The sequence below is a fragment of the Klebsiella sp. C283 genome, from assembly GCF_048822555.1.
GTDB lineage: Bacteria > Pseudomonadota > Gammaproteobacteria > Enterobacterales > Enterobacteriaceae > Klebsiella > Klebsiella quasipneumoniae.
This window is the reverse complement of the sequence record NZ_JBMEZS010000001.1, coordinates 457,668-573,010: the sequence shown is the minus strand read 5'-3', so window position 1 is coordinate 573,010 and position 115,343 is coordinate 457,668. Positions and strand designations below refer to the sequence as shown.

General features: G+C 57.6%; 91 protein-coding genes and 2 pseudogenes (2 of these 93 cut by a window edge). 40 read left to right on the top strand and 53 right to left on the bottom strand.

Translation table 11 applies throughout. The features are described 5' to 3' along the window. On the top strand, positions 1-443 hold the 3' end of the coding sequence (gene ompA / locus ACOI7Z_RS02610; RefSeq protein WP_044521956.1) for a porin OmpA. It extends 628 nt beyond the left edge of the window; the window shows 443 of its 1,071 coding nt (coding positions 629-1,071); its start codon lies off the left edge, out of view; it ends in the stop codon at positions 441-443. A gap of 146 nt (positions 444-589) precedes the next feature. On the opposite strand, the gene matP is transcribed toward ompA, so the two are convergent. Further along, on the bottom strand, positions 590-1,042 hold the full coding sequence (gene matP / locus ACOI7Z_RS02605; protein ID WP_002898404.1) for a macrodomain Ter protein MatP: 453 nt from the start codon (positions 1,040-1,042) through the stop codon (positions 590-592). 185 nt (positions 1,043-1,227) lie between these two features. Here matP and ACOI7Z_RS02600 point away from each other — a divergent pair, with 185 nt between their 5' ends. Both ACOI7Z_RS02600 and fabA read left to right on the top strand, forming a co-directional pair. Continuing rightward, a complete protein-coding gene (locus ACOI7Z_RS02600) occupies positions 1,228-2,985 on the top strand; it encodes an AAA family ATPase (RefSeq protein WP_087849027.1) in 1,758 nt (585 codons plus the stop codon). Positions 2,986-3,054: 69 nt separating this feature from the next. After that, on the top strand, positions 3,055-3,573 hold the full coding sequence (gene fabA / locus ACOI7Z_RS02595) for a bifunctional 3-hydroxydecanoyl-ACP dehydratase/trans-2-decenoyl-ACP isomerase (RefSeq protein ID WP_004201428.1): 519 nt from the start codon (positions 3,055-3,057) through the stop codon (positions 3,571-3,573). Between the two features lie 68 nt (positions 3,574-3,641). Here fabA and rmf read toward each other — a convergent pair whose 3' ends face one another. From rmf to rlmKL, 6 genes are all read right to left on the bottom strand, one after another. Next, positions 3,642-3,809 carry a ribosome modulation factor gene (rmf, locus tag ACOI7Z_RS02590; protein ID WP_002898396.1) on the bottom strand — a complete coding sequence of 56 codons (168 nt, stop codon included), beginning with the start codon at positions 3,807-3,809 and terminating at the stop codon, positions 3,642-3,644. Between the two features lie 252 nt (positions 3,810-4,061). Further along, positions 4,062-4,625 (bottom strand): membrane integrity-associated transporter subunit PqiC, encoded by a 564-nt coding sequence (pqiC, locus tag ACOI7Z_RS02585; RefSeq protein WP_032455285.1) that lies wholly within the window; start codon positions 4,623-4,625, stop codon positions 4,062-4,064. Continuing rightward, entirely contained in the window at positions 4,625-6,262 is a 1,638-nt protein-coding gene (pqiB, locus tag ACOI7Z_RS02580; protein ID WP_023289048.1) for an intermembrane transport protein PqiB, read from the bottom strand. The genes pqiC and pqiB overlap by 1 nt, the downstream gene beginning before the upstream one ends. After that, positions 6,252-7,520 (bottom strand): membrane integrity-associated transporter subunit PqiA, encoded by a 1,269-nt coding sequence (gene pqiA, locus ACOI7Z_RS02575; RefSeq protein WP_023289047.1) that lies wholly within the window; start codon positions 7,518-7,520, stop codon positions 6,252-6,254. Before pqiA ends, pqiB begins: the two co-directional genes overlap by 11 nt. Before the next feature lie 14 nt (positions 7,521-7,534). Further along, positions 7,535-9,442 (bottom strand): ABC transporter ATP-binding protein, encoded by a 1,908-nt coding sequence (locus tag ACOI7Z_RS02570; RefSeq protein ID WP_023289046.1) that lies wholly within the window; start codon positions 9,440-9,442, stop codon positions 7,535-7,537. Between the two features lie 12 nt (positions 9,443-9,454). After that, on the bottom strand, positions 9,455-11,560 hold the full coding sequence (gene rlmKL, locus ACOI7Z_RS02565; protein WP_023289045.1) for a bifunctional 23S rRNA (guanine(2069)-N(7))-methyltransferase RlmK/23S rRNA (guanine(2445)-N(2))-methyltransferase RlmL: 2,106 nt from the start codon (positions 11,558-11,560) through the stop codon (positions 9,455-9,457). A gap of 99 nt (positions 11,561-11,659) precedes the next feature. Here rlmKL and ACOI7Z_RS02560 point away from each other — a divergent pair, with 99 nt between their 5' ends. Beyond that, complete coding sequence (locus ACOI7Z_RS02560; protein WP_087849029.1) at positions 11,660-12,769, top strand: YcbX family protein; 1,110 nt, start codon at positions 11,660-11,662, stop codon at positions 12,767-12,769. Here ACOI7Z_RS02560 and zapC read toward each other — a convergent pair. Both zapC and pyrD read right to left on the bottom strand, forming a co-directional pair. Further along, a complete protein-coding gene (gene zapC / locus ACOI7Z_RS02555; protein WP_087849030.1) occupies positions 12,766-13,308 on the bottom strand; it encodes a cell division protein ZapC in 543 nt (180 codons plus the stop codon). The two genes, ACOI7Z_RS02560 and zapC, sit on opposite strands and share 4 nt — an antisense overlap. Before the next feature lie 169 nt (positions 13,309-13,477). Then, a complete protein-coding gene (gene pyrD, locus ACOI7Z_RS02550) occupies positions 13,478-14,488 on the bottom strand; it encodes a quinone-dependent dihydroorotate dehydrogenase (protein ID WP_087849031.1) in 1,011 nt (336 codons plus the stop codon). Positions 14,489-14,737: 249 nt separating this feature from the next. Between pyrD and ssuE the strand changes: the two genes are divergently transcribed. The 5 genes from ssuE to ssuB are packed head-to-tail and all read left to right on the top strand — an operon-like array spanning position 14,738 to position 18,982. Beyond that, the gene (gene ssuE / locus ACOI7Z_RS02545) at positions 14,738-15,313 is read left to right on the top strand and encodes an NADPH-dependent FMN reductase (protein WP_004201416.1); all 576 of its coding nucleotides are present in this window, start codon (positions 14,738-14,740) and stop codon (positions 15,311-15,313) included. Then, on the top strand, positions 15,306-16,268 hold the full coding sequence (locus tag ACOI7Z_RS02540; protein WP_087849032.1) for a sulfonate ABC transporter substrate-binding protein: 963 nt from the start codon (positions 15,306-15,308) through the stop codon (positions 16,266-16,268). The genes ssuE and ACOI7Z_RS02540 overlap by 8 nt, the downstream gene beginning before the upstream one ends. Beyond that, positions 16,265-17,410: an FMNH2-dependent alkanesulfonate monooxygenase gene (gene ssuD / locus ACOI7Z_RS02535; protein WP_023289041.1), complete on the top strand. Its 1,146-nt coding sequence runs from the start codon at positions 16,265-16,267 to the stop codon at positions 17,408-17,410. Before ACOI7Z_RS02540 ends, ssuD begins: the two co-directional genes overlap by 4 nt. 10 nt (positions 17,411-17,420) lie before the next feature. After that, the gene (gene ssuC / locus ACOI7Z_RS02530) at positions 17,421-18,212 is read left to right on the top strand and encodes an aliphatic sulfonate ABC transporter permease SsuC (protein WP_004201413.1); all 792 of its coding nucleotides are present in this window, start codon (positions 17,421-17,423) and stop codon (positions 18,210-18,212) included. Then, entirely contained in the window at positions 18,209-18,982 is a 774-nt protein-coding gene (ssuB, locus tag ACOI7Z_RS02525; protein WP_087849033.1) for an aliphatic sulfonates ABC transporter ATP-binding protein, read from the top strand. Before ssuC ends, ssuB begins: the two co-directional genes overlap by 4 nt. A gap of 97 nt (positions 18,983-19,079) precedes the next feature. Here ssuB and pepN read toward each other — a convergent pair whose 3' ends face one another. Beyond that, on the bottom strand, positions 19,080-21,695 hold the full coding sequence (pepN, locus tag ACOI7Z_RS02520) for an aminopeptidase N (protein ID WP_048297170.1): 2,616 nt from the start codon (positions 21,693-21,695) through the stop codon (positions 19,080-19,082). 326 nt (positions 21,696-22,021) lie between these two features. On the opposite strand from pepN, the gene pncB reads away from it, so the two are divergent. After that, a complete protein-coding gene (pncB, locus tag ACOI7Z_RS02515) occupies positions 22,022-23,224 on the top strand; it encodes a nicotinate phosphoribosyltransferase (RefSeq protein ID WP_087849034.1) in 1,203 nt (400 codons plus the stop codon). 42 nt (positions 23,225-23,266) lie between these two features. Here pncB and ACOI7Z_RS02510 read toward each other — a convergent pair whose 3' ends face one another. The 4 genes and pseudogenes from ACOI7Z_RS02510 to dpaL all read right to left on the bottom strand — a co-directional run bounded on the left by ACOI7Z_RS02510 (position 23,267) and on the right by dpaL (position 28,337). After that, positions 23,267-24,433 carry a M20 aminoacylase family protein gene (locus ACOI7Z_RS02510; RefSeq protein ID WP_044521930.1) on the bottom strand — a complete coding sequence of 389 codons (1,167 nt, stop codon included), beginning with the start codon at positions 24,431-24,433 and terminating at the stop codon, positions 23,267-23,269. An 18-nt stretch (positions 24,434-24,451) separates the two neighbouring features. Then, positions 24,452-25,690 (bottom strand): Zn-dependent hydrolase, encoded by a 1,239-nt coding sequence (locus tag ACOI7Z_RS02505; protein WP_080901301.1) that lies wholly within the window; start codon positions 25,688-25,690, stop codon positions 24,452-24,454. Between the two features lie 24 nt (positions 25,691-25,714). Beyond that, positions 25,715-27,003: pseudogene (locus ACOI7Z_RS02500) on the bottom strand (aromatic amino acid transport family protein). Between the two features lie 122 nt (positions 27,004-27,125). Further along, complete coding sequence (gene dpaL / locus ACOI7Z_RS02495) at positions 27,126-28,337, bottom strand: diaminopropionate ammonia-lyase (protein ID WP_087849035.1); 1,212 nt, start codon at positions 28,335-28,337, stop codon at positions 27,126-27,128. Between the two features lie 311 nt (positions 28,338-28,648). On the opposite strand from dpaL, the gene ACOI7Z_RS02490 reads away from it, so the two are divergent. The 4 genes and pseudogenes from ACOI7Z_RS02490 to ACOI7Z_RS02475 all read left to right on the top strand — a co-directional run bounded on the left by ACOI7Z_RS02490 (position 28,649) and on the right by ACOI7Z_RS02475 (position 33,767). Beyond that, positions 28,649-29,110, top strand: coding sequence for an Lrp/AsnC family transcriptional regulator (locus ACOI7Z_RS02490; RefSeq protein ID WP_002898209.1), 462 nt, complete (start codon positions 28,649-28,651; stop codon positions 29,108-29,110). 175 nt (positions 29,111-29,285) lie between these two features. Beyond that, the gene (gene asnS, locus ACOI7Z_RS02485; RefSeq protein ID WP_017899452.1) at positions 29,286-30,686 is read left to right on the top strand and encodes an asparagine--tRNA ligase; all 1,401 of its coding nucleotides are present in this window, start codon (positions 29,286-29,288) and stop codon (positions 30,684-30,686) included. Between the two features lie 591 nt (positions 30,687-31,277). Further along, positions 31,278-32,389, top strand: a pseudogene (locus ACOI7Z_RS02480) (porin). Between the two features lie 187 nt (positions 32,390-32,576). Next, positions 32,577-33,767, top strand: a complete 1,191-nt coding sequence (locus tag ACOI7Z_RS02475; protein WP_017899450.1) for an amino acid aminotransferase — start codon at positions 32,577-32,579, stop codon at positions 33,765-33,767. A gap of 66 nt (positions 33,768-33,833) precedes the next feature. Here ACOI7Z_RS02475 and ACOI7Z_RS02470 read toward each other — a convergent pair whose 3' ends face one another. The 7 genes from ACOI7Z_RS02470 to cmoM all read right to left on the bottom strand — a co-directional run bounded on the left by ACOI7Z_RS02470 (position 33,834) and on the right by cmoM (position 44,594). Beyond that, entirely contained in the window at positions 33,834-34,481 is a 648-nt protein-coding gene (locus ACOI7Z_RS02470; RefSeq protein ID WP_023289031.1) for an MBL fold metallo-hydrolase, read from the bottom strand. Positions 34,482-34,494: 13 nt separating this feature from the next. Continuing rightward, on the bottom strand, positions 34,495-35,046 hold the full coding sequence (locus ACOI7Z_RS02465; protein WP_004201403.1) for a YcbK family protein: 552 nt from the start codon (positions 35,044-35,046) through the stop codon (positions 34,495-34,497). Positions 35,047-35,349: 303 nt separating this feature from the next. After that, a complete protein-coding gene (gene ldtD / locus ACOI7Z_RS02460) occupies positions 35,350-37,140 on the bottom strand; it encodes a L,D-transpeptidase (RefSeq protein ID WP_044521923.1) in 1,791 nt (596 codons plus the stop codon). A gap of 201 nt (positions 37,141-37,341) precedes the next feature. Next, a complete protein-coding gene (gene mukB, locus ACOI7Z_RS02455) occupies positions 37,342-41,790 on the bottom strand; it encodes a chromosome partition protein MukB (RefSeq protein WP_023289028.1) in 4,449 nt (1,482 codons plus the stop codon). Then, the gene (gene mukE / locus ACOI7Z_RS02450; RefSeq protein WP_004150840.1) at positions 41,790-42,494 is read right to left on the bottom strand and encodes a chromosome partition protein MukE; all 705 of its coding nucleotides are present in this window, start codon (positions 42,492-42,494) and stop codon (positions 41,790-41,792) included. Before mukE ends, mukB begins: the two co-directional genes overlap by 1 nt. Further along, a complete protein-coding gene (gene mukF, locus ACOI7Z_RS02445; RefSeq protein WP_002898189.1) occupies positions 42,475-43,797 on the bottom strand; it encodes a chromosome partition protein MukF in 1,323 nt (440 codons plus the stop codon). Before mukF ends, mukE begins: the two co-directional genes overlap by 20 nt. Next, entirely contained in the window at positions 43,794-44,594 is an 801-nt protein-coding gene (cmoM, locus tag ACOI7Z_RS02440; RefSeq protein ID WP_017899447.1) for a tRNA uridine 5-oxyacetic acid(34) methyltransferase CmoM, read from the bottom strand. The genes mukF and cmoM overlap by 4 nt, the downstream gene beginning before the upstream one ends. A gap of 121 nt (positions 44,595-44,715) precedes the next feature. On the opposite strand from cmoM, the gene elyC reads away from it, so the two are divergent. Next, on the top strand, positions 44,716-45,495 hold the full coding sequence (gene elyC, locus ACOI7Z_RS02435) for an envelope biogenesis factor ElyC (protein WP_032455272.1): 780 nt from the start codon (positions 44,716-44,718) through the stop codon (positions 45,493-45,495). Here the strand turns inward: elyC and ACOI7Z_RS02430 are convergent. The 14 genes from ACOI7Z_RS02430 to ACOI7Z_RS02365 form a co-directional block, all read right to left on the bottom strand. Further along, positions 45,472-46,365 (bottom strand): YcbJ family phosphotransferase, encoded by an 894-nt coding sequence (locus ACOI7Z_RS02430; protein ID WP_004201393.1) that lies wholly within the window; start codon positions 46,363-46,365, stop codon positions 45,472-45,474. The two genes, elyC and ACOI7Z_RS02430, sit on opposite strands and share 24 nt — an antisense overlap. Before the next feature lie 137 nt (positions 46,366-46,502). Continuing rightward, positions 46,503-47,249 (bottom strand): 3-deoxy-manno-octulosonate cytidylyltransferase, encoded by a 747-nt coding sequence (gene kdsB, locus ACOI7Z_RS02425; protein WP_023289025.1) that lies wholly within the window; start codon positions 47,247-47,249, stop codon positions 46,503-46,505. Further along, on the bottom strand, positions 47,246-47,428 hold the full coding sequence (gene ycaR, locus ACOI7Z_RS02420) for a protein YcaR (protein ID WP_004201390.1): 183 nt from the start codon (positions 47,426-47,428) through the stop codon (positions 47,246-47,248). The genes kdsB and ycaR overlap by 4 nt, the downstream gene beginning before the upstream one ends. Before the next feature lie 63 nt (positions 47,429-47,491). Continuing rightward, on the bottom strand, positions 47,492-48,721 hold the full coding sequence (locus tag ACOI7Z_RS02415) for a winged helix-turn-helix domain-containing protein (protein WP_087849037.1): 1,230 nt from the start codon (positions 48,719-48,721) through the stop codon (positions 47,492-47,494). Positions 48,722-48,775: 54 nt separating this feature from the next. Next, positions 48,776-49,756, bottom strand: a complete 981-nt coding sequence (gene lpxK / locus ACOI7Z_RS02410; RefSeq protein WP_048297160.1) for a tetraacyldisaccharide 4'-kinase — start codon at positions 49,754-49,756, stop codon at positions 48,776-48,778. Next, positions 49,753-51,501: a lipid A ABC transporter ATP-binding protein/permease MsbA gene (gene msbA, locus ACOI7Z_RS02405; RefSeq protein ID WP_004201387.1), complete on the bottom strand. Its 1,749-nt coding sequence runs from the start codon at positions 51,499-51,501 to the stop codon at positions 49,753-49,755. The genes lpxK and msbA overlap by 4 nt, the downstream gene beginning before the upstream one ends. Positions 51,502-51,537: 36 nt before the next feature. After that, positions 51,538-53,802, bottom strand: a complete 2,265-nt coding sequence (locus ACOI7Z_RS02400; protein WP_087849038.1) for a ComEC family protein — start codon at positions 53,800-53,802, stop codon at positions 51,538-51,540. Positions 53,803-54,004: 202 nt separating this feature from the next. Next, the gene (gene ihfB / locus ACOI7Z_RS02395) at positions 54,005-54,292 is read right to left on the bottom strand and encodes an integration host factor subunit beta (protein ID WP_002898165.1); all 288 of its coding nucleotides are present in this window, start codon (positions 54,290-54,292) and stop codon (positions 54,005-54,007) included. 151 nt (positions 54,293-54,443) lie between these two features. Further along, positions 54,444-56,117 carry a 30S ribosomal protein S1 gene (gene rpsA / locus ACOI7Z_RS02390; protein ID WP_002898162.1) on the bottom strand — a complete coding sequence of 558 codons (1,674 nt, stop codon included), beginning with the start codon at positions 56,115-56,117 and terminating at the stop codon, positions 54,444-54,446. Positions 56,118-56,250: 133 nt separating this feature from the next. Then, positions 56,251-56,934 carry a (d)CMP kinase gene (gene cmk / locus ACOI7Z_RS02385; RefSeq protein ID WP_023289021.1) on the bottom strand — a complete coding sequence of 228 codons (684 nt, stop codon included), beginning with the start codon at positions 56,932-56,934 and terminating at the stop codon, positions 56,251-56,253. 171 nt (positions 56,935-57,105) lie between these two features. Then, positions 57,106-57,873 carry a M48 family metallopeptidase gene (locus ACOI7Z_RS02380; RefSeq protein ID WP_023289020.1) on the bottom strand — a complete coding sequence of 256 codons (768 nt, stop codon included), beginning with the start codon at positions 57,871-57,873 and terminating at the stop codon, positions 57,106-57,108. A 148-nt stretch (positions 57,874-58,021) separates the two neighbouring features. Continuing rightward, positions 58,022-59,305, bottom strand: a complete 1,284-nt coding sequence (aroA, locus tag ACOI7Z_RS02375) for a 3-phosphoshikimate 1-carboxyvinyltransferase (protein WP_044521915.1) — start codon at positions 59,303-59,305, stop codon at positions 58,022-58,024. A 73-nt stretch (positions 59,306-59,378) separates the two neighbouring features. Beyond that, on the bottom strand, positions 59,379-60,467 hold the full coding sequence (gene serC / locus ACOI7Z_RS02370; protein WP_023289018.1) for a 3-phosphoserine/phosphohydroxythreonine transaminase: 1,089 nt from the start codon (positions 60,465-60,467) through the stop codon (positions 59,379-59,381). A 188-nt stretch (positions 60,468-60,655) separates the two neighbouring features. Further along, a complete protein-coding gene (locus tag ACOI7Z_RS02365; protein WP_023289017.1) occupies positions 60,656-61,348 on the bottom strand; it encodes a DUF421 domain-containing protein in 693 nt (230 codons plus the stop codon). A 115-nt stretch (positions 61,349-61,463) separates the two neighbouring features. On the opposite strand from ACOI7Z_RS02365, the gene ycaO reads away from it, so the two are divergent. From ycaO to pflA, 4 genes are all read left to right on the top strand, one after another. After that, positions 61,464-63,224 (top strand): 30S ribosomal protein S12 methylthiotransferase accessory factor YcaO, encoded by a 1,761-nt coding sequence (gene ycaO, locus ACOI7Z_RS02360; protein ID WP_044521954.1) that lies wholly within the window; start codon positions 61,464-61,466, stop codon positions 63,222-63,224. A 385-nt stretch (positions 63,225-63,609) separates the two neighbouring features. Further along, entirely contained in the window at positions 63,610-64,467 is an 858-nt protein-coding gene (gene focA, locus ACOI7Z_RS02355; protein ID WP_023289015.1) for a formate transporter FocA, read from the top strand. A gap of 51 nt (positions 64,468-64,518) precedes the next feature. Next, positions 64,519-66,801 (top strand): formate C-acetyltransferase, encoded by a 2,283-nt coding sequence (pflB, locus tag ACOI7Z_RS02350; RefSeq protein WP_023289014.1) that lies wholly within the window; start codon positions 64,519-64,521, stop codon positions 66,799-66,801. A gap of 191 nt (positions 66,802-66,992) precedes the next feature. Further along, positions 66,993-67,733: a pyruvate formate lyase 1-activating protein gene (gene pflA, locus ACOI7Z_RS02345; RefSeq protein WP_002898145.1), complete on the top strand. Its 741-nt coding sequence runs from the start codon at positions 66,993-66,995 to the stop codon at positions 67,731-67,733. 155 nt (positions 67,734-67,888) lie between these two features. Here the strand turns inward: pflA and ACOI7Z_RS02340 are convergent, their stop codons facing one another. The 9 genes from ACOI7Z_RS02340 to lrp form a co-directional block, all read right to left on the bottom strand. Then, on the bottom strand, positions 67,889-69,037 hold the full coding sequence (locus ACOI7Z_RS02340) for an MFS transporter (RefSeq protein ID WP_008805851.1): 1,149 nt from the start codon (positions 69,035-69,037) through the stop codon (positions 67,889-67,891). Between the two features lie 274 nt (positions 69,038-69,311). After that, positions 69,312-70,175, bottom strand: coding sequence for a dimethyl sulfoxide reductase anchor subunit family protein (locus ACOI7Z_RS02335; RefSeq protein WP_023289013.1), 864 nt, complete (start codon positions 70,173-70,175; stop codon positions 69,312-69,314). Position 70,176: 1 nt separating this feature from the next. Further along, positions 70,177-70,794: a DMSO/selenate family reductase complex B subunit gene (locus ACOI7Z_RS02330; protein WP_087849039.1), complete on the bottom strand. Its 618-nt coding sequence runs from the start codon at positions 70,792-70,794 to the stop codon at positions 70,177-70,179. Positions 70,795-70,804: 10 nt separating this feature from the next. Further along, on the bottom strand, positions 70,805-73,243 hold the full coding sequence (gene dmsA / locus ACOI7Z_RS02325) for a dimethylsulfoxide reductase subunit A (protein WP_087849040.1): 2,439 nt from the start codon (positions 73,241-73,243) through the stop codon (positions 70,805-70,807). 198 nt (positions 73,244-73,441) lie between these two features. Beyond that, complete coding sequence (gene serS / locus ACOI7Z_RS02320; protein WP_065881854.1) at positions 73,442-74,734, bottom strand: serine--tRNA ligase; 1,293 nt, start codon at positions 74,732-74,734, stop codon at positions 73,442-73,444. 91 nt (positions 74,735-74,825) lie between these two features. Next, positions 74,826-76,169: a replication-associated recombination protein RarA gene (gene rarA, locus ACOI7Z_RS02315; RefSeq protein ID WP_086076087.1), complete on the bottom strand. Its 1,344-nt coding sequence runs from the start codon at positions 76,167-76,169 to the stop codon at positions 74,826-74,828. A gap of 8 nt (positions 76,170-76,177) precedes the next feature. Continuing rightward, complete coding sequence (lolA, locus tag ACOI7Z_RS02310; RefSeq protein ID WP_004201368.1) at positions 76,178-76,789, bottom strand: outer membrane lipoprotein chaperone LolA; 612 nt, start codon at positions 76,787-76,789, stop codon at positions 76,178-76,180. Between the two features lie 122 nt (positions 76,790-76,911). Beyond that, a complete protein-coding gene (ftsK, locus tag ACOI7Z_RS02305) occupies positions 76,912-81,189 on the bottom strand; it encodes a DNA translocase FtsK (protein ID WP_264947408.1) in 4,278 nt (1,425 codons plus the stop codon). A 135-nt stretch (positions 81,190-81,324) separates the two neighbouring features. Then, positions 81,325-81,819 (bottom strand): leucine-responsive transcriptional regulator Lrp, encoded by a 495-nt coding sequence (gene lrp, locus ACOI7Z_RS02300; protein ID WP_000228469.1) that lies wholly within the window; start codon positions 81,817-81,819, stop codon positions 81,325-81,327. Between the two features lie 532 nt (positions 81,820-82,351). Here lrp and trxB point away from each other — a divergent pair. The 5 genes from trxB to infA all read left to right on the top strand — a co-directional run bounded on the left by trxB (position 82,352) and on the right by infA (position 88,236). Continuing rightward, a complete protein-coding gene (gene trxB, locus ACOI7Z_RS02295) occupies positions 82,352-83,320 on the top strand; it encodes a thioredoxin-disulfide reductase (protein ID WP_002898019.1) in 969 nt (322 codons plus the stop codon). Positions 83,321-83,434: 114 nt separating this feature from the next. Next, a complete protein-coding gene (cydD, locus tag ACOI7Z_RS02290) occupies positions 83,435-85,201 on the top strand; it encodes a heme ABC transporter permease/ATP-binding protein CydD (RefSeq protein ID WP_044521908.1) in 1,767 nt (588 codons plus the stop codon). Further along, on the top strand, positions 85,202-86,923 hold the full coding sequence (cydC, locus tag ACOI7Z_RS02285; protein ID WP_023289007.1) for a heme ABC transporter ATP-binding protein/permease CydC: 1,722 nt from the start codon (positions 85,202-85,204) through the stop codon (positions 86,921-86,923). 39 nt (positions 86,924-86,962) lie between these two features. Next, on the top strand, positions 86,963-87,664 hold the full coding sequence (gene aat, locus ACOI7Z_RS02280) for a leucyl/phenylalanyl-tRNA--protein transferase (protein ID WP_023289006.1): 702 nt from the start codon (positions 86,963-86,965) through the stop codon (positions 87,662-87,664). Positions 87,665-88,017: 353 nt separating this feature from the next. Then, positions 88,018-88,236 (top strand): translation initiation factor IF-1, encoded by a 219-nt coding sequence (gene infA, locus ACOI7Z_RS02275; protein ID WP_001040187.1) that lies wholly within the window; start codon positions 88,018-88,020, stop codon positions 88,234-88,236. Positions 88,237-88,357: 121 nt separating this feature from the next. Here the strand turns inward: infA and clpA are convergent, their stop codons facing one another. Both clpA and clpS read right to left on the bottom strand, forming a co-directional pair. Continuing rightward, a complete protein-coding gene (gene clpA, locus ACOI7Z_RS02270; RefSeq protein WP_032455257.1) occupies positions 88,358-90,637 on the bottom strand; it encodes an ATP-dependent Clp protease ATP-binding subunit ClpA in 2,280 nt (759 codons plus the stop codon). A 30-nt stretch (positions 90,638-90,667) separates the two neighbouring features. Further along, on the bottom strand, positions 90,668-90,985 hold the full coding sequence (gene clpS, locus ACOI7Z_RS02265) for an ATP-dependent Clp protease adapter ClpS (protein ID WP_002896520.1): 318 nt from the start codon (positions 90,983-90,985) through the stop codon (positions 90,668-90,670). Positions 90,986-91,310: 325 nt separating this feature from the next. Between clpS and cspD the strand changes: the two genes are divergently transcribed. After that, positions 91,311-91,532, top strand: a complete 222-nt coding sequence (cspD, locus tag ACOI7Z_RS02260) for a cold shock-like protein CspD (protein WP_002896516.1) — start codon at positions 91,311-91,313, stop codon at positions 91,530-91,532. Between the two features lie 76 nt (positions 91,533-91,608). On the opposite strand, the gene macB is transcribed toward cspD, so the two are convergent. The 3 genes from macB to ACOI7Z_RS02245 all read right to left on the bottom strand — a co-directional run bounded on the left by macB (position 91,609) and on the right by ACOI7Z_RS02245 (position 96,466). Further along, on the bottom strand, positions 91,609-93,549 hold the full coding sequence (gene macB / locus ACOI7Z_RS02255) for a macrolide ABC transporter ATP-binding protein/permease MacB (protein ID WP_044521907.1): 1,941 nt from the start codon (positions 93,547-93,549) through the stop codon (positions 91,609-91,611). After that, a complete protein-coding gene (macA, locus tag ACOI7Z_RS02250) occupies positions 93,546-94,661 on the bottom strand; it encodes a macrolide transporter subunit MacA (RefSeq protein ID WP_085550642.1) in 1,116 nt (371 codons plus the stop codon). Before macA ends, macB begins: the two co-directional genes overlap by 4 nt. Positions 94,662-94,807: 146 nt before the next feature. After that, on the bottom strand, positions 94,808-96,466 hold the full coding sequence (locus tag ACOI7Z_RS02245) for an ATP-dependent endonuclease (RefSeq protein WP_023289003.1): 1,659 nt from the start codon (positions 96,464-96,466) through the stop codon (positions 94,808-94,810). A 418-nt stretch (positions 96,467-96,884) separates the two neighbouring features. Between ACOI7Z_RS02245 and aqpZ the strand changes: the two genes are divergently transcribed. The 4 genes from aqpZ to hcr all read left to right on the top strand — a co-directional run bounded on the left by aqpZ (position 96,885) and on the right by hcr (position 101,370). Continuing rightward, positions 96,885-97,580, top strand: a complete 696-nt coding sequence (gene aqpZ, locus ACOI7Z_RS02240; RefSeq protein WP_004201355.1) for an aquaporin Z — start codon at positions 96,885-96,887, stop codon at positions 97,578-97,580. A gap of 115 nt (positions 97,581-97,695) precedes the next feature. After that, a complete protein-coding gene (locus tag ACOI7Z_RS02235) occupies positions 97,696-98,595 on the top strand; it encodes a lysine exporter LysO family protein (RefSeq protein WP_023289001.1) in 900 nt (299 codons plus the stop codon). Between the two features lie 143 nt (positions 98,596-98,738). After that, on the top strand, positions 98,739-100,391 hold the full coding sequence (gene hcp / locus ACOI7Z_RS02230) for a hydroxylamine reductase (protein ID WP_065882133.1): 1,653 nt from the start codon (positions 98,739-98,741) through the stop codon (positions 100,389-100,391). 10 nt (positions 100,392-100,401) lie between these two features. After that, complete coding sequence (gene hcr / locus ACOI7Z_RS02225; RefSeq protein WP_032455254.1) at positions 100,402-101,370, top strand: NADH oxidoreductase; 969 nt, start codon at positions 100,402-100,404, stop codon at positions 101,368-101,370. 86 nt (positions 101,371-101,456) lie between these two features. Here hcr and ACOI7Z_RS02220 read toward each other — a convergent pair whose 3' ends face one another. Beyond that, entirely contained in the window at positions 101,457-101,891 is a 435-nt protein-coding gene (locus ACOI7Z_RS02220; protein WP_023288998.1) for a DoxX family protein, read from the bottom strand. 151 nt (positions 101,892-102,042) lie between these two features. Between ACOI7Z_RS02220 and poxB the strand changes: the two genes are divergently transcribed. The 4 genes from poxB to ACOI7Z_RS02200 all read left to right on the top strand — a co-directional run bounded on the left by poxB (position 102,043) and on the right by ACOI7Z_RS02200 (position 107,355). Further along, complete coding sequence (gene poxB, locus ACOI7Z_RS02215) at positions 102,043-103,761, top strand: ubiquinone-dependent pyruvate dehydrogenase (RefSeq protein WP_023288997.1); 1,719 nt, start codon at positions 102,043-102,045, stop codon at positions 103,759-103,761. 38 nt (positions 103,762-103,799) lie between these two features. Next, the gene (gene ltaE, locus ACOI7Z_RS02210) at positions 103,800-104,801 is read left to right on the top strand and encodes a low-specificity L-threonine aldolase (protein ID WP_087849042.1); all 1,002 of its coding nucleotides are present in this window, start codon (positions 103,800-103,802) and stop codon (positions 104,799-104,801) included. 10 nt (positions 104,802-104,811) lie between these two features. After that, the gene (locus ACOI7Z_RS02205) at positions 104,812-106,254 is read left to right on the top strand and encodes an SDR family oxidoreductase (protein ID WP_087849043.1); all 1,443 of its coding nucleotides are present in this window, start codon (positions 104,812-104,814) and stop codon (positions 106,252-106,254) included. 87 nt (positions 106,255-106,341) lie between these two features. Next, positions 106,342-107,355 (top strand): NAD-dependent epimerase/dehydratase family protein, encoded by a 1,014-nt coding sequence (locus ACOI7Z_RS02200; protein WP_002896399.1) that lies wholly within the window; start codon positions 106,342-106,344, stop codon positions 107,353-107,355. Here the strand turns inward: ACOI7Z_RS02200 and ACOI7Z_RS02195 are convergent. After that, a complete protein-coding gene (locus ACOI7Z_RS02195; protein WP_048297142.1) occupies positions 107,352-108,182 on the bottom strand; it encodes an N-acetylmuramoyl-L-alanine amidase in 831 nt (276 codons plus the stop codon). The two genes, ACOI7Z_RS02200 and ACOI7Z_RS02195, sit on opposite strands and share 4 nt — an antisense overlap. Before the next feature lie 31 nt (positions 108,183-108,213). Further along, positions 108,214-109,353, bottom strand: coding sequence for a GGDEF domain-containing protein (locus ACOI7Z_RS02190; RefSeq protein ID WP_023288993.1), 1,140 nt, complete (start codon positions 109,351-109,353; stop codon positions 108,214-108,216). A 360-nt stretch (positions 109,354-109,713) separates the two neighbouring features. Between ACOI7Z_RS02190 and yahO the strand changes: the two genes are divergently transcribed. The 7 genes from yahO to artJ all read left to right on the top strand — a co-directional run bounded on the left by yahO (position 109,714) and on the right by artJ (position 114,769). Continuing rightward, a complete protein-coding gene (gene yahO, locus ACOI7Z_RS02185; RefSeq protein WP_023288992.1) occupies positions 109,714-109,986 on the top strand; it encodes a DUF1471 family periplasmic protein YahO in 273 nt (90 codons plus the stop codon). A 254-nt stretch (positions 109,987-110,240) separates the two neighbouring features. Beyond that, positions 110,241-110,756, top strand: coding sequence for a lipoprotein (locus ACOI7Z_RS02180; RefSeq protein WP_087849044.1), 516 nt, complete (start codon positions 110,241-110,243; stop codon positions 110,754-110,756). Positions 110,757-110,982: 226 nt separating this feature from the next. Further along, positions 110,983-111,711 carry an arginine ABC transporter ATP-binding protein ArtP gene (gene artP / locus ACOI7Z_RS02175; RefSeq protein WP_032428704.1) on the top strand — a complete coding sequence of 243 codons (729 nt, stop codon included), beginning with the start codon at positions 110,983-110,985 and terminating at the stop codon, positions 111,709-111,711. A gap of 20 nt (positions 111,712-111,731) precedes the next feature. Continuing rightward, positions 111,732-112,463: an arginine ABC transporter substrate-binding protein ArtI gene (artI, locus tag ACOI7Z_RS02170; RefSeq protein ID WP_002896390.1), complete on the top strand. Its 732-nt coding sequence runs from the start codon at positions 111,732-111,734 to the stop codon at positions 112,461-112,463. 6 nt (positions 112,464-112,469) lie between these two features. Next, positions 112,470-113,186 carry an arginine ABC transporter permease ArtQ gene (gene artQ, locus ACOI7Z_RS02165; protein WP_023288989.1) on the top strand — a complete coding sequence of 239 codons (717 nt, stop codon included), beginning with the start codon at positions 112,470-112,472 and terminating at the stop codon, positions 113,184-113,186. After that, a complete protein-coding gene (artM, locus tag ACOI7Z_RS02160) occupies positions 113,186-113,854 on the top strand; it encodes an arginine ABC transporter permease ArtM (RefSeq protein ID WP_004201338.1) in 669 nt (222 codons plus the stop codon). The genes artQ and artM overlap by 1 nt, the downstream gene beginning before the upstream one ends. Before the next feature lie 183 nt (positions 113,855-114,037). Next, positions 114,038-114,769, top strand: coding sequence for an arginine ABC transporter substrate-binding protein ArtJ (gene artJ / locus ACOI7Z_RS02155; protein WP_004201336.1), 732 nt, complete (start codon positions 114,038-114,040; stop codon positions 114,767-114,769). An 83-nt stretch (positions 114,770-114,852) separates the two neighbouring features. Here the strand turns inward: artJ and ACOI7Z_RS02150 are convergent, their stop codons facing one another. After that, on the bottom strand, positions 114,853-115,343 hold the 3' end of the coding sequence (locus tag ACOI7Z_RS02150; protein ID WP_048334568.1) for a sensor histidine kinase. Its footprint extends 982 nt past the window's final position; 491 of the gene's 1,473 nt are visible here — the last part of the coding sequence; the start codon falls outside the window, past its right edge; the stop codon is at positions 114,853-114,855.

Below are 115,343 nucleotides of genomic sequence, written 5' to 3'. Positions count from 1 at the left end.
TAGCTCCGGCTCCGGCTCCGGCTCCGGAAGTGGCTACCAAGCACTTCACCCTGAAGTCTGACGTACTGTTCAACTTCAACAAAGCAACCCTGAAACCGGAAGGTCAGCAGGCTCTGGATCAGCTGTACACCCAGCTGAGCAACATGGATCCGAAAGACGGTTCCGCTGTTGTTCTGGGCTACACCGACCGCATCGGTTCCGAAGCTTACAACCAGCAGCTGTCTGAGAAACGTGCTCAGTCCGTTGTTGACTACCTGGTTGCTAAAGGTATCCCGGCTGGCAAAATCTCCGCTCGCGGCATGGGTGAATCCAACCCGGTTACTGGCAACACCTGTGACAACGTGAAAGCTCGCGCTGCCCTGATCGACTGCCTGGCTCCGGATCGTCGTGTAGAGATCGAAGTTAAAGGCTACAAAGAAGTTGTAACTCAGCCTGCGGCTTAAGTTATAACTGATGAAAAAACCCGCTTCGGCGGGTTTTTTTATGTCTTCTCGCTCGCTTTAGCGGCTAAAAGCTGAAGGCCGTAAGAGGCGGATGGTAGCCTGTGTGGCGCGACCTGCGCCTTAGTCACCACTGAACGGGCAGCCCGTTACTCCTTACCTAACAGAACCTGCAGATCGTGCTTCAGGCTCGACATTTTGCTGGCATACTTCTCTTTATGCTCAGCATCCTCAATCAGCTGGACGATGGTTTCGGACAAGGTTTTCCCACGCCTCTGCGCCAGACCGGCAAGGCGCTGCCAGACGACAAACTCAAGGTCGATCGACTTCTTACGCGTATGCTGATGCTCGGCGTTAAAATGGCGTTTCCGTCGCGCACGGATGGTCTGTTTCATGCGGTTCATCAGCGCTGGATTCATATGCTGCTCAATCCAGGCATGCACCAGCACAGGTTCATTCTCGAGCGTCAGCAAGTCATCTACCGCAGCTTGCGCAGCGCTGGCCTCAATGTAGCGGGTAATCAGCTCACCTTCCCGGTGCTTCTTTACCAGATATTTCCATTTCCAGCCGCTTTCAAGATTTTCCAGTTGTTGATATTTCATTGCGATCTCAATGTGACCGTGTAACTCATTTCAGGATATCAGTTTTTTCCTGATGTGCTGAATATAAATCATTATTCGTGATGTGGATGGCCGGGTAATCATCGGGGTAGCCATAATCCTCCGTGTGCTCAGACGCGGCATCAGGTATAATTGCGCGCTTTACATCTAACTAAAAAACAGCGACTTTGACCATTACGAAACTGACCCGAACCGACCTTGCGCCTGATCTGGAACCTTACCAGGCGCTGTTTGCTCAAGCTGAACTCTCTCATCCGGCCCCCTCCCTCTCGGGCGATCTGCAGCCGCGGTTGTTCTATGCGCTTGAGCAGCTGCTATACACCCCGGCAGTCTCCTCCTTCATGTTGGTGAAAGCCCCTGAGGAGCCGGAATATCTGCAATGGCTGGCGGCTGAAACTCGCACGCTGCACGAGCCTGCCGCACCGCTTCACGGAGTTCGCTATGAGGTTAACGGCGCTCACGTGACACTCACGCCGGCGCAACGCGCTGAAGATAATTTTGCCAGTACCGCTCCGGTCGTGGCGGCCGATTGGCTGGAGGCGGAACAGCTGTTTGGCTGCGTACGCCAGTTTAATGGTGAAATCACACTCCAGCCTGGCCTGGTCCATCAGGCCAACGGCGGCGTGCTGGTGCTCTCACTACGCGCATTACTGGCGCAACCGCTGCTGTGGATGCGCCTGAAAAATATGGTGACCCGTCAGCGCTTTGACTGGCTCTCCATTGATGAATCACGGCCGCTGCCGGTCAGCATCCCTTCCATGCCGCTGAGCCTGAAAGTCATGCTGGTGGGCGAACGCGAATCGCTGGCCGATTTCCAGGAAATGGAGCCAGAGCTCTCTGCCCAGGCTATCTATAGCGAGTATGAAGACACCCTGCAGTTTGCGGACGCCGATACGCTGATGGCCTGGTGCCAGTGGGTATGGCAGAATGCGCAGCAGCTGGAGCTACCGGGCCCGGCGAGCGATGCCTGGCCACTGCTGATCGATGAAGGGACGCGCTACACCGGCGACCAGGAGACCCTGCCGCTCAGCCCGCTATGGATAGCCCGCCAGCTGCGTGAGTCTGCCGCCTTCTGCGAAGGCGAAGAGATTACCGGCGAAGCGATGCAGACGATGCTGGCGCGCCGGGAGTGGCGTGAAGGCTACCTGGCGGAGCGTATGCAGGATGAAATCCTGCAGGAACAGATCCTGATTGAAACCGAAGGCGAATGCGTCGGGCAGATCAACGCCCTCTCAGTCATTGAATTCCCCGGTCATCCACGCGCCTTCGGCGAACCTTCGCGCATCAGCTGCGTCGTGCACATTGGCGACGGCGAGTTTATCGATGTCGAACGCAAAGCCGAGCTGGGCGGCAACATCCATGCGAAAGGCATGATGATCATGCAGGCTTTTCTGATGTCCGAGCTGGAGCTGGAGCAACAACTCCCCTTCTCCGCTTCGCTGACCTTTGAACAGTCCTACAGTGAAGTGGATGGCGACAGCGCCTCCATGGCGGAACTCTGCGCCTTAATCAGCGCGCTGGCCAACGTGCCGATTAATCAGAGCATCGCGATCACCGGCTCCGTCGACCAGTTTGGTCGTGTGCAGCCGGTCGGCGGACTGAATGAAAAAATTGAAGGTTTCTTCACAATCTGTCAGCAGCGCGGTCTCACCAGAAAACAGGGCGTGATTATCCCTGCCGCCAACGTTCGCCATCTTAGTCTGACCCACGAGCTGCGTCAGGCCGTTGCCGACAATCAGTTTGCTATCTGGGCAATAGACGATATTACCGAAGCGCTGCCGATGTTGACCCAGCTGATGTGGGACGGTGAAGGACAGACGCTGCGACAAACCATTCAGGAGCGGATAGCGCAGGCGACCCAGCAGGAGACTCGCCATCGTTTTCCGTGGCCGCTACGCTGGTTAGGTGGGACAAGTTCTAACTGATCGGACTTGTTCAGCTTACACGTGTTAGCTATCCTGCGTCCCGAACTTAAAATAAGGCTTACTGAAAACATGGTAGATAAACGCGAATCCTATACAAAAGAAGATCTTCTTGCCTCTGGTCGTGGTGAACTGTTCGGCGCGAAAGGCCCGCAGTTGCCGGCGCCAAACATGCTGATGATGGACCGCGTCATCAAAATGACCGAAACCGGTGGTAACTACGACAAAGGTTATGTTGAGGCCGAACTCGACATCAACCCGGACCTGTGGTTCTTCGGTTGCCACTTTATCGGCGATCCGGTGATGCCGGGCTGCCTGGGCCTGGATGCCATGTGGCAGCTGGTAGGTTTCTATCTCGGCTGGCTCGGCGGCGAAGGCAAAGGCCGTGCGCTGGGCGTTGGCGAAGTGAAATTCACGGGGCAGGTTCTGCCGACCGCGAAAAAAGTGACCTACCGCATCCACTTCAAACGCATCGTTAACCGTCGTCTGATTATGGGCCTTGCCGATGGAGAAGTGCTGGTTGACGATCGTCTGATCTACACCGCAAGCGATCTGAAAGTGGGTCTGTTCCAGGATACTTCCGCTTTCTGATAACGTTCAGCAGCGATTAAAAGGCGAAGCCCCCGCTATGCGGAGGCTTCTTTTTTAAAGAGACAGTGTCAGGCCGTTAGTACCCTGTCCTCCATGGCTTCTCGCCAGCCTCCCAGCCACCATGAGCGTTGATTCAAGCTCTGGTATGGACACATTTCTTTCGATCTTCCTGCGATACCCGCCTGATATCCGCGTTGATGTGCCCGTTCCAGGCGATCTCGTTTTTGTCTCTTCATGCCTCGTTTCCCTCATTCTTTGATCTGGTGGAAAAGAAAACAGTGGTCGCAAATTGTGCAACCACGGGTTACGAATACCGCGAAATGAAGGCGACGTCAATGCGCAAAATTCACGCCATTGTCATATTTGTGACCTATATAAGAGTTCATTTTTTGTTCACCTGGCACACCGGCCGGTAACGAACTGACCTGACAAAAAAAAGCCGCGCGGCTCAGATGAACCGCGCGGCAGATCAGCGTGATGAATTTTACTTATGGCAGACGGTTAAGCTCGCTGGCAATGGCTGCCGCCTCCTGGCTCCACGCCTGCGCCAGGGTCTTGACCATCGCATCATATCCATCCTGATCCTGCTTAAGCACGATGTTAAACGGGCGTTTGATCAGCTGCCCCTGATGCTTTAGCAGCCACTCACCGCTGACGATAACCCGCCCGTCGTAGCGTCCGTGAAAGCCGTTGACCGCGACGTTGAGCGTATCCTGTTCGCTACCCAGCGGCTGGGATGACACTACCCAGCCCGGCAGCTGTTGGCTCAGGTTCGCCACCAGCGTAGTGCGCAGCTGCTGGTCCAGCGGGCTGGCCCACAGATTATTATTGGCGATCACATACTGTACGTCGGTGGTCTGGTAGACCACCCCGTTACCCGCCAGATAATCCGGGATGCTGACCTGCTCAACCCACAGCAGACGTGCCCCCTGGCTGGCGGCGCGCTGTGCGCCGCCCTGCGCCACCGGCAGCTGGTAATACGTTTTGCTTTCGCCGCCGCTACTGCATGCCGTCAGCACGCATACGGTTGCCGCGAGTAACCATTTTTTCATTATTTCGCTCCCTTCGGCTGTGGGTCTTTTTTATCCTTCGCCTCAAATACCAGCGCATTGCTCTTATCATTGAGCGTTTTCAGGACCGGCTGCAGCTCGCGCAGCACCTGATCCAGACGCTGCATATCGGCCACCATCTTATTGTAGGCCGCGGAGCCCGGCTGGAAGCCCTGCATGCTGCGGTTCAGCTCGCGCAGCGTCGTCTGCATATCGGCAGGCAACTGCTGCATCGACTGGCTGGAGGTGATCTTATTCAGACTATCCAGCGTGGTCTGCACGTGCTGCATGGTCTTCTCGCTCTGCGCCAGGGTGCTCGTCGCCTGCTCCAGCAACGGATTGAGCGGCAGGTTATTAATCTTATCCAGCGCATCCATCAGACGCTGCTGGATCTGCGCCAGACCACCGCTGATGGTCGGGATAATCGGATAGCCGTTAAACTCCTGCATTTTCCCGCGCGGCGGCGCCTTCGGATAGAAGTCGAGATCGATATACAGCGCGCCGGTCACCAGATTGCCGGTTTTCAGCGAGCCGCGCAGTCCGCGGTTGATCAGATCGTCAATGTGGGCGCGAATATTCGGATCGCCGCCCAGCTGGTTAACCAGACGTTGCGGTTCAACCCGCACTTCCACCGGAATGCGATAGTCGTCGTTCAAACGCTGCTTCAGACCGGGAATGAAGAATGGCACTTTGCCGACGGTTCCCAGACGGATGCCGCGGAACTCCACCGGCGCGCCGGGCTGCAGGCCGCGAACTGAGTCTTTGAAGAACATCACATAGTCAATATGTTCGGTAAAGACCGAATCCTGGATGCTCTTCTGATCGTCAAACAGATGGTATTCCGTTTTATTCGCCACCGGCTCGCCGAGATCCAGTCCTTCCGGAATATCGAAGCTCACGCCGCCGCCAAACAGCGTCGACAGCGAGCCCATCTCGACGCGCATCCCCGCCGAGGTCAAATCGACAGCGATCCCACTGTCCTTCCAGAAGCGGACATTGGTGGTCACCAGGCGGTCATTGGGCGCATTGATGAACAACTGATAAGTGATACGACGTTTCTGGGTGTCGAAGGTGCTGGTTTCCACCGACCCCACGCGATAGCCGCGGAACAGCACCGGATCGCCTGGCGACAGCTGGCCCGCCTTGCTGCTCTCCAGCAGAATACGGATCCCCTTGGCGTCCGGCGAGGCCAGCGGCGGAGAATCAAGCAGCGGATACTGCTCCGGCACCGTACCTTTCGACCCCGGCTGCAGTTCAATATAGGCCCCGGACAATAATGTTCCCAGGCCACTGATCCCCTCGCGCCCTACCTGCGGTTTCACCACCCAGAAGACGGAATCGTTGTGCAGTAATTTCTGCATACCGGAATTGAGGCGGGCTTTGATTTCCACGTGGGTTAAATCGTCGGTCAGCGTGGCGCTCTCCACCACCCCAACGTCCACGCTACGGCTCTTGATACGGGTTTTTCCCCCTTCAATCCCCTCCGCATTCGTGGTGATCAGCGTGACCTCAGGTCCCTGATGGCTGTAATGATAAAACAGGATCCACGCCCCGATCAGCGCAGTGACGATAGGGAAGATCCACACCGGTGACCAGTTCTTCACCTTCTGCACTTTCGCTTCTCCGCTCTTATTTTCCATGTTGTTGTCTTTCCTCATGGCTTGAATCTGGCTCACGATCCCACAGTAAACGGGGATCAAACGTCATGGCTGAAAACATGGTCATCACCACCACCAGCGCAAACATAACCGCGCCGATGGCGGGATAGATATTCATCAACCCTCCCATGCGCACCAGCGCAGAGAGTACGGCGATGACAAAAACATCAATCATTGACCAGCGGCCAACAAATTCCACCACTTCATAGATCAGATGCATGCGTTCCGAATCACGCGCACCGTTGCCATTGGCATTCCAGCACAGCCAGGCGATAGCGATCATCTTTAGCGTCGGCACCATAATACTGGCAATAAAAATCACCAGCGCCACCGGATAAGACCCCTCGCTCCACAGTAAAATTACCCCGGCCATGATGGTTGACGGCATTTTATCGCCCAGCAGATCGGTGATCATGATCGGCATAATATTGGCGGGGAGATAGAGGATAAATGAGGTCACCAGCAGGGCCAGCGTCCACTGCAGGCTGTTTTTACGCCGCGCCGTTCCTTTACTATGACAGCGCGGGCAGACCGTCTGGTCGACCGGTAACACCGCCGTGCAGCAGGCGCAGGAGCGCAGCCCCTGGCGGATGCCGGCCACTCCGACCTTCAGCGGTTGGCTAATGGCTGGCATGGGGGCAATATCATCCCACAGCCAGCGGCGGTCGACGCACTGGAAAGTGCGTAACTGCAGCAGACAAAACATGCACCACGGAACAAAGCTCAGACCGATACCGATATCGCCATAGGCCATCAGCTTAACGAAGCTCACCAGCACGCCGGCAAGAAAGATCTCCGCCATTCCCCACGTCTTCAGGTGAAACAGAATTCGCGCCAGAAACGCTTTCAGGCCAGCGGGCATCCTGACCCGATTGACCAACAGCAGAATGGTGACCAGGCAAAAGGCCGGTACCAGTTGCACAAAGAGTAAAAAGAAGGTGCCGAGGCTGGCGTAATCCTCGGTAAATAACACATTGGGAATTTCCAACAGCTCTATTTCGCTGCTGATCCCGCCCACTTTCATATAGATAAATGGAAACAGGTTGGCCAACAGCAGCATAAACAGCGCGACCAACGCGTAAGCCGTGGGACGCTGGCGAGGCGCGTCCCACGTGGTGGTTAACGTTGTACCGCAGCGCGGGCAAGCGGCTTTCTGGCGATGCTCCAGCTGCGGCAAAGCCACCAGCAAATCACATTGGGGACATAAAATATGTCGCGCAGCATGATGATGATCGCACATGACAACTCCTCGGCTCAGGCGCCGTTCTTTAATCCTTCGAGATATTCCCAGCGTTCAAAGGCTGCTTCCAGCGCCTGTTCCGCTTCGGCCAGCTTTGCCAGCACCTGCTGCGTGCGATCGTGCGGTTGTCCAAAGAAGTCGGGATCGGCAACCTGTTCCTGCAGCGTCTGCAGTTCGGCCTCGAGAGCTTCCAGCTTCTGCGGCAGCTGTTCCAGCTCGCGCTGCAGGTTATAGCTTAGTTTGTTCCCACCGCGTTTGACAGTTTCTGCTTTTGGCTGAGCGACTTCCATCGTTTTTTTCGCTGCCGGCTGCTTCTGCGCCAACGACTGGGCCTGCTGGCCGCGGGCATCGTGATAGCCGCCGATGTACTGGCCGATGCGACCGCCGCCTTCGAAGATCCAGCATTCGGTTACGGTGTTATCCACGAACTGACGATCGTGGCTTACCAGCATCACGGTGCCCTGATAGCCATCGATCAGCTCTTCCAGCAGCTCCAGCGTTTCGACATCCAGGTCGTTTGTCGGTTCATCGAGAATCAATAAGTTGCTGGGTTTCAGGAACAGACGCGCCAGCAGCAGGCGGTTACGTTCCCCGCCGGAGAGCGCGCGCACCGGGGTCATCGCCCGTTTGGGATGGAACAGGAAGTCCTGCAGGTAGCCCAGCACATGGCGCGGCTTACCGTTAACCATCACCTCTTGCTTACCTTCCGCGAGGTTATCCATCACCGTCCGATCCGGATCCAGCTCTGCGCGGTGCTGGTCGAAGTAGGCGACTTCCAGTTTAGTGCCGACGTGGATCCGCCCGCTGTCGGCCTGCAGCTGGCCAAGCATCAGCTTCAGCAGCGTGGTTTTCCCGCAGCCGTTGGGGCCAATCAGGGCAATCTTGTCGCCGCGCTGGATCTGCGCGGAGAAATCTTTCACCAGCACTTTGCCATCAACCTGATAGTTGACGTTCTCCATTTCGAACACGATTTTGCCGGAGCGCGAAGCCTCTTCAACCTGCATTCTGGCGCTGCCCATCACTTCCCGGCGCTCCCCGCGCTCGCGACGCATCGCCTTCAGGGCACGAACGCGGCCTTCGTTACGCGTGCGGCGCGCTTTGATCCCCTGGCGGATCCATACCTCTTCCTGAGCCAGCTTGCGGTCGAATTCCGCATTCTGCAGCTCTTCAACCCGCAGGGCTTCCTCTTTATCCAGCAGATACTGATCGTAATCGCCCGGGTAGGTCACCAGCTTGCCGCGATCGAGGTCGACGATGCGCGTCGCCATATTGCGGATAAAGGAGCGGTCGTGCGAAATAAAGATAATGGTGCCTTTAAAGGTTTTGAGGAACCCTTCCAGCCAGTCGATGGTTTCGATATCCAGGTGGTTGGTGGGTTCATCGAGCAGCAGCACGCGCGGCCCGCTGACCAGCGCGCGGCCCAGCGCCGCTTTACGCAGCCAGCCGCCGGACAGGGATGCCAGCTGTGCGTTGGCGTCGAGACCAAGCTGCTCAATCACTTCGTTAATGCGGCTGTCCAGCTGCCACAGCCCCAGGTTATCGAGCTGCTCCTGCAGGCGCGCCAGTTCATTTAAATTTTTGTCGCTCGGATCGGTCATGACCTGATGCGACACGTCATGATAGGCCTTCAGGTAGGCCGCCTGCTCGGCGATGCCTTCCGCGACAAAATCGTACACCGTACCGGCGACATTGCGCGGCGGATCCTGCTGCAGACGCGCCACAATCAGATCCTGTTCATAAATAATGCGCCCGTCATCCAGCCCCTGCTCGCGGTTGAGGATCTTCATCAGGGTCGATTTGCCGGCGCCGTTGCGTCCGACGAGGCAGACGCGTTCGTTATCTTCGATATGCAGCTCGGCATTATCCAGCAGCGGCGCATCGCTGAAGGAAAGCCAGGCGCCGTGCATACTAATCAGTGACATTCTTTATTCCTTTCAGGCTGCGGTAATCAGCCAGCAGTTGTGGATCTGACGGTTGCGGGCAAAATCCTGCGACAGCGTTTTTTGCGAAATTTCTTGCGCCTTCAGGCCAAGCGCCGCCAGCCCGTCATGATCCATACGGAAACCGCGTTTGTTATTCGAGAACATAATGGTGCCGCCTTTACGCAGCAGACGTTTCAGATCGGTCATCAGGCGAATGTGATCGCGCTGGACGTCGAAAGCATCTTCCATTCGTTTGGAGTTGGAGAAGGTCGGCGGATCGATAAAGATCAGATCGAACTGCTCGGTGCTCTCCCGCAGCCAGCCCAGCACGTCCGCCTGCATCAGGCGATGCGCGCGGCCGGTCAGGCCATTGAGACGCAGGTTGCGTTCCGCCCACTCCAGGTAGGTGCGCGACATATCCACCGTGGTGGTGGAGCGCGCGCCGCCGAGACCGGCGTGGACGCTGGCGCTGCCGGTATAAGAGAACAGGTTCAGGAAGTCCTTGCCTTTGCTCATCTGGCCGAGCATGCGACGGGCGATACGGTGGTCGAGGAACAGACCGGTATCCAGGTAGTCGGTGAGGTTGACCCACAGGCGCGCGTTGTACTCCTGCACCTCGATAAAGTCGCCCTTCTCCGCCATCTTCTGGTACTGGTTTTTCCCCTTCTGCCGCTCGCGGGTCTTCAGCACCAGCTTGTTAGGCGCCATGTCCAGTACGGCGATGGTCGCGGCGATAATATCGAACAGGCGCTGGCGCGCTTTGTGCGCATCGACGGTTTTCGGCGGGGCATATTCCTGGACCACCACCCAGTCGGCGTAGCGGTCGATGGCCACGTTGTATTCCGGCAGGTCAGCATCGTACAGGCGATAGCATTCAATGCCTTCCTGACGGGCCCATTTTTCAAACTTCTTCAGGTTCTTACGCAGACGGTTAGCAAAATCTTCCGCCAGCATCGCCGGCTTGCCGCCTTCGCTCTCCGCCAGGTGATAATTCTTCTGTACGCAGTCCAGCGGGCCGTTCTTGGCTTTAAACTGTTTGTCGGCGCGCAGCTGCAGGCAGCTTAACAGCTCCGGCGAGGCGCTGAACACCGACAGGTTCCAGCCGCCAAACTGACTTTTCATGATCCGGCCCAGCAGGCTGTGCAGGGCGATCAGCGCCGGCTCGCTTTCCAGACGCTCGCCGTACGGCGGGTTGCTGATCACGGTGCCGTACGGGCCTTTCGGTAGCGGATTATTCAACTGGGCGACGTCTTTGACTTCAAAATCGATCAGCTCGCCGATGCCGGCCCGACGGGCGTTGCGACGGGCGCGGTCAATGACACGTTCGTCGACATCCGAGCCATAGAAGCGTGACCCATATGCCGCCAGCCCCTGACGGGCGCGCGTTTGCGCTTCCGCTTTCACTTCTTTCCAGATGGCGTCGTCGTGCTGCGCCCAGCCGCCAAAGCCCCAGTGGCCGCGGTGCAGGCCCGGCGCGCGGTCGGTCGCCAGCATCGCCGCCTCAATCAGCAGGGTACCGGAGCCGCACATCGGATCGAGCAGCGGAGTGCCCGGCACCCAGCCGGAGCGCATCACGATCGCCGCCGCGAGGTTTTCTTTGATCGGCGCCATACCGGTGCCATCGCGGTAGCCGCGCAGGTGCAGGCCTTCGCCGCTCAGATCCAGCGAGATGTGCGCCGTCTCTTTGTTCAGCCAGACGTTGATCCGCAGATCGGGCGACTCACGATCGACGTTCGGGCGCGGCAGGTTCTTACGGGTGAAGCTGTCGACAATGGCGTCTTTGACCTTCAGCGCGCCGTACTGGCTGTTGCGGATCTCCTCATTGAGACCGCTAAAATGTACGGCGAAGGTGGCGCCAGGGTTGAACATCTCCGTCCACGGAATGGCCTGTACGCCGAGGTACAGATCCAGATCGCTGTATACGCGACACTCGCCCAGCGGCAGCATGATGCGCGAAGCCAGCCGGCTCCACATCAGGCTTTGATACAGCAGGCGCGTATCCCCCTGAAAATGGACCCCGCCCTGGACTACCTGGCAGTCCGTCGCGCCAAGCCCTTCCAGTTCAGTTTTTAACAGCTCTTCCAGCCCACGAGCCGTACTGGCAAACAGAGAATTCATATCGTCACTTTTACTTAAAGAAAATTGGTGCGCATTATAGCCAATATGTGCCCTATGTCATAAAGTTATAGGCTTATTTTTGGAACCCGGAGGCAGCGTATGGTAACGCTCTCGCGTCTTTTTATTCATCCCGTTAAATCCATGCGCGGCATGGGCCTGACCCACGCCTTTGCCGATATCAGCGGCCTGGCCTTCGATCGCCTGTTTATGGTCACCGAAACCGACGGCACCTTTATTACCGCCCGTCAGTTTCCGCAAATGGTGAAATTTATTCCGGCGCCGCTGCATGATGGCCTTCACCTGACCGCACCGGACGGCAGCAGCGCCGTGGTGCGTTTTAACGATTTCGCCCCTCAGGCCGAACCGACAGAAGTCTGGGGCAACCATTTTACCGCCCTTATCGCGCCCGCCGCCGTTAATCAGTGGCTCAGCGGCTTTTTCAATCGCGATGTCCAGCTGCGCTGGCTGGGGCCACAGTTAACCCGCCGGGTGAAGCGCCACGATGCGGTACCGCTCTCCTTCGCCGACGGCTACCCTTACCTGCTGGCTAACGAGGCCTCGCTGCGCGACCTGCAGCAGCGCTGCCCGGCAAGCGTAAGCATAGAACAGTTTCGCCCTAATCTCGTGGTCACCGGCGCGGCGGCCTGGGATGAAGACAGCTGGAAAGTGATCCGCGTCGGCGAGGTGGTATTTGACGTCGCCAAGCCGTGCAGCCGCTGCATTTTTACCACCGTCAGTCCGGAGCGCGGGCAGAAGCATCCCAGCGGAGAGCCGCTGGAAACCTTAAAGCGCTTCCGCACCGCGCAGGATAATGGCGATGTCGACTTTGGTCAGAACCTGATTGCCCGTAACAGCGGCGTGATCCGGGTGGGGGATGAAGTGGAAATCATCGCCCGCGGCCCGGCAAAAGCCTACGGCGCCGGCGAAAGCGACGATACCCCGGCTCCCGAGGCGCAGCAGCAGGCCACGGTTGCCATTGAATGGCAGGGTCAACAATTTACCGGCAATAACCAGCAGGTGCTGCTGGAACAACTGGAGCAACAGGGCATTCGCGTACCCTACTCGTGTCGGGCGGGGATCTGCGGCAGCTGCCGCATCCGTCTTGAAGAAGGGGAAGTGAGTCCGTTAAAGAAAAATGCGGTCGCCGGAGATGGCACCATTCTCGCCTGCAGCTGCGTGCCGAAAACGGCCCTGCGCCTGGCGCCTTAAACCGCCTGCCCCAGGCTGTAGCTGACCGCGCTTTGCGCCGGCTGCAGCCTGTCGTTCATGATTTTAATCACATCGCCCAGCTGCATAATGCGGCCGGCAAGCGTGAGACCCGGCTGGGCCAGCAGACAAAGCGCGGCGTTATCGCCCGGCTCCACCACCAGCAAATTGACCTGCTCCCCGGTATCGCTCAGCCAGACGCAGGCCGCGTCGCCGCCGCTCGGCTGCCAGTGATGGGGATGGGCGACGAAGTGCCAGCTTTTCGGCATCTGCGGTTTGAGAAAACGGATCGCGGTTAATGCGTTGAGGACTAATTCCGCCCGCTGCTCTTTCGACAACTCGAAATCGCGGCATTTTTCTTCAAAGGAGAAATAGAGCGCGGCGTCATCGACGCAGAATCCCGATGGGGCAAAAGCGTCCGGGGTCAGCATGCGCCGGGCGAAGCGCGAGCGAAATAACATGCCATTGGCCAGATCGAGCATCATGCGGTCGTGCTCTTCATCGTAATACCAACGCCAGTTATCGTCAGGTTTAATCCGCATTTTTCCCCCTGTCCCCTTTCATACGCCTCTGCAAAGTTGTTGCGACTTGCCGCAGAATATTTTCTAAAATTAAGAAAAGTCTAAAATGTTTAAATAAGCAACAGTGAGGGAATATAAAACAACCAGGGCCGGAAATAAAGCCCTGGGTGGGATTCAGAGGAGGAAAAGATTAGATGTGGGTAACAATTTCTTTAATCAGCGGCGGACCTTTAAAAATAAATCCGGAATAGATCTGCACCAGCGAAGCTCCGGCGGCCATTTTTTCCCGCGCGGCAATCACGGAATCAATGCCGCCCACGCCAATGATAGGCAAGCGGCCATTGAGCTCAGCGGAGAGCATACGGATAATTTCGGTACTTTTTAATTGTAATGGACGACCGCTAAGTCCGCCGGTCTCATCGCAATGTTTCATTCCCTGAACCAGAGAACGATCGAGGGTGGTATTGGTGGCAATCACGCCATCAATATTATGACGCACGAGGCTATCGGCAACCTGGATCAATTCCTCAGGCAAAAGATCCGGCGCGATCTTCACGGCGACCGGAACATATTTTTGATGCTTCTGCTGCAGCTCAAGCTGCTTATTTTTAATACCGGAGAGTAAATCATCGAGCGCTTCGCCGTATTGCAGCGTGCGCAGCCCCGGGGTATTCGGCGAGGAGATATTAATGGCGATATAGCCGGCATAGGGATAGACTTTTTCCATACAAATCAGATAATCATCTTTCCCGTGCTCAACCGGCGTGTCTTTATTTTTGCCGATATTGATGCCCAGCACGCCGTCAAAATGCGCCTTTTTCACGTTCTCAACCAGGTTATCGACGCCATGGTTATTAAAGCCCATGCGGTTGATCAACCCCTCGGCATCCACCAGGCGGAAGATCCTTGGCTTATCGTTGCCCGCCTGGGGACGCGGCGTCACGGTGCCGATCTCAATGGATCCAAAACCCATCGCGCCCAGTGCGTCAATGCATTCCCCGTTTTTATCCAGCCCGGCCGCCAGACCCAGCGGGTTTTTAAAGGTCAGCCCCATGCAGGTGACAGGCCTGGCCGGCACCTTCTGGCGAACCAGTATTTCCAGCGGCGTCCCGGTGACACGGCGTAATTGTTGAAAGGTAACTTCATGAGCGCGCTCAGGATCGAGCTGAAAAAGGGCTTTACGAACGAAGGGGTAGTACATGAACTCTCCTGGATTCCCGGTGTGCAAACCGGGGGCGTATTATGTGCGATCTGTTGCGGAAAGGGAATTGACCTGCGACAAAAAATCCCCCATCAGCGCAAACGATTACCTCCCCCGCGCGCCGTTATGCGCTTTTCGGCTATCTAACGGTGGATAAATCATTTAGGGAAAGAATGGCCCTCTGTCACACTCACTACAAATGTTATCAATTATAGATAAATGCAAACATTTAGTTATAAGGAGAGAGAGATGCGCGTCATTACGCTTGCGGGCAGCCCGCGTTACCCTTCCCGTTCCAGCGCCCTGCTGGAATACGCCAGAGAGACGCTCACCGCCGCCGATATCGAAGTCTGCCACTGGCATCTGCAGAACTTTGCCCCGGAAGACCTCCTGTACGCTCGCTTTGACAACCCGGCGCTGCAGACGCTCAATGAGCAGCTGGCCGGGGCTGACGGACTGATCATCGCCACGCCGGTGTATAAAGCCTCGTTTTCCGGCGCCCTGAAAACGCTGCTCGACCTGCTTCCTGAGCGGGCGCTGGAGGGCAAAATCGTGCTGCCGCTGGCCACCGGCGGCACCATCGCCCACATGCTGGCGGTGGACTACGCCCTGAAGCCGGTGCTGAATGCCCTCAAGGCTCAGGAGATCCTCCATGGCGTCTTCGCTGACGACAGCCAGGTGACCGATTACCAGCACAAGCCGCAGTTTACCCCGAACCTGCAGCGGCGCCTCGATGAAGCCCTGGAGACCTTCTGGCAGGCGCTGCATCGCCCCAGCAGCCGCGCCCCGTCGTTAACGTCTCTGCGTGGGGTGGAACATGCTTAATCCTCTCCGCGCTCTGACCCTCGGCGGGCTGCTGCTGTTCTCCGCCCTGGGCCATGCCGCCCCGGCGGCGCCTGACGCCCTGCGCATCGGCTATCAGAAAGGCAGCGTCAGCATGGTGCTGGCGAAAAGCCATCAGCTGCTGGAGCAGCGCTACCCGCAAACCCATATTTCGTGGATTGAATTCCCGGCCGGTCCGCAGATGCTGGAGGCGCTGAACGTCGGCAGCATCGATATTGGCAGCACTGGCGACATTCCGCCTATCTTTGCGCAGGCGGCCGGCGCCGATCTGGTGTATATCGGTTCGGAACCGCCAAAGCCCAAAGCGGAAGTGATTCTGGTGGCGCAGGGCGGCCCGATTCATAACGTTGCTGAGCTAAAAGGGAAAAAGGTCGCTTTTCAGAAAGGCTCCAGTTCCCACAATCTGCTGCTGCGCGCCCTGCAGCTCGCAGGTTTGAAGTTTAGCGACATTCAGCCGGTCTATCTCGCCCCCGCCGATGCGCGCGCCGCCTTCCAGCAGGGCAATGTCGATGCCTGGGCGATCTGGGATCCGTATTACTCCGCCGCGCTGCTGCAGGGCGGCGCCCGGGTGCTGACCGACGGAACCGACCTGAAACAGACGGGATCCTTCTATCTCGCTTCCCGCCCTTACGCTGAACGCAATGGCGCATTTATTGAGGGCGTACTCGATACCTTTACCCAGGCCGATGCCCTGACCCATAGCCAGCGTGCGCAAAGCATTACGCTGCTGGCAAAAACGATGGGATTACCGGAAGCGGTGATCGCCAGCTATCTGGACCATCGTCCCCCCACCTCAGTGACCCCGGTGAGCGCTGAAACCGCCGCTCGCCAGCAGCAGACGGCCGACCTGTTCTTTGAGAACAAGCTGGTGCCGAAAAAAGTTGATATCCGGGCCCGCATCTGGCAGCCCGCCGCCGCACAAGGAGCGAAATCATGAGTCTGAATATGTTCTGGTTTTTACCGACCCATGGTGATGGTCGTTATCTGGGTACCGAAGAGGGAGCCCGTCCGGTCGATTACGGCTATCTACAGCAAATCGCGCAGACGGCGGATCGGCTGGGATTCACCGGCGTACTGATCCCGACCGGGCGCTCATGCGAAGATGCCTGGCTGGTTGCGGCCTCGATGATCCCGGTAACGCAGCGGCTGAAATTCCTTGTCGCCCTGAGGCCAAGCGTGGTGTCGCCGACGGTGGCCGCGCGCCAGGCGGCGACCCTGGACCGACTGTCGAACGGCCGGGCGCTGTTCAATCTGGTCACCGGCAGCGATCCCGCCGAGCTGGCAGGCGACGGTGTCTTCCTCGACCACACCGAGCGCTATGAGGCCTCGGCTGAATTTACCCATATCTGGCGCAAGCTGATGGAGGGGGAGACTGTCACCTTTAACGGCAAGCATCAGCGCGTTCGCGACGCCAAACTGCTGTTCCCGCCGCTCCAGCAGCCGCGTCCGCCGCTCTATTTCGGCGGATCGTCTGAGGTGGCGCAGGATCTGGCCGCTGAGCAGGTCGATCTCTATCTTACCTGGGGCGAACCGCCGGCCCAGGTGGCAGAGAAGATAGCTCAGGTGCGGGAGAAAGCCGCCCGGCACGGTCGCCGGGTGCGGTTTGGTATCCGCCTGCACGTGATCGTGCGGGAAACCAATGAGGAAGCCTGGCAGGCGGCGGACAGCCTTATCTCCCATCTGGATGATGAGACTATCGCCCGCGCCCAGGCGGCCTTCGCCAGAACCGACTCCGTCGGCCAACAGCGGATGGCGGCACTGCACAATGGTCGACGCGATAAGCTGGAAATCAGCCCCAACCTGTGGGCTGGCGTCGGTTTAGCGCGCGGCGGCGCCGGGACCGCGCTGGTGGGCGATGCCGCTACCGTTGCCGAACGGATCAATGAATACGCCGCGCTGGGTATCGATAGCTTTATCTTCTCCGGCTATCCGCATCTGGAAGAGGCGTATCGGGTCGGCGAGCTGCTGTTCCCGCTGCTCGACGTCGCGGTGCCGTCTGTTCCGCAGCCGCACAACCTGCGTCTGCAGGGGGAAGCCGTCGCTAACGAGTTTATCCCGCGTAAAGTGGCGCAGAGCTGAGGAGGCACTGATGGCAAAATCAACCCATCCCCTGTTGTTACGCCTTGCCCCCTGGCTGCTGCCGGTGGGAACGGTCATTGTCTGGCAGCTGGCGTCGTCCGTCGGCTGGCTGTCGACGCGGGTGCTGCCCTCGCCGGAGGGCGTATTGAAAGCGTTCTGGACGCTCTCGGCCAGCGGTGAGCTGTGGCAGCATCTGGCCATTAGCTCGTGGCGGGCGCTGGTCGGCTTCGCCATCGGCGGTTCCATTGGACTGGTGCTCGGCCTGATCAGCGGTCTGTCACGCTGGGGCGAGCGCCTGCTGGACACGTCGATCCAGATGCTGCGCAATGTGCCGCACCTGGCGCTGATCCCACTGGTGATCTTGTGGTTCGGTATCGATGAGACCGCCAAGATCTTCCTCGTATCGCTGGGCACCCTGTTCCCGATCTATATCAATACCTGGCACGGGATCCGCAATATCGACCGTGGGCTGGTGGAGATGGCGCGCAGCTATGGTTTATCCGGCTTTGCTCTTTTCCGTCACGTGATTTTACCCGGCGCCCTGCCCTCGATTATGGTCGGCGTGCGTTTTGCCCTCGGTCTGATGTGGCTGACGCTTATTGTCGCCGAAACCATTTCGGCGAACGCCGGTATCGGCTACCTGGCGATGAATGCCCGTGAATTCCTGCAAACCGACGTGGTGGTGGTCGCCATCATTCTTTACGCCATTCTTGGCAAACTGGCCGACGTCAGCGCCCAGCTGCTGGAGCGGCTCTGGCTGCGCTGGAACCCGGCGTATCATCTTCAGGAGGCTAACGCATGAACACTGCCCGTCTGAACCCAGGTATCCCGCTGCTGCTGAACGGGGTGACTAAACGCTATGGCGACAACACCATTCTTAACGAGCTGAATCTGCATATCCCCAGCGGCCAGTTTGTGGCGGTGGTGGGCCGCAGCGGCGGCGGCAAAAGCACCCTGCTGCGCCTGCTGGCGGGCCTGGAAAAGCCGAATGCCGGCGAGCTGCTGGCAGGCGCGACGCCGCTGGCGGCGATCCAGGACGACACCCGGATGATGTTTCAGGATGCGCGCCTGCTGCCGTGGAAAACGGTGATTGATAACGTGGGGCTGGGGTTAAAAGGCGCCTGGCGCGACGCCGCCCTGCAGGCGTTGGCCAGCGTCGGACTCGAGAGCCGCGCGCAGGAGTGGCCGGCGGCGCTATCGGGCGGGCAGAAGCAGCGCGTTGCGCTGGCCCGCGCGCTGATCCATCGCCCGCGCCTGCTGCTGCTGGACGAGCCGCTGGGAGCCCTAGACGCCCTCACCCGTCTGGAGATGCAGGAGCTGATCGTCTCCCTGTGGCAGGAGCATGGCTTTACGGTCCTGCTGGTGACCCACGACGTCAGCGAAGCCGTGGCGATGGCCGACCGGGTGCTGTTGATTGAAGAGAAGAAGATCGGTCTCGATTTGAACGTGGATATTCCGCGACCGCGGCGCACCGGTTCGGCGAAGCTGGCCGAGCTGGAGGCGGAGGTGCTGGATCGGGTGATGAAACGCGGCAAGAGCGAGAGCGCACCGCGTTTGTTTAGTCATGGCTAACTAACGTCCCCGGCCCGCGCTTCGCTCGGCCGGGCTACCAAATCGCACAGCGCTGTAGCCCCGGTAAGCAAGAGCGCAACCGGGGATTTTGCCACCGTTACGCCAGCGCCTTACTGATTTTCTCGTACAGATCGCCTGAGAGATCCTTCAGCCCTTTCAACTGCTCCAGCGCGGCGCGCATCAGCGCCTGGCGTTTCTCATCATAACGCTTCAGACGAATCAACGGCTCAATCAGTCGCGATGCGACCTGCGGGTTGCGCTGGTTAAGCTCCGTCAGCATCTCCACCAGGAACTGGTAGCCGCTGCCGTCTTCAGCATGGAACGCCGCCGGGTTGCTGCTGGCGAAAGCGCCGATGAGCGACCGCACGCGGTTCGGGTTGCTCATGCTGAACGAACGATGGTTCAGCAGACCGCGTACCGTTTCGACCACATTGGCCGCCGGACTGGTGGACTGCAGGATAAACCACTTGTCCATCACCAGGCCGTCCTGATGCCATTTATCGTCATACTCCTGCATCAGCGCATCGCGGCACGGCAGCTCAGCGGCAACCGCCGCCGACAGCGCGGCCAGCGCGTCGGTCATGTTATCCGCCTGGTGATACTGCGCCGCCACCAGCTTATCGCCCAGCGTCGGCTCTGCGAACGCCAGATAGCGCAGGCAGGTATTGCGCAGGGTTCGCTTACCGATATCGGCGTGCTCCACCCGGTAGCTGTCGAGCTTATTGGCGTTATATACCGCGAGGAATTCGTCCGCCAGCTCGTTCGCCAGGGTGCGGGTGAGCGCCTCGCGCACGGTGGCGATGGCGATAGGATCGATAATGGCGAACATCTCGGCGATTTCGTTGGCCGACGGCAGGGTTAAGATCTCGGCGGCGAGCGCCGGGTCAATCTTCTCATCGAGCAGAATCGCGCGGAAGGCGTCCGCCACGTGCACCGGCAGCGACAGCGGCTGTCCCTGCTGATGACGGTTGACGTTCAGCTTGATGTAGGTCGCCAGCAGACTCTGCGCCGCATCCCAGCGCGAGAAATCATTCCGCGCATGGCGCATCAGGAAGGTCAGCTGCTGATCGCTCCACTTGTATTCCAGTTTCACCGGTGCTGAAAACTCGCACAGCAGGGCCGGGACCGGCTGGAAATAGACATTATCAAAGACGAAGGTCTGCTCAGCCTGGGTCACATTAAGCACCGGGTGCAGCGGATGACCGCCCTTCTGCAGGGGGATCACCTTACCTTCGTTATCGTACAGCTCGATGGCAAACGGAATATGCAGCGGCTGTTTCTCAGCCTGCTCGGCAGTCGGCGGCGTGCGCTGGCTGATGGTCAGCGTATACTGCTCGGTTTCCGGGTTATAGTCGTCGTGGACGGTCACAATCGGCGTACCGGACTGGCTGTACCAGCGGCGGAAGTGCGACAGGTCGACGTTGGAAGCATCTTCCATCGCCTGGACGAAATCGTCGCAGGTGGCGGCGCTGCCGTCATGACGTTCGAAATATAGCTGCATCCCTTTCTGGAAGTTTTCTTCACCCAGCAGCGTGTGCAGCATGCGGATCACTTCGGCACCCTTTTCATAGACCGTCAGGGTATAGAAGTTATTCATCTCGATAACCCTATCCGGGCGGATCGGGTGCGCCATCGGGCTGGCGTCTTCGGCAAACTGCAGCCCGCGCATGGTGCGCACGTTGTTAATGCGGTTCACCGCCCGCGAGCCGAGGTCGGAACTGAACTCCTGATCGCGGAACACGGTCAGCCCCTCTTTCAGGCTGAGCTGGAACCAGTCGCGACAGGTGACGCGGTTGCCGGTCCAGTTATGGAAATACTCATGGCCAATCACCCGCTCGATATCGAGGTAGTCTTTATCGGTGGCAGTGTCGGTGCGGGCCAGGACATATTTGGAGTTAAAGACGTTCAGCCCTTTGTTTTCCATCGCTCCCATATTGAAGAAGTCGACGGCGACAATCATATAGATGTCGAGGTCGTACTCGAGGCCAAAGCGCTCCTCATCCCATTTCATGGAGTTTTTCAGCGAGGTCATCGCCCACGGCGCGCGGTCGAGGTTACCGCGGTCGACGTACAATTCCAGCGCCACTTCACGCCCGGAGCGGGTGGTAAAAGTGTCGCGCAGGACGTCGAAATCACCGGCCACCAGCGCAAACAGGTAGCACGGCTTCGGGAAGGGATCCTGCCACTGTACCCAGTGACGACCGTTCTCCAGTTCCCCTTCCGCCATCCGGTTGCCGTTGGAGAGCAGGAACGGATATTTGGCTTTATCGGCGATAATTTTGGTGGTAAAGCGCGCCAGCACATCCGGACGGTCCAGGTACCAGGTGATATGGCGGAAACCTTCCGCTTCACACTGGGTGCACAGCGCTTCGCCTGACTGATACAGGCCTTCCAGCGCGGTGTTCGCCGCCGGGCTGATCTCATTGACGATGGTCAGGGTGAAATGCTCCGGCAGGCCGCCGATCACCAGCTGATTGTTTTCTTCTTTATAGTCACTCCACGGCTGGCCGTTCACCTGCAGAGCGATCAGGGTCAGATCTTCGCCGTCCAGGCGCAATGGCACATCAGACGCAGCCGCATGGCGGGAGACCTTGCTCTCGGCCGTAACAACGGTTTTTGCGGCATCCAGGTCAAAGGTCAAATCGATATCGCTAATCAGATACTCCGGCGCACGATAGTCGTGGCGGTATTTGGCTTGGGGCTGTTGTGTCATAAAAAACCTTTAGCATCTTCGGTAAAGTGTCGTCCCAGTCTATTCCTGTTGTGTCAATCGCGCTATGCAGAATCTTCATCTTTTCAACGTGAAACACGAAAATCGCTACATTTTGTTAACACTCGCGGCACGAATTGCCCTCGACCCGACGCAAAGCTTGTGGTGTGATCCATGTTCAATATATTAAACTAGGCCTCGCAAATGACCGTCAGCGTCGCCATCGCTCGCCATCGCGGGACAGAGCCGGGTAATAAAGGTATACTCCGCCTCCTTTTTCCGCGTTGGTTTCGATGGAACGCTCCAGTGAGAGGATGCTACTGCGCACCATGACACAATTCACTTCTCCTGTACTGCATTCGCTGCTTGATACGGATGCCTACAAGCTGCACATGCAGCAGGCTGTCTTCCACCGCTACGGCGATGTACATGTGGCGGCGGAGTTTCGCTGCCGTGGAGACGACCTGCTCGGCATTTATGCCGACGCGATCCGCGAGCAGGTGGAGTCCATGCGCGACCTGAGGCTGCGGGATGATGAATATCGCTGGCTGTCCACCCTTCCCTTTTTTCGCCAGGATTACCTCGACTGGCTGCGCGATTTTCGCTATGACCCGCGCCAGGTCACGGTCGCCAATGACAACGGCAAGCTGAACATTCGCCTCACCGGCCCGTGGCGGGAAGCCATCATGTGGGAAGTCCCCCTGCTGGCGGTGATAAGCGAGCTGGTCCATCGCTACCGTTCACCCGACATGGGCGTTGAACAAGCGCTAAACGCGCTGGAGCATAAGCTAGGCGACTTCGCCACCATGACCGCTGACCTCGATATGAGCGCCTTCCGCCTGATGGATTTCGGCACCCGCCGTCGTTTTTCACGCGATGTACAGGAAGCCATTGTGCAACGCCTGCAGCAGGAGCCATGGTTTGTCGGCACCAGCAACTACGATCTGGCGCGCCGTCTGAACTTAACCCCGATGGGCACCCAGGCCCATGAGTGGTTCCAGGCCCACCAGCAGATCAGCCCGAACCTGGCCAGCAGCCAGCGGGCGGCCCTCGCCGCCTGGCTGGAAGAGTATCCTGACCAGCTGGGCATCGCGCTGACCGACTGCATCACCATGGATGCGTTCCTGCGCGATTTCGGTCCGGAGTTCGCCACCCGCTATCAGGGTTTGCGCCACGACTCCGGCGACCCGGTGGAATGGGGTGAAAAAGCCATCGCCCATTACCAGAAGCTGGGCATCGATCCGCTGAGCAAAGTGCTGGTCTTCTCCGATAATCTCGACCTGGCGAAAGCCGTCGACCTGTATCGCCACTTCGCCTCGCGGGTGAAGCTGAGCTTTGGTATTGGTACCCGTTTAACCTGCGATCTGCCGCAGGTTAAACCGCTCAATATCGTGATTAAGCTGGTGGAATGTAACGGCAAGCCGGTGGCGAAACTCTCCGACAGCCCGGGGAAAACCATCTGCCACGATAAGGCCTTCGTCCGCGCCCTGCGCGAGGCGTTCGACCTGCCGCCGATTAAAAAGGCGAGCTAAAAAACATGGCCCGACGGCATTCTGCTATCGGGCCAATCAATATCACTCCTGCGGCAGACGGGTTCTGACGACCTCGGCAAAATACTCCGCGCCAGTTAGCAATATCTCATCATTAAAGTCGTAGCAGGCATTATGCAACGGTGTATTGCCCTGAGCATCTGAACCATCGCCGTTGCCTAAAAAGATGAAACAGCCGGGGATTTTTTGCAGAAAAGCGCCAAAATCCTCCGAAATCATCATCTGTGCGACGTTGCCGTCCACCTTCTCAGCCCCTACCACGTTAATCGCAGCGGTGACCGCCACATCAACGCATTTCTGCCAGTTCACCGTTGGCGCAAATTCATGGGTATAGCTGAACTGGCACCTCGCACCGTGCATCGCGCAAATTGCTTCGCTAATGGTACGCATTCGTTCTTCGAGCAGCATCTGCACCTCCGGTACAAAGCTGCGCGTATCCCCTTTGATTTCAACATGCGTCGGAATCGCATTGCGGATGCCGTCGGTGTGCAGTTCAGTACAGGAAATGACCGCTGGCACGTTCGGATCAACATTTCGCGAAACAATTGTCTGCAAAGCCAGGATGATTTCCGCCGCAATTACCAGCGGATCTTTCGCCATATGCGGCCGCGCCGCATGCGCTCCCTGCCCTTGAATACGAATAATAAAGTTATCTTCACTGGCCATAATGCCACCGACTCGCGTGGCGATAGTCCCGGCTTTCATACCCGGCATATTATGCAGACCGTAGATTTCCTCAATGCCAAAGCGTTCAATAACGCCATCGTCCATCATCGCTCTGGCGCCATAGCCAGGCTCCTCAGCAGGCTGAAAAACAAAGATGACCGTGCCGTTAAAATTCTGCCGCTGCAATAGCAACTGCGCCGCGCCCAATGCAATGCAGGTATGACCATCATGCCCGCAGCCGTGCATCCGATCGGCGGTCATGGAGCGGTAAGACCGGTCTCCCTGTTCGGTCAATTGAATGGCATCAATATCGGCACGAATAGCGATAACGCCCTTGCCGTCGCCGCATTTCAATCTCCCCACTACCCCGGTTTTGCCAATATCGCGGTGTACCTCAATGCCCATGGCCTCGAGCTTTTCGGCAATAAACCGTGAAGTATTCTGCTCTTCGAAGGCGCTTTCCGGATGGGCATGCAAATAGTGACGCCAGGCGATAAGCTGCTGCTTTAACTGTTGCTGATTCATTCTCTGCTCCTGTAAACATTAGTCCATACGCTGGGCGCGCTGTAAAACCACCTGCAGCAGCACATTGGCGCCAGCAATCAGGTCTTTGGCCGCACTGTGTTCTTTGACGTTGTGACTGATGCCATCAACGCAGGGGACAAAAATCATCCCGGCTGGACATACCGACGCCATAAATTGTGCATCGTGTCCAGCGCCGCTTGGCAAACGTCGGTAACTGAGCGCCTGACGCTCCGCCTCGGCTTCCACCGCATTGACGATCTCATCGGCAAAAATGACCGGTTCAAAGCGCACCAGTGAGCGGCTGGTTATCTCCACGCCCTCTTCCTGCGACGTTTTTGCAACAAATTCTGCCAGTTGCTGCTCCGCCAGACATAAGATCGCATTATCGGTATTGCGAAGATCCACTGACATAACGACATGGTTGGGAATGACGTTGATCAGATTAGGCTTCACGCTGAAATGCCCAACGGTAGCTACCTGATCACCACCAAGGCTTAGCGCCAGCTCACGGGCAAAAACAGCGATTTTCGCAGCCGCCAGCCCGGCATCGCGTCTCATGGACATTGGGGTAGTACCCGCATGATTCGATACGCCTCGCAGGGTAAATTCCTGCCACGAAATACCCTGTACGCCGGTAACAACGCCAATATCAATTTGCTCTTTATCAAGAATCGGTCCCTGTTCAATATGCAGCTCAACGTAGCTATCTACCGCCATATCTCCCGGCTGACGTTCGCCCTTATAACCAATGCTACGCAGCGCTTCATCGAGCGTGATACCGTCGAGATCTTTTGCCGCGAGCGCCTGCGCCAACGGATACTCGCCGGCAAACACCACGCTGCCCATCATATCGGGCTGAAATCGCACCCCCTCCTCGTTAGTAAAGAAGGTTACCGCCAACGGTCGTCGGGGGCGGATCCCGGCATCCTGGAGGGTGGCAATCACCTCAAGGCCGGCCATAACGCCGTAGTTGCCATCGTATAACCCACCGGTAGCGACGGTATCGATATGTGACCCCATCATCACCATCGGCAACGTCTCCTCGCCGTGATAAACACCGGTGACATTACCGATAGCATCAATAGACACACTCAGGCCCAGGGCCTTCATGCGGGCTACAACAAAGTCCCTGCCGGCTTTATCTTCGGCCGTCGCTGCCAGGCGGCATACGCCGCCGCCTTCCAGCGCACCATATTCGCCAAGCGCATACAGGGAATCGATAAGCCGTTGGCCGTTAATCTGCAGAAAATGACTCATAAAACATCTCGCTAGTGATGGTGGTTATTGGAACATGCCGTAAAAAATGGCAGAGACGGTGATAAGCCCGATCAGGGTGACGAAAACGTTGCTCGCTTTACCGCGCCAGGGGGCAAGCACCGGTAATTTATGAATGGCGTACATAGGCAACAGCAGAAGAATTGCCGCCCCGGTGGGACCGCTGATGCATTCGATAATACCGAGGATACTGGGGTTCTTGTACGCGGCGAACCAGCAGGTAAACACCATAAACACCAGGATGACCGCGTCGACGAGGCGAATGCCAGGTTTTTTCCCGCGTGCGGCGGCGGCCTCCAGAATCAGGTCGCGCAGCGATTCATAGGCGCCGATGTAGTGGCCAAGAAATGATTTAGTAATAGCGACAAAGGCGATAATCGGCGATAGCCAGGCAATAATCGGTGTATCGTACTGATTGGCCAGATAGGACAAAATCGACAGATTCTGGGCTTTGGCTTCCGCCAGTTGCTGCGGCGACAGGCTTAACACGCAGCTGAGAACAAAAAACAGCACCACCACCGTCATGAGCAGGATACCGTAGCGCTGGATCTGCGCGCATTTCCCCTCAGCGAGCGCCAGACCGTAACGCTGCTTCTGGCGCACCACCATCGGCGAAATGATGGGATAGTGGTTAAACGACATCACCAGTACCGGGAAGGTCATCCAGAGGGATAACATGATCCCCTGCCCATCGCCTGTGGCGCTGAAGCTTGCGGTTTGCAAAATTGCGCCGTTCCAGTGCGGAATCAGAAAAGTGCCATAAAAATAAGCGAGATAATGAAGGGATAAACCAGGGTGCTCATCACCCGCATTATCAAACGCTGTCCAAAACGGACGATAAACATCAGCCCGAGGATCAGAACGATGGCCACCAGCGACCGGGGAGGCTCGGCCATTGCCAACTGGTGGGTGATAAAGCTCTGCGCGGTGTTGGTGATTGCCACCGCATACATAATCAAAATGGTATAGACGGCGAAGAAATAGATGACGGTAAACACTTTTCCCGCCAGCGCGCCAAAATGCTCGCCAATAACATCGGTAATACTGCTTTCCGGCGTATTGGAAGAGTAAATGAATCTCGCCAGACCGCGGTGAGCCAGATAAGTAATAGGAAAAGCGAGGACAAAAACAATCAGCAGCGGCCAGAAGCCGCCAATTCCGGCATTAATCGGCAGAAACAGCACCCCGGCGCCAATTGCGGTACCGAAAAGGCCAAGGACCCAAACGGTATCTTCGCTATGCCACTTTGCGGGATCGGAACATCCTTTATTGATAATTATATTTTCAGTATTCATCGGTCAGGTTCTCTCTGTGCATGACGCGAAAGCGCGTTTGTTTTCGTTATGAGTCAGAACGCTTGTCACACCGAGGGCTCGTAGGGTAGGTAAGATGGCCCCCTTGTTATTGTCGATAGCGCTCAACCATTACGGCCAAACCAGACGATGTCTTCATAGACATCGGGTGATGTATCTCCTTCCGTGCTGATTAACAGAACCTGTGCATCGGCATTCAGGCGCAGAGATTCGGCAAGCTCGCGATACTCCGGCTGAGTCATCAGCGCGTAAAGCACGCCAGTGCCGATAGCGCCGGATTCCCCGGAGACAAAAGGTTCGTCAGTACCTGGTCGCGGAGCGGCCAGCAGGCGCATGCCATTGACGGCCAGACAATCGTCGGCGGAAATAAAACAGGTGGCATGGTCGCGGAGCATTGGCCAGCTGGTGATATTAGGTTCACCACAGGCAAGCCCGGCCATCAGGGTTGACATATCCCCGCCGACGCTGTGCGGCAGCCCGTCATTAATGGTTGCCGAGCGATACAGGCAGTTCGCCTTGTGCGGCTCAACGATGATGATGGTGGGAGCCTGCTGCTGCATCTTTTCGATGAAATATCCCATGATGCTGCCGGCAAACGACCCGACACCGGCTTGTAAAAACAGATGCGTCGGCATCGGCGCCCCGCTTTCTACCAATTGCTGCCAGATTTCAACAGCGAGGGTCATATAGCCTTGCATGATCCATGTGGGGATCTGCTCGTAGCCCTGCCAGGCGGTATCCTGGAGTAAAACCCATCCCTGCTCGCGCGCGGTTTTGGCCGCCAGCCGAACTGTGTCGTCGTAGTTCAGTTCAGTAATCGTGCATTCGGCGCCATGCCGGCGAATATTCTGCGCGCGTACCGGTGACGAGCCCTTTGGCATATACACCACCGCACGCAGCCCAAGCTGCTCAGCCGCCCACGCCACGCCACGTCCATGGTTACCGTCGGTAGCAGTCACAAATACGATGTCCTTGATACGCGCCTTAATCGCTGGTGAATTAAGCTCGGCAAAGCTCAACGTAGTAATATCTCGCTCAAGCAGAGCGGCGAGATATTTCCCCATCGCATAAGATCCGCCTAATCCTTTAAACGCATTCAAACCGAATCGCTGGGCTTCATCTTTTATATGGATCGACCCCAGGCCCAGCCGCTGGCTTAAAATTTCCAGCTTACGCAGCGGCGTGACCCGGTAATCAGGAAATTTTTGATGGAATGCCAGCACTTCGTTCCCCACGCTTTCATTGAGCAGACTCAAGTCTGCTCCCTGGCCATAGGGCTGCCGCCGGGCGTTGAGTTGAAATTTAATTGTGTCCACTATTCAGGCACCTCTATTTTCATATCGTCCTGGGACGATAACGTTATTTGCGACCATTCCGCCTAAACGACGGGTGCACGGATCCGTGCGGCCTGAGACAGGACGGTCGCTTTAAATTGGTTAAGTCAGAGTGTGAGAGGCTTTTTGTCGCGATATGCCGCTTTCCCACTGCCTGTGATGGTACACTGCGCCCGGCGGTTAATTGGCGCAAAGTTGCCCATCGCGCCGCAATTTTCACTCTGTTTTATCATTCTCACGCAACAACGTTGCATGAGTGAGATTGATCACAGGCTTGCAGGACGAGATATATGATGAAACTTGACGCATGGGATAAAAAAATTCTTACGCTCTTGCAGCGTAATAATCGCTTGTCGCAACGGGAGATCGCCGATCGGATCAGCCTGTCTCCTTCGGCAGTCAATCGGCGTATCGCTGCACTTGAGGATGCAGGGGTGATTAAAGGCAGTGTTAGCTTAGTGGACGCCAGTAAAGTGGGAAGACCCATCACCATTATGGTGCAGGTGACCATTGAGAATGAACGTCTCGATCTGCTTGAGGAGGATAAACAGCGTTTCGTAACCTGTCCGCAAGTGCAGCAGGTCTACTATGTCACTGGCGACTTCGATTTTCTGCTCGTGATCAACGTCCGTGATATGGCGGAATACGAAGCGCTAACCCGTGAACTCTTTTTTGCCTCGGGAAATATCAAGTCTTTCCGGACCATCGTGTCGATGCAAAATGCGAAGCAGGAAATGACGGTCATTATCGAGTAAGTCGTGTAAAAGTCGAAATGGGGAGTCAAAGAACGCCCCGGAGGTGTATTTATTTCCGAAATCCACCCTTCCCTGTGCGAAATCTACTTGTCTGATGGAAGATGACAGGTAACATAGATATCCCCCCGCTGTAGGGGGAAGAGACTTTTTTATTGGACTATATAGAGAGATTATTATGAGCGTTGTGCCTGTAGCCGACGTACTCCAGGGCCGCGTTGCCGTTGACAGCGAAGTCACGGTCCGCGGATGGGTGCGTACCCGCCGAGATTCAAAAGCTGGCTTTTCATTCCTCGCCGTCTATGACGGTTCCTGCTTTGATCCTGTACAGGCCGTTATTAATAATTCTCTGCCCAATTACAATCAGGAAGTGCTGCGTCTGACCACCGGTTGCTCGGTGATTGTCACCGGTAAAGTCGTGGCTTCCCAGGGCCAAGGTCAAAGCTTTGAGATCCAGGCGACCAACGTGGAAGTGACCGGCTGGGTGGAAGACCCGGACACCTACCCGATGGCGGCCAAGCGTCACAGCATCGAGTATCTGCGTGAAGTGGCCCACCTGCGTCCGCGCACCAACCTGATCGGCGCGGTTGCCCGCGTGCGTCACACCCTGGCGCAGGCGCTGCATCGCTTCTTTGATGAGCAGGGCTTCTTCTGGGTCTCCACCCCGCTGATCACCGCCTCCGATACCGAAGGCGCCGGCGAAATGTTCCGCGTGTCGACGCTGGATCTGGAAAACCTGCCGCGTAACGATCAGGGCAAAGTCGATTTCGACAAAGACTTCTTCGGTAAAGAGTCGTTCCTGACCGTTTCCGGCCAGCTGAACGGCGAGACCTATGCCTGCGCGCTGTCGAAGATTTACACCTTCGGCCCGACCTTCCGTGCGGAAAACTCCAACACCAGCCGCCACCTGGCGGAGTTCTGGATGCTGGAGCCGGAAGTGGCCTTCGCTAACCTGAACGATGTTGCCGGCCTGGCGGAAGCGATGCTCAAGTACGTCTTTAAAGCGGTACTGGAAGAGCGCGCGGACGACATGCAGTTCTTCGCCGAGCGCGTTGATAAAGACGCTATCGACCGTCTGCAGCGCTTTATCACCGCTGATTTTGCGCAGGTGGATTATACCGACGCCGTCACTATTCTGGAAAACTGCGGCAAGCAGTTCGAGAACCCGGTGTACTGGGGCGTGGATCTCTCCTCCGAGCACGAACGTTACCTGGCTGAAGAACACTTCAAAGCGCCGGTGGTAGTGAAAAACTATCCGAAAGATATTAAAGCCTTCTACATGCGCCTTAACGAAGACGGTAAAACCGTCGCGGCAATGGACGTCCTGGCGCCGGGTATTGGCGAGATCATCGGCGGTTCCCAACGTGAAGAGCGCCTCGACGTGCTCGACGCGCGTATGGCCGAGATGGGTCTGAATAAAGAAGACTACTGGTGGTATCGCGACCTGCGCCGCTACGGCACCGTTCCACACTCCGGCTTTGGCCTGGGCTTCGAGCGTCTGATTGCCTACGTGACCGGCGTGCAGAACGTCCGCGATGTCATCCCGTTCCCGCGGACCCCGCGCAACGCGACATTCTAAATTTTTCTGACATAAACCTGAAAGGCCAGCGCAAGCTGGCCTTTTTTTATGTCAATTACTGTTATCAAAATTCAACAAACTTAAACATCAAGGCCTCGGATTCACATTTATGTTACGCACTGTTTCGGTGCATCCGGGTGATGCAGATCGCACTTTATGTTCATAACAGAGCAAAACCCCTGATAAATTTGCTCATTTTTTAACCACGCGCCGCACGTCTTGCCAAGACAAAGGCTGAATAAAAAGAAGGCGAATTCAACACACAAAATGAGCAAATTTACGCTTATCCAAATTAATCATAAATAATTCATATAGATAGATATGGGAAGGCGATTTACCTCACCATGTGGAACGGAATTTTGATTAAGTTCACAAAGTTCCCATAAATACATATTTAGTTACATGTTTTTTCTTTTTGTTACTCATATGAGATATTAGTAGCATTTTCCGGCTAGCGAAACGTTGTCGCGGATGGAAAGATGCCTTCAGACACCAAACTCTCATCAATGGTTCTGTAAGTTTTTATTGACAGAACTTATTGACGGCAGTGGCACGTGTTCATATAAAAAATATTAATGAGGGTAATAAATAATGATGAAGCGCAATATTCTGGCAGTGGTGATCCCTGCCCTGCTGGTAGCCGGTGCAGCTAACGCTGCAGAAATCTATAACAAAAACGGCAACAAACTGGACTTCTACGGAAAAATGGTCGGCGAGCACGTCTGGACCACCAATGGCAAGACCAGCAGCGACGATACCACCTACGCCTTATCGGCCTGAAAGGCGAAACCCAGATCAACGATCAGCTGACCGGCTACGGTCAGTGGGAATACAACATGGACGCCTCCAATGTTGAAGGTTCCCAGCCGACGAAAACCCGTCTGGCGTTCGCAGGTCTGAAAGCGGGCGAGTATGGTTCATTCGACTACGGCCGTAACTACGGCGCGATCTACGACGTCGAAGCAGCAACCGATATGCTGGTTGAATGGGGTGGCGACGGTTGGAACTACACCGACAACTACATGACCGGCCGTACCAACGGCGTGGCAACCTACCGTAACTCTGACTTCTTCGGTCTGGTTGACGGCCTGAGCTTCGCGCTGCAGTACCAGGGTAAAAACGACCACGACCGTTCTATCAGTAAGCAGAATGGCGACGGCTTCAGCACCGCGGCGACCTACGCGTTCGACAACGGTATCGCGCTCTCCGCAGGTTACGCTAATTCCAACCGCAGCAGCGCGCAGAAAGCTGACGGTAATGGCGACAAAGCCGAAGCCTGGGCGACCTCTGCTAAGTATGACGCCAACAACGTCTATGCAGCCGTCATGTACTCCCAGACCTACAATATGACTCCTGAGAGCAACCCGTCTGATGCACCTGCCACCGCTAAAAAGTATTTTGCAGGTAAAACTCAAAACTTTGAAGCGGTTGTACAGTATCAGTTCGACTTCGGCCTGCGTCCGTCCATCGGCTACGTGCAGACCAAAGGTAAAAATCTGCAGGCACGTCCAGGTACTGATTTCGAAGGCGGCGATGCGGATCTGGTTAAATACATTGAAGTGGGAACCTGGTACTACTTCAACAAGAACATGAACGTCTACGCTGCGTATAAATTCAACCAGCTGAGCGACAACGATTACACCAAAGCAGCTGGCGTAGCGACCGACGACCAGGCGGCCGTGGGTATCGTTTACCAGTTCTAATCTGCAGTACACCCCTTCGTGATATGCCTTCAGAGCAGGACTTCGGTCCTGCTTTTCTCTATTACTGAGGCAAAGATCGTATCTTTCGAAAACCTTCGCGCTTTTTATCGCAAACGGTTGGCAATTCGTTGTTCTCCCGTTAACCTGATAGCGGATTTCCCTTCAGTAATCACAATGGAACCTCGTCATGTTTGAGAACATTACCGCCGCCCCAGCCGACCCGATTTTAGGTCTGGCCGATCTGTTTCGTGCCGATGACCGCCCTGAAAAGATTAACCTCGGAATTGGTGTTTACAAGGATGAAACCGGTAAAACACCCGTTCTGACCAGCGTCAAAAAAGCAGAGCAGTACCTGCTGGAAAATGAAACGACTAAAAACTATCTGGGCATTGATGGTATTCCTGAATTTGGTCGCTGCACCCAGGAGCTGCTGTTCGGTAAAGGCAATGCGATTATCGCCGATAAACGCGCCCGCACCGCGCAGACCCCGGGCGGTACCGGTGCGCTGCGCGTCGCCGCCGACTTCCTCGCCAAAAACACCGACGTGAAACGCGTGTGGGTAAGCAATCCAAGCTGGCCAAACCATAAGAGTGTGTTTACCTCCGCCGGGCTGGAAGTACGTGAATATGCCTACTACGATGCGGCTAACCACGCGCTGGACTTTGATGGTCTGCTGGCCAGCCTGAACGAAGCCCAGGCAGGCGACGTGGTACTGTTCCACGGCTGCTGCCACAACCCGACCGGTATCGATCCGACGCTCGATCAGTGGCAGACGCTGGCGCAGCTGTCGGTCGAGAAAGGCTGGCTGCCGCTGTTCGATTTCGCCTACCAGGGCTTCGCCCGCGGTCTGGAAGAAGATGCTGAAGGGTTGCGCGCCTTTGCTGCTCTGCATAAAGAGCTGCTGGTCGCCAGCTCCTACTCGAAAAACTTTGGCCTGTACAACGAGCGCGTCGGCGCCTGCACCCTGGTCGCCGCCGATCAGGAGACCGTGGACCGCGCGTTCAGCCAGATGAAGTCGGTGATCCGCGCTAACTACTCCAACCCGCCAGCGCACGGCGCGTCCGTGGTCGCGACCATCCTGAGCAACGATGCGCTGCGGGCAATCTGGGAGCAGGAGCTGACCGATATGCGCCAGCGCATCCAGCGTATGCGCCTGCTGTTCGTCAACACCCTGCAGGAGAAAGGCGCGAGCCGCGACTTCAGCTTTATCAGCAAGCAGAACGGTATGTTCTCGTTCAGCGGCCTGACTAAAGAGCAAGTGCTGCGTCTGCGTGAAGAGTTCGCCATCTATGCGGTCGCGTCCGGCCGTATCAACGTGGCCGGCATGACGCCTGACAACATGGCGCCGCTGTGTGAAGCCATCGTCGCCGTGCTGTAAGCGATATTATTCGCTATAAAGAAAAAGGCCGCGAATGCGGCCTTTTTTACGTTCGCGTCAGGTCGGTTACCAGACCGGCATCTCATCCTGCAGGAACGGGTTGTTGCGGCGTTCCTCACCCAGCGTCGACAGCGGACCATGGCCGGGAATAAAGGTCACGTCATCGCCCAGCGGCAACAGCTTATCCTTAATGGCCGCGATCAGCTGTCCATGGTCGCCGCGTGGAAAATCACTGCGCCCCACCCCGCCTTTGAAAATCACATCTCCGGAAATGAGCAGTCGGGAAGCGTCATCAAAGAAGACCACGTGACCCGGCGTATGGCCCGGGCAGTGCAGTACCCGCAGCGCCACATTCCCCACATTAACCACATCGCCTTCATTGAGCCAGCGATCCGGACGCAGCGGCTGGCAATCCTCCAGGCCGAACATCCGGCTTTGCGCCGGTAATCCTTCCAGCCAGAACTCATCTTCTTTTTCCGGACCAATAACCGGTACGCCATAATGCTGCGCCAGTTCCGCAGCGGCGCCGACGTGATCGAGATGGCCATGCGTCAGCAGGATCTGCATCAGCGTGACGCCAGCCTCCGCCACCACCGCTTTGATACGTTCAGCATCGCCGCCAGGATCGACCAGCGCCGCCAGCCGGGTTTGTTCGCACCAGATAAGAGAACAGTTCTGCGCGAACGCGGTAACCGGAATAATACGATAGTTCATGACGCTCCTTTCGTTACCAGTGCCTTACGGGACCGGTATCAATATGCACAAAGTTACTACGTGGGTAATATCCTACACCACCTGCGCGCATAGATAACGCCGCTTTGCGAATATTGCTTAACGAAATACCTTCAATATGGAAATCCATTGCCTGCCCCTTGGTGTGATAGCTGTGCTTTGCTACACCACGGCTTCGTGCGCGTAGCTCATCATTGGTATCGAGGGAACGATAGCCAGAGATAAGCTGGACAGGTTTGTTGGTGCCAAGTAGTCCCTGCAACCGATAAAGATGATCGAACAGATTTGGATCGATGGACTTAATTTTATTCGCGCGGTAATCACGGAAAAAATGGTTAAGTCTTGCTAATTCATCCTGAATATAGCCTCTGCCATCGAAAAACTCCGCCTTGAGTGATTCACCAGTATGCAGGTTATTCAGCGTCAAAATACGCGGACGGGGGGTCGAGAGGGTGGCAAATGCCGGCGCAGGGAGAATGGCGGCAGCACCCAGCGCAGCACCACCCAACGCCAGCAATCTGCGGCGATTAGCGTCAAATTTGTCCATGATAATCAGGTCTACAGTCAATGAATCGTTATATACTTTTTCCGCTTTGCGCGATGCTGAACCCCAGCACGCCATCGCTCGCCACAGCCGTGATGCTGCCCGGCAAAAGAGAGCGTTCGCGCTGACTGCGTCACGCATTGAGCGGAATGATATGTATATGCACTTCTGGCGCACGAAAGGCACCTTACCGGGCATTATTGCCAACGTCAAGGCAGCCTCACCCCAGGAAAATCGGGCGCTGCAGAGGAGCAGCGCCCTTTTTTACCCAGTGCTAGGACAACAAAATCCATTGAACTACTTCATTTACCTGATTAATTGCTCAGCTTTCGTCAGAATTTGTGCGCTGGATCGCGCGGTGATATCGTAATTGTAAATATCTGTTCGATATTGTGTACGTCCATCAGCGTCCACAAACGCCGTTAAGTAATATAAATTCACCGGTATATTTTGCCGAATATTGACATAGCGCGTGTCCCCTTGCTTCAGGGCATCGGAAATACGCGTGTCGTTCCAGCCCGCATCCTGCAGCAGCATATTGGCCAGCTCCGAAGCCTTATTCACCCTCACACAGCCGGAACTGAGCGCACGAACATCCTTCTGGAACAGGTTATGGTTCGGCGTATCGTGCAGGTAGATGGCATCGGAGCTCGGCATATTGAACTTGTAGCGTCCGAGCGAGTTACGCGCTCCGGGCGCCTGCTGAAAACGGAACGGTAAGTTGTTCTCGGTGATGGTCGACCAGTCGACCCGATAAGGATCGATGGTCTCTTTACTGTTCCAGCCGCGCATGACGGTGTAGCCATGCTGCTCAAGATAGCCCGGATTGTTACGCACCTTCGGCAGGATATCTTTGCGCGCCAGGGTTGGCGGCACGTTCCATGGCGGATTGACCACCACGTTATTCAGCGCGCTGCTCATCATTGGCGTTTTGCGATCCGGACGCCCCACAATTACCCGCGAGGCCAGCACCTGGCTGCCGTCCTGGTAATAGACCAGCGAGAACGCCGGAATATTGACCATAATGCCGGTGGACAGTTTGCCCGGCAGTAAGCGTAAACGCTGAATGTTCAGGGCCAGCACCCCTGCGCGCTGCGCGGAAGAGACGTTGAGCCAGTCGCGAGTCGACTGGCCGATGACGCCATCCGCCCCCAGCCCCTGCATCGCCTGGAAGCGCTTAACCCCCTCCACCAGCTGGCGATCGTACACGCCGCGCGCCGCAGGTTTGCTCTTTTTCTTCGCCGACGGGCTCACCACATCGCCGGGCAGAACGATATTGGCGGTATCGTCCAGCATTCCGGTACGCTGGAGGATCTCGCGCAGGGCGCCGATATCATTGCTCCATTCGCCGGGGCGCAGCGAGCCGCTGCCGGTCATCTGCGGCCATGGGCGAGAATCAGCCACTAGCGCCAGCAGCGACTGATGCATGGCTTCATACTGCGGATGATGCGGCGCCAGGCCGGCGATAAACGCCGGCAGGGAGCCATTGTCCAGCGCCAGCTGCCACTGGTTAATCACCGACAGCGGCGGGGTCGCCATCTTGTACGGCGTTGAACTGTACAACCAGCGGGTCCCCTGGGTGGGGATGCCGCTGATAAAGTGCAGATAGCCCATCATGGCGTCCGACAGCACCACATCGCGCGCCATGCCGCTGACGGCGGGATCGGTCAGCAGGCTGACCCAGGTGGTAAACTGCGGCTGAAAACCGGCGATGGCGATCTCCGCCAGCTGCTGCTGGAACGCCTGCACTGCCTCGCGGTTTTCCCACATCGGTTTCATATCCCTGGCGGCGTACAGCGACACCAGCGGATTCATAAAGACGGGTTTGTACCCTGCCGGCAACAGCGCCTCGATCTGGGCGCGGCTGTTTGCCGCCGCCTCCATCGACAGCGGCTGCTCACCGGCCAGCTTCGCGACCGCCGGCGATTGCCCATCGCTTTGCGCCAGCGCGGCGGAAACCTCGGCGGGCGCCGCAGAACTGTCGCCGGGTACGACTTCAGGCTCTTCGGCCTGGACATTGAACAGCGGAGCAAATGCCAGTGCCAGGCTCAGGCTGAGCGCTGACAATGGACGACCATACCGTTTCTTTAGCAACATCCCTTGCCCCCTGTTGTCACACATTGCTGCCCACAAAAATGGGGCTCTTTTTTCAGTATATAAAGATGAAAAGGCTTTTGCCTTACCTAATGTAAAGAAGTTTAAAGATTATACCACCCTCGCATACCGGGCTGGATAGAAAAAAAGGGCAACATAACGTTGCCCTCTTCACCGCTTAGCCGCCAGAATGTAGCCGCAGCCTCAGGAGGCGTCGGCTGTTCCCGGCAGCGCTTCCGGCAGCGGCGCGGCAAACCCGCGCAGCCCCACCACGTGGACGTGTTCGTGATTATTGAACACCTTACGCACCAGTTTATAGGTGGTGCCTTTCTCCGGACTGATGTTCTCCGGCGCCGCGATAATCAGCTGCATCTCCAGACGTTCGCACAGCTCGAACAGCGTGGCGATGGAGCGGGCGTCGAGACGCGCCGCTTCATCGAGGAACAGCAGACGGCAAGGCGAGATATCCTTGCCGCGCAGGCGGCGGGATTCATCTTCCCAGCTCTGGACGACCATCACCAGAATCGACATCCCGGTACCGATCGCTTCCCCAGTGGACAGCGCGCCGGACTCCGCGCGCAGCCAGCCGTCGGAGCCGCGGTTAACTTCCACTTCCATCTCCAGATAGTTGCGGTAGTCGAGCAGCTCTTCGCCGATGGTTTGCGGCGTGCGCTGCCCCATGTCGATCTGCGGATTCAGGCGCTGATAGAGCTTGGCCAGCGCTTCCGAGAAGGTCAGGCGGTTGCTGTTGAACAGATCCTGATGCTGTTCATGCTGCTCGGAGAGCACATCAAGCAGCGTCGAGTGGGTCTCGCGCACGTTGACGTTCAGACGCACGCTGTTGACCTGGCCGAAGGAGACGCTCTGCAATCCCTGGTTGAGCATTCGGATACGGTTCTGCTCGCGCTGAATGGTTTTGCGAATGATGTTGGCCACGCTGCGGGAGCTGATGGCCAGCTTCTGTTCGCGGTTTGTCAGCTCTTCGGTCAGGCGGCTGAGCTCAATCTCCATCTGCTCGATCGCTTCCACCGGATCATCGGTGCGGATAATATCCTGGCGGATACGCTCGCGCAGATGCTGGTAGACGGCAACGAAGAACTGAATTTTGCGCTCCGGGCGCTTCGGATCTTCCGAGATACGCAGCACGTCGCGCAGATGTTCGTTATCGGCGACCGCCAGACGCAGCGCACCGAGCGCCTTATCCGACATGGAGCGCAGCTCGTCGGCGGAGAGATAGGCCAGCTCGCGGCGGTGCAGACGACGCTCGACGCCGTTGTCTTTCACCAGGCGCATCACCGCGCACCAGCCCGCCTTGGCGGTCACCACCTGCTCGCGCATTTCGCAGTAATCGCGCTCCAGCTTGCGCAGTTTGCGGGTCAGGTTGTCCATTTCCGCTTCGCAGAAGGTCAACGCTTTCTCCAGCTGATTGCGACGGGAGCGGTTATTGCTCAGCTGCATGTGCAGCTCATCGCGACGCGCACGGGCACGCTCTTCCGCGCCGGCATCGGCGCGCACGCCAATGTCCTGCAGCTCTTTATACAGATCGTTGAGCAGCTCTTTCTTGGTGTCATACGAGCTCTTCAGCGAGGCCAGCACCTGATTGTACTGGCTAAGCTGCGCCGCGTGGGCACGCATCGCGTCGCGCGCGCGGCTGCGTTCGGTTTCCGCCTGCTCCAGGCGCTGGCGCAGTTTCTCGTTGAGATCGCTGTTGCCGCTGAGCATTTCCGCCGAATCGGAGTAGCTGAAGTGGGCCCGGCGCTGGACGACTTCCGCCAGGGCAAAAGCCTGCTGGCGCGCATCGCGCTGGGTCTGCTGCGCATAGGCGTAATCTTCTTTCAGCTGCTCAAACTGCTCCGGATCGCTCTGCAGCACCGAAACAATCGGCTCCAGCTTCGCCAGCTGGTTGCCGTGCTGCTGAATAAAGCGCGCGGCCTCCTGCGCTTCGTCCAGACGTTCCTGGATCTCATCCACGCGGTCGGCCAGCGTATCATCCGCCAGCAGATTCAGGCGTGGCAGCAGGCGGTTGAGCGCCGACACGCCCTCTTTCGCCTGCTCATACTGCACGCGGTTCTGTTGGTTATCGCTTTCATGGGCGCTCAGCGCGCGCTCCAGCTCGCCGCGGCGGCTGTTGAGTTTGCGGATCTCTTCTTCCGGATCGTCCTCAAAGGCCACTGCCAGATGGCTGCCAATGAAGCGGCTAAAGGCCTGATGCAGACGCTGAGTTTTCTGCACGTCAAACGACAGGGTCGCAAAACGCTCGGACAGCGATTCACGCTCGGCATGCAGGGTTTCAATGCGGTTTTCACGCGCGGCGCGGCCAAACAGCGGCAGCGACGGGAAGCGCGAATAACGCCACTGGCGGTCGGCGATCTTCACCACCACCGCTTTTTCCAGCTCATCCACGCTGAATACGCTATCGTCAAAGGACTGCGGATCGCCTTCGATCAGATAGAGATCTTCCGGACAATCTTCCAGTCCTTCAAGCTGCTCGGCAACCTGCGACAGATCCGGCACCACGATGGCATGGCGCGACGGACCGTACAGCGCGGAGAAGTACGGCGCATCGTCAAGGCTGACATCATCGTAGATCTCGGACAGCAGAACGCCGCCGAACCGTTCCGCCAGCGCGTTGAGGCGCGGATCTTCCGAACCGCCCGGCTGGCTGAGACGCTCAATTTCTTCGTCGATGGCGCGCTTGCGGGCACCGACCTCGTCACGTTCAACGATAGCTTCGCGCTCGCGCTCCAGCAGCTGCTGCAGGTATTCGGTAACCTCCTGGCCGGACTCAAACTGCTCACCGCTCTGCTCGCACAGCTGGTTAAGGCTGTTCTGCGCCGCCAGCCAGACCGGCGCCCGGCGCATCAGCGTCTGAGTGCGCGACTGCAGCTGCTCCAGTTCCTGGCGCAGGGTCATGCGCTGTTCCTGCGCGTTAGAAACGCTGTCGGCCAGCGAAGCGATGCGCGCTTCCAGCTCCTGATGCAGCGTTTCCAGATCGTCGATATCGTAGCGTTTGCCCTGCCGTTTGCAGAACTCAGCCAGCTGGCGCTCGGCGTCCTGCTGCTCGCGCAGGCGCTGCTCCAGCTCGTTGAGGCGGCTACGCAGCCCCTGCGCCTGCTCGGCCTGGTGACGCTGGTTCACGCCGTCGCGCAGCAATTCGCGCGCCACGTCCCAGGCTTCATTGCGCGCCAGCGGGCCGTTAATCGCCGCCACCAGCTGGTAGGCCTGTTCAAACTGGCTGTGCGCGGTTTGCGCCACGCTCATTTTCTGTTCCAGCGACAGCATTTTCTCCGTCGCTTCCTGCTCTTTCGCCTGGAAGGTTTCCAGCCACTCGTCGGCGCTCTCGGGCGTCAGATCCGGCAGATGGCACAGCGCCTTCGCGCGCTCCAGCGCCTGCAGCGCCTGGTTATACTGAATGGCGCGGGTCTGCTGCACGTCGAGCGCCTGCTGATAGTCGGCGAGCTGGTTTTTCAGCTCATCCACTTCCAGCTCGGCGGCCTCGGCACGGGCTTCGTTCTCTTCCTGGCGATCGATGGCTTCCGCCACCACTTCGTTCTGCTCTTCCAGACGGATCTGCAGCTCGTCGAGATCCGCTTCGTAGCGCTCGATTTTTTCCTGCTGACGCAGTGCGGTCTGCACCAGGTTCAGGTGATCGCTGGCGGCCTGGTAATCCGCTTCCAGATCGCCTTCTGCGCCGTTATGCTCCTGCAGCTCGCGCGCCATGTCGACGTGCTTATACTGCTCTGCCGCCAGCTGCGAACGCGAGGTAAAGAGATCGCGACGATACTCCAGCGCCTTATCAAGATGAATGCGCCGCTCGTTGGCGTGACGCATATAGTCCGCCGCCACGTAGTTGGTGGCTTCGCTGATCAGGTGTTTGAACAGATCGCGATCGGACTGGGTGACGCGGATCGCCTCGAGGGTCATGCGGTTTTCCCGCAGCGCCGCTTCCATATCCTGGAATGCCTTACGCACGCCGCTATTTTCCGGCAACAGGTAGTCGCGCAGCGAGCGGGTAATGGTGCTGGAGATCCCGCCGTACAGCGAGGCCTCGATCAGGCGATAGTATTTACTTCGATCGGAGGCCGAACGCAGACGACGCGCCACCACGCCCAGGTCGAACATCAGCGAGTGATACTCGGTGATCGAGTTGAACTGCTTAAACTGGACCCCTTCCATCGCCTCGAGCTTGTCTTTCAGCTCATTGAGACTGACCACGCGCGCCTGGCGATCGTTCAGCGTTTCGGTTAACAGCTGGGTCGGCAGGATAGCGGTGGGCAGCCCCTGAATGGCGAAAGGCTTGATATCGACTTTGCGATCGCGCCCGGCAACCTGCTGCAGACGCACGCCGACCACCACGCGCTGATGGCGGGAGTTGATGACGTCGAGCACGGAGTAACAGACCCCGGCTCGCAGCTTCCCGTGCAGGCCTTTATCGCGTGAGCCGCTGGTGGCCCCCGCTTCGGTGGTGTTACGGAAGTGCAGCAGGGTTAAATCGGGGATCAGCGCCGTGACGAAGGCCGCCATGGTCGTCGACTTACCGGCGCCGTTCCCCCCGGAGAGGGTGGTGACCAGTTCATCAAGATCAAAGGTCCGGGCAAAGAAACCGTTCCAGTTAACCAGCGTCAGCGAGCGAAACTTACCGCGTTCAATCATTACTCTTCCTCCCCGCTATCCGGCTGGTTCTCTTCATTCTCATCATTGAGCTGCAGGTGATTTTCCAGGGCCATCGCTTCCCCGTCGCGGATCAGGCGGCGCTGCGCCTCGCGTGGGTCGTCGCCGGCGCGCACATCGGCGCCAAAGCGGAATACCGATTCGGTAATACGGAACTTGCTGCTGTCATGGCCCATAAACCACACCATCCCCAGACGGCGCAGGCGGTTAAGCGACGCGCGCATTTTTTCCTGCAGCTTCTGGCGGTCCAGATCCGAACCGGTGGAACGGTTGTTGACCAGCTTCAGCAGCCTGGATTCATCCGCCAGGGTCAGCAGCTCGTCATACAGCTCCTGCTGGGTGAAAATCCCTTCATTTGCCAGGCGCTCCGGGCTGAGATAGAGATAGCAAAGAATTTTGCCCACCATCATATCCAGTTCGGACAGCACCGAGCGTGAAATCAGGGTTGTGGAACGCGGGCGAAGGTAGAAGAAGCCCTCCGGCGCACGGATCAGCTCGACGTTATAGCGAGCATAAAACTCTTCCAGATAATCCTGGAAATCCATCAAAAATGCGTGATTATCCAGCTCGTCGAGGCCGATATGTCGGCCCGCGCGCAGGGCGCTGTCCAGCGCCGGAAATAACGGATTGGCCAACGCCTGCGCCAGCTTAACCGGCATCACTTGTTCAATATTTGTCAATGACATGCGCCTGTACCTTGGCTCCGTAATCATTAATCGGCTGCCATTTGGCTGGCAGTCCGGTGAAATCTGCCTGGGCGACGCCCAGCTGTACCGCCTGATCCACGACGATCCGCGCCACGTCAAAGTGACGCCCGCGCGGATATTGCGCCAGGAACTCCCGCGCCACCAGGCCGAGATCCAGCGGTATTCCTTTCTCTTTATAGACCGCCAGCTGCGCTTCGATCAGCGCCGCCAGCTGCTCGCGAATTTCGTTAAACTCTTCAAATTCAAGGTCCGCAGGCAGCTCGCCGGTGACCTCTTCATCGCGCAGGGCCATCTCCTCGTCGCGCATATCCAGCAGACGGTCGGCGTTGGCGTAAGTCAGCGCCCACGGCTCATCAAAATAGGTCTGTACCGACTGGCGCAGACGCTGAGCGAAGACGCGGTTCTTATCCATATCGATAGCGGTACGGATAAACTTGTGCACGTGGCGGTCATAGCCGATCCACAGGTCAATCGCCTGCTGGCCCCAGCTGACGATGCGGTCGAGCTTGCTTTGCAGATCGAACACCAGCCGGTCGACAAAATGGAGATCGTCGCGCGCCATGGTCGAATCCTGAATGCGCAGCAGATTCGCCTGCAGCTTATCTCCCGCCGCATCCAGCGTATCCTGCAGTTCACGCAGGGTACCGGAAGTTTCCGACAGCAACAGTTCACAGCTGGAAATCGCCGCGCGCCAGTCTTTGTTCAACAGCTGCGCGATATCGTCTTTTACCAGCTGCTGCTGCTCATCCATGATGCGCTGCGTCAGGTCGATGCTGTCGAAAATTTCCGCTACCGAATACTTCAGCGGGGCAAAAACGTTGCGATGCCAGTGAAACTCATCGCCGCCCTCTTCTGCCGCGTCCGCCGCGCGCTTCAGCTCGCCGGCGACGATCGACAACTGCATCGAGAGACGCAGCGTCGAAAATTCGCGCTGCCGGATATAATAATCGGTGATCCCGATCCCCAACGGCGTCAGACGATAGATTGCATTGCCTTCGGTAATTTCGCTGGTAAAGCGGTTCAGCAGACGCTGGCGCACCAAATCGTTGATGGCGTTATTGGCGCGCTGGCTGATGGTTTCGCTGGTCTGCTCAAACGCATCACTCACGTGGCGGAACGCATCCACCAGTTCTCCCTCGCTCATTTCTCCTTCCAGCCGTTCGCCATTCAGGGTGGCGATCGCCAGCAGGAAAGAGAGCCTGTCGACCGGCAGCGAGATAGAAAAATCATTTTTCCTGGCCCAGGCAACCAGTTCGGGGACTGTCTGGGAAAATTCACTCATACTTTATCCTTGCATCTGCGGCTATGAGCCTGGCTCTTAAGCGCGGTGACATGAATATAACGACCCAGGCTGAGGTACGGCTCCTGACGACAGTAGCGCGTCTCCAGCTCCAGCAGCGCCGCATAGCTGTCATGCTGTTGGCGTTTTTCACGCAGATAATCATGAAACACCCGCACGCCGGTTTTGCTGACAATTTGCCAGCCAATCTCTTCCAGCCAGTGATAAACCTGCTGCGGCTCACGCGGATAATCCGGCGACAGCGTGCGTTTTTTCTTTTTTGGCATGCCCAGTTGTACGTAATCGAAATTACCGGCAACCATATTGTGCATCAGCAGGCCGTTAGCATTGTAGAACATCAACGACAAGCCGCCGCCAGGACGCAGCGTCGACCACAGGGTACGCAGCACCGCCTGGGGCTCCGCCACCCACTCCAGCACCGCATGAAACAGTACCAGATCGACCGGGCTTTCCAAGTGCTGCGCAATATCCTGAGCCGCGCATTGTACAAAATGCATGTTGTCGATCACACCTTTATCGACAGCAGCCTGGCGGGCGCGGGCCACCATTTCAGCGGAGAGATCGCACAGCGTCACGTGATGGCCCAGTTGCGCCACTTTAATGGCCGTTTGCCCTTCGCCGCCGCCGGCATCCAGTACCCTCAGCGGTCCCGGCCCCAGCTGCGCCAGCAGCGGCTCCAGATCCTGCCAGAGGATCGCCTGGCGCAGCTGGCCTTTTGTGGTGCCGTAAATATTGCGCGAAAACTTTTCAGCAATGTCATCGAAATTGCGATCCTGCACGGGCGACTCCACAAGCCAACACAAAACCGCTATTTTGTCATACCCGCGCCGAGAATGAAGCGATCTGTTATAAGATCCGAACATAACTTTGGTTATATGGTTAAAAAAGGAACCATCTGGCATGCTTTTCACGCTAAAAAAGATCGTCGGCGGTCTGCTGCTGCCGCTTCCTGCCCTGCTGTTGCTGATCGGTATCGGGATCGCCCTGTTATGGTTCAGCCGCTTTCAACGTACCGGGAAGCTGTGCGTGAGCCTCGGCTGGCTGCTGCTGGCGCTGCTGAGCCTGCAGCCCGTGGCAGACAGCCTGCTTAAACCGATAGAAGATCGCTATCCCACCTGGCGCGGCGAGCAGCCGGTGAGCTACGTGGTGGTGCTGGGCGGCGGCTATACCTGGAACCCGGAGTGGGCGCCAAGCTCTAACCTTATCAGCAACAGCCTGCCGCGCCTGACGGAGGGCATTCGCCTGTGGCAGGAGAATCCGGGATCGAAAATGATCTTTACCGGCGCGGCGGCAAAAACCAACCCCGTCAGCACGGCGGAGGCCGGGGCGAGAGTGGCGGAGAGCCTCGGCGTACCGCGCAGCGATATCATCGTGCTCGATAAGCCGAAAGATACGGAAGAGGAAGCGCTGGCGGTGAAGGGCGCCATCGGCGACGCCCCCTTCCTGCTGGTCACCTCGGCGTCACACCTTCCGCGGGCGATGATCTTCTTTCGCCATGCCGGTCTGGACCCGCTGCCCGCACCGGCTAATCAGATGGCGATCACGTCACCGCTCAATCCGTGGGAGCGGGTCATTCCTTCTCCGGTGTGGCTGATGCACAGCGACCGGGTCGGCTATGAAACGCTCGGTCGCGTTTGGCAATGGCTGAAAGGCAGCTCAGGCGAGCCAGGGCAGGAGTGATTTTGCGGCGAGGTCGAAACGGGCGCGGTCAAAGCGCCCGGTATTGACCAGACTATCCACCTCATCCCACAGCAGATAAAGCCAGCGCCGCCAGACAAAGGCCTCGGAAACCGGCGCCTGCTGCAGGTAGCGCCATAGCAGCTGCTCGGCCTGGCCCCCCTCCGCGAGACGGAACAGTTCGTACTCCCGCGGCGCCCACAGCATCATCCCCGGGCCGACCATCGCCAGCAGCTGGTCGCTGCGCGGATCTTTCAGCATACTGCGCAGGGTGAAATTGCCGTGCACCAGCACGGCATTATCATTGAAATCGCGGAACAGCTCCGGCAGACATTCGCGAGAGCGGAACAAAACCCGCTTATCCTGCATGGTCAGGCCGGTGTCCTGATACAGGTTCAGGGTGCTCCACAACATCGCCACCCGCTGCCGGTACCAGTTCGGCCACAGATTGTCCTGGGTATTATCGACCATCCCCACGCAGCCGCCGCTGTCCTGACGATGCCAGGCCAGCAGCGCCTCGACGATCTGCTCCTGCAGCTGCTCCCAGCGCGCCGGGGTGCGGGTGGGCGCCTCCACCGGGACGCCGCGCAGGCGCTCAAGCAGCAGCACGTCCGGCCCGGGATGCTCTTCGTGCGTCATCACGCCGTAGACCACCGGCATGCGCACCGTACCGCTGCGCGCCAGAGTGGAGATCTTCCAGGCCAGCTGCCGCGCCACCCCGGGCGTGGTGAAACTTCGCGCCAGTAGCGGCATCGGATTTCCCTGCGCGTCATACAGGGACCACAGCGCCGTAGCGGCTTTTTCACTGACACACTCCACCCGGCTCAGCTTTTCGCCAAGCAGGTGACTGAGTTCGGTTCGCAACTGTTCCATTGTCGATTACCCCTATGAACACTACTGATTTCATAATGAGCGCCCGCACCTGGGTTGTCATCGGATAAGATCAAAAATGGGCAAAAAAAGCATAAAACTGGTGGGGATATCCCCTCCTGCAAGGAGGGGGCAGAGGACTAGCGCAGTTCAGCGCGGACGCGCGCCAGATCTTCAGGGGTATCGACGCCGGTACCGGGCACTTCGGCCGCCACGGCGACGTGGATCTTCTCGCCATACCACAGCACCCGCAGCTGCTCGAGCATTTCAATCTGCTCCAGCGGGCTTGGCGCCCAGCTGACGTAGCGGCGAATAAAGCCGGCGCGATAGCCATAGATGCCGATGTGGCGCAGCAGAGAATCACCAATGGCGTCGCGGGAGTGGGCAAAGCGATCGCGATCCCAGGGAATGGTGGCGCGGGAGAAATAGAGCGCATAGCCCTGCGCATCCATCACTACTTTGACCGCATTTGGATTAAACGCCTCTTCCGCATCGTGGATCGGTACCGCCAGTGTCGCCATTCCGCTGGTGCTGGCAGCCAGATTCTCCGCCACCTGGCGGACGATAGCCGGGGGAATCATCGGCTCATCGCCCTGGATATTGACGATGATGGTGTCATCGCTGAACGCGCACTTCTCCACCACCTCCGCCAGCCGTTCGGTGCCGGACTGATGGTCGGCGCGGGTCATGCAGACCTCGCCGCCGGCGGCTTCAACCGCCCGGGCGACATCTTCGTGATCGGTGGCGACAATAATGCGTTCCGCGCCGGATTCGCGGGCGCGCTCCAGCACATGGACAATCATCGGCTTGCCGTTAATGTCCTGCAGTGGTTTTCCCGGCAGGCGCGTGGAGGCGAAACGCGCAGGAATAATGACCACGAAACTCATGAGTGACTCTCTTCTACCGCCAGCGGACGCGCTTCTGTCTCCAGCAGCACAGGGATGCCGTCGCGGAGCGGAAACGCCAGACTATCAAGTTTGCAAATAAGTTCTTGCTTATCCTGACTGTAATACAGCTTACCGTTACAGACCGGGCAGGCGATGATTTCAAGTAAACGGTGATCCATGTTTCCTCCTGATGGACCGGATAGATTTCTCAGCAGCATAACACAGGAAGGTCGGCGCCGGGATCAATCGGCATCGATTTCCCACCCCTGCGTCTGGCCGACAAACAGCCCTTCCGGCAGGCGTCGGCACAGGATCCGCTCTGCCGATTGCCAGCGTGCGAAATCGTTGATCGCCCGGCGCAGCCCCTGCTCCAGACCGCGGGTGATCTTCACCCCATCCTCCAGCCACAGGGCGAAGATCTCCAGTTCCCGGCTTTTGCGATGTATTTTACTGTCCATCCGCCCGACCAGTTTTCCCTGGTGCAGCAGAGGCAGTACGAAGTAGCCATACTGACGCTTCGGCGCAGGGGTATAGCACTCCAGGCGATAGCTGAAGTTGAACAGCTGCTCAGCGCGTTTCCGATCCCAGACCACCGGGTCGAAGGGCGAGAGCACGGCGCTATGGCTGGCGGTAAGTTTACCGCCGGGCGCGGACTCCAGCTGCGCCAGCGCATCGCGATGTAGCCACATCTCGCCAAGCGCTTCCACGTTGGCCTGGGTCACCAGACCCTCTTCCTGCCAGGCCGCCAGCAGACCCGGTAGCGCCGGCTGACGTAAACGATAGTAATCCGCCAGCCACTGGGGACGAAAGATGCCGAGGCTGCGGGCGCTGTTGCGCAGCATGATGGCCTCTGCGGCGTCGCGGGACAGCGCATCGCGCTCGTCGTCCCAGTGCGGCATCACCCGCCGGGTTAAATCATACACGCGGTGAAAGTTGCGCCGCTCCACCACCATCACTTCCCCGGCGGTAAACAGCCCTTCCAGGTGGCGCTTATGCGGTTTCCACTCCCACCAGCCGCTGGCGCCTTTGCGAGGGTGGGCAAAATCCGCCGAGCGAACCGGCCCGTTTTGGCCGATATGCGCCACCAGCTCTGCAATACTGCCGGCATGCTCCTCCATCCACGCGCGATGATATTTCCAGCCCATCTTGTCGGGGTTCAACATCCGGTGGCGTACAAGGGCGAAATCGCTGCGCGGCAGAAAACAGGCTTCATGCGCCCAGTATTCCATCAGCTCGCCGTTGCGCAGCGACTCATCCAGCCAGTGCTGCGGATAGCTGCCGAGACGGCTGAACAGCACCAGGTAGGGGCTGCGGGCCACCACGTTGATGGTATCGATTTGCAGCAGCGACATCTGCTGGACGGTGGAAAGGATGTCATTTGGGCGAGCGCGACGCCGGGGCTTTTTTAATAACCCCTGCGCCGCGAGATGGAGGTGGCGCGCCTCATTAAGCGATAGTTGCAATACCGACATGCAGGTTCTCCGTCAGGATTTCCAGCACAGCGGCGAGCAAAGCCGGCGCGTCGGTTAACGTTGCGCCAACGTCGCTAAGTCCGCAAGCAACCGCTGTGCGCGTTCATCGGCCATTATGGCGTCGACCGGTAAATACCACCAGTTCGCAGCGGCGAAATCGCGACATTTCACGGCGTCTTTTTCGGTCATCAGCAGCGTCTGCCCGGCGGTTACCAGGGCGGCGACATCGGCCTGGCTCAGCGCCTGATGGTCCGCCAGAGCCACGGTTTTGACCGGTTGGACGCCACAGCTTTCGAGGGTGGCGAAAAAGCGCGGCGGATGGCCGATGCCGGCCATTGCCACCACGTTAGTCAAGGTAGAGACATCGCGACGTTCGCCGGTGAGCAGGTTGACCGCCATCCCGGGACGCAGCTGCATCGGGATCTCTCCCGGACGCGCCACGCCGCCGTTGACGATAACCGCATCAACGCTTTGCAAGCGCGACGCCCGCTCGCGCATTGGCCCGGCAGGCAGCCACCAGCCGTTGCCAAAGCGGCGCACGCCGTCGATGACGACAATTTCCCGGTCCCGCGCCAGCTTATAGTGCTGCAAACCATCGTCGGTCACGATAATTTGCAGATCGTGCGCGCTGAGCAGCGATTTCACCGCGTCGCTGCGCAGTGGAGAGACAGCCACCGGCGCGCCGGTGCGCTGATGGATAAGCACCGGTTCATCGCCTGCCTGCGCCGTACTGGTCCGGTCAGTTAACACCAGCGGGTAGCGTTCGGCTTTACCGCCGTAGCCGCGGGAGACCACCCCAACGCGAATGCCGCGCTGTTGCAGCTGCTCCACCAGCCAGATCACCACCGGCGTTTTACCATTGCCGCCGGCGGTCAGGTTACCGACCACCACCACCGGCACCGGCGCGCGCCAGGCTTTTTTCCACCCCAGCTGATAACTGAGGCGAATCACCGCGCTCACCAGGCCATACAGCCAGGAGAGCGGCAGCAGCAGGCGCCACAGCGGCGATTCACCGGACCAGATGCGCGCGATCATTCGCCGAATTGCATCTTATGCAGCTGGGCGTATACGCCTTTATGCTCCAGCAGGTCGTGGTGCGTTCCGCGCTCCACAATCCGCCCGTCTTCAACCACCACGATCTCATCAGCCTGCTCAATGGTTGACAGACGGTGGGCGATAACCAGCGAGGTGCGGTTTTTCTGCAGCTCATCCAGCGCCGCCTGAATCGCACGTTCGGACTCGGTATCCAGCGCCGAGGTGGCTTCATCGAGGATCAGGATCGGGCTGTTACGCAGTAGCGCACGGGCGATAGCAATACGCTGGCGCTGGCCGCCGGACAGCATCACGCCATTTTCGCCGATGATGGTATCCAGGCCATTGTCCATCTTGTTGATGAAGTCCATGGCGTAGGCCATCCGCGCAGCCTCTTCAATTTGCTCGCGGCTGTACTCTTCGGTACGGGCATAGGCGATGTTATTAGCAACGGTATCATTGAACAGGTGCACGTTCTGTGAAACCAGCGCGACCTGGTCGCGCAGCGAGCTCAGCTTGTACTCGCGCAGGTCGTGGCCATCCAGCAGGATCTGCCCGTCGTCGACATCGTAGAAGCGTGTGATCAGGCTGGCGATGGTCGATTTACCCGACCCGGAGCGTCCCACCAGCGCCACGGTTTTCCCTTCCGGGATATCGAGATTGATATTGCGCAGCGCGGCCACTTCGCGACCCGGATAGGTAAAGGTGACGTTCTCGAACTTGAGATTGCCTTTCGCCCGCTCAATGACGCGCGTACCTTCGTCTTTTTCCTGCTCGGAATCGAGGATCGCAAACAGCGTCTGGCATGCCGCCATCCCGCGCTGGAACTGGGCATTGACGTTGGTCAGCGACTTCAGCGGACGCATCAGCGCAATCATGGAGGAGAAGACCACGGTAATGGTCCCGGCGGTCAGGGTGTCCATCACGCTCGGGAAGCTGGCGGCATACAGGACAAAGGCCAGCGCCAGGGAGGCGATAAGCTGAATGATCGGGTCGGAGATAGACGAGGCGGAAACCATCTTCATCCCCTGCAGGCGCATTTTATTGCTGACCTTATCAAAACGTTTGGTTTCCACTTCCTGGCCGCCAAACATCAGCACCTCTTTGTGCCCTTTCAGCATCTGCTCGGCGCTGGTGGTGACCTGCCCCATCGTGTTCTGCATATTCTTACTGATATTGCGAAAACGCTTGGAGACCACGCGGATTGCTACCGACACGATAGGCGCCAGTACGATCAGGATCAGCGACAGCTGCCAGCTGTAATAGAACATCATCACGAACAGGCCGATAATCGATGCCCCTTCGCGGACCACGGTGATCAGCGCGCTGGAAGAAGAGGAAGCGACCTGCTCGGAATCATAGGTGATACGTGACAGCAGCGTCCCGGTAGACTGCTTGTCAAAGAATGCCACCGGCATACCCATCATGTGGCCGAACAGGCGACGACGCATGGTCATCACCACTTTGCCGGAAACCCAGGAGATACAATAGCTCGAGATGTAGCTGGTGATCCCACGCAGCACCATCAGCCCGATAACCACCAGCGGCATCCATAGCAGCACTGAGCGATCCGTTTTACCAAAACCATCATCCAATAACGGTTTAAGAAGCGATAACATGAAGGTGTCACTGCCCGCGTTAAGCACTAACGCCACCGCCGCTACGATTAGCCCGGCTTTAAACGGTGCAATAATCGGCCAAAGTCGGCGGAAGGTCTGCCACGTGGAGAGATCTTTATCGTTCTGCATTCAATAAACCAGCTTGTGTTGAAATAGCCGCATATTCTACCCGTTATCGGCGGGCGCGCCAAACCACTGATGATACCAACGTGGTAAAACTTGATCCCGTAAGCTATGGATTTGCCACCCTTCTGCAGAAAAAACCACCGTTATCTGCCCCTGCTGCGGCGTGGCGAACCAGCGATACCCCCGCTGGCGATAACGCTGAACGACCTTGTGCGAGGGCATCCGCCACGCATTGTAGCGCGAAGCGGAAACCAGCGCGGCCGCGCCATCCACCCGCCGGATCAGCAGTTCGCTGGAGGAGGTGTTGCTGCCGTGATGGGGAACCTGAATAAGTGTAGACGCCAGATGCTGCCAGTAGCGGCTGATCATCGCCTCCTCCGCCTGACGTTCTATATCGCCGGTCAGCAGGATGCTGGAGCGACCGTCATCGATCCGCACCACGCAGGAGTGATTGTTTCCCTTTGCCGTGCTGCCCGGCAGCGGCCACAGCGCCTGGAAAGTGAGTCCCTGCCACTGCCAGCGCTCGCCGCGATGGCACGGCAGATGACGCGACCAGCCTAGCGGGCTGCGCACCCACGCCTGCGGCCATGCCTGCAGCACCGATTCGAGGCCGCCGCGATGGTCAAGATGCTCGTGGCTCAGCATAATCCCCTGCAGCTGCAGATGGCGCCAGCGCAGCCACGGGATAATCACCTGTCGACCGCTGTCGCCCTGCGGCCATGCCGGCCCGGTATCGTACAATAACGCCTTGCCGTAACGCTCGATCACCATCGCCAGCCCCTGCCCGACATCCAGCATCGTCACCTGCCATTGGTCCGCGGGCGGTTGCCGGCTGAATGGCCGCGTCAGCAAAAACAGCACGCTCAGACACAGCGCCGGCGAATGTCGCCAGCTCTGAAAACGCCAGCCCATCACCAGCAGCCACGGCAGGCTACTGATCCAGAGCCAGCGGGCATCCAACGTCAGCCAGCCGTCCGGTAAACGTCGTAACCCCCAGAACAATACCGCCAGCACGCGATCGGCTGCCAGCCAGATCAGCGACGCCACCATCTCCGGTCCAGTGAGATGCAGCAGCATTCCGGCGAGAATGAGCGGCACCGCCAGCAGGGTCACTAACGGTACCGCCAGCAAATTGGCGGCCATCGACGTCAGGCTTATGCCGTGAAAGAGCAGCAGTTGCAGCGGCATCAGCAGCAGCGTCACGCCAGCCTGCAAATGCGCGAGGGCGAACAGGGCTTTCCACGACCAGCGCCAGCGGCTGTCAGGCAGCGGTAACCACTGGTACCAGAATATCAGCCCCGCCACGGCGAAGGCGGATAGCCACAGGCTTTGCGACAACACCGCTAACGGATCGGCAACCAGTATCGCCCCCAAACAGCAGAGCCACACCTGCCACGCCGTCCAGCGTTGACCCGACAAACGTAAAGCACAGCAGACCGCAAGCCCTACGCAAGTGCGCAGGGCCGGCGGCTGCATACCGGTCAGCCAGGCATAGCCGACGGCGCCCGCCAGCCCTGCCAGCAGCGGTAGCCGCCAGCCGATCCAGCGCCCCGGTAAAAGTGACTGTAATCCGCGCAGCAGGAGCACGATCAGGGAAGCCGCGAGGGCAATATGCAAACCGGAGATAGCCATCAGGTGGGAGGTGCCTGTGTTCTGCATCAGGACTTTTATCTCCGCCGGCAGCGCCAGCCGCTCCCCCATTCCCAGCCCCAGCATCACCGGATGCCAGGGATAAGTCTGCAATCGCCGGGTCAGCGACGCCAGGTAGCGGGCGCGCAGACTGCAGCGGGTATCCAGCGCGGAAGCGGCGACGATCCCCCCGCTCAGCGGCCGATGCTGAGCCAGCGCATAGCGCTGGCTGTCGAAGCCCCCGTCATTGAGCTGCCCATGCACCGGCCGCAGGCGCAGCGTCATCATCCAGCGCTGCCCCTCGCAGACGGGCGCAGGTGCAAGTTCCCCGTATAAAGTCACGCCAACCGGAGGGAAGAGGAAGCGACCCGCCAGGCGCACAATCTGCCCGCGGTGCAGGGTCTGACCATCCGTCTCGTGGAGGATCACTTCCGCCTGACGGACGGCGCCGGTGAGGTGCTGCGTTGGCCACAGCGCCTGATACGCGCTTAAAACTCCCCAGACCATCAGCAGAAGCGTCATCGTCACAACGGCGACGACCGTCCCGCGCAGACGGGTCAGCAATATCGCCAGTACGCCGGCGACCGCCAGAATGCCCGGCCCCGGCAACGCGGGTAGCCAGAGTAGCGGCAGTATTGCGATGATGGCGCATCCGGCAAGCCATGGTAGACGCATAAACACCTCCCTGTGAGCGGGCAGTGTTACGCAAAGCGAGGCTGGCGTCCTGGGGCAGTATTCAGGCGCGCGTGCAGCGTTCCAGACAATCGTCACGCTTGCAGTCAGGCACTTTTGTTTTGCGAGGCGGGACGTAAATGGCGGGTACAAAAAAAGCACCCAAAGGTGCTTTTATCGTCAGGCAGGTTGCACGTCGTGCAACTCACCCTTCATAAATATTGGCGCGGTCACGTAATTCTTTCCCGGGCTTAAAGTGCGGAACGTACTTACCTTCCAGTTCGACTTTATCACCAGTTTTCGGGTTACGTCCGGTGCGAGGTGCTCGATAGTGCAGAGAGAAGCTGCCGAAACCGCGGATTTCAATGCGCTCACCTTGAGCAAGCGTTGAGGCCATATGTTCCAGCATTTCTTTAACAGCATCTTCCACCGCTTTCGCCGGAATGTGAGATTGCTGGCTGGCAAGTCTTTCAATCAATTCTGACTTGGTCATTATTCCTCCGGTTTCCTTCAAGGCAAAAATTAGCTAACAGCTTAAACAAGGGCGGCCGTAGCCGCCCTTTGTGCTTGATTACAGGACGAATCCTGCAATCTGTCAAGTAAACTCGTCACTATTCAGGTTGTTATTACCTGAATGACAAAGATTACTCGCCTTTCGCTGCTTTGAACGCTTCAGCCATGGCGTTGTTGGAGAAGTTCGCGTCTTCCTGCTTGTTCACGGTAGCGATAGCGTCTTTTTCTTCCGCTTCGTCTTTCGCACGTACAGACAGGCTCACTACGCGGTTCTTACGATCCACGCCAGTGAATTTCGCTTCAACTTCGTCGCCAACGCTCAGAACCAGAGTTGCGTCTTCAACGCGGTCACGGGATGCTTCAGAAGCACGCAGGTAACCTTCTACGCCGTCAGCCAGTTCTACGGTTGCGCCTTTAGCGTCAACTGCAGTCACTTTACCAACAACGATAGCGCCTTTCTTGTTCAGAGCAACGTAGTTGTTGAACGGATCTTCCGCCAGCTGTTTAACGCCCAGGGAGATACGCTCACGCTCTGCGTCAACCTGCAGAACAACTGCTGCGATTTCGTCGCCTTTTTTGTATTCACGAACTGCTTCTTCGCCTGCAACGTTCCAGGAGATGTCAGACAGGTGAACCAGGCCGTCGATGCCGCCGTCCAGGCCGATGAAGATACCGAAGTCAGTGATAGACTTGATTTTACCTTCAACACGGTCGCCCTTGTTGTGGGTTTCCGCGAACTGCTGCCATGGGTTAGATTTGCACTGCTTCAGACCCAGGGAGATACGACGACGCTCTTCGTCGATATCCAGAACCATTACTTCCACTACGTCGCCAACGTTAACAACTTTGGACGGGTGGATGTTTTTGTTGGTCCAATCCATTTCGGAAACGTGAACCAGGCCTTCAACGCCTTCTTCGATTTCAACGAAGCAGCCGTAGTCGGTCAGGTTGGTCACGCGACCGGTCAGTTTGGTACCTTCCGGATAACGTTTAGCGATAGCTACCCACGGATCTTCGCCCAGCTGTTTCAGGCCCAGGGATACACGGGTACGCTCGCGGTCGAACTTCAGCACTTTAACAGTGATTTCGTCGCCAACGTTTACGATTTCGCTCGGATGCTTAACGCGTTTCCAGGCCATATCGGTGATGTGCAGCAGGCCGTCAACGCCGCCCAGATCAACGAATGCACCGTAGTCAGTGAGGTTCTTAACGATACCTTTGACTTCCATGCCTTCCTGCAGGTTTTCCAGCAGCTGATCGCGCTCTGCGCTGTTTTCGGATTCGATAACGGCACGACGAGAAACAACAACGTTGTTACGCTTCTGGTCCAGCTTGATGACTTTGAACTCAAGCTCTTTGCCTTCCAGGTGCAGCGTGTCGCGCACCGGACGAACGTCTACCAGGGAACCCGGCAGGAACGCACGAATACCGTTCAGCTCAACAGTGAAGCCACCTTTAACTTTGCCGTTGATAACACCGGTAACAGTTTCAGCGTCTTCGTAAGCTTTTTCCAGCGTGATCCAAGCTTCGTGACGTTTAGCTTTCTCACGGGACAGCAGAGTTTCACCGAAGCCGTCTTCTACTGCATCCAGAGCAACGTCAACTTCGTCACCAACCTGGATTTCCAGCTCGCCCTGGGCGTTTTTGAACTGCTCAGCCGGGATGGCGGACTCAGATTTCAGACCGGCGTCAACCAGTACTACGTCTTTGTCGATAGCAACAACAACACCACGAACGATGGAACCCGGGCGGGTTTCGATTTCTTTTAAGGATTCTTCAAACAGTTGAGCAAAAGATTCAGTCATGTTTAATCTTCAGGTTAATATTAACGTCCACCTGGCTCCGTGCCGGATGGGGTTGTTTCACATACCCGCTGACCATCCATTGCCGCGGGGTACTGCTATAATTCGGAGGCTTCGGCGCGTGACCGGTTAAGGCTTACGCAACGGCCAATTTTTCGCGCGCATATTGTAGCGCTTTTTCAATCACTTGCTCAATGTTTAGTTCGGTTGAATCGAGAACTAATGCATCGGCAGCCGGGACAAGCGGCGCCACGGCGCGATTTCTATCGCGATCGTCACGCTCTTTTATCTCGGACAAAAGACGTTCAAAGTTAACATCAAAGCCCTTTTCCTGCAACTGCCGCATGCGGCGATGCGCCCGCTCATCGGCCGAGGCATCGAGGAAAATTTTCACCGGCGCGTCCGGGAAAACCACCGTGCCCATATCGCGCCCGTCGGCAATCAGCCCCGGCAGTTCACGAAAGGCGCGCTGGCGACGCAGCAGCGCTTCGCGAACGCGAGGGAAAGCCGCCACTTTCGAGGCGGCGTTCGCGACCTCCTGGGTGCGAATTTCGCCGCTAACATCTTCCCCTTCCAGCACCACTTCGAGGTTGCCGTCAGTAGAAATAAAGCGCACGTCAAGATGGGCAGCCAGGGGCACCAGCGCCTCTTCGGACTCCACGTCAACATGATGATGCAGCGCCGCCAGCGCCAGAACGCGGTAGATCGCGCCTGAATCTAACAGATGCCAGCCCAGCGCTTCCGCCATTGCCTTGCATAACGTACCTTTACCCGCACCGCCAGGCCCATCAATGGTGATTACCGGAACTGTTGCCGTCATCTTTTTCTCCTTCAGCAAGGCGCATAAATATCTAAACGCCGCGCATTATACGCATCTCTTCGGCGGAAAGTGAGTCTTGCTTTTAAATTACAGATAACTGGAAATCTCATGCGGAAGAATTGAGCAATTATAGCGGGCTGATAGAGCATCAGCCCGGAAGATGAGGCAGTTTTACTTTTTATCTGCAGCGATACGGTCGCGGATATGCTGCGCGCGTTCAGCTGAAGGCGGGTGTGAATCGAACAGAGATTTACTGTGGCCGGCGTCAAGGCTGGCCAGTTTGTCGAAGCTGCCCACCAGCCCCTGAGTGCTGATGTTGCGTTTTTTCAGCAGATCGTAAGAGAAATCATCAGCATCCGACTCCTGCGAGCGGGAGAACGCAGAGTTGATCATTCCCTCAGCGATATCGCCCAACTGAGATTTAGACAAGTTTGCAGCCGCTTCGCTGGTCGCTGAAATTGCATCGCGTGCGGCAATAGTCGCATACGCGGTTTGCATCGCTTTGCGCGAGTGTCCGAGCGCTACGTGACCCAGCTCATGGCCCAGAACCGCTTCAACTTCATTATCGGTCATCATGTCCATCAGGCCGCTATAGACGCGGACGCAGCCGTTGGCCATTGCCCAGGCGTTGACGTCGGATGTCATATAAACCTTATAGGTTACCGGCGTGCCGTTGATATTATTTCCTAACGCTTTGGCAATTTTGTTCAGACGTTTGGTGTACTTACTTGATGCACTAGCCAGTTTATTTTCACTATCCATTTGCTTACAGGCATCGTCGGAAAGCGTTTTGACTTCAGAGTCAGAAAGCGTCGCCGCTTTGTAAGCCGTCATTCCTGAATTGACGAGGGCGTTGGTGTCCATCCCCTGCATATTTTTACAACCTGCCAACAACGTGGCGGAAACGGCCAAAGCCAGCATTACTTTTGTATTTCTCATATCAATCATCCATTGATTAGCATAATAAATGCTTATAAATCCTATATTTACAAGCAAGCAAGGCTAGCATTTAGTTTCGTATCCGACAAGCAGAGATAAAAAAAACGCCGACCTGAAGGTCGGCGTTGTTACCTTAAATTCGCGTCATTCAGGCCGGCGTACTGATCCGCGCCAGTTGCTCAAAATAGTCGGGGAAAGTTTTCGCCGTACACTTCGGATCAAGGATGGTCACCGGCGTATCAGACAGCGCCACCAGCGAGAAGCACATCGCCATCCGGTGGTCGTTATAGGTGCCGATTTCAGCATACTTCAGCGTCGCCGGCGGGGTGATGCGAATATAATCTTCACCCTCTTCCACCTCGGCGCCCACTTTACGTAACTCGGTCGCCATGGCGAACAGACGGTCCGTCTCCTTGACCCGCCAGTTGTAGATATTGCGCAGCGTGGTGGTTCCTTGCGCGAACAGCGCGGCGGTGGCGATGGTCATCGCGGCGTCCGGGATATGGTTCATATCCATATCGATAGCCTTGAGCTCGCCACGGGTACAGGCGATGAAATCGTCGCCCCAGGTGACGGTGGCGCCCATTTTTTCCAGTACGTCGGCGAAACGAATATCGCCCTGTACGCTGCCGCGGCCGATACCGGTGACTTTCACCGTGCCGCCCTTAATGGCGCCAGCGGCAAGGAAATACGAGGCCGATGAAGCATCCCCTTCCACCAGGTAATCCCCCGGCGACTGATACTGTTGCTTGCCGCGCACCACAAAGCGCTGATAAGACTGGTTGTCCACCTCAACCCCGAAGGTTTTCATCAGGTGCAGCGTAATGTCGATATAGGGTTTTGACACCAGATCGCCCTTAATGGCGATCACGGTATCCTGCGGCGCCAGCGGCGCGGTCATCAGCAGCGCGGTCAGGAACTGGCTGGAGACGCTGCCGTCAACTTCAACGTTGCCCCCCTGGAACCCTCCGCGCAGGCGCAGCGGCGGATAATTTTCCTGCTCCAGATAGTCGATCTGAGCGCCGCCCTGACGCAGGGCATCCACCAGATGGCCGATCGGGCGCTCTTTCATTCGCGGCTCGCCGGTCAGCACGATATCGTTGCTGCCAAGGCACAGGGCTGCCGCCAGCGGGCGCATCGCGGTACCGGCGTTGCCGAGGAACAGCTCCAGTGCCGCTGCGGCATGCAGCGGGCCGCCGTTGCCGGTCACTTCACAGCGGGTACGGTCAGCAGACAGGGTGTATTGAACCCCCAGCGCACTCAGGGCATTCAGCATATGGCGCACATCGTCGCTGTCCAGCAGGTTGGTCAGCACCGTCGTGCCGCGGGCCAGGGCGGCCAGCAGCAGCGCGCGGTTGGAGACGCTTTTCGAACCTGGCAGGTTCACGGTGCCCTCTACGCGTGCGATGGGTTGTAACGTCAGGGAATCCATCAAACTTCACTCTCAAACAAACAGAATAAAAACCCCGCAGACAGGCCGCGGGGAGGAAGAAAGAAACGGGCGATTAACCGTGACGGCGTTCGAAGTCCAGCATAAAGTCGGTTAACGCCTTCACGCCGTCCAGCGGCATCGCGTTGTAGATGGAGGCACGCATGCCGCCCACCACCCGGTGGCCCTTAAGCGCGTGCAGCCCGGCGGCAAACGACTCTTCAAGGAACAGTTTATCCAGCGCGCTGTCCGCCAGCTGGAACGGCACGTTCATACGGGAGCGGTTGGCTTGCGCCACATCGTTACGATAGAAGCCGCTGTTATCGATCACGCCATACAGCAGTTCGGCTTTCTGCTGGTTGATCTTGTCCATCGCGGCAACGCCGCCCTGCTGTTTCAGCCACTTAAACACCAGACCGGCCAGATACCAGGCGAACGTCGGCGGCGTGTTAAACATCGAGTCATTCTCGCTTAACACGGTGTAGTCGAGGATTGACGGGCAGGCCACGCTGGCTTTACCCAGCAGATCTTCACGTACGATGACCAGCGTCAACCCTGCCGGGCCGATATTCTTCTGCGCGCCGGCATAGATCACGCCGAAGCGGTTGACGTCAATTTCGCGGGACAGAATGGTGGAGGAGAAATCGGCGGTCACGATGACGTCGTCGCCGAAGTTCGGCGTATCATCAATCGCGATACCGTCAATGGTTTCGTTCGGGCAGTAGTGCAGATACGCCGCGCCCGGCGTCAGCTGCCACTCGCTCATTGGCTTGACCGCGCGCTTGCCGTCGACGGTGATTTTCGCGTCGATGACGTTAGGCGTGCAGTATTTCTTCGCCTCTTTGACCGCGCTGGCGGCCCAGTAGCCAGCGTCCACATAGTCAGCGACGTTTTTATCGCCGAGGATGTTCAGCGGGATCCCGGCGAACTGGCCGCGGCCGCCGCCATGACAGAACAACACTTTATAGTTGGAAGGGATATTCAGCAGAGAACGGAAGTCCTGTTCTGCCTCTTCTGCCACCTGGATGAACTCCTTACCACGGTGACTGATTTCCATGACCGACGTACCCAGACCGTGCCAGTCGCACAGTTCCTGCTGAGCCAGTTTGAGTACTTCCGCCGGCAGCATTGCCGGGCCCGAACTGAAGTTATAGACCTGAGCCATTTCCCCTCACCACGTTGCTATGTTGTTTTGCCCGCGAACCGCCGCGGGCATAAGTTATTCCTGTGGCTATCGGTTTTATCATTCAGTGACACGGTCCGCAATGGCTAAAACTCGCCGACGGCAAAACGCGGCAGCCGTCACACAACAGAATCTATCGGCTTGACGTAATAAAACCGACATATTTGCTGTCAGGTGAGCCGTTTCGCCCGGCTGGCCTTCGACCATTCTGCATTTGCGCAGCGGGAACATATTCGCTTTTCTCCCGCCTGCATCGCCATCACGATGCTGCAGCGTACGCAGGCGTAGATCCCCTCCTGAGGAATAGTGGTATAGCGCGTGGTGCAGTGCGTCGGGAGAATCGACAACCCGGCCCTCACTTCGTCATCGGGATAATAAAACACGCTGATCTGGCCATTGGTTTCAAGGATCGCCAGCCGCACCTGGCCGAGCTGCTCGACGCTGTTGACCCGTAGCTCCATAAAAAATTCGAATTCGGTCATATTTTCCGCATGCAGTTTCTCCCATGCCAGTTGCCCCTCCTCCACCACCACGATAGGCTTGCCCTCCAGCAGATCCTCCAGCTTTTCACTATGCCCCATCAGCCACATGATGCCGCGATAAAGCAGCGCCAGCGTAACGAAGACCACCAGCACCGGCAACAGCGGGACATCGTCATAAAACGCCACGTCCCCCGCCGCCGAGCCGAGGGTCAGAATAATCAGCACCTCAAACAGCGACATCTGCCGCACGCCGCGCCGTCCGGTAATTTTGAGGAAAATAAAGACCAGAACGAAGGTGTAGAGGCTGCGCAACGCCACCTCGCCGAGAAATTCCACCGGCACTTTATCGAGCGCCATCCTCTGCCAGTCAAAGGCTTTCATTATCATCTCCCTGAGCATTAAAAGATGTCTCTAAGCATAGCCAGATGATGGAGATAGCACCTGTCAGATAAAAGCCGTATCATTGCGCGCTTTCCGTACGACAAAAGTGATCGCCATGACCCAAACGTTTATTCCCGGCAAAGATGCCGCCCTGGAAGATTCCATCGCTCGCTTCCAGCAAAAATTGCTCGACCTCGGATTTGATATCGAAGAGGCCTCGTGGCTGAACCCGGTGCCGCACGTGTGGTCCGTTCACATTCGCGATAAGGAATGCGCGCTGTGCTTTACCAATGGTAAAGGCGCCACCAAAAAGGCAGCCCTCGCCTCCGCGCTGGGCGAATATTTCGAGCGCCTGTCCACCAACTATTTTTTCGCTGACTTCTGGTTAGGCGACACTATCGCTAACGGCCCGTTCGTTCACTACCCGAACGAAAAGTGGTTCCCGCTGACCGAAAACGACGACGTCCCGGAAGGTCTGCTGGATGCCCGCCTGCTCGCGTTCTACGATCCGGACGATCAGCTGACGGCCAGCATGCTGGTGGATCTGCAATCCGGTAACGATGAGCGAGGGGTGTGCGGCCTGCCCTTTACCCGCCAGTCCGACGGCGAAACGGTCTATATTCCTATGAATATCGTCGGCAACCTGTATGTCTCCAACGGCATGTCCGCTGGCAACACCCGTAATGAAGCTCGCGTGCAGGGCCTGTCCGAAGTCTTTGAGCGCCATATCAAAAACCGCATCATCGCCGAAAGCATCAGCCTGCCGGAGATCCCGGCGGAGGTCATGGCGCGCTATCCGGGCGTCGTAGAGTCGATCGCCAAACTGGAAGCCGAAGGTTTCCCGATCTTTGCCTATGATGGCTCGCTGGGCGGCAAGTATCCGGTTATCTGCGTCGTGCTGTTTAACCCGGCAAACGGCACCTGCTTCGCCTCTTTCGGCGCCCATCCGGACTTCGGCGTGGCGCTGGAACGTACGGTCACCGAACTGCTGCAGGGCCGCAGCCTGAAAGATCTCGACGTCTTCACGCCGCCGACCTTCGACGACGAAGAAGTCGCCGAGCATGCTAACCTCGAAACCCACTTTATCGACTCCAGCGGCCTGATTTCCTGGGATATGTTCAAGCAGGATGCCGACTATCCGTTCGTTGACTGGAGCTTCTCCGGCACCACAGAAGAAGAGTTCGCCACCCTGATGGCCATCTTCAAGGCCGAAGATAAAGAAGTGTATATCGCCGACTACGAGCACCTGGGCGTTTACGCCTGCCGTATCATCGTCCCGGGGATGTCGGATATTTACCCGGCGGAAGATCTGTGGCTGGCGAACAACAGCATGGGCGCTCATCTGCGCGACACCATTCTGTCCCTGCCGGGCAGCGAGTGGGAAAAAGAAGATTACCTGGCGCTGATCGAGCAGATGGACGATGAAGGCCTGGATGATTTCACCCGCGTTCGCGAACTGCTGGGCCTCGCCACCGGCAAAGACAACGGCTGGTATACCCTGCGCGTCGGCGAGTTGAAAGCCATGCTGGCCCTGGCCGGCGGCGATCTGGAGCAGGCGCTGATCTGGACCGAGTGGACCATGGAGTTCAACGCTTCGGTCTTCAGCGCGGAACGCGCTAACTACTATCGCTGCCTGCAGACCCTGCTGCTGCTGAGCCAGGAAGAGGAGCGTCAGCCGCTGCAATACCTGAACGCCTTTATCCGTATGTACGGCGCCGAAGCGGTCGAAGCCGCCAGCGCGGCGCTGAGCGGGGAAGCGCCGTTCTATGGCCTTCAGGCTGTCGACAGCGATCTGCAGGCCTTCCCGGCCCATCAGTCGCTACTGAAGGCTTATGAAAAACTGCAGCGAGCGAAGGCGGCGTTCTGGGCAAAATAAGCCCTAAGCGCGCCATCGTGGTGACCAGCAACGGAGCCCAATGCGGCTCCGTTGATTTCACCTGACGAGGCGGCCACTATAGTTTGTAGTTGCAAAGTTAATTAATAGTAAATAATGCGCTTATAAGATTTACCATTCGTTAATTTTAAATAAAATACTCCATATTAATTAACTCAAAAAATGGCGTGAAAACGAAAAAATTCAACATAACTTATAAATTTTAAAATTTATTTTCTTCATAATATTCAATCATTTAATCACTAAAAACACAAAAACCACACACTAAAAAGGCATATAGTTCCGGTGAGATATGATCTATATCAATTTCCCTTCTATAATGCTTTGTTAGTATCTCACCGCCAACTTATATAAAGAGAGAGTTAGTGTGAAAGCTGACAACCCTTTTGATCTTTTGCTCCCTGCCGCGATGGCGAAAGTCGCCGAAGAAGCAGGTGTCTATAAAGCAACGAAGCATCCGATGAAGACCTTTTATCTGGCGATCACCGCTGGCGTTTTCATCTCCATCGCTTTCGTATTCTATATCACCGCGACCACCGGCACTGCCGCGATGCCTTATGGGATTGCCAAGCTTATCGGTGGGGTCTGTTTTTCCCTGGGTCTGATTCTGTGCATTATCTGCGGCGCTGACCTCTTTACCTCTACGGTATTGATCGTGGTGGCGAAAGCCAGCGGTCGAATTACCTGGGGGCAACTGGCAAAAAACTGGCTCAACGTCTATTTTGGTAACCTGGTGGGCGCACTGCTGTTTGTGCTGCTGATGTGGTTATCAGGCGAATATATGACTGCCAACGGCGGTTGGGGGCTCAATGTCCTGCAGACCGCTGACCACAAAATGCACCATACTTTTGTGGAGGCCGTGAGCCTGGGTATCCTCGCTAACCTGATGGTTTGTCTCGCCGTATGGATGAGCTATTCCGGTCGTAGCCTGATGGATAAAGCGATGATCATGGTCCTGCCGGTAGCGATGTTCGTTGCCAGCGGCTTTGAGCACAGCATCGCCAACATGTTTATGATCCCGATGGGTATCGTAATCCGCAACTTTGCAAGCCCGGAATTCTGGACCGCAATCGGTTCGACTCCGGAAAGTTTCTCTCACTTGACCGTTATGAACTTCATCACTGATAACCTGATTCCGGTAACTATCGGGAACATTATCGGCGGGGGTCTGCTGGTCGGGTTGACATACTGGGTCATTTACCTGCGTGGCAACGACCATCACTAAGGGTTGTTTCAGGCAGTAAATAAAAAATCCACTTAAGAAGGTAGGTGTTACATGTCCGAGCTTAATGAAAAGTTAGCCACAGCCTGGGAAGGTTTTGCGAAAGGTGACTGGCAGAATGAAGTCAACGTCCGTGACTTTATTCAAAAAAACTACACCCCATATGAAGGCGACGAATCCTTCCTGGCTGGCGCGACTGAAGCGACCACCAAGCTGTGGGACAGCGTAATGGAAGGTGTAAAACAGGAAAACCGCACTCACGCGCCTGTTGATTTTGACACTGCCCTGGCTTCCACCATCACCTCTCACGACGCAGGCTATATCGAGAAAGGTCTGGAAAAAATCGTTGGTCTGCAGACCGAAGCGCCGCTGAAACGTGCGATCATCCCGTTCGGTGGTATTAAAATGGTTGAAGGTTCCTGCAAAGCGTACAATCGCGAGCTGGACCCGATGCTGAAAAAAATCTTCACTGAGTACCGTAAAACTCACAACCAGGGCGTTTTCGACGTCTATACTCCGGACATCCTGCGCTGCCGTAAATCCGGCGTGCTGACCGGTCTGCCGGATGCTTACGGCCGTGGTCGTATCATCGGTGACTACCGTCGCGTTGCGCTGTACGGTATCGACTTCCTGATGAAAGACAAATTCGCCCAGTTCAACTCTCTGCAAGCGAAACTGGAAAGCGGCGAAGATCTGGAAGCGACCATCCGTCTGCGTGAAGAAATCGCTGAACAGCACCGCGCGCTGGGCCAGATCAAAGAGATGGCGGCTAAATATGGCTACGACATCTCCGGTCCGGCGACCACCGCTCAGGAAGCTATCCAGTGGACCTACTTCGGTTACCTGGCTGCCGTTAAATCTCAGAACGGCGCGGCAATGTCCTTCGGTCGTACCTCCAGCTTCCTGGATATCTACATCGAACGTGACCTGCAGGCGGGTAAAATCACCGAGCAAGACGCGCAGGAAATGGTTGACCACCTGGTCATGAAACTGCGTATGGTTCGCTTCCTGCGTACCCCGGAATACGATGAACTGTTCTCCGGTGACCCGATTTGGGCAACAGAATCCATCGGCGGTATGGGCGTTGACGGCCGTACTCTGGTGACCAAAAACAGCTTCCGCTTCCTGAACACCCTGTACACCATGGGGCCGTCTCCGGAGCCGAACATCACTATCCTGTGGTCTGAAAAACTGCCGCTGAGCTTCAAGAAATTCGCTGCTAAAGTGTCCATCGATACCTCTTCTCTGCAGTATGAGAACGATGACCTGATGCGTCCGGACTTCAACAACGACGACTACGCTATCGCATGCTGCGTAAGCCCGATGGTTGTTGGTAAGCAAATGCAGTTCTTCGGTGCTCGCGCCAACCTCGCAAAAACCATGCTGTACGCTATCAACGGCGGCGTGGATGAAAAACTGAAAATGCAGGTGGGTCCGAAATCTGAACCGATCAAAGGCGACGTTCTGAACTTCGACGAAGTGATGGAACGCATGGATCACTTCATGGACTGGCTGGCTAAACAGTACGTCACTGCGCTGAACATCATCCACTACATGCACGACAAGTACAGCTACGAAGCCTCTCTGATGGCGCTGCACGACCGTGACGTTATCCGCACCATGGCGTGTGGTATCGCGGGTCTGTCCGTTGCTGCTGACTCCCTGTCTGCAATCAAATATGCGAAAGTTAAACCGATTCGTGACGAAGACGGTCTGGCTGTCGACTTCGAAATCGAAGGCGAATACCCGCAGTTTGGTAACAACGATGCTCGCGTCGATGACATGGCCGTTGACCTGGTTGAACGTTTCATGAAGAAAATTCAGAAACTGCACACCTACCGCAACGCGATCCCGACTCAGTCTGTTCTGACCATTACCTCTAACGTGGTATATGGTAAGAAAACCGGTAACACCCCAGACGGTCGTCGCGCTGGCGCGCCGTTCGGACCAGGTGCTAACCCGATGCACGGCCGTGACCAGAAAGGTGCTGTTGCCTCTCTGACCTCCGTAGCGAAACTGCCGTTTGCTTACGCGAAAGATGGTATCTCTTACACCTTCTCTATCGTACCGAACGCGCTGGGTAAAGATGACGAAGTTCGTAAGACCAACCTGGCGGGTCTGATGGATGGTTACTTCCACCACGAAGCGTCCATCGAAGGTGGTCAGCACCTGAACGTGAACGTGATGAACCGCGAAATGCTGCTCGACGCGATGGAAAACCCGGAAAAATATCCGCAGTTGACCATCCGCGTATCTGGCTACGCTGTACGTTTTAACTCCCTGACTAAAGAACAGCAGCAGGACGTTATTACCCGTACCTTCACTCAGACCATGTAATTCCCTGGCTGACTGAAAAAGCGTACAATAAAGGCCCCACATCAGTGGGGCCTTTTTAACAAGCAATCCCCGCCCTAGCCTGCTTTGCCAGTTATCTATACTTTGGGTATCTGTCAAAACAGACTCGACACAGCCGCTGAGCTGTGCACCAACACGGCCCCGGATGGGCCACATCTGGAGAAAACACCGCAATGTCAGTTATTGGTCGCATTCACTCCTTTGAATCCTGTGGCACCGTTGATGGCCCGGGCATCCGCTTTATTACCTTTTTCCAGGGCTGCCTGATGCGCTGCCTGTATTGCCATAACCGTGATACCTGGGATACCCACGGCGGCAAAGAAATCACCGTTGAAGAGTTAATGAAAGAGGTGGTGACCTATCGTCACTTTATGAATGCTTCCGGCGGCGGCGTCACCGCATCGGGCGGCGAAGCGATCCTGCAGGCGGAGTTTGTTCGCGACTGGTTCCGCGCCTGTAAGAAGGAAGGTATTCATACCTGTCTCGATACCAATGGCTTTGTTCGTCGCTACGATCCCGTTATCGACGAACTGCTGGAGGTAACAGACCTGGTGATGCTGGATCTCAAGCAGATGAACGATGAGATTCACCAGAACCTGGTCGGCGTCTCTAACCATCGTACACTGGAATTCGCCCAGTATCTGGCGAAGAAGAATATCAATGTCTGGATCCGCTACGTGGTGGTTCCGGGCTGGTCAGACGATGATGATTCCGCGCACCGCCTGGGCGAATTTACCCGCGATATGGGCAATGTCGAAAAAATCGAGCTACTGCCCTACCATGAGCTGGGCAAACACAAATGGGTAGCGATGGGCGAAGAGTACAAGCTGGACGGCGTCCATCCGCCGAAGAAAGAGACCATGGAGCGAGTCAAAGGCATCCTTGAGCAATATGGGCACAAAGTGATGTACTAATCCCGCCCGGGCCGGTGATGCGCTTATGCCGGCCTGCAACGGCGTGGGAAGCTGTTACCGTCCAGCCCGTTGCATTCTTATGCAAACCGGCTCTACTGCAGTAAGCACAGGCTATTAAAACGGATGACGCGCAGCATGCGCTGCGCGCTACAGGGTCAGGCGTGCGCCACCGGCGTTGGATGATGCCCGGCTTTGCGCAGCAGGGTCAGCAGATAGATAAACGACACGCTGGCGATCATAATAAACAGCAGGTTATCCGAGAAGTTCTGCATCAGCATCGCCGTCAGCGTCGGGCCCAGCAGGCTGCCGATGGTATAGCTCATCAACAGCGCCTGGTTCATTGCCACCAGCTGATGGTGCTCCACTTTTTCACAGGCCCAGGCCATCGCCACCGGATAGAGGGTAAAGCCCGAAGCGCCCAACACAAACAGCGCCGGCGCCATCGCCGCCTGGCTGAGCATCGCCATACATCCCAGAATCACCACAAACACCTGCACCCGCAGCACCAGCAGGCGACCGTAGCGGTCTGCCAGGCGCCCTACCGGCCACTGGCCGAGGATCCCGGCGCTAACCATCACCGCCATCCAGAAGCCAATGCCGGCGTCGCTGACGCCCTGATGGTTCAGCCACAGCGGCATCAGACCATACAGCGAGCCGAGGACAATCCCTGAGATAATGCAGCCATTGACCCCGTGGCGCGCCTGGCGCAGCTTCAGCATCGGCCAGATACGTACCGTTTCATGTGGCTCTTCGGCCTGCCCCATGATGCGGGTAAACAGCAGCGGTAGGATCGCCGCCAGCGCCAGACCCGTCACCCACGGCAGGACGCTCATTAAATCGGTGGGGAGTTTACTGACCATCAGCTGGCCCAGTACGGTACCGACGTAATAGACCATCATGTACGCCGCCAGCAGACGACCGCGGCTGCGTGAAGTGCCGCTGCAGACCAGCGCGCTTTCCACCACCACCCAAATCATCGCGCAGCCTACGCCGGCGATAAAACGCCAGCTCAGCCACGTCCAGAAACCCACGGTGATCCCCAGCCCTACGCAGCCGACGGCGAATATTAACGACGCGAGATAATAGCTGCGGTTAAACCCCAGGCGCTTGATCACCCAGCCGGCAAGCAACGTACCGGCCAGGTTGCCGGTAAAATAGGATGACCCCACCATGCCGACCTGCCAGGTTGGCATATTTTCATGGGCGAGCCAGAGCGGGACGAGCGTATTCAGCACCGCTATCGCCAGGGTCAGTAAAAGCAGGCCACAGAGCAGCATTTGCACTGGCCGGGTGTAGATGGTCATGGGTAAAAACCGTGAGGAATGTTCAGATCGCGAGCGCATCATGCCACCGCTAAAAACATTGTCAATCCACCTGAAATCAGGCCTGACGCGGTTTTGCCGGGCACGATAGAAGTTTTTTATCCACAGAAGGGATAAAGATGAGGCAACAGATAATACGCTGTTGTTTTTCTTAATTTATTAATAAATGTCGACGTTGATTTCAGTTGAAAAATTTCATCTATCGACAGCACGTTTTCATCATGCCGGCACGCCTGCGCCGGCATGATGACGCTGATTAACTGGCGATAGCCATCCCGACGGTCATATGCAGACCATAGAATACGCCGCGGCCAATCATCTCTCCCGCCAGCACCAGAACAAACGCCAGGCCGAGCAGCGAGACCGCCGGCTTGCGACCGCGGATCTGCGGCACGCACCAGCAGGCCAGGGCCAGCGCCAGCAGCACCACGCGCCAGGCCATAAGCAGCCCATAATCCGGCACCAGGGCGGAGGCCTGCTGAATTGAGCTGCGGATAGTGGCGAGTTCACTCCCCTGCATCAGGACCACCACGATACTCACCAGCAGCGCCAGTAAAGTGACCACCGGCAGCAGGCGCAGCGCCCAACCGTCGACGCCTGCGACGCGCAGCAGCAGGTAGCCCAGCAGCGGGCCGCCGATAAACAGCGTCAGGAAGAAGCTCAGCGGCGTCCAGACGGTATACCAGGTCGGCACCGTGTCGATGGTGTTATAGACCCGCACCATCATCCAGACGAAGATCACCCCAAGCGCCATGGTCGCGACCAGCCACAGGCTACGCAGTCCGGCAGGCAGCTTTTTACACACGGCCAGCAGCCAGCCAATCCCGCCGACGGCGAAGAAGATCGCCCCGCTGGCTATCTCATTACTCAGCGATGAGGCCCCTACGCGATTGAGCGAGTTAAAGGCCCGCAGCGGCGAACCGAGGTGCATTGTCGAGGCGATAAACCCGATCCCCATCAATACCCACAGGCCGAACATGCTACCCACCACGCGCTGCTCCTGCTCACGGGAAAGCTTGCCCGTCATGAGCGCCAGCGCCAGGACGATGAAGCCGCCCGCGACGCACTGGCCGAAGACCGTAAAGATCATCAGCGGCCATTCATGCCATCCGTTTCCCATCTTACACCTCCTTCGGGTTTGCCAGGTAACCGGTGGTATCGCCACACGGCCGGGCATTGGCGTTAGGTTTGATCACGATGCTCGGCCGGGTAAAGTGCGCCGAAGGCAACGGCGCCACCGCCGCCAGCTGGCCGTGCTTAGCGCGCAGTTCGGCAATCGGCCCGAAATCCAGCGCCCGCAGCGGACAGGACTCGACGCAGATCGGCTTTTTCCCGTCGGCGACGCGCTCGTGGCAGCCGTCACACTTGGTCATATGGCCTTTGTCGGCGTTATATTGCGGCGCGCCGTAAGGACAAGCCATATGGCAGTAACGGCAGCCAATGCACACCTCTTCGTTGACCACCACAAAACCGTCTTCGCGCTTGTGCATCGCTCCGCTCGGACAGACCTTGGTGCAGGCCGGATCTTCGCAGTGGTTACAGGCGATGGAGAGGTAATAGGCGAACACGTTCTGATTCCAGACGCAGTTATCCTCCTGCCAGTCGCCGCCGGCATATTCATAAATGCGGCGGAAGCTGACCTCCGGGGTCAGATTTTTGTAGTCCTTACAGGCCAGTTCGCAGGTCTTGCAACCGGTGCAACGGGCGGAATCAATAAAAAATCCATACTGAGTTGTCATCGGTTACTCCTTACAGCTTCTCAACCTGGACGAGGTTGGTATGCGACGGGTTCCCCTTCGCCAGCGGCGAGGGGCGCTGGGTGGTCAGCACGTTAATGCTGCCCGCCTGATCCACGCGCGAGGCGTCCGGGTTATACCAGGCCCCTTCCCCCAGCGCGACCACGCCCGGCATCATGCGCGGGGTCACCTTCGCTTCGATATGCACTTCCCCACGGTCGTTGAAGATGCGAATGCGATCGCCGTTGGCAATGCCGCGCTGGCGGGCATCGATCGGGTTAATCCACATCTCCTGCCGACAGGCAGCCTTCAGTACATCGACGTTGCCGTAGGTTGAATGGACGCGCGATTTATAGTGGAAGCCGGTCAGCTGTAGCGGGTATTTCGCCGTCAGCGGATCGTTGTAGTTTTCGAAGCCCGGGGTGTAGATCGGCAGCGGATCGATGACATCGCCTTCCGGCAGCTCCCAGGTGGCGGCGATTTTCGCCAGCGCCTGCGAATAGATTTCAATCTTGCCCGAAGGCGTGGTCAGCGGATTAGCCTGCGGATCCTCACGGAAGGCTTTATAAGCCACATGGTGCCCTTGCGGATCGCGCTGCTTATAGATGCCCTGCTGACGGAAGGTGTCGAAATCCGGCAGGTCGGGAATCGCTGTGCGCGACTGCTCATACAGATAGCGCATCCAGCCTTCCTGGGTACGGCCTTCGGTAAATTTTTCCTCGACGCCGAGGCGCTTCGCCAGCTCGCTGGTCATCTCATAGATAGTTTTGCATTCGAAACGCGGATTGATGGCCTGGTCGGCAAAGATGACGTAGGACATGTTGCCGCAGGAGGCATCCAGCGCGAAATCCATCTGCTCAGAGGCGGTGCAGTCCGGCAGCAGAATATCGGCGTATTTCGCTGACGAGGTCATATGGCAGTCGATGACCACAATCATCTCGCACTTCTTGTCGTCCTGCAGGATCTCGTGGGTGCGGTTAATCTCTGAGTGCTGGTTGATCAGGCAGTTGCCCGCATAGTTCCAGATCATTTTGATCGGCACATCGAGCTTATCTTTGCCACGCACCCCATCGCGCAGGGCGGTCATTTCCGGGCCGCGCTCAATCGCATCGGTCCACATAAACATCGAGATGCTGGTCTGAACCGGATTCTCCAGCGTCGGCATGCGCTCAAACGGCAGGCTGTAGGAGCCCTCGCGCGCGCCGCTGTTGCCGCCGTTGATCCCGACGTTACCGGTCAGAATGGCGAGCATCGCGATAGCCCGGGTGGCGATTTCGCCGTTGGCGTGACGCTGCGGCCCCCAGCCCTGGCTGATATAGGCCGGTTTGGCGCTGGCAATTTCGCGCGCCAGTTTAACAATGCGTTCGCGCGGAATACCGGTTATGGCCGAGGCCCACTCCGGCGTTTTGGCGATACCGTCGGCGCCCTGGCCAAGGATCCAGGCTTTATAGTGGCCATTGGCCGGGGCATCGGCAGGCAAGGTTTTCTCGTCGTATCCCACACAGTATTTATCGAGGAACGGCTGATCGACCAGATTCTCGGTGATCATCACCCACGCCAGACCCGATACCAGTGCCGCATCGGTACCGGGGCGAATCGGGATCCATTCATCTTCGCGTCCGGCGCCGGTGTCGGTATAGCGCGGATCGATAATGATCATCCGGGCATTGGATTTCTGGCGCGCCTGCTCAAGATAGTAGGTCACCCCGCCGCCGCTCATCCGCGTTTCCCCGGGGTTGTTGCCGAACAGCACCACCAGCTGGCTGTTTTCAATATCCGATGGACTATTGCCGTCGGCCCAGCCGCCGTAGGTATAATTGAGGCCCTCGGCAATCTGCGCCGAAGAGTAATCGCCATAGTGGTTCAGATAACCGCCGCAGCAGTTCATCAGACGGGCAATCAGCGTTTTTCCTGGCGGCCAGGAACGAGTCAGCGTGCCGCCGAGCGTACCGGTGCCGTAGTTCAGATAGATGGATTCGTTGCCGTATTCTTTAATCAGCCGCTGCGTCGTGCTGGCGATGATATCGAACGCCTCTTCCCAGCTGATTTGCTCGAATTTACCCTCACCGCGTTTGCCTACGCGCTTCATCGGATATTTCAGCCGATCGGGGTTATAAACCCGGCGGCGCATAGACCGCCCGCGCAGGCAGGCGCGCACCTGATGCAGGCCGTCATAGTTATCGTCACCGGTATTATCGGTTTCGACGTATTTAATCGCGCCATCCACCACGTGCATGCGCAGCGGGCAGCGGCTGCCGCAGTTGACGGTACAGGCACTCCAGACCACCTTCTCGTTGGCGGGTGCCGGCGTATCGGCGGCATGCGCCAGTCGGGTAAAGGGTAACGTTAGTGCGTTGCTGGCCAGCGCCAGGCCGCCTATTGCCGTGGTTTTCATCAGACCACGGCGGCTTACCTCAGCAGCCAGTAAAGCATCGGGGGCTTTAATTTTCATGGATACTCGCTTTGGTTGCTCACAATAAACTGACAAGCGCTATATAGTCATATATATATTGCTTTGAAATATTATTGGTTTTTTATGCTGGTTTAATCCAAAGGGAGTATCACTGCATTCGCGGATGGGATTATTGCCCGGTATCAATAAGGATGTAAAAAAAGCGCCCGCAGGCGCTTTTAAGGGAGAAGGTAAAAATTAACCGATATATTCGAGGCCGCGCATATACGGGCGCAGGATTTCCGGGATCTCGATACGGCCATCGGCCTGCTGATAGTTTTCCATCAGCGCCACCAGGGTACGACCTACCGCCAGACCAGAACCATTCAGAGTATGAACGAGGCGAGTCTTCTTGTCGGACTTGCTGCGGCAGCGGGCCTGCATACGACGCGCCTGGAAATCCCAGACGTTAGAGCAGGAAGAGATTTCACGGTAGGTGTTCTGCGCCGGAACCCACACTTCGAGGTCGTAGGTTTTGCAGGCGCTGAAGCCCATATCGCCGGTGCACAGCGCGACCTTACGGTACGGCAGACCCAGCAGCTGCAGCACTTTCTCGGCGTGGCCGGTCATCTCTTCCAGCGCCGCCATCGAGTCTTCCGGACGGACAATCTGCACCATTTCAACTTTATCGAACTGGTGCATACGGATCAGACCGCGGGTGTCGCGACCATAAGAACCTGCTTCGGAACGGAAGCACGGCGTATGGGCGGTCATTTTTATCGGCAGATCGTCTTCATCGATAATTTCATCACGCACCAGGTTGGTCAGCGGCACTTCCGCCGTCGGGATCAGCGCGTAGTTGCTGTTGTCAGCCTCTTCTTCCAGCGGACGGGTATGGAACAGGTCGCCGGCGAATTTCGGCAACTGGCCGGTGCCATACAGGGTGTCCTGGTTAACCAAGTACGGGACATAGTTTTCGCTATAGCCATGCTGTTCAGTGTGCAGATCCAGCATGAACTGCGCCAGGGCGCGGTGCAGACGGGCCAGCTGGCCTTTCATCACCACGAAGCGCGAACCGGTGAGCTTAACGGCGGCGGCAAAATCCAGCCCCCCGTGCATTTCACCCAGCGTCACGTGATCGCGCACGTCGAAATCGAACTGGCGCGGCGTGCCCCAGCGGCTGACTTCAACGTTGTCGTTTTCGTCACGGCCAACCGGCACGTCATCGTGAGGTATATTCGGGATCGCCAGCGCGATATCGCGGATTTCCGCCAGCAGCGCTTCCAGCTCGGATTTTGCGGCATCCAGCTGTTCGCCGAGTTTGTTCACTTCCAGGCGTAATGGCTCGATGTCTTCCCCGCGCGCTTTCGCCTGGCCAATGGATTTCGATCGGGAGTTGCGCTCCGCCTGCAGGTTTTCCGTTTGCACCTGCAGAACTTTACGACGCTCTTCAAGCGCGCGAAGTTTATCTACATCCAGCTTAAAGCCCCGGCGTGCCAGTTTTTCTGCGACTGCGTCTGGCTCGGTACGCAGCAGATTGGGATCGAGCATGCTTATCCTGTGCTTATCGAATTAAAAAAAGAATAGTGGCCGCAGACTACGACCACGGAAATAGTGTAATAACCTTACCGCAACGCCTCAATTAGCGGTAGCGTTTTATCGGGCTATTTTGATCCTGTTCAGCGAGCCAGGCGAGCTTTTCGCCAATTTTGCCCTCAAGCCCCCGGTTTGTCGGGTGATAATAGCGCGTTTGCGCCATTTCCTGCGGGAAGTACTGCTCACCGGCGGCGTAGGCGTTAGGTTCGTCATGAGCGTAACGATACTCCTGCCCGTAGCCCATCTCTTTCATCAGCTTCGTCGGCGCATTGCGCAGATGCACCGGAACGTCATAGTCCGGACGGTCTCGCGCGTCGGCCAGCGCCGCTTTAAAGGCGGTGTAGACCGCATTGCTCTTCGGCGCGCAGGCCAGATAGACAATGGCCTGGGCAATCGCCCGCTCGCCTTCCGCCGGCCCGACGCGGGTAAAGCAGTCCCACGCCGAAATGGCCACCTGCATCGCCCGCGGGTCGGCGTTGCCGACGTCTTCCGAGGCAATCGCCAGACAACGGCGGGCAACGTACAGCGGATCGCCCCCGGCGGTGATGATCCGCGCGTACCAGTAGAGCGCCGCGTCCGGCGCGCTCCCGCGCACTGACTTATGCAGGGCGGAAATCAAATCGTAGAAACGGTCGCCTTTATTATCAAAGCGCGCGCTGCGCTCGCCGGCGATCTCGGTCAGCAGTTCCGCCTTCAGCACCCGCTTGCCCGCATCATCGCTCTCGGCCATATCGGCCATCATTTCCAGGGTATTCAGCGCCCGCCGCGCATCGCCGTTCACCAGTTCGGCGATGGCCCTGCGGGTCTCATCCGGCAAAACGATATCCTGGCCGCCGTAGCCGCGGGTTTTATCGTGCATCGCCTGGTCAAGCACCTGCTCGATATCGTCGGTGGTGAGCGATTTCAGTAAGTAGACGCGGGCGCGGGAGAGCAGCGCCGAGTTAAGCTCAAAGGAGGGATTTTCGGTGGTCGCGCCAATAAAGGTGATGGTGCCATCTTCAATATGCGGCAGAAAGGCATCCTGCTGGCTTTTATTGAAGCGATGCACTTCGTCAACAAACAGAATCGTTCGTCGGCCGGCGTGGCGATTCTGCCGCGCGCGCTCAATGGCCTCGCGGATCTCTTTCACCCCGGAGGTCACCGCCGAGATCCGTTCGACATCGGCGCTGGCATAGCGGGCGATCACTTCCGCCAGGGTAGTCTTGCCGGTGCCCGGCGGCCCCCAGAGGATCATCGAATGCAGGTGCCCGGCTTCGATCGCCCGCGGCAGGGGTTTGCCCGGCGCCAGCAGGTGCTGCTGGCCAATATACTGCGCTAAATTTTCTGGCCGCATGCGAGCGGCCAGAGGTTGAAACGCGTTGTCGGAAAAATCGAGCGACAGATTGCTCACTTTCGCCTCTACTTACGTTGATCGTCCACCGTCACCCCTTTCGGCGGCGTAAAGGTGAACTTAGATGCGTCGACGGCGCCGTTCTGCTGCGATTTCAGCTGATAGCTGCTGCGCTGATCATCCTGCTCGACGGCGCTGAACTGATGGATGGTGCCGTCCCGACCGACGTTGATCGTGAACTGCTTCAGGTTGCCGCTGCCGCTTTTCGGCGTCAGCACAAAATCATCGCCGTTTTGTTTGATATTGTACTGCTGCCAGTCGCTGGACTGGTTGCGGGCAATCAGCATAAACGGCGTGTTGCTGGTGGCGTCTTTCAGCCAGGTCGCCGTGGCCTGCTCGACGAACGGGTTATAGAACCACAGGGTTTTACCATCCGAAACGAGGACGCTCTCATCCGGCTGGGTCATATGCCAGTTAAACAGATTCGGGCGTTTTACCCACAGGTCGCCCTGTCCGTCCTGCACGGCGTTGCCGCTGCCGTCGGTGACTTTTTGCGTGAAGCTGGCATGGAAGCTGCTCACTTTATCAAGACGGCTTTTTAAGTCACTGGCCGCATCTGCCCAGACCTGGCTGACGACCATACCAGACAGTAATGCACAGGTGATTGCGAGTTTTTTCATTGTTCTTCCTTTATGTGCGTCACTCCCGACGCGGGAGCCTCTTCTGCCCCTAATGTAGGACCGCCGACGGCGGCGGGACAGAAGAATTGGCTGATTTTGCGCTTATTTACCCAACTTTGCACTCATTCAAAGGGCGGCGGCGCCAGTACTTCGCGGTTACCGTTATGGCCCTGCTCGCTGACAATGCCCTGCGCTTCCATCTGTTCGATAATACGCGCGGCACGGTTATAGCCGATGCGGAACTGGCGCTGCACCCCGGAAATCGACGCTTTACGCTTCTCGGTCACAAAGCTGACCGCCTGATCGAACAGCGGATCCAGCTCTTCACCACCGTCGAAGCCACCGCCGCCGCCTTCGCTTTCGCTGTCGGAGGTAATGCCGTCTACATACTGCGGACGACCGCGGGCTTTCCAGTCCTGAACCACGGCGTGGACTTCCTGGTCGCGAACAAACGCCCCATGGACGCGCACCGGCGTGGTGGAGTTCGGCCCGGAGTAGAGCATGTCCCCCATCCCGAGCAGCGATTCCGCACCGCCCTGATCCAGAATGGTACGCGAGTCAATTTTGCTCGACACGGTAAAAGCGATGCGCGTCGGAATGTTGGCCTTAATCAGACCGGTAATGACATCCACCGACGGACGCTGCGTCGCCAGCACCAGGTGGATCCCCGCCGCACGCGCTTTCTGCGCCAGGCGAGCGATCAGCTCTTCCACCTTCTTACCGACGGTCATCATCAGGTCGGCGAATTCGTCCACCAGCACCACAATGTACGGCAGCTTTTCCAGTACCGGGTGCACGGCGTCCATACTGTCGCCTGGCTTCCAGTACGGATCCGGGATCGGACGACCCATGCGCGCCGCTTCTGCAATCTTCTCGTTATAGCCCGCCAGGTTACGCACGCCCAGCGCCGACATCAGCTTGTAGCGACGCTCCATCTCGTTGACGCTCCAGCGCAGCGCATTGGCGGCGTCTTTCATGTCGGTAACCACTTCCGTCAGCAGGTGCGGAATACCTTCGTAGACCGACAGCTCCAGCATTTTCGGGTCGATCATGATGAAACGCACATCTTCCGGCTGCGCCTTGTAGAGCATGCTGAGGATCATGGCGTTGACGCCGACCGACTTACCGGAACCGGTGGTACCGGCCACCAGCAGGTGCGGCATTTTCGCCAGATCGGCCACCACCGGATCGCCGGCGATGTCTTTACCCAGCACCACGGTCAGCGGTGACGGGTTATCACGGAACTTGCTGTTGTCGAGCACTTCACGCAGGTAGACGGTCTGGCGCTTTTTATTCGGCAGCTCAAGCCCGACATACGGTTTACCCGGGATCACCTCCACCACGCGCACGGCGACCGTGGACAGCGAACGCGCCAGATCCCGTGACAGGTTAGAGATTCGCGCCGCTTTGACGCCAGGCGCCAGATTCAGTTCGAAGCGGGTGATCACCGGCCCCGGCGAGTAGTTCACCACATCCGCTTTAATGCGGAAATCGGCGAGTCGCGCTTCCACCAGTCGTGCCATCTGCTCGAGAGCAAAGGTATCCACCGGCTCGACTTCACTGGGCGGCGGCGTAAGCAGATCCAGCGACGGCAGCGGCGTCGTCGGCTTTTGCAGCGGTCGACTATCGCCATTGCGCATCAGCAGCGGGTGGATCAGGCTCTCCTGCGGCGCAGGCGCGGCAGGCTGATGCCCCGGCGGGGTAACCGGCTGGTGCTGCGGCACGGACTGCGGCGCAGTCTGGTAAGGCTGCGGCGGCACTGGCTGATGATGTACCGGCTGGTGCTGCGCAGGTTGATAACCCTGCTGCGGAGCGGCGGCCGGTTGTTGATAGTGCTGGGCTGGCTGCTGCGGCTGTACTTCAGGTGTCGGCGTAAACAGCGGCTCGCTCGGCCCCTCATTGACCAGAGTTTTCATCGGCGAGAATTCGTAATCCGCCGGCGAGAACGGATTGGCGCCCGGCGGCTGCTCGGAGGCGTAGCGCTGCTGCTGGGTGGCGGCAAACTGGCGCGCCAGCTCCGCTTCCGCCGCGGCGTCGGCATCATCGTCATCAGTCGCGTTATCGTCTTCCCAGCGATGGCCATAGCGCTGCTGTTGAGTGGCGGCGAACTGGCGAGCCAGTTCATCCTGCTCCATAGCATCCGCTTCCTCATCCGAGAGCAGCCCATCATCATAATGGGGGTCTCGCTCTGCCTGCCGCGCGCGCTGCTCTGCTTCCCGCTGCGACGGTAGCTTGATGCCGTAGGAGGCCAATTCCCGACGCGTCGGGACGCGAACGCGATTAGGCCGCGGTAGTTTTGGACCAATGCCCTCTTTCACCTGTACCCGCGGTCCGCTGGAGGCCGGGCTGAACAATGGCGCCGTCGCTGCGGACGCGGCGGTCGCCGTCGTCGCGGCCGCTGAGCCGCCGCTGGCAGCCGTTGCCTGATGCACCCCGGCCGCCACCGCAGAAACCACGGTTGACTCCACGGGCGGTTTGGACGTGGCGGCTGGCGGCGTCAGCGGTTTGGTGGCGATCGGGCTTTCCGGCTCCGGAATAGGCTGATACCAGGAAGCCAGCAGCTCGCGTTCGCGCGCCCGCTTCTCTTCCACTTCCTCGAAGTAATAGAGCGGCGGACGTTTCACTTCTTCCTGCACGGCCTCAGGCTCTGGCTGCGCGGCAGGTACCGGCGCGGGCTCAGGCTGATACGCCTGCGGCGCGGGCTGACCGGCATGCGGATCGTAAACCGGCTGCTGATACTGTGCAGGCTCGGGTTGATACCCCTGCGGCGCGGGCTGACCGGCATGCGGATCGTAAACCGGCTGCTGATACTGTGCAGGCTCGGGTTGATACCCCTGCGGCGCAGGCTGTTGCCCGGCATATGGATCGTAAACCGGCTGCTGGTGCGGCGCATGCTCGGGTTGATACCCCTGCGGCGCAGGCTGTTGTCCGGCATACGGATCGTAAACCGGCTGCTGATACTGTGCAGGCTCGGGTTGATACCCCTGCGGCGCAGGCTGACCGGCATGCGGATCGTAAACCGGCTGCTGATACTGTGCAGGCTCGGATTGATAGCCCTGCGGCGCAGGCTGACCGGCATGCGGATCGTAAACCGGCTGCTGATACTGTGCAGGTTCGGATTGATAGCCCTGCGGCGCAGGCTGTTGTCCGGCATGCGGATCGTAAACCGGCTGTTGATACTGCGCTGGCTCTGGCTGATACGCCTGCGGCGCGGGTTGCCCCGCTGGCGGCTGATAAGCAGCCTGCTGGAACGGGGCGGGTTCAGGCTGGTAGGCCTGCTGCGGCGGATAGCTGGCTTCTGGCTGATAAGCCGGCGCAGCGCCCTGATGGCCCGCCGTCGACTCGCCCCACGCCTGCGGCGCGGCAGTGGCCGCCGCCGCTGCGCCCACCGGCTCAGCGATACTGTGGCCGTTCAGCAACGGATCGTAAGGGTCGAAATCGCCCGGGCGCGCGGCGCTGGCGCCGGAAAATAGCACATCATTCTCTGCGGGACGCGCGGCGCTGGCGCCGGAAAACAGTACATCGTCGGCGGCGACAGGCGCACCGCTGGCGCTGTACTGCACGGCCTCTTCCCCGTCGTCCATCCGTTTGCCGGAGAAAAGCGCCGCGTCGGTTTTACGCCCCATAGGGTTGGTAAACTTCTCGGCCAGACGTTTACGCCGCGCCAGCGCGCTGCGCAAGATACGGGCCCGACGCGACTCCTGGGGGGTTGCCGCCTCTTCGTCGTCGTACTCTTCATCGTCGTCTTCGTATTCGCCTTCATCGACCCAGGTATCATCCCGACGGGTGCGGTTGCTGGCAAAGGTGAGTACGGACAGGATGCCGCCGCCCAGTTTTTCCGCAATGCTGACCCACGACCAGCCGGTAAACAGCGTCAGGCCGGCCGCCCAGATGCACAACAGAGCGATGGTGCCGCCGCTGCTGTGCAGCAGCGGTTGCAGGGTGGTGCTCAGCAGGCTGCCAATCACCCCGCCAGAGGCGAAGTACCAGATATCATCGGCGTTAATCGCCGCCAGACCGCAGGAGGTCAGGATCAGGGCTAACGCACCGATGAGACGCAGAGAAACGGCGAAATAATCAATGTATTCGTCGTTTTCCTGATGCCGCCAGGCAAACCAGCATCCGCCGATGATGATCACCGGGATGGTATAGGCCATGACGCCAAAAATGAAAAACAGGGTATCGGCAAGCCACGCGCCGGGGGCGCCGCCTAAATTATGAATAGGCTCATGCCATGCCGTTTGCGACCAGCTTGGGTCCGAGGGGTTAAAGCTCAGTAATGCCGCCATCAGCCAGATGGCGAAGAGGGAGCAAAGGATGAGCATCGCCTCAAGGAGTCGGCGCCCGCTGCTGAGTTTGGTAAGTTTGACTTCTTTGTCTTCGGTGTATTCCTGGCTCAAGAAAGGCTCTCCAGGTATCAGGCTGTTTCCTGCCTGCTGCTAAAACGGACAACAGCGCCGGGTCTCCCCGGCACTGTTGCTGTATGGATTAACAGGAGTGTAATCAAACTACGTCGAGTTTGCACCTGTTCCGTGTTAGCGCGTCTTAATAACCAGACGATTACTTTGCTTGACTTCTTCCATTACCACATAGGTACGGGTGTCGTTAACGCCCGGCAGGCGCAGCAAGGTCTCGCCCAGTAATTTACGATACGCTGACATATCCGGTACGCGGGTTTTCAACAGATAGTCGAAATCACCGGAAACCAGATGACACTCTTGAATTTCTTCAAGTTTTTGCACTGCGGCGTTAAATTGCTCAAACACATCCGGTGCGCCACGATTCAGAGTAATCTCAACAAATACCAGAAGTGATGCATCCAGATAATGCGGGTTGAGCAGCGCCGTATAGCCCTGAATAAAACCCTGTCTTTCAAGACGACGCACACGCTCAAGGCAAGGCGTCGGAGAAAGTCCCACCCGTTTAGAAAGCTCGACGTTAGAAATTCGCCCATCTTTTTGCAATTCATTCAGGATGTTACGATCAATGCGGTCGAGATCTTTGCCAGGGCGCTTCTTGCTATCTACCATTATTATTGTCTCTCTGTATTCCTTCCCTACTCCTGTTCCGGCTCTGTGCCTTCACTGCCAGAGCCCATCCTGTTATTACCCGTACGACATTAGGTAACCCAGGGGTACGTGAGAAGCCCGTTGCCTGACGGCAGTCACCGATATCACGCATGGCGTCTGTCCACACCATGCGTAGATTTCGTTAACCCGGATAAAAATGGCATTTGCGTGCATGAAAATTCGCCGCACGCCAAATACTGCTTTTTTTCTTCCTTGAATGTTTTCGCAAAAGCACAGGGGATTGTCAAAGCAAAACATCGATTTTTAGTACAAGATGCCAGATATTCATCATCCACCCTGGTTGATTCTCATTTTTTCGTCTTATAATTGTCCCGCCAACAGTAGAAATAGTTATATTCCTTGCCGGGAAAATCGCCAATTCATCGGCCGCTTCTATTGCACACATCGTTAACAAAATCGCTGCGCTCTTTTTTTACGACAACAAATTCCCTACAATCCCAGCCCAATGTATGCCAATTATTATGGGGATCTCATGGGCACAGCCAAACACAGTAAACTGCTTATTCTTGGTTCTGGACCTGCGGGATACACCGCGGCGGTCTATGCCGCGCGCGCCAACCTGCAACCGGTGCTGATCACCGGGATGGAAAAAGGCGGTCAGCTGACCACCACGACGGAAGTGGAAAACTGGCCAGGCGATCCGAACGATTTGACCGGTCCGCTGCTGATGGAGCGCATGCACGAACATGCCGCGAAATTTGAAACCGAGATTATTTTCGACCATATCAGCCGCGTCGACCTGCAAAACCGGCCGTTCCGTCTGACCGGCGACAGCGGCGAATACACCTGTGACGCGCTGATTATCGCCACCGGCGCTTCAGCCCGTTACCTGGGTCTGCCTTCCGAAGAAGCCTTCAAGGGCCGCGGCGTTTCCGCGTGCGCCACCTGTGACGGATTCTTCTATCGCAACCAGAAAGTGGCGGTGATCGGCGGTGGCAACACCGCGGTTGAAGAGGCCCTGTATCTGTCGAACATCGCCTCTGAGGTACATCTGATCCACCGTCGCGATTCCTTCCGTGCGGAAAAAATCCTCATCAAACGCCTGATGGACAAAGTGGCAAGCGGCAACATCGTGCTGCATACCGATCGCACCCTCGAAGAGGTGACCGGCGACCAGATGGGCGTCAGCGGCCTGCGTCTGCGCGATACCAAAAACAGCGACAACGTCGAGTCCCTGGAAGTAGCCGGTCTGTTTGTCGCCATCGGCCACAGCCCGAACACCGCCATCTTTGAAGGTCAGCTGGAGCTGGAGAACGGCTACATCAAAGTGCAGTCCGGTATCCACGGCAACGCGACCCAGACCAGCATCCCGGGCGTGTTTGCCGCCGGCGATGTCATGGACCATATTTATCGTCAGGCTATCACCTCCGCCGGCACCGGCTGCATGGCGGCGCTGGACGCTGAACGTTACCTCGACGGTCTGGCTGACGCGTGCAAATAATCTTTACAAGTCAGTAACAAAGGTAAAGAAGGCGACGAAAAGTCGCCTTTATTTTTGCCGCGATGTAACATTGCCGTGCCCAATATTCCCATAACGACACCTGCTAAGCGCGCAATGAATAAAACCCGTCAACAAGAGTTAACCCGCTGGTTAAAACAGCAAAGCATTATCTCCCGTCGCTGGTTGATGATTTCCCGCCTCCTCGGCGTGGCGAGCGGTCTGCTGATCGTGGCGCAGGCCTGGTTCCTGGCGCGGATCCTGCACCGGATGGTGATGGAGAATATTCCTGCGACCGCCCTGCTGCTGCCGCTGACCCTGCTGGTGCTGACCTTTGTGCTGCGCGCCTGGGTGGTCTGGCTGCGTGAACGGGTCGGCTTTCAGGCCGGGCAGCATATTCGCTATGAAATTCGCCGCCAGGTGCTCGACCGTCTCCAGCAGGCGGGCCCGGCGTGGATCCAGGGCAAACCGGCCGGCAGCTGGGCGACGCTTATCCTCGAGCAGATCGACGATATGCATGACTATTATGCCCGCTACCTGCCGCAGATGACGCTAGCGGCCTGCGTGCCGCTGCTGATCGTTATCACTATTTTCCCGATCAACTGGGCCGCCGCGCTGATCCTCCTCGGCACCGCGCCGCTGATCCCCCTGTTTATGGCCCTGGTTGGGATGGGCGCCGCCGATGCCAACCGGCGTAACTTCCAGGCGCTGGCCCGCCTCAGCGGCCACTTCCTCGACCGTCTGCGCGGCATGGAAACCTTGCGTATTTTTCACCGCGGTCAGGCCGAAACGGATAATATTCGCGACGCCTCACAGGATTTTCGCCAACGCACCATGGAAGTCCTGCGCCTGGCGTTCCTCTCCTCCGGAGTACTGGAGTTTTTCACCTCGCTCTCCATTGCGCTGGTAGCGGTTTATTTCGGCTTCTCATACCTTGGCGAACTTAACTTCGGCCACTATGGCGCGGGCGTCACGCTGATGGCGGGCTTCCTGACGCTGATCCTCGCCCCGGAGTTTTTCCAGCCATTACGCGACCTGGGCACCTTCTACCATGCCAAAGCCCAGGCCGTCGGCGCTGCGGACAGTCTGAAAACGTTTATGGAAACCCCGCTGACCCAGGTGGAGCGTGGCGAAAAAACCTTAAATGATAACGATCTGATTGGCGTGGAAGCACGCGATCTGCTGATTAAATCTCCCGACGGGAAAGTCCTCGCCGGGCCGCTGAATTTTTCACTGCCTGCAGGCGCGCGGGTGGTGCTGGTGGGGCAGAGCGGCTCAGGGAAAAGTTCCCTGCTGAACACCCTGCTCGGCTTTTTGCCCTATGAAGGTTCGCTGAAGGTCAACGGCGTCGAGCTGCGCGAGCTGGACGCCGATCGCTGGCGTCGCCTGTTAAGCTGGGTGGGGCAGAATCCCCAGCTTCCTGCCGCCACGCTGCGGGAAAATGTGCTGCTGGCGTGGCCGGAAGCCAGCGATGCCCAGCTTCGGCTGGCGCTGGACAAGGCCTGGGTGAGCGAGTTTATCGCTCTGCTGCCGGATGGGATCCATACCGCCGTGGGCGATCAGGCGGGCCGTCTGTCGGTCGGCCAGGCGCAGCGTATCGCGGTCGCCCGCGCGCTGTTGGTGCCGTGCCGCCTGCTGCTGCTGGATGAACCCGCCGCCAGCCTCGACGCCCATAGCGAACAACGGGTCATGCAGGCGTTGACCCACGCCTCCACCCAGCAAACCACGCTGCTGGTTACCCATCAGCTTGAGGGACTGGCGGACTGGGATGCCGTCTGGGTGATGCAGGACGGACAGATTATCGAACAAGGCGACTACGCCACGCTGGCCCGCGCCGGCGGGGTCTTCTCGGCGCTGTTGGCCCATCGTCAGGAGGAGATTTAAATGCGCGCGCTCTTACCCTATCTGGCACTGTATAAACGCCACAAATGGATGCTGCTGCTCGGCATCGTACTGGCTATTGTGACCCTGCTGGCCAGTATCGGCCTGCTGACGCTCTCCGGCTGGTTTCTCTCCGCCTCTGCGGTGGTGGGCGTCGCCGGGATCTACAGTTTTAACTATATGCTGCCCGCTGCGGGCGTCCGCGGCGCAGCGATTATCCGTACCGCCGGACGCTATTTCGAGCGTCTGGTCAGCCACGATGCCACCTTCCGCGTGCTGCAGCACCTGCGCGTCTTCACCTTCAGCAAACTGCTCCCCCTCTCTCCGGCGGGGCTGGCGCGCTTTCGCCAGGGTGAACTGCTCAACCGCGTAGTCGCCGACGTCGACACCCTGGATCATCTCTACCTGCGGGTCATTTCGCCGCTGGTCGGCGCGCTGGTGGTGATTGTGGTGGTGACCTGCGGATTAAGCCTGCTCGACGTTACCCTCGCGCTGACGCTCGGCGGCATCATGCTGGTGACCCTGCTGGTTATGCCGCCGCTGTTCTATCGCGCCGGTAAACCGGCCGGAGAGAGTATGACCCAGCTGCGCGGCCAGTATCGGCAACAGCTTACCGCCTGGCTGCAGGGCCAGGCGGAGCTGATGGTGTTTAACGCCAGCGACCGCTATCGCGCGCAAATGGAAAAAACCGAGCTCAGCTGGCAGGACGCGCAGCGTCGCCAGGCCGAGCTGACCGCGCTTTCACAGGCGCTAATGCTGTTAATCGGCGGAATCGCCGTGGTGGCCATGCTCTGGCTGGCCTCAGACGGCGTCGGCGGCAACAGTCAGCCCGGGGCGCTGATCGCCCTGTTCGTCTTCTGCGCCCTGGCGGCTTTCGAAGCCCTGGCGCCCGTCACCGGCGCTTTCCAGCATTTAGGTCAGGTGATCGCCTCCGCGCTGCGGATCTCGCAGATCACTGACCAGCAGCCGGAAGTCTCCTTCGTTGAGGGCGAGGCCAGCAGGCCTGCGCAGGTGGCCTTAACCTTCAGGCAGGTCACCTTCCGCTACCCGCAGCAGCCCTCCCCCGCCCTGGAGAACATCTCCCTGCAGATTGCCGCCGGGGAACATATCGCTATTCTTGGCCGAACCGGCTGCGGAAAGTCGACGCTGTTGCAGTTGCTCACCCGCGCATGGGATCCGGCGCAGGGAGAGATATTGCTCAACGACCAGCCGCTGTCCGGGCTGAGCGAAGCCACCCTGCGGCAGTCAATGAGCGTGGTGCCGCAGCGCGTGCATCTGTTCAGCGCCACCCTGCGCGACAACCTGCGGCTGGCGGCGCCTGAGGCTGATGACACTCTGCTCTGCGCCACCCTTGAGAAGGTAGGCCTGGAAAAACTGCTGGAAGATGGCGGACTCAACGGCTGGCTGGGCGAAGGCGGACGCCAGCTTTCCGGCGGCGAACTGCGCCGGCTGGCCATTGCCCGCGCGCTGCTCCACGATGCGCCGCTGATGCTGCTGGATGAACCGACAGAAGGTCTGGATGCCGCCACCGAAAGCCAGATCCTGCATCTGCTGGCGGAAGTCATGCGCGAGAAAACCGTGCTGATGGTCACCCACCGCCTGCGAGGCCTGGCGCGTTTTAATCAGATAATAGTCATGGACAACGGCCAGATAATTGAGCAAGGTAGTCACGCGGAGCTGCTCGCTAAACAGGGCCGGTACTTCCAGTTTAAACAGCGTCTGTAGGCTATTATCTAATTTTTGCTGATGCGTATTGAGGTTAAAATGCGTCTGGTTCAGCTCTCCCGGCATTCTATCGCCTTCCCTTCTCCGGAAGGCGCCCTGCGTGAACCTAACGGCCTGCTGGCGCTCGGCGGCGATCTAAGCCCCGCGCGTCTGCTGATGGCCTATCAGCGTGGTATTTTTCCCTGGTTTTCCCCCGGCGACCCGATCCTCTGGTGGTCGCCCGATCCCCGGGCAGTGCTTTGGCCGGAGCAGTTCCATCTCAGCCGCAGCATGAAGCGCTTTCATCAGCGCTCCCCCTACCGCGTCACGCTCAATCATGCCTTTGGCGAGGTGATTGAGGGCTGCGCCAGCGATCGTGACGAAGGCACCTGGATAACCAGCAGCATCGTTCGCGCCTATCACCAGCTGCATGAGCTGGGCCATGCCCACTCTATTGAAGTCTGGCAGGAGAATACCCTGGTGGGGGGAATGTACGGCGTGGCGCAGGGGGCGTTGTTTTGCGGCGAGTCGATGTTCAGCCGGGCGGAAAATGCCTCTAAAACCGCGCTGCTGGTATTTTGCCAGGACTTTGCGCAGAGCGGCGGTAAATTAATTGACTGTCAGGTGCTGAACAACCACACCGCGTCATTAGGCGCAGTGGATATTCCCCGCCGCGATTATCTGGACTATCTGTCGGTATTACGCGGCTACCGTCTACCCGAGCGATTTTGGGTACCACGGGTGCTATTTCCGGGCGGATAATAAAATGTTTTCAGCACATTTTGCGTCAGGATGGTATAATTGCGCGGTAGAGTAGCTTCTGCCTGTTGCCCCGCCGCCGTTTGGGAATAATAAGAGTCAGATAACGCCCATCGTTCTGTCACTCCCCTTTACGTTTGCGCCTGTCACGCGGCATGGCCGTGTGTGTCCCGGGCAATGCGCCAAAACTACTTCGGCGATTCATACCCGTCATATTTCCATTGCCGGCGTGCTGACTGCGCGCCTTGCGGTAAGGTGAATGATTCAGGGTAGACACGTAAAACTTTACTTACATGATGAACTTCGGCATTATCTTGCCGGTTCAAAACTACGGTAGTGATACCCCAGAGGACTAGATGGCCAAAGAAGACAATATTGAAATGCAGGGCACCGTACTTGAAACGTTGCCTAACACTATGTTCCGCGTAGAACTGGAAAACGGTCACGTGGTAACCGCGCATATCTCCGGTAAAATGCGTAAAAACTACATCCGCATTCTGACGGGCGACAAAGTGACTGTTGAGCTGACCCCGTACGACCTGAGCAAAGGCCGCATTGTCTTCCGTAGTCGCTGATTGTTTTCGCCACTAAGGCGTCAGATGCTGAAGGCCGGGATAATTCCCGGTCTTTTCATTTCTACCGCCAGCCAGCAAAAAAAACCGGCCAATGGCCGGTTTTTACATGCAAGATATCGCCTTAGTGGGCGGCTTCCGGTTTGTGCTTCGGCGCGCTCTGGAAGTCGTAAGTCAGCGTATTTTTCACGCTGTCCAGAGAGACCGTCACCTGCCCCCCGTCGACCAGCGAGCCAAACAGCAGCTCGTTCGCCAGCGGTTTTTTCAGGTTGTCCTGAATGACGCGTCCCATCGGACGTGCCCCCATCGCCCGGTCGTAGCCTTTTTCCGCCAGCCAGTCGCGCGCTTCCTGGCTGACTTCCAGGGAGACGCCTTTCTGATCCAGCTGAACCTGCAGCTCGACGATAAACTTGTCGACAACCTGATGGATCACCGTGGTGGAGAGGTGATCGAACCAGATAATGTTGTCGAGACGGTTACGGAACTCCGGCGTAAAGATCTTCTTGATCTCATCCATTGCATCCGGACTGTTGTCCTGCTGGATAAGGCCAATCGATTTACGCTCGGTTTCCCGCACCCCGGCGTTAGTGGTCATCACCAGCACCACGTTGCGGAAGTCCGCTTTACGTCCGTTGTTATCGGTCAGCGTTCCGTTATCCATCACCTGCAGCAGCAGGTTGAACACGTCCGGATGCGCTTTTTCGATCTCATCGAGCAGCAGCACCGCGTGCGGATGTTTAATCACCGCATCGGTCAGCAGCCCGCCCTGATCGAAGCCGACGTAGCCCGGAGGCGCCCCGATTAAACGGCTGACGGTATGACGTTCCATATATTCGGACATATCAAAACGCAGCAGCTCAATACCCAGCGCCTTCGCCAGCTGCACGGTCACTTCGGTTTTCCCCACCCCGGTCGGCCCGGCGAACAGGAATGAACCCACCGGCTTGTGCTCATGGCCCAGCCCGGCGCGCGCCATTTTGATGGCTTCCGTCAGCGCCTCGATGGCCTTATCCTGACCAAAGACCAGCATTTTCAGTCGATCGCCAAGGTTTTTCAGCGTATCGCGATCGCTGCGGGAGACGCTCTTCTCAGGGATCCGCGCAATGCGCGCCACCACTGACTCGATATCCGCCACATTGACCGTTTTCTTACGCTTGCTGACCGGCATTAAGCGCGCCCGCGCCCCTGCCTCGTCAATCACGTCAATCGCCTTATCCGGCAGATGACGATCGTTAATGTATTTCACCGCCAGCTCAACCGCGGCACGCACCGCCTTGGCGGTATAACGCACATCGTGGTGCGCTTCGTACTTCGGCTTCAGACCGTTGATAATCTGGACGGTCTCTTCCACCGACGGTTCGGTAATATCAATTTTCTGGAAACGGCGGGCCAGCGCACGATCTTTCTCAAAGATGTTGCTGAATTCCTGGTAAGTGGTGGAGCCAATCACCCGGATCTTGCCGCTGGAAAGCAGCGGTTTGATCAGGTTAGCCGCATCGACCTGACCGCCAGACGCCGCCCCCGCACCGATGATGGTGTGGATCTCATCAATGAACAGGATGCTGTTGGTATCCTGCTCCAGCTGTTTGAGCAACGCTTTAAAGCGTTTTTCAAAATCGCCACGGTATTTCGTCCCGGCCAGCAGAGAACCAATATCGAGCGAGTAGATGGTGCAGTCAGCCATGACTTCCGGCACATCGCCCTGCACAATACGCCAGGCAAGGCCTTCGGCGATGGCGGTTTTACCGACGCCGGATTCTCCCACCAGCAGCGGGTTATTTTTACGCCGACGGCACAGAACCTGGATGGCGCGCTCCAGCTCTTTTTCACGGCCGATCAGGGGATCAATGCCGCCGACGCGAGCAAGCTGATTGAGGTTGGTGGTGAAGTTTTCCATACGTTCCTCCCCGCCGGCTTGCTCTTCATTGCCAGGCTGGCTTCCGCTGTTATCGGAAGACTGGCTCGGCTCGTCTTTGCGTGTACCATGAGAAATGAAGTTCACCACATCGAGTCGGCTCACTTCATGTTTACGCAGCAGGTAGGCGGCCTGCGACTCCTGCTCGCTGAAAATCGCCACCAGCACGTTGGCGCCGGTCACTTCGCTGCGGCCAGAAGATTGCACGTGGAAGACGGCGCGCTGCAGCACACGCTGGAAGCTGAGCGTCGGCTGGGTGTCGCGCTCTTCTTCTGTGGCTGGCAGGACGGGTGTGGTTTGTTCGATGAAGGCTTCAAGTTCCTGACGCAATGCCACCAGGTCCACTGAACACGCTTCCAGGGCCTCACGGGCCGAGGGGTTGCTTAGCAGAGCCAGCAGCAAGTGCTCGACGGTCATAAACTCATGACGGTGCTCGCGCGCTCTGGCGAAAGCCATATTTAAACTGAGTTCCAGTTCTTGATTGAGCATAGGCACCTCCCCCAATTTTCATGCCTGTATTCAGGCTTTTTCCAGCGTACACAGCAATGGATGCTCGTTCTCCCTCGCGTACTGATTCACCATAGCGACTTTGGTCTCCGCCACTTCCGCGGTAAACACGCCACAAATCGCCTTACCTTCATAGTGAACCGTGAGCATCAGTTGCGTTGCACGTTCAACATCATAAGAAAAGAATTTTTGTAACACGTCAATAACAAACTCCATTGGAGTGTAGTCATCATTGACCAATATCACTTTATACATAGATGGCGGTTTAATCGCATCACGAACTTCGTCGTCAACCAGGTGCTCGAAGTCCAGCCAATCTCTCTTACTCATCGTCAGTGTTCATCATCGGTTGCTGTTGCCAACAGGCGGAGGCCTGTCGATGACCAGAGGTTATGCTCATCACAAATCTACAACAGATCATAGATAACTATCATCTATCGCTTCTATCCGCGACGGCTGTCACATTCCCCGGCAATAGCGTTAACTGCTTCAAATTTTGACGCATTTTTCGCCGCTCCCCCTCCTCAATCGCTTGACGCGTTTTCGTATTTCTCTAAATTGTAGTGGCGAGAGTTGGCGAGCAATTGAACAACTCGTCACTCCACCACCGGTTCATTCCATCTTACTAATAAAGATTTACGAAGGATGTCGAAGTATGGAAATGGGTACTGTTAAGTGGTTCAACAATGCCAAAGGGTTCGGTTTTATCTGCCCTGAGGGCGGCGGCGAAGACATTTTCGCCCATTACTCCACCATCCAGATGGATGGTTACAGAACGCTAAAAGCCGGACAAGCCGTTCGGTTTGATGTTCACCAGGGGCCAAAAGGCAACCACGCCAGCGTGATCGTCCCTGTGGAAGCGGAAACGGCTGCATAACTCTTTTGCTTCATTGTGTACATCCTGCTAATAAAATGCCAGTCCTTCTGACTGGCATTTTTATTTCTCATCCCGACTACTCCCGCGCCAGGGCATCCACCGGATCGAGCCGCGCCGCATTGCGCGCCGGCAGCCACCCAAACAGCACCCCGGTTAACGTCGAACAGAGAAACGCTGTCACCAGCGCCAGCGGCGAAAAACCGATCTCCCAGCCGGGGAGAAACAGCTGCAGAATAAACGCAATCATCAGCGACAATGTGACCCCCAGCGCGCCGCCGACCAAGCAAACCAGCACCGCTTCAATGAGAAACTGCTGCAGCACATCGCTGGCCCGGGCGCCAACCGCCATGCGGATGCCTATCTCACGCGTTCGTTCGGTCACCGACACCAGCATAATATTCATCACGCCAATCCCGCCGACCACCAGGGCGATCACCGCCACCAATGTCAGGAACAGCTGTAAGGTATGTGTGGTCCTTTCGGCGGTTTTCAAGATGCTGTCCATATTCCAGGTGAATACATCTTTTTTACCATGCCGCAGCTCCAGCAAACGCAGCAGCTGCTTTTCAGCGGTGTCGCTGTCATAGCCTTCATGAACGCGGACGGTGATCGAGTTCAGCCACGACTGGCCCATCACCCTTCCCGCCATGGTGGTGTAGGGCAACCAGACGCGGAGAATTTTACTGCTGCCGAACATCGACTGCTTTTCATCCGCAACGCCAATCACCGTGGCCGGCATATTGCCCACCAGAATCACCTCGCCCACCACTTTCGCTTTATTGGGAAACAGCTGGCGACGGGTATTGCTGTCGAGCACCACCACCTGCGCCCGGCTGTTGAGCTGCAGCTCATTAAAGGTATTGCCCTCGCTAAAGGTCATGCCGTAAACATTAAAGTATTGCGGCCCCACCCCTTCCGCGCTGGCGGCTACGTCAATATTGTTGGCGCGCAGACGCAGGCTTTTTGACACCGCCGGCGTAGCGGAACGCACCCACGGCTGTTTCTGGATCGCCAGCAAGTCGTCATACTTCAGCGCCTGCTGATAGCGCGGGTCGTCATCGCCAAAATCCTTGCCAGGGTAGACGTCAATGGTATTGGTGCCTATCGCGCGAATATCTGCCAGCACCATCTGTTTGGCGGCATCGCCCACCACGACGATCGACACCACCGAGGCAATCCCAATAATAATGCCGAGCATGGTCAGCAGGGTGCGCATTTTATTCGCCGCCATCGCCCGCCAGGCCATGACCAGCGCCTCGCGAAAGCCGCTGGTGAACTGACGCCACGCCGAGGGCTCCTCCTGCTGACGGGCGCGCAGCCCACCGCCCTGGCGGCTGGCGGAGGGGTTGCGGACGATTTCGCCATCGCGGATCTCGACGATCCGCTCCGCCTGAGCGGCGACCTGCGGATCGTGAGTGACAATGATGACCGTGTGCCCCTGCGCTTTCAGCTGGTGCAGGATCGCCATCACCTCTTCGCCGGAATGGCTGTCCAGCGCGCCGGTCGGCTCATCGGCGAGGATCACTTCCCCACCGTTCATCAGGGCACGGGCGATACTGACCCGCTGCTGTTGGCCGCCGGACAGCTGCGACGGCTGATAGTCGGCGCGATCGCCAAGCCCCAGGCGCGCCAGCAGCTCATGAGCGCGCGCCAGGCGCGCCCGCCGTTCACTGCCGGCATACACCGCCGGCACTTCGACGTTCTGCGCGGCGGTCAGATGCGACAGCAGGTGATAGCGTTGAAAGATAAAACCAAAGTGTTCCCGCCGCAGACGGGCCAGCGCATCGCCATCCAGCTGCGCAATATCGGTTCCCGCCACCCGATAGGTGCCGCTGGTGGGTTTATCAAGGCAGCCAAGGATGTTCATCAGCGTTGATTTACCCGAGCCGGAGGCGCCCACGATCGCCACCATCTCCCCGGCATGGATACTGAGGGTGATCCCCTTGAGGACCTCAACGCTGCCGTCGCCGGAAGGATAGCTGCGACGAATATCACGCAGCTCGAGCAGGGCCGTCATTTTGCCGCCCCGCTCGCGCTCTCGCCGACGATCACCTCATCCCCCTCTTCAAGTCCCTGCACCACCGCGACGTCGGTATCATTGCGCGCGCCAATGACAATCTCACGCTCTTTGACCTCGCCGGTACGCAACAGCCGGACGTGGTAGCGGTTATCACCGACCGCATCGCCCAGGGCGCTCAGCGGGATGGTGATCACGTTCTTCACCTCGGCCAGTTGAATATGCACCTGCGCGGTCATGTCGAGGCGCAGGATCCCCTGCGGGTTCGGGACCTCGAAGCGGGCATAATAGAAGATGGCGTCGTTGACTTTTTCCGGCGTCGGCAGAATGTCCTTCAGCTTGCCTTCATAGCGGGTTAACGGGTCGCCCAGCACGGTAAACCACGCCTTTTGCCCCGGTCTGAGATGGATGACATCCGCTTCGGAGACCTGCGCTTTAACCAGCATGGTGCTGAGGTCCGCCAGGGTCAGAATATTCGGCGCCTGCTGGGCAGCGATCACCGTCTGTCCCTGCAGGGTGGTAATTTGCGTCACTTCGCCAGCCATCGGAGCCAGGATCCGCGTGTAGTCGAGGTTGGTCTTCGCGGTGTCGAGCGTCGCCTGGTTGCGCTTAATTTGCGCTTCAATGGTGCCGATTTGCGCCTGTTTCACCGCCAGGTCGGTGGCCGCGGTATCGAGGTCCTGTCGCGAGACCAGCTGGCGCTGCGCCAGCTGCTGCTGACGGGCCAGGGTCACCTGCGCCAGCTTACTCTCCGCGCGCGCCTGATTGAGCTGGGCGCGCAGCTCCATCAACGTCGCTTCCACCTCTTTGATCTGGTTTTGCGCCTGCTCAGGATCGATAACCCCCAGCAGTTGGTCCTTTTTGACCTTATCGCCGATATTCACGTGCAGCGTCTTCAGCTGTCCGCTGACCTGGGCGCCGACGTCAACTTTTCGCAGGGCATCCAGCTTGCCGGTAGCCAGCACGCTCTGCTGGAGGTCGCCTTTGCGCACCACCAGTGTCTGGTAGTGCGGCAGCGGCGCGTTGAGGATCTGCCATCCCCAGACCGCCAGACCCAGCACCACGATCGCCAACAGCCACCAGACGGTCCTGCGTTTTCCCTTCAATTTCATATTCCGATTCCTGCTGTTTCCCTGCCGCTCCAGGCGGTGATTCTATCGAAACCCATTGGCAACAGAACATCCATTTTTCGCGCCAATGACGTTTTGTTTAGCTGCCGGAGAGCTTTGCGCCGCCGAGCCCCCCGACGGTGAAGAGATTAATCGGCGCGACCGCGGGCCAGCCACAGTACCCGCGAGAACATTTTTTTCAGCAGCGTCGGCACTGCGTCCACCCCACGGCGGCCGGCTTCCATTGCCACCTCAATCGCCAGGTCCGGCTTGGATGAACGATGAATGGCCTTGGTGATCACCCGCCGCATATTCATGGGCACATTATCCGGGATCTGCGCCACCCGGTGGTAAACGTCATCAAATCCCTGACGATACATAAAGTGTTCCATATCCAGCGCCGGCAGAGTGGTCAGATGGTCGCGCTCCAGTTCGCGATCGTTATTCAGCAGGCCGCGTACGGTCGCGGCATATTTTTTCCCTGCCTCATCGCCGTCCACCAGCACGTGCCACTGGATCCCCATCCGGCGGGCGAATTTGATCAACGGCTTCAGGCCCGACTGGGCGAATTCAATGACTTTCACCCCTTCAGCATCAAAATGATGGCCGCACTGGCGGGCCAGTTCGTTGATAACCCAGGTTTCCGTCTCCCCCTCCACCAGCAACCAACAGCGGGCGAAGAGCGATGAGGCGCGATTGAAGCGGATATGAAAGGCAATGCGCCGACTCTCTTCGGCATTCATTCCGCCGGGCCCCAGCCGCCATGCCGACACCCGCGCCGATTCACGCACCAGCCGACACACCTGCTCCACCGGCGTCAGGGACAGCAGCTCTCCGGAGTTGGTGGTGGTCACCCGCTGCAACGGCAGCAAATTCAGCAGATGCCAGGCGACGGAGAGCATGATCGGATGCAGGCGGGTCTCGGGATCTTCAATCAACAGCAGCGGCCGCGCGTCGCGATCGAGGCGCACCGTCCCTTTCGCCTGCAGCAGGGTGGCGAACAGCCCCAGCAGGATCACCCGATGGCTGCGCCCGCCGGGCTTGTCGATCATCCGGTTGATAATATCCAGATAACGCCAGCTACGCTGTTCATCATGGGAACGCCGCCGCATCAGGCGATGTCGCGTCTGGGCGCTGCTTTGCTCGGCAAAATAATGCTCCAGCAGCTGCACCATGGCCGACAACCCCTCGCGGATCTGACCGTCGGATAAATTTTGCGGGTGGCTGACCAGTTCGCGGGACAGAAAATCCAGCTGGCGGGCGGTGATCTCTATCTGCGGCGAGTGCGGTACCGTTCCGTTATGAATGCGCCGCATAAAGCGCGCATCGCGCAGGCGCAGCACCGGCATCAAACGCACCAGGTGTCTGGCCAGCTCATCGATATCCTCCAGCGCCAGCGCTTCGCCTTCGCCATCGATAAAACTGCGCAGGGTCATCACGCTGTCGTCATCGGCGAGTTCGCCTTCCAGGCGGTAGAACACCCGGTGATACCCGTCATCACAGGGCACCCAACAGCGCTGAAGCGGACGGAAACGCCGCACCCGATGGCGTCCCGGCTCCGTTTCGCGGAAGGTCAGAATAATATGCAAATGGTGCTCGCGCCCCTGGATGTCGCCCGCGGGGAACCAAAAGTCATCGCGAACAAAGTGATAAAGATCGAACTCTGGCGACAAAAGCAGGGTCAGCGCATCAAGCAGACTGGACTTCCCCCACGCGTTTTCCCCGATCAGGACGTTATTTTGCTCGAGCATCAACGACAGACGATTGATACCGCGAAAACCGACGATTTCTACGCGCTCAAGAAGCATATCCCCTCCGCTAAACCACCACTCTCCTTCAGTAATCAACAGTATAGCGAGGGCGGCGGCAAGATGACACTCCGCTTGGTCACCTCGCGCATCCTATTCAGGAGGTTAAATATATTCATAAAATTACACACTTACCGCCTATTAACCGCTGTTGATTATTCATCAAACAAAATAGTTTTATTTCAGACGTTATGTTCTACACTATTGATAATCTTGGATGGATATAGGAATAGTTAAACTGGCAAACGCAATCCCTTCACCTTGCCCTAAATCAAATAATATCAATATATTTAACTGGCTCTGGGACGGCGATTATCTCTAGAATAACGCCGCTTTATTTTTATCGTCGTCCCTTATCACGATAAATAAAGAACGGCACGGTCCGCTCGTGCGCGTATACATTTAAATTGAGGTGGTTATGTTCAGAAAATTAGCAGCCGAATGCTTCGGCACCTTCTGGCTTGTATTTGGCGGCTGCGGTAGCGCCGTCCTTGCCGCAGCATTTCCCGAGCTGGGTATCGGTTTTGCCGGCGTGGCGCTGGCATTTGGTTTAACCGTATTAACCATGGCGTATGCGGTTGGCCATATTTCCGGCGGTCATTTCAACCCGGCGGTGACCTTAGGCCTGTGGGCCGGCGGTCGTTTCCCGGCGAAAGAGGTCATTGGCTATATTATCGCCCAGGTGGTCGGCGGAATTATTGCCGCCGCGGTGCTGTACGTAGTGGCCAGCGGTAAAGCCGGCTTTGATGCCGCCGCCAGCGGTTTTGCCTCCAACGGCTATGGCGAACACTCCCCGGGCGGCTTCTCTATGCTGTCGGCTATCGTTATTGAAATCGTACTGACCTGCGGCTTCCTGCTGGTTATCCATGGCGCTACCGACAAACACGCGCCTGCGGGCTTCGCGCCGATCGCTATCGGCCTGGCGCTGACCCTCATCCATTTGATCAGCATTCCGGTCACCAACACCTCAGTCAACCCGGCGCGCAGCACCGCGGTGGCGATTTTCCAGGGCGGTTGGGCGCTGCAGCAGCTGTGGCTGTTCTGGGTCATGCCGATCGTCGGCGGGATCCTCGGCGGCGTGCTGTACCGCACTCTGCTGGAAAAACGCGATTAATCTTTTCTAAAGCCCGGGTCCCCGGGCTTTTTCTTTCTGGCGACAGCTTTACTCGGCCCGGCTATTTGGATAGTGTCATGAGCGCTATTCTCATCATGCAAGGGTTGCATCGTTCATGTTCTCGGGACTATTCATCATTCTGTTGCCGCTGGTCGTCGGCTATTTACTGCCTCTTCGTCACTCCTCCGCGTTAAAACTGATTAACCGGATGCTGAGCTGGATTGTCTATGTGATCCTCTTTTTTATGGGTATCAGCCTGGCGTTTCTCGACAATCTGGCCAGCAATCTGCTGGCGATATTGCATTACGCCGCGGTGAGCGTGGTCATCATTTTACTGTGTAATATTACCGCTCTGCTGTGGCTGGAAAGAAAAATGCCCTGGCGCAGTCTGCATCGTCAGGAGAAATTACCCTCGCGCCTGGCCATGGCCCTGGAATCACTCCAGCTGTGCGGTGTGGTGGTGCTCGGTTTCTTGCTTGGCCTGACCGGCCTGTCTTTTTTACAACACGCCACCGAAGCCAGCGAATATACGCTGATCTTTCTCCTGTTCCTCGTCGGTATTCAATTACGCAATAATGGAATGAGTTTGCGACAAATAGTCCTCAACCGGCGGGGAATGATCGTCGCCGTGGTGGTCACGGCCAGTTCATTACTCGGCGGCATCCTCAACGCCTTTATTCTGGATTTGCCGCTAAAGACCGGTCTGGCGATGGCCAGCGGCTTCGGCTGGTATTCACTCTCCGGTATTTTACTGACCGAATCCTTTGGCCCGGTGATCGGCAGCGCGGCGTTCTTTAACGACCTGTGCCGCGAGCTGCTGGCCATCATGTTAATTCCGGGCCTGATTCGCCGTAGCCGCTCCACGGCGCTGGGGCTGTGCGGCGCCACCTCCATGGACTTCACCTTACCGGTGCTGCAGCGTTCCGGGGGCGTGGAGATCGTCCCTGCCGCCATCGTGCACGGTTTTCTGCTGAGCCTGCTGGTCCCGATCCTGATCGCCTTTTTTGCCGCCTGAGCAGGCGCTGGCGGCAGACTTCCTGCCGCCAATTTTGCGCTAAATCAATCTCCCTTTAAGTTGTATCAGAAATACCTTTTCTCCTCACGCGCTCGGGCATAACCTTAAACATGTATATCAAATATAACTTTAAAGGTGTGACCATGTTTTGTGTGCAATGTGAACAAACCATTCGTACCCCGGCCGGCAACGGCTGCTCTTACGCGCAGGGGATGTGCGGTAAAACAGCGGAAACCTCCGATCTGCAGGATCTGCTGATTGCGTCACTGCAAGGCCTCTCCGCCTGGGCGCTCAAGGCCCGCGAATATGGCATTATCGACCACGACGTCGATAGCTTTGCGCCGCGCGCTTTTTTCTCTACGCTGACTAACGTTAACTTCGACTCCCCGCGTATCGTTGGCTATGCGCGCCAGGCTATCGCCATGCGTGAAGCGCTTAAAGCGCAGTGCCTGAACATTGATGCCCACGCGACGGTTAACAATCCGATGGCCGCTCTGCAACTGGCTAGCGACGATCTGGGCGACCTGCAGCGTCAGGCGGCGGAATTTACCCCGAACAAAGACAAAGCGGCCATCGGCGAGAACATTCTCGGCCTGCGCCTGCTGTGCCTGTACGGCCTGAAAGGCGCTGCGGCTTATATGGAGCACGCGCACGTTCTCGGCCAGTATGACAACGACATCTACGCCCAGTACCATAAAATCATGGCATGGCTGGGTACCTGGCCTGCCGATATGAACGCGCTGCTGGAGTGCTCAATGGAGATCGGCCAGATGAACTTCAAAGTCATGAGCATTCTGGACGCCGGTGAGACCAGCAAATACGGTCATCCGACCCCAACCCAGGTCAACGTTAAAGCGACCGAGGGCAAGTGCATCCTGATCTCCGGCCATGACCTGAAAGATCTCTATAACCTGCTGGAGCAGACCGAAGGCACCGGCGTTAACGTCTATACCCACGGGGAAATGCTGCCGGCGCACGGCTATCCGGAGCTGCGTAAATTCAAACACCTGATTGGGAACTACGGCAGCGGCTGGCAGAACCAGCAGGTGGAGTTCGCCCGCTTCCCGGGCCCCATCGTCATGACCTCTAACTGCATCATCGACCCCACCGTCGGCGCCTACGACGATCGTATCTGGACCCGCAGCATCGTCGGCTGGCCGGGCGTGAACCACCTGGAAGGTGAAGACTTCGCGCCGGTTATCGCCCAGGCGCAGCAGATGGCTGGCTTCCCGTACAGCGAGATCCCGCATCTGATCACCGTCGGCTTTGGCCGTCAGACCCTGCTCGGCGCGGCGGACACACTGATCGATCTGGTCAGCCGGGAAAAACTGCGTCACATTTTCCTCGTCGGCGGCTGCGATGGCGCCCGCGGGGAACGTAACTATTTCACCGATTTCGCCACCAGCGTGCCGGACGACTGCCTGATCCTGACCCTGGCCTGCGGTAAATACCGCTTCAACAAGCTGGACTTCGGCGATATCGAAGGCCTGCCGCGTCTGGTGGATGCCGGGCAGTGCAACGATGCCTACTCGGCGATTATTCTGGCGGTCACGCTGGCAGAAAAACTGGGCTGCGGCGTCAACGATCTGCCGCTGTCGCTGGTGCTCTCCTGGTTCGAGCAGAAAGCGATCGTCATCCTGCTGACGCTGCTGTCTCTCGGCGTGAAAAACATTGTCACCGGCCCGACGGCTCCTGGCTTCTTCACTCCGGATCTGCTGGCTATCCTCAATGAGAAGTTTGGTCTGCGTTCCGTGACCACCGTGGAACAAGATATGCAGCAGCTGCTGAGCGCGTAAGGAGTCCCTGATGACCATGCCAACCTCACAATGCCCGTGGCGAATGCAGGTGCATCACATCCATCAGGAAACGCCGGATGTGTGGACCGTTTCATTGCTCTGCCATGACTATTATCCGTACCGTGCCGGGCAGTACGCCCTGGTCAGCGTACGTCATTCGGCAGAGACCCTGCGCGCTTACACTATTTCGTCCACGCCGGGCGTCAGCGAATATATTACGTTGACCGTTCGCCGTATTGACGATGGCGCGGGCTCACAGTGGCTCACCCGCGACGTAAAGCGCGGCGACTATATCTGGCTGTCCGACGCGATGGGGGATTTCACCTGCGAGGATAAGGCGGATGATAAGTTCCTGCTGCTGGCCGCTGGCTGCGGCGTCACGCCGATCATGTCGATGCGCCGCTGGCTGGCGAAGTACCGTCCGCAGGCCGACGTGCAGGTGATCTATAGCGTTCGTTCGCCGGAGGATGTGATCTTTGCCGAAGAGTGGCGCAACTATCCGGTTACCCTGGTGGCGGAGCACCACGCGACGCACGGTTTTGTCGCCGGCCGTCTGACCCCGGAACTACTGCAGAGCGTGCCGGATATCGCCAGCCGCACCGTGATGACCTGCGGGCCAGCGCCGTATATGGAGAAAGTTGAACAGGACGTTGCCGCCCTGGGTGTTACCCGCTTCTTTAAGGAGAAGTTCTTCACCCCGGTGGCGGAGGCCGCCACCAGCGGGCTGAAATTCACCAAACTGCAGCCGGCGCGAGAATTTTACGCGCCGGTTGGCACCACCCTGCTCGATGCGCTGGAGAGCAATCAGGTGCCGGTGACCGTCGCCTGCCGCGCCGGCGTCTGCGGCTGCTGCAAAACCAGAGTCGTTTCCGGGGAGTATAGCGTCACCAGCACCATGACGCTGACCGACGGCGAAATCGCCGACGGCTATGTGCTGGCCTGCTCCTGTCACCCGCTGGGCGATCTGGTTCTGGCTTGACCTTAAAAGGCCGGATGACGCTAGGTTTATCCGGCCTCTGTTTCTGCTTTACGTCGTACGCAGTTGTTCCGCCTTTCGGCGCATGGCTATCGCCAGGCCGACTGACCGGCCAGCGAGTAACGCCCGGCGCCCAAAAGCGCAATCGCCAGCGCGCCAACAAAGAAATAGACCAGATTCTCAATCGCCCACGCGCCCACCGCATCAAGCGCAAACGTCTTGCCGAGACCGACCATCAGCCACGCCACTACCATGGTGAAAGCCAACACCAGCGCCGCTGGGCGCGTCAGGATGCCGACAATCAACAAACAGGGGGCAACCACTTCCCCCACCAGCACACCGTAGGCGATAAACCCCGGCAACCCCTTCGCCACCAGCATCCCGCTAATGCCGTCCACGCCATCCAGCAGCTTGTGCAAACCGTGAAAGAGCATTAACCCGCCGACGGCGAGTCGTAACAAGAGTTTACCGGCATCTTCATGCGACAGCGTTCTATTTACTGTGTTTAACAATCCCTTAACCATTTGATGTGCTTCCTGTTTTACACCCTGTGAGACCCCAGAGCATGCCCAATACTTCAGCAATAAAACCAGCGAAAAATTGAGGGAAATCGGCAACGTACGCTGCAGTTTCATCTAAGCTTGAAGGCGTTATCAAAAAAAGGAGATGGAGATCATGAAACAAACCGTGGCCGCATACATTGCCAAAACGCTGGAACAGGCCGGCGTGAAACGTATCTGGGGCGTCACCGGCGATTCCCTCAATGGATTGAGCGATAGCCTGAACCGCATGGGCACCATCGACTGGATGGCCACCCGGCACGAAGAGGTCGCCGCTTTCGCCGCCGGCGCGGAGGCGCAACTGACCGGCGAACTGGCGGTCTGCGCCGGTTCCTGCGGACCGGGTAACCTGCACCTGATCAACGGTCTGTTTGACTGTCACCGCAACCATGTCCCGGTGCTGGCGATTGCCGCCCACATCCCTTCCAGCGAGATTGGCAGCGGCTATTTCCAGGAGACCCATCCCCAGGAGCTGTTCCGCGAATGCAGCCACTACTGCGAGCTGGTCTCCACCCCGGAGCAGATCCCGCAGGTGCTGGCGGTGGCGATGCGTAAGGCGGTGATTAACCGCGGCGTTTCGGTGGTGGTTCTGCCCGGCGACGTGGCGCTGAAAGCCGCTCCGGAGAGCGCCAGCAGCCACTGGTATCATGCGCCGTTGCCGACGGTCTCCCCGGCCGACGAGGAGCTGCGCAAGCTGGCGCAGCTTATCCGCTACTCCAGCAATATCGCGCTCATGTGCGGCAGCGGCTGCGCCGGCGCCCACCAGGAGCTGGTGGAGTTCGCAGCGAAAATTAAAGCCCCCATCGTCCATGCGCTGCGCGGTAAAGAGCATGTCGAGTATGACAACCCGTATGATGTGGGCATGACCGGGCTGATTGGCTTCTCTTCTGGCTTCCACACCATGATGAATGCCGACACCCTGATTCTGCTCGGCACCCAGTTCCCCTATCGCGCCTTCTATCCGACCGACGCCAAAATTATTCAGATCGACATTAACCCCGGCAGCATCGGCGCGCACAGTAAGGTTGATATGGCGCTGGTGGGCGACATCAAATCAACGCTAAAGGCGCTGCTGCCGCTGCTGGAAGAGAAAACCGATCGCCGCTTCCTCGATAAGGCGCTGGAGCACTATCGCGACGCGCGAAAAGGACTCGACGATCTGGCGAAGCCCAGCGAGAAGGCGATCCACCCGCAATATCTGGCGCAGCAGATCAGCCATTTTGCCGATGAAGACGCCATTTTCACCTGCGATGTCGGCACCCCGACCGTCTGGGCGGCACGCTATCTCAAGATGAACGGCAAACGCCGCCTGCTGGGTTCATTCAACCACGGCTCCATGGCCAACGCCATGCCGCAGGCCATTGGCGCCAAAGCCACCGCGCCGGAGCGTCAGGTGGTGGCCATGTGCGGCGACGGCGGGTTTAGCATGCTGATGGGGGATTTTCTGTCGCTGGCGCAGATGAAGCTGCCGGTGAAAATTATCATCTTTAACAACAGCGTGCTGGGTTTCGTGGCGATGGAGATGAAGGCCGGGGGCTATCTCACCGACGGCACAGAGCTGCACGACACCAACTTCGCCCGCATCGCCGAAGCCTGCGGTATTAAAGGTATTCGCGTTGAGAAAGCCGCCGAGGTGGATGAAGCGCTGCAGACCGCCTTCCGCACCGACGGTCCGGTGCTGGTCGACGTCGTGGTCGCCAAAGAGGAGCTGGCGATCCCGCCGCAGATCAAGCTGGAGCAGGCGAAAGGCTTTAGCCTGTATATGCTGCGGGCGATCATCAGCGGGCGCGGCGATGAAGTCATCGAACTGGCGAAAACCAACTGGCTCAGGTAAAACAGAAGCAATACTCTGAACCAGAACAAGGAAAAGCCGTGATCGATCTGCGCAGTGATACCGTTACCCGTCCCGGGCGCGCCATGTTGGAAGCCATGATGGCCGCCCCGGTCGGGGACGATGTGTATGGCGACGACCCTACCGTCAATGAACTTCAGCGCTACGCCGCCGACCTGGCCGGCAAAGAGGCGGCGCTGTTTCTGCCCACCGGCACCCAGGCCAACCTCGTCGGCCTGCTCAGCCACTGCCAGCGCGGCGAAGAGTATATCGTCGGCCAGGGGGCGCATAACTATCTGTACGAAGCCGGCGGGGCGGCGGTTCTCGGCAGTATTCAGCCGCAGCCGATTGACGCCGCGGCGGACGGCTCGCTGCCGCTGGATAAAGTCGCAGCAAAAATCAAACCTGACGATATCCATTTTGCCCCGACCCGCCTGCTGAGCCTGGAAAACACCTATAACGGTAAGGTGCTGCCGCGCGACTATCTCCAGGAAGCCTGGGCGTTTACCCGCCAGCGCGATCTGGCGCTGCACGTCGACGGCGCGCGCATCTTTAACGCCGTGGTCGCCTACGGCTGTGAGCTGCGCGATATCGCCCAGTACTGCGACTCCTTCACCATCTGCCTGTCAAAGGGGCTTGGCGCCCCGGTTGGCTCGCTGCTGGTCGGCAGTGAGGCGTATATTCGCCGCGCCGTTCGCTGGCGGAAAATGGTCGGCGGCGGGATGCGCCAGGCGGGCATTCTGGCCGCCGCCGGGCTGTACGCGCTGAAAAATAACGTGCAGCGCCTGCAGGAGGATCATGATAACGCCGCGTGGATGGCGGATCAGCTGCGCGCCATCGGCGCCGACGTCACCCGTCACGATACCAACATGCTGTTCGTTCGCGTCGGTGATGAACAGGCCCGGGCGCTCGGCGAGTTTATGCAGGCGCGCGGCGTGCTGATCAACGCCTCGCCCATCGTCCGTCTGGTCACTCACCTGGATGTCAATCGTCAGCAGTTGAGCGAAGTGGTCGCCCACTGGCAGGCTTTTTTACAACGCTAAGGAGTCAGGCGTGTCGCAATCGGTTTTGGTGCTCGGCGCCAGCGGCTATATTGGTCAACATTTAGTCCGCGAATTAAGCGCGCGGGGTTATCCGGTGCTGGCGGCGGCGCGCCATACCGACCGACTGCAAAAACTCGCTTTGCCCGGCGTCACCTGCCGGTCAGTCGATCTCAATCAGCCGCAGGCTCTGCCTGCGCTGCTCACAGGTATCGATACCCTTTACTATCTGGTACACGGCATGGGCGAAGGCGGCGATTTTATCGCCCATGAGCGTCGGGTGGCGACGCATGTTCGCGATGCCCTGCGCCAGACGCCGGTGCGTCAGATTATCTTTCTCAGCTCGCTGCAGGCTCCAGCGCAGGAGCAGTCCGACCATCTGCGCGCTCGTCAGGTCACCGGCGATCTCCTGCGCGAGTCGGGCGTGCCGGTAACCGAGCTGCGGGCCGGAATTATCGTCGGCGCCGGCTCCGCCGCCTTCGAGGTGATGCGCGATATGGTCTATAACCTGCCGGTGCTGACCCCCCCGCGCTGGGTGCGTTCGCGTACCACCCCTGTCGCGCTGGAAAACCTGCTCGTTGACCTCGTTGAGCTACTGAATCACCCTTCCGACGCGCACCGCGTCTTCGAAGCCGCCGGTCCGGAGGTGTTAAGCTATCAGCAGCAGTTCATTCGCTTTATGGCCGTCAGCGGCAAACACCGCCCGCTCATTCCGATTCCCCTGCCGACGCGCTGGATCTCGGTGTGGTTCCTCAATGTCATCACCTCGGTGCCGCCGACCATCGCCAAAGCGCTAATTCAGGGGTTGAAGCACGATCTGATCGCCGATGACCGGACGCTGCGGGCGCTGATCCCGCAAACGCTGCTCCCCTTCGATCAGGCGGTTCGCCGCACCCTGAAAGAAGAAGAGCAGCTGGTAAACTCCAGCGACTGGGGCTACGACGCCCAGGCTTTCGCCCGCTGGCGACCGGAGTATGGCTATTATCCGAAACAGGCAGGCTGCACCATCACCACTCAGGCGAGCCGCAAAGCTCTGTGGCAGGTCGTTAACCAAATCGGCGGTAAAGAGGGATATTTTTTCGGCAATCTGCTGTGGAAAACCCGCGGCGCGATGGATCTGCTGGTCGGCCACCGGCTGGCCAAAGGGCGACCGCAGCGCGACTATCTGCAGACCGGCGATACGGTCGACAGCTGGAAGGTGATTATCGTGGAGGAAGAAAAACAGCTCACTTTGCTGTTCGGCATGAAAGCGCCGGGACTGGGCCGGTTAAGCTTTACCATTAACGATAAAGGCGATCGTCGTGAACTGGACGTCCGCGCCTGGTGGCACCCGCACGGTATGCCGGGCCTGGTCTACTGGCTGCTGATGATCCCGGCGCACCTGTTTATTTTCCGCGGTATGGCGCAACGCATCGCCCGGTTGGCCGAACAAATCTCAGGCAGAGTCGAAGGATAAGCATTATTCTTTCATGATTCTCATTGCATAGTCGGGAGAATCACGGAAAAATGCGCACGAAATTCTTTTCTGGGACAGTAGAGTAATATGAAGGTACTGGTTACCGGTGCGACCAGCGGATTAGGCCGCAACGCAGTGGAATATCTGCGCAACAAGGGCATCAGCGTGCGAGCGACCGGGCGCAACGAAGCGATGGGTAAGCTTCTGAGCAAAATGGGGGCGGAATTCATCCCGGCAGATTTAACCGAGCTGGTCTCTTCGCAGGCTAAAGTGATGCTCGCCGGTATCGATACTCTGTGGCACTGCTCAAGTTTCACCTCGCCCTGGGGCACGCAGCAGGCTTTCGATCTCGCTAACGTCCGCGCCACCCGCCGCCTCGGCGAATGGTCGGTAGCATGGGGCGTACGCAATTTCGTCCATATCTCTTCTCCCTCGCTCTATTTTGATTATCACCACCATCGCGATATTCAGGAAGATTTCCGCCCGCACCGCTTCGCCAATGAGTTTGCCCGCAGCAAGGCGGCCAGCGAAGAGGTGATCAACCTGCTGGCGCAGGCCAACCCGCACACCCGTTTTACCATTTTGCGCCCACAGAGCCTGTTCGGGCCGCACGATAAAGTCTTTATTCCCCGGCTGGCGCAAATGATGCAGCACTACGGCAGCGTCCTGTTGCCGCGGGGCGGCAGCGCGCTGGTCGATATGACCTATTATGAAAATGCCGTCCACGCGATGTGGCTGGCGAGCCAGCCTGCCTGCGATCATCTTCCCTCCGCCCGCGCGTGGAATATCAGCAATGGCGAACCGCGCACTCTGCGCAGCATCGTGCAGAAACTGATCGATGAGCTGGGCATCAAATGCCGGATCCGTTCAGTTCCCTACCCGATGCTGGATATTATCGCCCGCAGCATGGAGCGTTTTGGCGATAAAACGGCCAAAGAGCCGGCCTTTACCCACTACGGCGTCTCTAAACTTAATTTTGATTTTACGCTCGATATCACGCGCGCGCAGGATGAGCTGGGCTATCAGCCGGTGGTGACGCTGGACGACGGGATTGTGCGTACCGCCGCCTGGTTACGCGACCACGGTAAACTTCACCGCTAACCCTGGCCATATTTCTCTAACAGCGCCTCGGCTATCGCTTCGGTTTGCGCATCCGCTACGCCATCCCAGCGCTGGGGGCGGAAGTGCATCTGGAAGGCGATAATTACCCGTTTCTTCTGCGCGGGAGTCATCTCCGGCGTGACCTGATAGCCGTAGCGCGCCAGCAAATCCAGCACCACCTCAGGGTCCACAGGCTCACTGGGCGGCCGCCCGTTCAGATAAAAAGCCACCCGCTGCTCGTCCGGCCAGGCGCCAATCCCCTGCTGCGCCAGCTGTTGCCAGGGGAACAACGGCCCCGGATCGTCTTTGCGCTGCGGGGCGATATCCGCATGGGCCACCACGTTCTGCGGCGCGATGTGGTAGCGGGTGATAATATCGCGCGCCAGCGGGATCAGGGCTGCGATCTGTTCCGGGTGAAAGGGAGTAAAGCTTTTACCTCCCGCGGTCTTCTGCCAGCCGCGGTTTTCCAGTTCAATACCGATGGAAGTATCGTTGATGCGCGTGCTGCCGCGCCAGTAGCTGACACCGGCGTGCCAAGCCAGATCCTCTTCCGGCACCAGCTGCCAGATCCGCGGTTTATCATGGTGGCGCGGCGGCTGTTCAGGAATTAAATAGTGGGAACTGACCTCTTTATCGGTCAGGGTCGCCAGAGAAGTATCAAAGTTGTCTGCCGTATAGTGGATCACCAGCACTTTTATTCGCGGATAGGCCGCCTGCGCCGGATGGCGGGTGTCCAGCTGGTATCCATCGCGATCGATAATCCCTTTTTCGCCGGCACAGCCGCTTAGCAGTAACGCCAGCAGCGCGATCAGCGCAATCCGTGTCATTCTTTCATCCTTGCCCGGCAGCGTCTCCGGGTTAATAAGACCATCGATTTCGTCCTTTATTTTTCGCCTGGTACAGCGCGCTGTCCGCCCGGGCGATCAGCGTCTCCATCGGAACCGTGCCGTCGGAGGCGACGACCCCCATACTGACGGTCACCACCGAGGCCACCGCCGAAGCCTCATGGGGGATCGCCGCCTCGCTAATTTTCTGCTGAATGCGCTCGGCAATGGAGGTGGCTCGCGCTAAGGAAACCCCCGGCAGGGCGATGACAAACTCTTCGCCGCCGTAGCGGGCGACCAGATCGCCCTCGGCCCGTACCGCCATTTTAAGCACCTGGGCGACAGTCGATAAGCAATCGTCGCCAGCCTGATGGCCATAGTGGTCGTTGTAACGCTTAAAGTAATCGACGTCGATCATCATCAGCGCCAACGGCGTTTTTTGCTGCCAAATCTCCGCCAGATAGGCATTCAGCGCTCGGCGATTCGCGGTCCCGGTTAATGCATCCTGGTTGGCAATGCTTTCCAGCCGCTGAATAAGCCGCATATTTTCCTGATGCGTATTCCAGGCCTCATCATACCAGCGCTTAAGAATACGCCTGCCATAGAGTAAAATCGCCGTAAAAATGCCCCACAGGATCAAAAAGCGGACCTCAGTGTGAGGGTGGATCTGTAGTCCCGCCAGCAGGGCGGTTCCCCATAGCGGAAGCAAAAAAGCGATAATGCCGGGCCAATGGTGATACAGCGCGGCGAGGCCGGTGGTCATTAATATCACCAGCAGCGGCCAGGCGAAGGGCAGTGTCCAGAAAAAGATAAAACAGTAATTACTCAGGGACCAGCACAGGCTGAGTGCCAGCTGCAGGCCGGTGATAATGCTCAACGTATAGCGCCCCTGCGCCAGGCGCGGCGTGACGGCAATAATGGCTAAAATTACCGAAATAATAATAACCGCGATCAGCGCGACTTCGACATAAGGAATAACCGCCTGGTGCGTTAACAGCTTCTTATCAAAATGAGTAAAGATAAAATTGCGGAAGAAAACCATTAACGCAAAAGCGATATTGACAAAGGCCAGCCAGGGCATACTCATGGATAGCGCATGGCGCTGGACATTATCTCTGGTGGCCCACAGCTCGGTTCGCAGCTGGCGGACGCCCTCTTGCTTATTTGTTAACATCTTATCTCCCTGGTGACCTGCATGACCATGGGCGCAGACCCTGCTTTGCTTTATGATAAACCATGTTTCCGGGAATGTCTGTCAACGCTGCCCCCTTTCTGCCCCGGCGCCTTAAGCTGATTTTCTGCTAACGTCAGATGAAAAGGGTCTGGTCCTCTCCCTATGTGTATCTGGCAAAAAAAAGCAAGCATTATCAATGCGAAATACGTCATCTTTTCTTTAAAAAAGAGTTAACTAACCGTCATAAAATTGCAGTATTGCACTTGAAAAAAAAACGGTGTTAGTACAATCTGAAACCGCTCATTGGTGAGATAAAACAAGAGCATGATGATAGCAAGATAAACAATGGAGTCTAAAAATATGAAATATGCAGCTTTAGTGGCAGGTGCAGCATTGTTTTTAACGGCGAACGCCTTCTCTGCAGAAATTTTAACGAAAGAAGCCTTCGATAAGGTCCATACGCAATATACTAAAATCGGTACCATTTCTTCTACCGGTCAGACTGCACCCAGCGATGCCCGTGAAGAACTGATTAAAAAGGCCGATGAGAAAGGCGCAGACGTTATCGTGCTCTCTTCCGGTAATACCGATAAAAAACTGCACATCTCCGCTAACATCTATAAGAAGAAGTAATTAATCTTATATTTCAAGAAACATTATCATATTGCCCGGGTAATGTTTCTTGTTTGCCCGAAAAGTCTGTTTATTTTTAAACGGCCCCCAGATTTTCCTGCCTTAATATCATACAGCGATCTCCCCTGTCGATGTCCTGCCCTAAGGCCGTAGTCACATCAAGGTCTTAGCTCTTTGCGTCAAGTACAATCCGTACGCTATACGCTATGCTTTAACGGAAACTGAAAACGTAGTTCGCTTATAAGGAAATCATCATGCGCTACAAACTTCTTGCAGCACTTCTCCCTTGCGCGCTGGCGCTCAGCGCCTGTACGACCGTCACCCCGGCCTATAAAGATAATGGCACCCGCAGCGGCCCCTGTGTCGAAGGCGGCCCTGACGACGTAGCGCAAAAATTCTACGACACCCAGCTCCAGAACCGTACGCAGGATCCGGCGGCGCTGCGCCCCTATCTCAGCGACGCCCTGGCGAAGCTACTCAATGACGCCCGTCAGGATCCGGCCAACAGCAAACTGCTGCAGGCTAACCTGTTCTCCAGCAGCAGCACCCCGGCGGACAGCGCCGTCGTCGCCAGCGCCTCAACCATCCCTAATCGCGATGCGCGCAACATTCCGCTGCGCGTGGAGCTGAAGCAGGGAACCCAGAGCTGGAAAGACGAAGTGCTGATGATCCAGGAAGGCCAGTGCTGGGCCGTCGATGACGTTCGCTATCTCGGCCACAACAGCCACGCGCCGGCCGGGACGTTGCGACAGAGTCTGGAGAAACGTTAGTTCCGGAGTTGAAGCAACGTCGCTGAAACGATAACCCCGGTAAAATGTCGGTATTCGCCCCGAGAATGCCGACATTTACTCCCCCCTCACCCACCAGGCAATATTTTGTGCTAACTTTAAAGCTAAACGTGGTTTAGATTTAACTTTTAACGCATAAATATTGCATAACTATTCTGCCAAAGGTAGTATTTGCGGCCTCAATAGCTATTCGTATCAGACTGCCCAGATGAGTATTAAACTAAACGGCATTAATTGCTTCTACGGCGCGCACCAGGCGCTGTTCGACATCACGCTGGATTGCCCGCAGGGGGAAACGCTGGTGCTGCTCGGCCCCAGCGGTGCCGGGAAGAGCTCGCTGCTGCGCGTACTCAACCTGCTGGAGATGCCGCGTTCCGGTTCATTAACCATCGCCGGTAACCATTTCGACTTCACCAGAGCGCCGTCCGATAAAGCGATTCGCGAACTGCGCCAGAACGTCGGCATGGTCTTTCAGCAGTACAACCTGTGGCCGCACCTGACGGTACAGCAGAACCTGATCGAGGCCCCCTGTCGCGTACTGGGGTTAAGCAAGGATCAGGCGCTGGCTCGCGCTGAGAAGCTGCTGGAGCGCCTGCGTCTGAAGCCCTACAGCGATCGTTACCCGCTGCATTTATCCGGCGGTCAGCAGCAGCGTGTGGCGATCGCCCGCGCGCTGATGATGGAGCCGCAGGTTCTGTTGTTCGATGAGCCTACCGCGGCGCTCGACCCGGAAATCACCGCCCAGATCGTTAGCATCATCCGCGAGCTGGCTGAAACCGGCATCACCCAGGTTATCGTCACCCATGAAGTTGAAGTGGCGCGCAAGACGGCCAGCCGGGTGGTGTATATGGAAAATGGCCATATCGTCGAGCAAGGGGATGCCTCCTGCTTCACGCATCCGCAAACTGACGCGTTTAAAAACTATCTTTCACACTGATGTTTTTCGGGGAAATGACGATGAAAAAAGTACTGATTGCCGCCCTGCTCGCAGGCATGAGCCTCTCCGCTTCCGCCGCGCAAACCATTCGTTTCGCCACCGAGGCCTCCTACCCTCCGTTTGAGCTGGTGGATGCCAACAACCAGATCGTCGGTTTCGATGTGGATCTGGCTAACGCGCTGTGTAAAGAGATCGACGCCACCTGTACCTTTACCAACCAGGCCTTTGACAGCCTGATCCCGGGCCTGAAATTCCGCCGTTTCGACGCGGTCATGGCCGGGATGGACATCACGCCTGAGCGTGAAAAGCAGGTCCTGTTCTCCACCCCGTATTATGACAACTCGGCGCTGTTCGTCGGTCAGCAGGGCAAGTTCACCAGCATTGACCAGCTGAAGGGCAAAAAAGTGGGCGTACAGAACGGCACCACCCACCAGAAATTTATCACCGATAAACATCCGGAAATCACTACCGTGCCTTACGACAGCTACCAGAATGCGAAGCTGGATCTGCAGAACGGTCGTATTGACGCGGTCTTCGGTGATACCGCCGTGGTCACCGAATGGCTGAAGAGCAATCCGAAGCTGGCGGCCGTGGGCGATAAAGTGACCGACAAAGCCTATTTCGGCACCGGGCTGGGCATTGCCGTGCGTCAGGGCAACACCGACCTGCAGCAGAAATTTAACGCTGCGCTGGAAAAAGTGAAGAAAGACGGCACTTACCAGACCATCTATAACAAATGGTTCCAGAAGTAAGACTGAATGAACGAAATTTTTCCACTAGCAAGCGCCGCCGGGATGACCGTCGGCCTTGCCGTTTGCGCGCTCGCCATCGGCCTCGTCCTGGCGATGCTCTTCGCGGTACTGGAGTCAGTGAAATGGCGCCCGGTAGCCTGGCTTGCAACCGGCATTGTGACCATTCTGCGCGGCCTACCGGAAATTCTGGTGGTGCTGTTTATCTATTTCGGCTCGTCCCAGCTGCTGCTGACGCTCTCTGACGGTTTCACCATCCCGCTCGGGTTCACGCAGATCCCGGTGCAGATGCAGATTGAGAACTTTGACGTCAGTCCGTTCCTCTGCGGGGCGATCGCCCTGTCGCTGCTGTATGCCGCCTACGCCTCGCAAACGCTGCGCGGCGCGCTGAAAGCCGTTCCGCAGGGTCAGTGGGAGTCCGGCCAGGCGCTGGGGCTGTCGAAAGCGGCCATTTTCTTCCGCCTGGTGATGCCGCAGATGTGGCGCCATGCCCTGCCCGGTCTCGGCAACCAGTGGCTGGTGCTGCTGAAGGACACCGCGCTGGTGAGCCTGATCAGCGTCAACGATCTGATGCTGCAGACCAAAAGCATCGCCACCCGCACTCAGGAGCCCTTTAACTGGTATATCATTGCCGCAGCAATCTATCTCGTCATCACCCTGTTGAGTCAATACATCCTTAAGCGGATTGACCAGCGTGCGACGCGCTTCGAACGGAGACCAGGCTGATGCTCGACTACTTACCCGAACTGCTGAAAGGCCTGCATACCAGCCTGACGCTGACCGTGGCGTCGATTATCGTGGCGCTGATCCTGTCGCTGATCTTTACCATTATCCTGACGCTGAAGACGCCGGGGCTAGTGTGGATAGTGCGCGGCTACATCACCCTGTTTACCGGTACGCCGCTGCTGGTGCAGATCTTCCTGATCTACTATGGCCCCGGGCAGTTTCCTTCGCTGCAGGAATATCCATGGCTGTGGCATCTTATCTCCGAGCCGTGGCTGTGCGCCCTGATCGCCCTGTCGCTTAACAGCGCCGCCTATACCACCCAGCTGTTTTACGGCGCCATCCGGGCGATCCCCGACGGGCAATGGCAGTCGTGCAGCGCGCTGGGGATGAGTAAAAAGGATACCCTGGCGATCCTGCTGCCGTACGCCTTTAAACGCGCGCTGTCGTCCTACTCCAACGAAGTGGTGCTGGTGTTCAAAAGTACCTCTCTGGCCTACACCATCACCCTGATGGAAGTGATGGGTCACGGCCAGCTGCTGTACGGACGGACCTACGACGTGATGGTGTTCGGCGCCGCCGGGATTATTTATCTCATCGTCAACGGGTTGCTGACCCTGTTGATGCGCCTGGTGGAGCGCAAAGCGCTAGCTTTCGAACGGCGTAACTAGCGCCTGGCGTATTTGCATAATAAGCGAACAACAAGACGGACAAGTCTAATACCTGTCCGTCTTTTTTTATACCAAATAAAATATTTAATCATTTTTATTGAATACAAATTCATTTAATGGCATTGTCACCCTATGCCGCAGACACGGCGAATAATCATAAGATTGACAGACGGGAGTTCCACGATGAAAAAGTTAGTTCTGGCTGCACTGCTCACCACGTTCACCTTCGGCGCCGCCGCCGCGGAGAAAATCAGCTTCGGCGTGTCCGCGACCTATCCGCCGTTTGAATCGATGGACGCGAATAACCAGATTGTCGGCTTTGATATCGATCTGGCCCATGCGCTGTGCAAACAAATGCAGGCAGAATGCACCTTTACCAACCACGCGTTTGACAGCCTGATCCCGGCGCTGAAGTTTAAGAAGTATGACGCGGTGATTTCCGGAATGGATATTACGCCGGAACGCAGCAAGCAGGTGGCCTTCACCGACCCGTACTACGCCAACTCCGCGCTGGTGATCGCCAAAAAAGACGCGTTCCACTCGTTCGATGATTTGAAAGGCAAACGGATCGGCATGGAAAACGGCACCACCCACCAGAAATATCTGCAGGATAAACATCCTGAGGTGAAGACCGTCGCCTATGACAGCTACCAGAACGCGATTATCGACCTGAAAAATGGCCGTATCGACGGCGTGTTCGGCGACACGGCGGTGGTCAACGAGTGGCTGAAAACCAACCCGCAGCTGGGGGCAGCCACGCCGAAAGTAACCGATCCGCAATACTTTGGCACCGGCCTTGGGATTGCCGTGCGCCCGGATAACAAGGCGCTGCTGGAGAAACTGAACGCCGCGCTGAAGGCGATTAAAGCCGACGGTACCTACCAGAAAATCAGCAACCAGTGGTTCCCGGAGTAACTTTTTTGCCGGGTGGCGCTGCGCTTACCCGGCCTGCTCCGTCCCCGTAGCCGGGTAAGGCGTAGCCGCCACCCGGCAATTTCTCAAAGTGGCACGAAGAACCTGAACCGCGCCCCGCTTACCGACTCCACCAGCCGGATCCCGCCCCCGTGCAGCTCCAGCATCCGTTTCACAATCAGCAGCCCTAACCCACCGCGATCCTCCCGCGACGCCTGGGTAGACAACGCCGACGGCCGCTGGAACAGATCATCGCGCAGCGCGGCATCGACGCCCGTTCCGTTGTCTGCCACTTCAACCTGGAGCTGTTGATTCTCCTGCCAGACCGCCAGACGGATCTCCCCGCCGACGGGAGTATGCCGCATCGCGTTATCGAGCAGGTTGGTCACCACCCTCTCAATCATCGACACATCGGCGTTGATCAGCGGCAACGGCCCCGGCACATCAATTTGCAGGTTCACCTCGCGCGTGCGGGCGGTGAGTTCAAACTTCTGCGCCACGTCGGAAATCAGCTCCGCCATCGCGAAACGCTCGCGCTGCGGCTTAATGCTCCCGTGCTCCAGTCGCGCCAGCTCAA

Bases quoted from the DNA above. Each gene is read 5' to 3' on its own strand.
- matP (WP_002898404.1), bottom strand. From the start codon at position 1,042: ATGAAATATCAACAACTGGAAAATCTTGAAAGCGGCTGGAAATGGAAA.
- fabA (WP_004201428.1), top strand. From the start codon at position 3,055: ATGGTAGATAAACGCGAATCCTATACAAAAGAAGATCTTCTTGCCTCT.
- rmf (WP_002898396.1), bottom strand. From the start codon at position 3,809: ATGAAGAGACAAAAACGAGATCGCCTGGAACGGGCACATCAACGCGGA.
- pqiC (WP_032455285.1), bottom strand. From the start codon at position 4,625: ATGAAAAAATGGTTACTCGCGGCAACCGTATGCGTGCTGACGGCATGC.
- pqiB (WP_023289048.1), bottom strand. From the start codon at position 6,262: ATGGAAAATAAGAGCGGAGAAGCGAAAGTGCAGAAGGTGAAGAACTGG.
- pqiA (WP_023289047.1), bottom strand. From the start codon at position 7,520: ATGTGCGATCATCATCATGCTGCGCGACATATTTTATGTCCCCAATGT.
- ACOI7Z_RS02570 (WP_023289046.1), bottom strand. From the start codon at position 9,442: ATGTCACTGATTAGTATGCACGGCGCCTGGCTTTCCTTCAGCGATGCG.
- rlmKL (WP_023289045.1), bottom strand. From the start codon at position 11,560: ATGAATTCTCTGTTTGCCAGTACGGCTCGTGGGCTGGAAGAGCTGTTA.
- ACOI7Z_RS02560 (WP_087849029.1), top strand. From the start codon at position 11,660: ATGGTAACGCTCTCGCGTCTTTTTATTCATCCCGTTAAATCCATGCGC.
- zapC (WP_087849030.1), bottom strand. From the start codon at position 13,308: ATGCGGATTAAACCTGACGATAACTGGCGTTGGTATTACGATGAAGAG.
- pyrD (WP_087849031.1), bottom strand. From the start codon at position 14,488: ATGTACTACCCCTTCGTTCGTAAAGCCCTTTTTCAGCTCGATCCTGAG.
- ssuE (WP_004201416.1), top strand. From the start codon at position 14,738: ATGCGCGTCATTACGCTTGCGGGCAGCCCGCGTTACCCTTCCCGTTCC.
- ACOI7Z_RS02540 (WP_087849032.1), top strand. From the start codon at position 15,306: ATGCTTAATCCTCTCCGCGCTCTGACCCTCGGCGGGCTGCTGCTGTTC.
- ssuD (WP_023289041.1), top strand. From the start codon at position 16,265: ATGAGTCTGAATATGTTCTGGTTTTTACCGACCCATGGTGATGGTCGT.
- ssuC (WP_004201413.1), top strand. From the start codon at position 17,421: ATGGCAAAATCAACCCATCCCCTGTTGTTACGCCTTGCCCCCTGGCTG.
- ssuB (WP_087849033.1), top strand. From the start codon at position 18,209: ATGAACACTGCCCGTCTGAACCCAGGTATCCCGCTGCTGCTGAACGGG.
- pepN (WP_048297170.1), bottom strand. From the start codon at position 21,695: ATGACACAACAGCCCCAAGCCAAATACCGCCACGACTATCGTGCGCCG.
- pncB (WP_087849034.1), top strand. From the start codon at position 22,022: ATGACACAATTCACTTCTCCTGTACTGCATTCGCTGCTTGATACGGAT.
- ACOI7Z_RS02510 (WP_044521930.1), bottom strand. From the start codon at position 24,433: ATGAATCAGCAACAGTTAAAGCAGCAGCTTATCGCCTGGCGTCACTAT.
- ACOI7Z_RS02505 (WP_080901301.1), bottom strand. From the start codon at position 25,690: ATGAGTCATTTTCTGCAGATTAACGGCCAACGGCTTATCGATTCCCTG.
- ACOI7Z_RS02490 (WP_002898209.1), top strand. From the start codon at position 28,649: ATGAAACTTGACGCATGGGATAAAAAAATTCTTACGCTCTTGCAGCGT.
- asnS (WP_017899452.1), top strand. From the start codon at position 29,286: ATGAGCGTTGTGCCTGTAGCCGACGTACTCCAGGGCCGCGTTGCCGTT.
- ACOI7Z_RS02475 (WP_017899450.1), top strand. From the start codon at position 32,577: ATGTTTGAGAACATTACCGCCGCCCCAGCCGACCCGATTTTAGGTCTG.
- ACOI7Z_RS02470 (WP_023289031.1), bottom strand. From the start codon at position 34,481: ATGAACTATCGTATTATTCCGGTTACCGCGTTCGCGCAGAACTGTTCT.
- ACOI7Z_RS02465 (WP_004201403.1), bottom strand. From the start codon at position 35,046: ATGGACAAATTTGACGCTAATCGCCGCAGATTGCTGGCGTTGGGTGGT.
- ldtD (WP_044521923.1), bottom strand. From the start codon at position 37,140: ATGTTGCTAAAGAAACGGTATGGTCGTCCATTGTCAGCGCTCAGCCTG.
- mukB (WP_023289028.1), bottom strand. From the start codon at position 41,790: ATGATTGAACGCGGTAAGTTTCGCTCGCTGACGCTGGTTAACTGGAAC.
- mukE (WP_004150840.1), bottom strand. From the start codon at position 42,494: ATGTCATTGACAAATATTGAACAAGTGATGCCGGTTAAGCTGGCGCAG.
- mukF (WP_002898189.1), bottom strand. From the start codon at position 43,797: ATGAGTGAATTTTCCCAGACAGTCCCCGAACTGGTTGCCTGGGCCAGG.
- elyC (WP_032455272.1), top strand. From the start codon at position 44,716: ATGCTTTTCACGCTAAAAAAGATCGTCGGCGGTCTGCTGCTGCCGCTT.
- ACOI7Z_RS02430 (WP_004201393.1), bottom strand. From the start codon at position 46,365: ATGGAACAGTTGCGAACCGAACTCAGTCACCTGCTTGGCGAAAAGCTG.
- kdsB (WP_023289025.1), bottom strand. From the start codon at position 47,249: ATGAGTTTCGTGGTCATTATTCCTGCGCGTTTCGCCTCCACGCGCCTG.
- ycaR (WP_004201390.1), bottom strand. From the start codon at position 47,428: ATGGATCACCGTTTACTTGAAATCATCGCCTGCCCGGTCTGTAACGGT.
- ACOI7Z_RS02415 (WP_087849037.1), bottom strand. From the start codon at position 48,721: ATGTCGGTATTGCAACTATCGCTTAATGAGGCGCGCCACCTCCATCTC.
- lpxK (WP_048297160.1), bottom strand. From the start codon at position 49,756: ATGATCGCGCGCATCTGGTCCGGTGAATCGCCGCTGTGGCGCCTGCTG.
- msbA (WP_004201387.1), bottom strand. From the start codon at position 51,501: ATGCAGAACGATAAAGATCTCTCCACGTGGCAGACCTTCCGCCGACTT.
- ACOI7Z_RS02400 (WP_087849038.1), bottom strand. From the start codon at position 53,802: ATGCGTCTACCATGGCTTGCCGGATGCGCCATCATCGCAATACTGCCG.
- ihfB (WP_002898165.1), bottom strand. From the start codon at position 54,292: ATGACCAAGTCAGAATTGATTGAAAGACTTGCCAGCCAGCAATCTCAC.
- rpsA (WP_002898162.1), bottom strand. From the start codon at position 56,117: ATGACTGAATCTTTTGCTCAACTGTTTGAAGAATCCTTAAAAGAAATC.
- cmk (WP_023289021.1), bottom strand. From the start codon at position 56,934: ATGACGGCAACAGTTCCGGTAATCACCATTGATGGGCCTGGCGGTGCG.
- ACOI7Z_RS02380 (WP_023289020.1), bottom strand. From the start codon at position 57,873: ATGAGAAATACAAAAGTAATGCTGGCTTTGGCCGTTTCCGCCACGTTG.
- aroA (WP_044521915.1), bottom strand. From the start codon at position 59,305: ATGGATTCCCTGACGTTACAACCCATCGCACGCGTAGAGGGCACCGTG.
- serC (WP_023289018.1), bottom strand. From the start codon at position 60,467: ATGGCTCAGGTCTATAACTTCAGTTCGGGCCCGGCAATGCTGCCGGCG.
- ACOI7Z_RS02365 (WP_023289017.1), bottom strand. From the start codon at position 61,348: ATGAAAGCCTTTGACTGGCAGAGGATGGCGCTCGATAAAGTGCCGGTG.
- ycaO (WP_044521954.1), top strand. From the start codon at position 61,464: ATGACCCAAACGTTTATTCCCGGCAAAGATGCCGCCCTGGAAGATTCC.
- pflB (WP_023289014.1), top strand. From the start codon at position 64,519: ATGTCCGAGCTTAATGAAAAGTTAGCCACAGCCTGGGAAGGTTTTGCG.
- pflA (WP_002898145.1), top strand. From the start codon at position 66,993: ATGTCAGTTATTGGTCGCATTCACTCCTTTGAATCCTGTGGCACCGTT.
- ACOI7Z_RS02340 (WP_008805851.1), bottom strand. From the start codon at position 69,037: ATGACCATCTACACCCGGCCAGTGCAAATGCTGCTCTGTGGCCTGCTT.
- ACOI7Z_RS02335 (WP_023289013.1), bottom strand. From the start codon at position 70,175: ATGGGAAACGGATGGCATGAATGGCCGCTGATGATCTTTACGGTCTTC.
- ACOI7Z_RS02330 (WP_087849039.1), bottom strand. From the start codon at position 70,794: ATGACAACTCAGTATGGATTTTTTATTGATTCCGCCCGTTGCACCGGT.
- dmsA (WP_087849040.1), bottom strand. From the start codon at position 73,243: ATGAAAATTAAAGCCCCCGATGCTTTACTGGCTGCTGAGGTAAGCCGC.
- serS (WP_065881854.1), bottom strand. From the start codon at position 74,734: ATGCTCGATCCCAATCTGCTGCGTACCGAGCCAGACGCAGTCGCAGAA.
- lolA (WP_004201368.1), bottom strand. From the start codon at position 76,789: ATGAAAAAACTCGCAATCACCTGTGCATTACTGTCTGGTATGGTCGTC.
- lrp (WP_000228469.1), bottom strand. From the start codon at position 81,819: ATGGTAGATAGCAAGAAGCGCCCTGGCAAAGATCTCGACCGCATTGAT.
- trxB (WP_002898019.1), top strand. From the start codon at position 82,352: ATGGGCACAGCCAAACACAGTAAACTGCTTATTCTTGGTTCTGGACCT.
- cydD (WP_044521908.1), top strand. From the start codon at position 83,435: ATGAATAAAACCCGTCAACAAGAGTTAACCCGCTGGTTAAAACAGCAA.
- cydC (WP_023289007.1), top strand. From the start codon at position 85,202: ATGCGCGCGCTCTTACCCTATCTGGCACTGTATAAACGCCACAAATGG.
- aat (WP_023289006.1), top strand. From the start codon at position 86,963: ATGCGTCTGGTTCAGCTCTCCCGGCATTCTATCGCCTTCCCTTCTCCG.
- infA (WP_001040187.1), top strand. From the start codon at position 88,018: ATGGCCAAAGAAGACAATATTGAAATGCAGGGCACCGTACTTGAAACG.
- clpA (WP_032455257.1), bottom strand. From the start codon at position 90,637: ATGCTCAATCAAGAACTGGAACTCAGTTTAAATATGGCTTTCGCCAGA.
- clpS (WP_002896520.1), bottom strand. From the start codon at position 90,985: ATGAGTAAGAGAGATTGGCTGGACTTCGAGCACCTGGTTGACGACGAA.
- cspD (WP_002896516.1), top strand. From the start codon at position 91,311: ATGGAAATGGGTACTGTTAAGTGGTTCAACAATGCCAAAGGGTTCGGT.
- macB (WP_044521907.1), bottom strand. From the start codon at position 93,549: ATGACGGCCCTGCTCGAGCTGCGTGATATTCGTCGCAGCTATCCTTCC.
- macA (WP_085550642.1), bottom strand. From the start codon at position 94,661: ATGAAATTGAAGGGAAAACGCAGGACCGTCTGGTGGCTGTTGGCGATC.
- ACOI7Z_RS02245 (WP_023289003.1), bottom strand. From the start codon at position 96,466: ATGCTTCTTGAGCGCGTAGAAATCGTCGGTTTTCGCGGTATCAATCGT.
- aqpZ (WP_004201355.1), top strand. From the start codon at position 96,885: ATGTTCAGAAAATTAGCAGCCGAATGCTTCGGCACCTTCTGGCTTGTA.
- ACOI7Z_RS02235 (WP_023289001.1), top strand. From the start codon at position 97,696: ATGTTCTCGGGACTATTCATCATTCTGTTGCCGCTGGTCGTCGGCTAT.
- hcp (WP_065882133.1), top strand. From the start codon at position 98,739: ATGTTTTGTGTGCAATGTGAACAAACCATTCGTACCCCGGCCGGCAAC.
- hcr (WP_032455254.1), top strand. From the start codon at position 100,402: ATGACCATGCCAACCTCACAATGCCCGTGGCGAATGCAGGTGCATCAC.
- ACOI7Z_RS02220 (WP_023288998.1), bottom strand. From the start codon at position 101,891: ATGGTTAAGGGATTGTTAAACACAGTAAATAGAACGCTGTCGCATGAA.
- poxB (WP_023288997.1), top strand. From the start codon at position 102,043: ATGAAACAAACCGTGGCCGCATACATTGCCAAAACGCTGGAACAGGCC.
- ACOI7Z_RS02200 (WP_002896399.1), top strand. From the start codon at position 106,342: ATGAAGGTACTGGTTACCGGTGCGACCAGCGGATTAGGCCGCAACGCA.
- ACOI7Z_RS02195 (WP_048297142.1), bottom strand. From the start codon at position 108,182: ATGACACGGATTGCGCTGATCGCGCTGCTGGCGTTACTGCTAAGCGGC.
- ACOI7Z_RS02190 (WP_023288993.1), bottom strand. From the start codon at position 109,353: ATGTTAACAAATAAGCAAGAGGGCGTCCGCCAGCTGCGAACCGAGCTG.
- yahO (WP_023288992.1), top strand. From the start codon at position 109,714: ATGAAATATGCAGCTTTAGTGGCAGGTGCAGCATTGTTTTTAACGGCG.
- ACOI7Z_RS02180 (WP_087849044.1), top strand. From the start codon at position 110,241: ATGCGCTACAAACTTCTTGCAGCACTTCTCCCTTGCGCGCTGGCGCTC.
- artP (WP_032428704.1), top strand. From the start codon at position 110,983: ATGAGTATTAAACTAAACGGCATTAATTGCTTCTACGGCGCGCACCAG.
- artI (WP_002896390.1), top strand. From the start codon at position 111,732: ATGAAAAAAGTACTGATTGCCGCCCTGCTCGCAGGCATGAGCCTCTCC.
- artQ (WP_023288989.1), top strand. From the start codon at position 112,470: ATGAACGAAATTTTTCCACTAGCAAGCGCCGCCGGGATGACCGTCGGC.
- artM (WP_004201338.1), top strand. From the start codon at position 113,186: ATGCTCGACTACTTACCCGAACTGCTGAAAGGCCTGCATACCAGCCTG.
- artJ (WP_004201336.1), top strand. From the start codon at position 114,038: ATGAAAAAGTTAGTTCTGGCTGCACTGCTCACCACGTTCACCTTCGGC.